Source organism: Chitinophaga ginsengisegetis (genome assembly GCF_900168065.1).
GTDB classification, from domain to species: Bacteria; Bacteroidota; Bacteroidia; order Chitinophagales; family Chitinophagaceae; genus Chitinophaga; species Chitinophaga ginsengisegetis.
Genome location: NZ_FUZZ01000001.1, coordinates 1,095,756 through 1,211,098, shown reverse-complemented (window position 1 = coordinate 1,211,098; position 115,343 = coordinate 1,095,756). Strand labels below are relative to the sequence as shown.

Below are 115,343 nucleotides of genomic sequence, written 5' to 3'. Positions count from 1 at the left end.
CAACGAATTTGCGCATCGCGCTACGCCGGATTACTTCCAGTCGTTCGGACTTGGCTTCTTTGAATACTTCCAGCTGTCGGAAGACATAGGGGCGTCGCCGTTACCGATCCTCAACTGTGGCATGGCCTGCCAGTTTAACAGCGCGGAAGTGGTAGCTGTAAATGAACTGGATCCTTATATCCAGGATGCACTGGACCTGATTGAATTTGCCAATGGCGATGTAAATACAAAGTGGGGCGCACTGCGCGCAAAGATGGGCCACCCGGCGCCATTTAACCTTAAAATGATGGGCGTAGGCAACGAGCAGTGGGGGCCGCAATATGTAGAACGCTACACCATTTTTGCAAAAGCCATTAAAAGCAAATACCCGGATATCAAGCTGGTGAATAGTCTTGGCCCCAGTCCGGACGGTGATAAATTTACTTTCCTCAACGATACGCTGCGTAAACTGAATGCGGACATCCTCGACGAGCACTACTACAGTTCCCCGGAATGGTTCCTCAGTAATGCAGCACGCTATGATTCCTACGACCGTAAAGGTCCGAAGATTTTTGCCGGTGAATATGCAGCGCATACCAAAGGAGTAAACAATGGCGAAAATAAAAACAACTGGCAGTCTGCATTGGCAGAAGCCGCTTTCATGACTGGACTGGAGCGTAATGCCGATTTGGTGGTAATGGCTTCCTACGCCCCCCTGCTGGCGCATGTGGACGGATGGCAGTGGTCGCCCGATCTCATCTGGTTTGATAACCTACATTCTTATGGCACACCTAACTACTATGTACAGAAATTATATGCCAATAACAAAGGCACCGATGTGGTACCAATGCTGAAAGGCAACCAGGTGATCAGCGGACAGGATAGCGTATATGCGTCTACGGTAGTAGATAAGGCCACCGGTGAACTGGTGATAAAACTGATAAATACTGCTGCTACCGTTAAGCCTGTAGCAGTGGCGGTGCAGGGTGTAAAAAACATTGCTGCCAACGGGAGGTTAATTACCCTGGGAAGCAATGACCTTCAGGGCCTCAACTCGCTGGACAAGCCCACCAGCATCTCTCCGGAAGAAAAAAATATAGACATCAAAGGAAAAACAATCCGGACGGATATAGCGCCGTGGTCTTTTTATGTGATCAGGGTGAAGATAAATAAATAGTGATCTGACGCGCATATACCGGCGGAAGGGAAATAAAACAGGCGTTAGCGGGACCACTCCGCTAACGCCTGTTTCTTTATTCTCTTACCATTCTGCAACCATACAGCGGACCTGCGCTGTTGTTGGCTTTTGGTACAAAACGGATATTCACGCTTTGCTTTCCTTTTGTGAGATGTTCAGGGATGGCGTAAGAGACAGGATAGAACCTGCTTTCCTTGAATTTGTTGATATCTTCTGTAGCAATGGTAGTGCCGTCTACGATGATATCAAAGGTGCGGCCCCGGTTATCCATGCCCCAGTAAGTGCATTGCAGCGAATGACGGGAGTTGGGATCTACCTTCATGTTAAAGGAAAAATATCCTCCGGGCCAGGCGATGCGCCATTTACGTCCGTGTTCTTCTTCAGTGCTGGTTTTTTCGCCGGTGAATTCATGATCACGTTCCGGTTGCATTTCACCCGGACGAAGAATATCTGTTGTGCGTGCATCCAGCTCCTGTTGCGCTTTTTTGGCGGCAGCATATTTCACCTGTTGCTCCTCCCAGCTTTGCGGCGTAAATACATCCCAGTATACGGTGTAGTATTCATTGCGGGTCTGGTAAAAAGGAGTGAGTGCAACATCCTTTGGTTGCGCGGTACCGGCAGTGCGGAAGAGTAAAGTGTTATGATCATCGGTACGGTTGATCCAGGTACCGGGTTGCTGATTGGGTGTTACGAGTACGGGTACGCCGCTTACCGGATCGGGTTCTTTCTCCCCGAGAATACCGGATAATAACACCGGGCCATAAAATAATGCCTGCCTGTTTGGATTATCGGGAAGTGCTTCTGTATAAACATCGGCTGGCAGGGTAAGCGTTACCTGGTCGTTGTTTTTCCAGCTCCGTGTAATAATGAAGTAACCGCTTTCATCTGTTTGTAATGATTGTTCCGCACCATTTACTTTCAGCGTAATACCCGGGCGTGCCCACACCGGTTTACGGATGCGCAGGGTAAATGACGTTGTTTTCTTTGTGCTAACGGTGAGGGTTACACGATTATCTGCCGGCAGGTTGTTTTCCTGTTTTACTTTGATGCCTTTATCTTTCCATTCAAGTATGGAAGGAATAAAGAGGTTCACAAACAGGCTGCCATCGGCGCCGCGGTAGTAGATACTTTCACCGTATTTTACATGATTCTCCATTCCTGAACCCACGCAGCAGGTAAAGGTTTCAAACTCATCGCTGTATTCTTTATGGCCACCCATGCGGAGCGGAACAAAGTAACACATCATGCCGGTTTCGTGATGTTGTGAAGCAAGAATATGATTGTACAATGCTTTTTCGTAGTAGTCCATTAAACGCGCCTGTGGCTCCAGTGCAAACAGGTGCCTGGTGAGCTTGAGCATGTTATAGGTATTACAGGTTTCGGTGGTATTGTCTGTCAGCGCTTCATTGAGCTGTCTGGCAGGTCCGAAGTATTCATAGTTGCTGTTACCGCCGTTGGCATAGGAGTGATCCCTGGTTACTACTTCCCAGAAATACCGGGCAATAGCGGCGTCTTTGGGATCTTTATTCAGCTCATACCTGCGGATGCTGGCAATGGCTTTAGGGATCTGGGTATTGGAGTGTTTACCGGGTAAGATATCTTTCCCGATAGCCAGGGAATCGAGAATACGTTTATCATAAAAGCGGTAGGAGAGATCGAGGTACTTTTTATCACCGCTGAGGGCGTAAGTATTCACCAGTGTTTCCGCCATCCCGCCGTATTCGCAGATCAGCATTTTCTGCATTTGTTCTTCCGACAGGTTTTTGATGATGTTACCGGTCCAGTCGGCGATGCCTTTATTTACCTGTAATGCTTCGGCGTTATTGCAATAAAGCCATGCATCCAGTAATCCGGCCATAATTTTATGTACGGTGTACCAGGGCGACCAGCCGCCGTTGAGGTCGAAGCCCCTGGAGCGGATATCTCCTGCGGCAATTTCGGACCAGAGCTTATTATCGTTGGGGAAAGCCCCGATATAGCCGTTGCGGCGGTTTTGCTGGCACAGGGCCAGCTCGCTTACCAGGTAATTCACGCGGTTAAGATAGGCGGTGTCTTTAGTAGCCGCATACTGCATGGCGCAGGCCGATAAATAATGTCCCATTGTGTGGCCTGCGAGTCCGCCGGTTTCCCAGCCGCCATATTGTTTCCCTTTGGCTGGCAGTCCTGCATTGGTGCGGAAAGCCGACAGCAAACGATCGGGATCTATCTTTAAAAGGTATCGCGCATCCGCCTGCATGGCCGTTTTAAAGGGACCATCCAGGAGGGTGACTTCCGTTATCGGGAAGGGATATGCTTTAATGGTGGCTGTTGGCAACACTTTCATCTTGCTTTCTTTCCACTCCGGTACATAAGATTGGGCACAGGCGCTATAGTACAGGGGAAGGCTGCCGGCCAGCAACAATCCCGTAATGATCAGTCTTTTCATTTCATCAGTATTTAACAGGTTAAAGCTAATTCGCCCGCAGTATACTTACTTTCCCATTATTGACAGAAAGTACACGTATTTTAATCAATAGCGTTTTAATTGTTCTTGTGACAATAAATTTTAAATAAAAATATTTGACTTTAGCCGGATTATCCCGATATTTAATGACTCTTTTTCACTTAACATCAAAATACGTTATGGACATGAACTTTAAGGCGCTAACCGCCCTCGTTATCTCCGGTGGCACCATGCTGGCTTCCTGCAACAACAATGCTGCGAAGACGGAAGAAAGTAAGGATTCCACAGCAACGGCTGTAACAGCTGGTCCGCAAAGATTTGGCCAGGTTGATGGCCAGGAAGTTTTGCAGTATACCCTGAAGAATGCAAACGGAATGGAAGTAAAGATCCTGAACTACGGTGGTACCATCACGGACATCATTACCGCCGACAAACAAGGACAGAAAGGCAATGTGGTATTGTCTTACGACTCACTTTCCGGCTACCAGCAAAAAGGACAACCTTACTTTGGCGCACTGATAGGCCGCTACGCCAACCGTATTGCCAACGCGAAATTTACACTGGATGGCAAGGAATATAAACTGGCTCCTAACAATAACGGCAACACGCTTCACGGCGGATTGAAAGGATTTGATAAAGTAGTGTGGGCTGCCACTCCTGCGGGCGATAGCAGCCTGCAACTGGTATATAACAGCAAAGACGGTGAAGAAGGATATCCCGGTAACCTGCAGGCTACCGTTGTATACACGCTTACACCGGACAACGCCCTGCAGATCACTTACAAGGCTACCACCGATAAACCTACCCCGGTAAACCTGACCAACCACGCGTATTTTAATCTTTCTGCCGGAAAAGACAGCACCATCCTCGGACATGAATTGTCGCTGAAGGCAAGCCGGTATACCCCGGTAAATGATAAGCTGATCCCCACCGGCAAACTGGACCCGGTAAAAGGTACTCCAATGGATTTTACTACTGCCAAAAAGATTGGTGCTGATATCGGTAAAGTAAAAGGAGGTTACGATCATAACTGGGTACTGGATAAACAGGAAGGCGTGCTGGAAACTATTGCTACCCTGTATGATCCAACCAGCGGCCGCTATATGGAAGTAGCTACAACCCAGCCCGGTATTCAGTTCTATACAGGCAACTTCCTGGATGGCACGCTCACGAATACACGCAACGGACAAAAATATGTGCAGAACGCTGCGCTTTGCCTGGAAACGCAACACTTCCCTGATTCTCCCAATCAACCGTCTTTCCCGAACGTAGTCCTGAAACCAGGCGAAACGTTTTCACAGACGACGGTATATAAGTTCTCTGTAAAATAAAGAAGTAACATAAAAAGAAAAGGGCGTCTCAAAATAATTGAGACGCCCTCTTTTGTTATAAAGAATAATGAAGATTAATAGTTCGGATTCTGGACCAACGTTCCTTTACTTCTGTCGATTTCCTGTTGCGGCATCGGGAAGAAGTAGTTCTTAGGCTTTGTAAAATTCCGCGCGGCCCCGCCTCTTGTAATCACGGCACCATTGTATGCCAGTTTTGGTTTTTTATACAGCGCCACAATATCTACCAGGTTGGCCTTATCCCAACGCAGCAAGTCCTGATGCCGCTCGTTTTCCCCGCATAGCTCTACTCTGCGTTCGTGCATCAGTGCTGGCATACCGGCATTGGTTACCGCGGGTAAAGTGGCGGAAGCGCGTTTGCGGACTGCATTCAATTCTGCGTCGCCGGCGCCCGAACCGTTTAAACGGATCTTTGCTTCTGCTACCAGCAGGTAAATATCTGCGGAGCGCATTAGCGGTGTTTTGAGGGAGTAGTCCAGTCCGCCGGATGGTTTCCAGCTACAGAATTTTTTATAGTGATAGCCACTCCAGGAAGCCGACGCTTCGTAGGTGGCAATACCGGTACCAATATTCACCTGGTCGCCGGGCTGCATGATGCAGATATTTTTGCGGGGATCGCCTGCTTCAAATTCATCGACCAGCCCTTTAGTAGGGTAGAAGAAGCTCCATCCGTTCCAGTTACGCGGGGCATGGTAGGTGATGAAATCGGAGTAGCCATTTCCATCTACTGTTTGAACGGCGAGCAGCATTTCTGAATTGTTGCCGGTGGCTACACTGAAATTATCCGCGTAGTTGGGCGCCAGTTTATAGTTATCATTGCTAACTACTTTGTTGCCGAATTCAATGGCTTTGTCGAGTTTCGACCAGTTCATATACAGCTTGCATAACAGGCCCCAGGCGGTTCCTTTGCTTACGCGGCCTTTGTTGGCATCGTCGTAGGTTTCAGGCAGCTGGTCGGCGGCAGCCAGCAGGTCGCTTTCTATCTGGGCACGCAGTTCATCTGCGGTTACTTTGGGTTTGTTATAGAAAGATTTGAGCACGTCATCTTCTGTGATGATAGGAGCTTCGCCATAAATCAGCAGCAGACGCCAGTAGGCGAATGCACGGAAGAAATGTGCTTCTCCGAGACAACGGTTCTTAATGGCCGGATCGATGTCTGTAATTTTAGGAACATAGATCAGCACGTTGTTGGCGCGGTTAATGGTTTCATATTTCCATCTCCATCCTACTCTTACGCTGTAGGTAGAAGCATCATAGGTGAAGTCTTCTATCACACCGTCATAATCGTGGTCACCGCCGCGTACCTGGTCGTCCGAGCAGTTATCGAATACAAACTCATTAAAGCCGGTATAATCTTCTTCCAATAAAATATTATAAATACCGGTTACCCCATCGAGCGCATCGCTTTGATTGCGCCAGTAGTTGCCGGTGCTGTACATTCCTTTGGGAGATACATCCAGCACGCTTTTACAGGCGGTAAAGAGTAACGTTGCGACTAATATATATTTGATCCGTTGCATAGTGATTAATTTAAAGTTCCCGTGAATTAAAAGTTGAGGGTAGCGCCAAAGGTAAAGGTCCTGGCCTGCGGATAGGCGGCTACATCCACGCCTCTCTGCCTGTTTCCGTCGGAGGTACCTTTGCTGCCATCTGAAGAGCCGCTATAACCCAGCTGTGGTGTTAAGCCGGAGTAGTTAGTGAGCATAAAGAGGTTTTGTGCGGCCACATATACGTGTATATCTGAAATGCCGCTACGGCCCCATACTTTTGATGGAATGGTATAACCCAGCGATGCGTTTCTCAGCGAGAAGTAATCGCCGCTTTCCACGAAACGGTCGGAGGTACGGTTATTCTGATTGGCATTGCCCAGGGTCATTCTTGGTACGGAGTTGCTGGTACCGGCGCCATGCCAGCGGTTCAGCGCATCTGCATAAAGGTTGTACGGATAGTTTGGATCCATACCCTGCATTTTATCGGCGTTATAGAGCTTTACGCCGCTTACACCGGCAAAGGAAAGGCTTAGGTCAAAACCTTTGTAACCGGCGCTGGCCTGAATGCCATATACCATTTTAGGATTGGGGCTGCCCAGGTTTACACGGTCTTTATCATTTACAATATTATCGCCGTTGGTGTCGAGGAAACGTACATCACCGGGTTGGATATTGGCTTTGTTGGGATCTTTGCTGATGTTGGGATCATTGTTGATCTCATCTGCCGTCTGATAGATTCCATCTGTTTTCCAGCCATAGTAGGAAGCCAGCGGCTGGCCCACATAGGTGCGTGAAATTTCCTGTCCCTGTCTGCCATAAGGGGTAGAGCCGATGTAAGAAGAAGGGTCATATAGTTTAGTCACTTCATTTTTAATAAACGAAGCGTTGGCGCTTACATTATAATGGAACTTGTCGTTGCCGCCCTGGTAGCCTACTTCTATTTCCCAGCCTTTGTTATTCAGCTGGCCGAGGTTCCGGTCGGGGATAGCGGAAGTACCGTGGAGGTCCATTTCAGGAGCAGGTACCAGCATGTCGTTGGTATTTTTATTAAACCAGGTGATGGTGGTAGTCAGTTTATCCTGGAAGAACCCTGCTTCCAGGCTGATGTTGGTCATTTCGGCTTTTTCCCAGGTAATGTCCGGGTTGGCGAGTCTTGAATTCCATATGCCGGTGTAGGAAGTTTCCCCGAAGTTATAACGGCGGTCTTTGTTTATCTGCGCGAGGTACTGGAATTCAGTAACGTTTTGATTACCCAGCTGTCCCCAGCCGCCTGTAATTTTCAGGTTGCTGACAGCTTTTACGTTGTCTTTGAAAAAGCTTTCGTCCGAAATACGCCATCCTGCGGAGAAGGCGGGGAAATAGCCCCAGCGCTGATCCGGTGCGAACCTGGAAGAGCCGTCTGCACGGAAGGTAACAGTGAGCAGGTATTTATCTTTGAAACCGTAGAAGCCCCTGATGAATCCGGATGCGATGGCGTTGGCATTAAAGTAATTGCCTTTCGCATCGTGGATATCATTACCATTGCTCAGTACCAGCTGGTCTTTCGATTCATCATTAAAGCCCCATCTTTCCGCCTGGTTCCAGGAACCATTGAAGGTTTGCTGGGAGTAGCCACCGGTAACAGTGAGGTGGTGTACGTTTGCCAGCACTTTATTATAGGTGAGGAAAATTTCGCTCAGCTGGTTATTATAGCTTTCGCTGCGGTTAAAAAGTTCCGCATGATCGCGGGCCCTGGTTTGGTCCAGTACTTTTGGCGCGAAGTTGAACTGGTTTACCATGCTGCCGTCAAAGCCGTAGTTGGCGCGGAGGGTAAGGCCATCCATGATTTCCAGTTCAGCGTATACGCTGGCCAGCATGCGATAGTTTTTTGTCCAGGTGTCGGTGGTTTCCGCCGTGTATACCGGGTTGTTGATATCGCCGAGTTCATTGCTGGCTTTGGAGGTGCCCCAGCTGCCATCAGGGTTGTGAACGGGGATGGCGGGGTTAAAGCGGAGGGCGCTGAAGATAAGACCTGTTTGAGAAGAGTAGGTATCCGGGCCACTGTTTTGTTTGTACGTAAGCTGCAGATTTTCACCTACTTTCAAACGCTTACCTAGCTTGTGTTCCGAGTTAATACGTACGGAGTATCTTTTGAAATAGGAATTGGTGATGATACCATTTTCATTATAATAACCGGCGCTGAGCATATAATTGGAGCTGCTGTTACCGCCGCGCAGACTTACATCCGCATTGGTGATATCGCCGGAACCGAATAATGCCTTTTGCCAGTCGGTGCGTTGTGTGGCGTAATAAGGATCCTGCCAGATAGGTTCAATTGGCACGCCATCATTGGTATAGCGTTCCTGTTTCAGTTTCACCAGGTCTGGTGCGGTGAGCAGCGGGATATAGCGAACGGTATTGCTAACGCCGCGATAGAAGTTGACTGATGCTTTCAGTTTTTCCCCGTAGTTGCCTCTTTTGGTGGTAATGATTACCACGCCGTTGGCGGCGCGGGTACCATAAATGGCAGATGAGGAGGCATCTTTGAGTATTTCCATAGAGGCGATGTCGTTGGGGCTTACATCTGCAAGTCCGCCTGCGGGCACGCCGTCTATAATGATCAGCGGGTCTGAATTATTGATGGTACCTGTACCACGGATGCGGATGGAGGGCGTGCTGCCGGGGGCTGCATCCGACCGTACGATATCCACACCTGTTACGCGGCCCTGGATGGCCTGTGCGGCGTCTGATACAGGCAGGTTTTTGATATCCGATCCTTTTACGGAGGCGATGGTGCCGGTTACATCGCGGCGGCTTTGCACACCATAACCTACTACCACTACTTCACCTAATCCTTTGGTGGCAGCGGCCAGCGATACGTTAATAACGGTTTGTTCTCCGATCGTGACAGTTTGTGGTTCGTAGCCGATAAACGAGAACAAAACCGATTTAGCACCCGGTGGTAAAGAAAGGGTGTAGTTCCCTTTTGTATCGGTACTGGCGCCGCTGGCGGTGCCGGGTACAGTTACGTTTACACCTGGCAGGGGAGCACCATCTGCCGCTCCGGTAACTTTTCCGGTAAGGGTCTTTTGAGCAAATACTGCGCTGGTGGCTGCGCACAGAAAGACCATCAGAAAGCATAATTTTCCAGTGAATGAATACCTCATAATTAATGAATAAGACGTGAACTTGAATAGAAACGTGAATGGAACAGATATACGGCCTGTCTTTCGTGTTGTTGCTTTAGTGTTTTTGGTTGTGATTGAAATAATTTGCTAAATCGTTATTGCACATTTGCCCGCTAAAGGCAGTTTTTTACATAACTCACCGGATCCCCAAAAGTGATGAAATAAAGTTGGTCTTTCACATGATCAATATGGCACGTCGTAATGCTTCGTCAGAAAAGGAATTACATGTCTCTACATAACATCGTATCAGTTTCTGTCAGAAAGGTAACGAATTTTGTAAATGTACAAGTATAGTTTTTTGCCCGGTTATGATGCTGGATTAATTATATATTAATACTTTGAAAAGGCGTAGGGGATACGCTTATAAGGGAAAACAAAAAAGGGGAACTGTTTTAATAGTCCCCCTGGTTGACAGCATTATTCAGTAAGAAGATTCGGCAGTTGTTATATTTTCTTTCCGGGAGATAGGTGAATCGCCGTTACGTTTATTCCTGTTGGCGAAATAGTACACGGGTATACCGGACAACGTGATAAATAATCCCGGCCAGGTAAATCGTGGTTTATATACAAACAGCAGTCCGCAGAAAGCCAGGCCCATTAAAATGTACAGCACCGGCAGCACCGGGTATCCAAATGCTTTGTAAGGCCGGTCGGCATCCGGACGCTTCTTCCGCAGGATAAAAATACCCGCAATAGTAAGCATATAAAAAGCCACCACCACAAAAGAGATCATATCCAGCAAATCGCCATAACGGCCGCTGAGACACCATAAGCATGCTACGAGACATTGAATCCACAATGCAAAAGAAGGTACGGCGGAACGGTTTAAACTACCGGCCTTTTTGAAAAACAAACCATCTTTTGCCATCGTATGATACACCCGCGCACCGGCAAGTATAAGCCCATTGTTACAACCAAAAGTGGATATCATGATCATCACGGCAATAATGACGGTACCTATATTTCCCAGCACAGCCTGAGATACGGAAACGGCTACACGATCTTTTGGCGCATGGGCAATTTCAGATAAAGGCAATACGGCGAGGTAAGTAATATTAGTAAGCAGGTAGATGACCGTTACAATAGCTGTTCCTAAAAAAAGACTCAGCCCGATATTCCTCCGGGGATTCTTTATTTCACCGCCTACAAAAGCCACATTATGCCAGGAGTCACTGCTGAACACCGATCCCACCATTGCAGAAGCAATAGCGCCAAAAGCAGCAATGGTACTGTAAGACCCTATACTGCCATCTGTGGTAAGCGGGTGCAGCTTCCATGCATCCTGCCAGTTGGCCTGCCATATTTCCGGTTTAACCGCCACCAGTCCGCATATGATCAGTGCCGCAAGGCTCACCAGCTTAGTCATTGTAAACGTAGTCTGGATCATTTTACCTCCTTCAATACCCCGTGTATTCATATAAGTGAGCAACACAATTACCCCGATGGAAAGCAGTTGCGCAGCGGTGATATGAAGTGTGCCTACCGACAACAACACATTTTCTTCACTGAACACCGGCAGGAGGTAGGCGGTAAATTTGGCAAAGGCTACCCCCACCGCCGCAATGGTAGCGGTTTGTATCACGGTAAAAAAACTCCAGCCGTACAGGAAGGCCGTCATAGGGTTGTAAGCTTCTTTCAGGTAGATGTATTGTCCGCCTGCACGTGGAAACATACCACTCAGCTCCCCGTAACTTAATGCAGCGGTAAGGGTCATAAAACCGGTGATCAGCCATACCAGCAGCAGCCATCCGGCGCTTCCGGTATGACGGGTAATATCTGCGCTGACAATAAAAATTCCCGAGCCTATCATGCTGCCGGCCACAATCATGGTGGCATCCAGCAGCTTAATGGACGGTTTAAAGGTAGGAGCGTCTGACATAGTAGCGAATCGTAGTTTGGTTGATATTACAGGTTTATCTCCCCTAAAACTACAGTTACTTTGCTGGCTATTCTATTCGCTTTTTGATCAATACTATGCAGATTTTGTTGCAGTGCCCGGTGCCCCGTTTTCCAATTGCTCATATTCCCGGAGGTAACTACGGGGCGATTTGCGGGTAATACTCTTAAATACCCGGTTAAAATTGGCAATGCTGTTGAAGCCACAGTTATAGGCCACGGTAGCAATGCTATCATACGATCCGCCGGCCAGCTTTTTGCAGGCTTCGTTGATCCGCACTTCGTTCAGGAACGAAACAAACGTTAGCCGTGTATGTTTTTTAAAGTACCGGCAAAAAGCCTGCGGCGTCATGTGCGCCTCCCGTGCAATATCTTCCAGCTTTATTTCCGCATCATAATGCTGCATAATATAATTATAGATATACCCGATACGAATACCTTCCTGCTCATTTACAGCAGATAATCTTGATCCCGTGATCAGCGGCTCCAGGTTTTTTATAGTAAGAAAGAAATTGATCAGCTCCACAAATGCAAGGAACTGCGCAATGCCCTGCGACTGGTGGATTTTCAGCAACCGGCTGGAAATTTCCACCACATGCGCTTCCGGTACCTTAAACCCGTTCTGCGACTGATCTATAAAAGACTTTATCTTTTTAAATTCCGGTAACCCGAAAAGGGGCGCCAGCTTGCCTTCCGGGTTGAAGAAGAGGGTGAGGGCCTGCACATTTTTTTTGTTCTTGCTGCCAAAAGGCAGTTCCTCACTTTTTAATACATGCGGCTGGTTACTGCCTATCCAGTATATTTCGTTAGACCAGAAAGCATGCATATTATTTTCTACGATCAAAGTACCATGCCCATGCTGGATCCAGGTTAGCTGGATTTCCTCATGACGGTGAAGATGCGGATAAAAAGCCGGCAATATGTCCTTTTGTGTGATAATGGTTTTATCGTGCGCAACAGGTATCGTAAACTGTAATACTTTCATGTAGTTACATTATTCTTTTTTTAACACCTTTGAAGGGATTGTAACCAAATTTAGGTGAAGATATGAGAACAAGTTATTAAAAAACGTTTAAAATCTAATCAATGCCTGATGTACTTTTAAAAAATAATCGGACAGGCAGTATATATTAACTGTCCAACGTACATTTAATTACAGGGGATCAACACAACTTATGAAATACCAACGATTTCTTTACCTGCTGATTTTATGGAGCCTGCCAACCGGGCTGTTGCTCGCACAGCAAAGTAAGCCAACGCCTTACCTGCCTTCACATGCAGAGATATTGCAGCGATATAAAAAGGTACAGCTGCTGGACAGTATTACCCGGAAAACCATTTCCCGGCATAACGTGGATGCCAACTGGATGCCGGACGGAAAGTCGTTCTGGTATGTTATTACAGGGAATGACAGTAGCAAAACAGCTTATCTTGTGACGGCTGCCACCGGTAAAAAAGAGGTGATCACCGACACCGCAAAAATTGCGCAACTGGCTAAAAATCATACAGGCGCACGTCCGGTAAGACAGCATGAGCCCAGTCGCTGGGAGGGATTTGCAACAGACAGCGTTTCCCCGGATAAACAATGGGTAGCCACCACCATCGATGGCAACGTGTATGTACGCTCAGTGGCTACCGGCGCCCTCACACCGTTTACCACCGACGGGAAAGCCACCGGCGACTACTACGGCGCCCTGGCCTGGTCGCCCGACAGCAAATACCTGGTTGGTTACCGTATTCACCCCGTGGAAGATTCCTCCGTGTACTATGTACTTACCGACGTGGCAGGAACTACCCGCGGACAGCTGCGCTCCCAACCCTATAAACAACCGGGCGATCCTTTTACCACCTTCGATATGTACCTGTTTACCCTGGCCGGTAAAACCACCGCTAAAGTAAAAACAGAACAGATCGATTTCTTTGATGCCCCAATGCTGCACTGGCGGCATAAAGACCCGCGCTACTTCCTCTATGAAAAAGTAGACCGTGGTCATCAACGCTTCCGCGTGATAGAAGTAGATGCCACCAATGGTAACACCCGCACCATACTGGATGAAAAAACGCCTTCCTTCATCTACGAATCGCGCCTCTATACCCATTACCTCCCGGAAACCAATGAACTTCTCTGGACGTCTGAAAAAGACGGCTGGCGGCATATTTACCTGGTGAATACCCTCACCGGCGAAATTAAGAACCAGGTGACAAAAGGAGATTGGGTAGTGAGGGAAATAGACAGCGTGGATGCAAAGAAAAGAGAGATCTGGTTCAGGGCAGGAGGCAGGAACGCCGGCGAAGATCCTTACTTCCTCCACTACTACCGTACGGACTTCAGCGGACAGCACCTGCTGGACCTTACTCCGGCCGCCGGCAACCACCAGGCATTTTTTTCTCCCGATAAAAAATATTTTATAGATAAATACTCACAGGTAAACGTGCCACCGGTAAATGAACTGCGCCGCACTGCCGATGGTAAGCTGATCACCGTATTGGAAAAAACAGATGTGAGCGGCTGGGAAGCCACCGGCGTGCCTTTCCCCATACCTTTCACCGCGAAAGGCCGCGATGGCAAAACAGATATCTGGGGCGTGATGTGCAGGCCTACGGATTACGATTCCACGAAAATGTACCCGGTAGTGGAAAATATCTACGCAGGTCCGCAGGATGCTTTTGTACCCAAAAGCTTTATGAGCTATTATATCGATATGCAAAGCCTGGCCGATCTCGGATTTATTGTAGTGCAGATCGATGGTATGGGCACCGCTAACCGCTCGAAGGCATTCCACGATGTATGCTGGAAAAACCTTGTGGATGCAGGATTCCCGGACCGCATCCTCTGGATCAAAGCGCTGGCTCAAAAATATTCTTTTGTGGATACCTCACGGGTAGGGCTATACGGAACTTCCGCCGGCGGACAAAACGCACTGGGCGGCTTGCTCTTCCATCCCGAATTTTATAAAGCAGCAGTGGCTTCCTGCGGCTGTCATGATAACCGTGTGGATAAGCAATGGTGGAATGAACAATGGATGGGATACCCCGTAGGCAAAGAGTATGAGGAGCAATCCAATGTAACCAACGCCGGTAAATTGCAGGGCCGCCTGCTCCTGATAGTGGGAGAGGCTGACACCAATGTGCCGCCGGAATCTACCTACCGGGTGATCAACGCACTGATCAAAAAGGGAAAGACTTTCGAGTTCCTGCCGGTGCCCGGCATGGGACACAGCGACGGAGGCCCCTACGGCCGAATTAAACGCCGCGATTTCTTTGTGAAAAACCTGTTGAATATCAATCCGCCAGACAGAAATATAAACGAGTAAAATATGCCTCTTTTGAAGAAATTATACATGCTCCTTGCCTGCGTGCTGTTGCAGCAGGCAACAACTTCCGCCCAATCTGCGGATAATGACCTGTATCTCCAGACCAGCGAAGTGAATAACATCATGGTGCAATACGAAGCGGACGCCGGTAACCTGCGCCGGTTTTACTTTGTAGACAGCTCACCGGAAGGACTCACCCGCATGGCCACCCTGGTAAAGAGCTATCAGCAACGGCTGGAACAACTGAAGTATGCCGCGCTGAATGTAGGCGCACAGGTAGATTACACGCTTTTTAAACGCCGGCTTTCACAGACATTGGAGGAGCTGTTGCTCGCACAACAGGAAAGCGCACAGGTGAAAAAATGGTTTCCCTTTGCAGATAAGATCTACCAGGCAGAACAACATCGCCGCCGCGGAGAGAAGCCGGATGCAGCCGCACTGGCCGCCCAGCTGAGCGAAACGGCAAAGGAAATCATCAAAAAAAGACAACAACTGGAAAACGACAGCTCACTCACCCTGCCGGAGATTCGCCGCAGCATTTCTACGGTGAGAGGTTTACGGGAAGCACTGGGCAATGTATTTACTTTTTATAACGGATACGATCCGCTGTTTTCCTGGTGGGTGCCCGCTCCATATAGACAGGTGGACAGTCTCCTGAAAACCTACAGCACTGCTTTTAACAACAAGGAGAAAAGTACTGCCCGCATGCCGGAAGACGGCAGCGGCATTGCCGGTCACCCTATCGGAAGAACCGCGCTGATAAAAGGATTGCAGGAAGAAATGATTCCCTACACACCGGAAGAATTACTGGCTATTGCCAATAAGGAATTTGCCTGGTGCGACGCGGAAATGGAAAAAGCCACCCGCGAAATGGGACTGGGAACAGACTGGAAGGCAGCAATGGAAAAAGTAAAGAACAGTTACGTGCCCCCGGCAGATCAACCTGCTGCAATGATGAAGCTCTACAACGAGTCCGTGGATTTTATAAAGCAACATGACCTGATAACCCTGCCGCCTCTCGCAGAGGAAACCTGGCGTATGATCATGATGACACCGGAGCGGCAGCTGGTGAACCCATTCTTCACCGGCGGCGAAGAATTTAGTGTATCCTATCCCGTTAGCAGCATGAGCCATGAAGATAAAATGATGAGTATGCGTGGCAACAACCCGCACTTTTCCCGTGCCACCGTTCACCACGAGCTGCTGGCAGGACATGCTCTCCAGGAATTTATGCAGAACCGCTATAAAACGTACCGTCACTTTGAAACGCCTTTCTGGATTGAAGGATGGGCGCTTTACTGGGAACGGTTGCTATGGGACCAGGGATTTGCAAAGTCGCCGGAAGACCGTGTTGGTATGTTGTTCTGGCGTAAGCACCGTTGCGCGCGCATCATCTTCTCTATTAACTATCATACCGGCAAATGGACGCCACAGCAATGTATCGACTTCCTCGTAGACCGCGTAGGACACGAACGGGCGAATGCAGAAGGAGAAGTGCGCCGTTCTTTCGTGGGTGGTTACAGCCCTTTGTACCAGATTGCTTACATGATCGGCGGATTGCAGTTTGAAGCCCTGAAGAAAGAACTGGTTGACAGTGGTAAAATGTCGTTTAAACAATATCATGATGCCGTGCTCCGGGAGAATATGATGCCCATTGAAATGCTCCGGGCCATCTTGTTGAATAAGCCGGTGCCAAAGGATTTTACGTCCAGCTGGCGCTTTTATAAATTATAATCTTAGTGGTAACGTCTCCGTGTGGGAGACGTTACCCTTTTCCCTCCCTACCTGTTAAAATCAGCAACCTATCAGTTAATTTCCGGGAAGTAATATCCGGTCCTTTTAGATAGATTTGTAATAACAATTGTCAACAATACAATTAAAATAAATCAACCGGAATAAAGTTTAATATTTTGTAGACGCACCGTGTGCGGACCTGTAACATCGTATATCAACCAGAATTTTTCAACATCGCTTAAACCTAATCCCATGCAAAAAATTGTCATGGCCTTTATCGCCTTACTGGCGGTCTTACCATCTGTTGCCCAGAACGTAAAAGTCAGCGGCAAAATTACAGATGAAAGAAGCGGGCCTCTGCCGGGCGCCTCGGTCAAAATTAAAGGGAATTCCCAGGGGGTGGTCACGGATGATAAGGGAGAGTTTTCCCTGTCGGCGCCACCTGATGCCACTTTGGAGTTCAGTTTTATTGGTTATCTCAAACAGGAACAGAAATTAAAAGGCCGCACGCATCTTAACGTAGTGCTCACCGCACAGAGCGGCGCATTGGGTGATGTAGTGGTAATCGGCTACCAGACAGTGAACCGGCGCAAAGCCACTGCGGCGGTTTCCAGTATCAAAGGAAAAGACATTGAAAACATTCCCGCCGGTAGTTTTGAACAACTCCTGCAGGGGCGTATGGCCGGCGTAAATGTGCAGAATTTCACCGGGGAACCTGGCGCTGCACCCACCATCTCCGTGAGAGGTAATACCGCTATCGGCACTTCTTACCAAAGCAATCAGTATAAAATATTAAACAAACCGCTGTATGTGATTGATGATGTACCGCAGTTCAATGATGATATGGTAGGGCCGGACATCGGTACCGGTACCAATAACATCGCCGGTTTGAACCCCAATGAAATTGAGTCGGTGGATGTACTGAAAGATGCCGCCGCCGCCGCTGTGTATGGCTCCCGCGGCGCCAATGGGGTGATCATTATCAAAACAAAACGCGCCCGCACCGGTGCGCCACGCTTCAGCGTATCGGCCTATGGCGGTTTAACGCAGATCCCTAAACTCCGCCAGGTACTGGTGGGCGCAGCAGAACGCCGCGAAAAGATCCGCCTGTATGATGATGCGTTTGAAGGCAACTACGACAGGCTGACGCATAAGAACCTCATCATGACGGACAGTCTGAACCCTGACCTGAATAAATCTACCGACTGGCAACGCCTGTTCTACCGCAATGGACTGGTACGGAATGTGGACTTTAACGTGTACGGGGGAACGGAGTATAACACCTACCGCCTGTCGGCCGGGTTATATATGGAAGATGGAATTGTGAAAGCCTCCGGGTTTAAACGCTATACGCTCAACTATTCCTCCTCTATACGTACAAAAAACGGCGCGTTGGAAGTAGTACCTAATATCAGGCTGGCCCGCATGGAGAGAGGACGCGGTTCCGGCAGCGCCGACCTCTTTGGCGCTGTGGGACAAAGCATGCCTTCCTCCCTGTTTGCACCGGACGAGAACAGCTTGCAGCGTGTGTTAGGGCGATATTCCAGTAACATGGATATCAATACCGATAACCAGGTGAATGGCGATATCTCTGTACAGCTGCGGTTATCCAGCCAGTTGTCGTTCCGCTCCCGTAACTCCGTATCTATGGTGATGAGCCGCCGTGATGTATCAGTACCCGGTGAACTGAACGCTGACCTCGGCAACTCTGCTTCATCCAGCAGCGGGCTGCAACAAAGCTACACTACCTCCAATGACCTGAACTGGAACGCTGTATTCGGAAAAGGAAAAGAACATACCATCAACGCCATCGTAGGGCAGGAGGTGCAGTACAGCACTTATCAGAACACCTATGCGCGGGGCGACCGTGGCGCCAGTGATCAGATCCAGGTGGTGAATGGTTTCCCGCAGGGGCCTTATCTGTACGGCAGTTCTTCCTACGCCGCCTTTGGTATTCTCTCCCTGTTTTCAAGGGTGAACTACGATTATAAAAGTACCTATCTCTTCTCTGCATCCCTGCGTGGTGATGCTGCTTCCAGCTTCGGACCGGATAATAAGTGGGGATACTTTCCTGCTATCTCTGCAGGCTGGATGATCAGCAATGAACCTTTTATGCGCCGTTATTCCAGCTGGCTGTCCATGCTGAAACTGCGCGGTAGTTATGGTGTGCTGGGTAACCTGCCCGGCGATTACTATTTGCAGTACAGTCTTTATAACGTAGGCGCCGCCGGGTATAACGGCAGCGGATTAAATCCCAATACTTACAACGGCGCAGTAACCATTACCCCGCAATTTGGCTCTGGTGGCGTAGCGCAGAAAGATATCAGCTGGGAGAAAACCGCCAGCTGGAACGGTGGGATAGAAGCAGAGCTGATGAACGGTAAATATTATTTCAGCGCCGATGTATATGTGAAGAACAGTAAAGCAGGACTCATTGATATGAACCTGCAGAGCACTACTGGTATCGCCACTGCTAAAACAAACGGCGCACAATTACGCAATTCCGGTATTGATATCAATTTCCAGTTCAGGAATGTAATGCCGGAGAAAAGTGCGCTGCGTTGGGAAATTATGTGGAATGTAAGCATGAACCAGAACCTGGTGGTAAGTATGCCAAATAATAACAGGGATCTTACTTTTGGTAACCTGTTTAATACCACGCATATCCTTACACGCGGAAAAGCGGTGAATACTTTTTACCTGTTGAAAACATTGGGTGTATATGCTACCGATGATGATGTACCAACGGATAAATACACCGGTAAGAAATTCCAGGTAGGAGCCGTGAATGATCCTGCTTCCAATAACCCTTTCAGGGCCGGCGAGTTTATTTTTGCTGACCTGGATGGCGATGGTATTATTGATGCCTTTAATGGCGGCATCACCGGCGATAAAATTCCTTACGGAAATCCTAACCCTTTCCTCACTGGCGGTATCACACAAAACTTTTACTGGAAGAATTTCACTTTTGGATTCCTTTGCACCTTCACGTTTAAAAGAGATGTGCTAAACCTGTATGAATCCGACACCTATGGCCGCTATGGCTGGGATGGTTCAGGTAATGAATTCTCCAAGTATGCAGTATCAGACCTTTCGTCTATGAATATCTGGCGCAAGCCGGGTGATAAGGCCCAGTATGCAAGAATGGATATTGGTACTTACCGTTATTATTACCGTGCAGATCAAACCTTCTTCCTGGAGAAAGGGGATTATTTCAGGATCAAGAACGTATCATTTGGCTATACCCTCAAAGAAAAGGCCCTGAAACCACTGCATCTGAACCGTCTGCGGTTTTATGGCCTGATGGACAATGTATACATGTTCCAGGCATCCAAAAGATTGCCGGATGCGGAAAATGTGAATCCTTACGGGGAGTATAACGGTGTCGGCTATCCGAGCCCGCATAAGTATACACTGGGCATCGATGTAGGATTTTAAAAACAGCTAAACACTTTTTATGAAACGGACTTTAATTATCATCATTATAGTGGCAGCATTTTTATCGGGGTGTAAGAAAATGCTGAACCAGGAGCCAAAGGATACTACTTACGAGGAGAAATTCTGGAAGTCGGAGAATGATATGAAGAAGGCGTTGGCAGGCGCATACGCTTCGCTGCGCTCCAATATGCTCGACCAGGATTACTTCCATAACCTGGGCGATATGACGCTGGGAGACCAGTTTATCATCATCAGGAGCGGACCTTATTTTTCCAATTCCGACTGGAACATACAGGTGGGGAAGTTTGAAATGAACTACCTGGATGTTTTCCGCAACTGGTCGAGGTTTTACAGCACCATTCTGCAAACAAACCTGATATTGGAAAAGCTGCCGCTGGTACCGGACGATACCTTTGCAGATGATCCGGAAAAAGGCCGGAAGAACATTGCCGGGCAAACTCTTTTTATCCGCTCCTATGTGTACTTTCAGCTGCTTCGCACTTTTGGTGATGTGCCGCTGGTATTAACACCGGACCCTGATCCTATTGCGAATAAACCGCTGGCGCGTACAGATAAAAATATAGTAGTACAACAGATCCTGAACGATCTCGACTCGGCAGCTAACTGCCTGGATATGACTTATGAAGTGGAAGCCAACAGGGGGACCGTTCCTAATAAAGCGGCGGTGATGGCGCTGCAATCACAGGTATACCTGTGGCGCGCCTGCGTAATTAAAAAGCCCGTATTTGAAGCTACGCCGGATATGGCAGATGTAGCAAAAGCTTCTGCGCTGGTGGAAAGCATTATAGGCAGCGGGTTGTACGGTTTGCCGGCTCCCGGTGGGAAGGTGGACAGTATCCAGTATGCAAAGGTATTTACCGGCAACACCCGCGAAAGTATCTTTGAATTATATACGCGCTATGCCTATAACGAGGGTTCAAACAACCTGATGCCCATGAAGTTTCTGAGGATCCCGGTACTGGCAAAAACAGACTGGAGCCCCCTGTTGCTGGGTAACAGCTTTGTTAATAACCTGTACCCGCGCATTATCCAAACGGGACCTAATCCGGAAGACACGCTACCTAATACGGATATACGAAGAAGTTTGTTTCTCTACGATGCGGACGGCTCCCAACCCATCTTAACAAAATACAGTAACATCATCTACAACAATCCAAATCAACAGGCGGAACCTTACCTGGATAACAATGTTTCCCTGATCCGGTATGCAGATGTATTGCTGAACCGCATGGAAATCGCCGTCTACAAAGGAGAATTGGGACAAGCCTACTCACAGCTACGGAGTTTCCGCCGCTCGCGCAACCAGCCGCAGATGGACTCAGCGCTGTACGTAAGCGAATCGCCGCTCACTTACAACAGCCTGATGGATGAAATCATGACAGAGCGTTCGCGCGAACTGTTTATGGAAGGCCAGCTTTATTTCGATGATGTAAGGATGAAACGGTCGGTGGTGCCCTGGCTTACGCCCGCCAGGTACAACCAGGAAGGCTTCCTTATGCCGCTGGACCCAGCACTGTTCAACAACAACAGGTTGCTGGTGCAGAATAAATACTGGGCAGGTAAAATTTAATTTTTATCCAAATTATTTATCATGAAGATCATTCATCTGCTACTCGGATCACTGCTGATCCTGGCAGCGTGTAAAAAAGATAACTACCTGGTTGATGAAGGCAATACCAACCTGGAAAGGATCAGGAAGATGCCGACCTACGATTTCCTGAAAGAAAGTAAAGTGCTGGATACCGTGGTAATGCTGATAGACCGCGCAGGAATGAAAGACGAGATCAACGGGGATATTACTTTCTTTTCGCCCACAAATTCCGGTGTAGCCAATTTCCTGGCGCAGCAAACACGCGCGTTACAACGGAAGTATAACAACGAAAACATCAAATTTACATTGGATAGTTTGACGACCGACAGTATTAAGTTTTACCTGCGGCGGCATATATTCAAAGGTGTAATTGATAAGAAAGCCATGAGCTATACGAAGAAGAGTTTTACCAACATCAACAGCGAAGGGAATTATTTCTTGCTGCTGGAAAAGTATTATATCGATGTAAGTGGTATCCGGTCTACTACCAACAGGATACAGATACGACGGGTATTCGGACTGGCAGATGAAGATGTACCGGATGGCACGGAGAACAGGGAACCGGATTTTTATGCGTATGTGCAAACTTCTGAAGTACGTACTGCTACTGGTATGGTGCATGTATTGGAGGCCAACGCCAACATGGGATTTTACATTTACAGGGAAAACTAAAAATAAGATGACTATGAAATATATCTTATTCGCCATCATCGCATTTGTATTGATGAATGCTGCATGTACCAAAGTGGAAGAAGGTTTTCTGAGCGATGGTATCCGTTACAAAAGTCCGGAGATATTTATTCCGAAAGGAATTACGGCCCGTTATCCCGGCATTTTATTCGATGGATCCACGCCACCGGTAACATTTGAAATGCTGGATATACGGCCGGTAGGAGGAGGGAAGTTACCAGCCGCGTTTACCACCAAATACCCGGTATGGGTATTTAAAGATAAAATGTCTTTTGACCCGGATACCGATACCACAATTGCTGAGTTGCGCGCAAAGCAGGACAGTTTGCAGGAGTTGCCTTTTGAGTTTAACCCGGTGAATGGCGGGTTCCTGTTTAAATCGCCTTCTGCTAACATTCCTAATGGGGTGTATGAATTTGATGTGAAAGCAACCAATGTTAACGGAAGTAAGGTGTATAAAAACATCGCCCGCCTGCATATTGAAGATCCTGAGTATATCCGTATGACGGAAATACCGGTGATTCCCGGGTACGATTCTGTTACCAATACTTTTCCCGGCGAGATGAAAGGCACGATGGAGTTAAAACGTATATCCACTTCCGGTACCAAAGTGATGTTGAAGATCATGGATAAGAACGGGAAACTGTTTAACCCTAAGAAGGGGGAGGTGATTACCCGTGGCGACCGGCCGTCTTTTGCTTCCTATGCAAGATTTAACCCGGTAGTGGTAACGGATACTGCATTGATCACAGATTATGCCATTGCTCCTTATCCGGCGAAGCTGATCCCCGGTTATGTCAATTACCTGATCTATTACCGTATTCCCGCGTGGTTTATTAAAATGGACGGCGCTGCACCCAAAGCCTGGTCGGCCAACCCGCGGTTTGGTTTCCAGATATTATTTGAAGGCAGTTATGAAGTGATAGTGCGATTGCCAAATGTGACGAAGTTATAAACGACAAATGAAAGATGCGATGACCGGATGTATGAAGCATGGATGGTATGTAGTATTAATGATTTGCTTTGCTTTGCCGGCGATGGCCCAGCATCCCGATGCACTGATATTGAAAGAAGCTGCGTTTACAACAGGCGACTCCCTGCAATGGGCGTCGCCGGGTTATAGCGATCAGCACTGGAAACGTATAAAGGCCGGTGAAGTGTGGCAGTCGCAGGGCTTTCCGGACTATCACGGGTATGGCTGGTACCGTATGAAAGTGGTTATTCCCCGCAGCCTGAAACAACAGGCAGCCTGGAAAGACTCGTTGCGTATTTACCTCGCGCATGTAAATGATGTAGATGAAACCTGGCTGAATGGCGTACGGATAGGGCAAACCGGGAGCTTCCCACATGATATAGGCGGCTACGTTAGTAAGTGGCCATACATCCGGGAGTATCATATTCCCGCTGCAGATAAAGCTATCCGCTGGGATGCAGAAAATGTGATAGCCGTAAGAGTGTTTGATGGCGGCGGTACCGGCGGTATTTTTATGGGTACCCCTTATGTGGATCTGCTCCGGAAAATAGATGGTATCCGGTTAACGCTGCCGGAAGATCAGATCATTTTCAGTGATAAGAAGACTGCGTTACCTGTACGGCTCACTAATTTGTTCAATACTACGGTAAAGGGTACACTCCGCAGTGATATATTTGACTTAGCGGCTGGAAAGAAGATATCGAGTCATATGCAGACCATGATACTTACGCCGGAATCAAAAGGGGCGTTTATCATGGAGGCGCCTCACAGAGCGGGTATCCGTTTACGTTATTGTTTCACGGAAACGGCTACCGGGCATCAGCTGAAGGGAGAGCTGGAGGTACCCTATCTTCAAACACCGGCGCCTGCACCTGCACCACGGATCAACAGTGCCCCGGTGTATGGCGTTAGTCCGGGTACGCCCGTGATCTTCAAAGTGGCCGCCACCGGAACGGCCCCGTTGCATTACCACGCATCCGGGTTGCCGGAAGGTTTAATGATTGATAGTACCAATGGGGTAATTACCGGCGTGATAAAACAGGCCGGTAATTATCGTATAGGAGTTACCGTGACTAACGTACTCGGTGTAGCTGCACAGTCGCTGTTGCTGAAAGCGGGTGGCACTATTGCCTTAACGCCGCCAATGGGATGGAACAGCTGGAATTGCTGGGGCCTCAGCGTAAGTGAGGATAAAGTGAAAAGCTCTGCACAGGCACTGCTGGACAAAGGCCTGGCAGATCATGGCTGGAATTATATTAATGTTGATGATGGCTGGCAGCAACCCCAGCGTGCAGCTGACAGCAGTATCCTTCCTAACGGAAAGTTTCCCGATATGAAAGGACTGGGCGACTGGCTGCACAGCCGCGGACTGAAATTTGGAATGTATTCTTCTCCGGGTCCGCTTACCTGTGGCGGATTCCTGGGTTCTTACCGGAATGAGGAGAAGGACGCTGCTACCTATGCAAACTGGGGAATTGATTATCTTAAATACGACTGGTGCAGTTACGACCAGGTAATGCCTGCGGACACCAGCCTGGAAACATTCATTCATCCGTTCCGGGTTATGCAGCAAGCCATCCGGAAGTATCCCCGTGATATCGTGTATAACCTTTGCCAGTATGGACTGAGAGAAGTGTGGAAATGGGGACCGCAGGTAGATGCACAAACCTGGCGCACCACAGAAGATATTGATGATACCTGGGAAAGCATGGCTGGCATCGGCTTCGGGCAATATCCACTTGAGAAGTACGCCCGTCCAGGTAACTGGAATGATCCGGATATGATGATTGTAGGACAGGTGGGTTGGGGCGAAAATCTGCATCCCACGCGGCTTACGCCGGACGAGCAATATACGCATGTGAGCCTGTGGAGCCTGCTCGCGGCCCCGTTGCTTATCGGGTGCGACATCAGCAGGATAGATACTTTTACGCTTAACCTGCTCACCAATGACGAAGTGCTGGCCATCGACCAGGATACGCTGGGGGTAGCTGCCGGACGGCGTATTGCCACGGCGCACTACGAAGTGTGGGTGAAACCCCTGGCTGATGGAAGTAAGGCGATAGGCATCTTTAATAAAGACCGGCAATACCGGCATCTTACGGTACCGTGGAAAGACATTAACCTGTCTGCGAAGCCACGGGTAAGGAATGTATGGACCCAGCGCGACCTCGGTGTTATACCTGTTGCTTACACCGTGGATGTTCCTCCGCATGGGGTAGTGCTGCTCCGCTGCAGTGAATAATAAATGCTGATGGGATGCTATGCGCCGTAAGATTGACAACAAAATTATCCTGATGCCTGTAGTAATCGATTGCAGGAAACTTCGCTACAGGACAAGGTTTCGGGGATTGACAAAATGTTGGGAATACTCGTTAATATCTACGTAGTATTCCTCTTTTTTTATCAATACTTTTAAATGTCATTATGACAATTATATTCAACCGGCATCCTTGTCCACCGTAAATCCAACTAGTGTTATGAATAACTATTTATTTCCCGGCAGGTGGCTGTTACCTGGCCCCTGTATGCACCCTGTATTAGACATAATTGTTATCTAGACAATTATAAAATATTATATTGTAAGACTATAAAGATAAAAGGTATGAGATCATTTTGGGGAAAGGCGGCGCTGGCCGGCGCCGGTATGCTGATGGCCAACATTACAGTGCAGGCGCAGTTACAGAAAGATTATCCGATTAAACCGGTGGCTTTTACACAGGTGCGGGTGAATGATAATTTCTGGGCGCCGAAGATAAGGACCAATGCGAGTGTGACGATTCCGTATACACTGGAGCAATGTAGAAAGACAGGCCGCATCGATAACTTTTTACGTGCGGCAGGTAAGATACCGGGTGATAAACTCACCGAATACACCTTTGATGATACTGATCTGTATAAGGTAATTGAAGGGGCTTCCTACGGATTGCAGATGCAGCCCAATCCTGGTCTGGAAAAGTACCTGGATACACTGATCAGCATTATCGGCGCCGCCCAGGAGAAAGATGGATATCTCTATACCTTCCGCACGGTGAAAGCAGCAAAGCCACATGAATGGATTGGCAGTAAAAGATGGGAGAAGGAAGAAGACCTGAGCCATGAACTGTATAATTCCGGTCACCTGTTTGAAGCGGCGGTAGCGCATTACCAGGCCACGGGTAAAAAAACGCTGCTGAATATTGCCATCCGTAACGCCGATCTTTTGGTGCGGGATTTCGGCTGGGGCAAGGAAGAAAAATTCCCCGGTCACCAGATCGTGGAAACAGGGCTCACGCGCCTGTACCGGGTAACGGGCAACAAGTCCTATCTCGACCTGGCCAAATTTTTCCTGGACGTTCGTGGTCCGGGTACCCACTACAGCCAGGAGTATAGCCAGTCGCACAAGAAGGTAACAGACCAGCACGAAGCCGTAGGGCATGCCGTACGCGCTACTTATATGTACACCGGTATGGCCGATGTGGCCGCTTTAACCGGCGACCGAAAATACCTGACAGCCATTGATGATATCTGGGATGATGTGGTGGACCGGAAACTTTATATCACCGGCGGCATTGGCGCCACCGGTGCAGGAGAGGCATTCGGAGCTGCGTATGAATTGCCGAACATGTCGGCCTACGCGGAAACCTGCGCTGCCATTGCTAACGTATACTGGAACAGCCGTATGTTCCTGCTGCACGGCGATGCAAAATATATTGATGTGCTGGAACGTACGCTGTACAATGGTTTACTCTCCGGGGTATCCATCAGCGGTGACCGCTTCTTTTATCCCAACCCACTGGCCTCTATGGGGCAGCACCAGCGAAGCGCCTGGTTTGGATGCGCATGCTGCATTTCCAATATGACCCGCTTCCTGCCTTCCATGCCGGGGTATGTATATGCACAGAAAGACAATGACCTGTACGTGAATCTTTTCGTGGGCGACTCCGCTACCATCCAGCTGAAAGCCGGTAAAGTAAATATCGTTCAGCAAACGGATTATCCCTGGAATGGAAAAGACGAAATCACGATTAATACTGCCAAACCTACTACCTTCACGCTCCGGGTACGTATTCCGGGCTGGGCGGAAAACAGGCCGGTACCGGGAAACCTGTATTTTGAAGAAGACAGTTCAGCCGTAAAAATTCCCATCCTGCTCAATGGTAACCCCGTTGCCTATACGACGGAAAAAGGCTATGCTGTTATTAACCGTTCGTGGAAGAAAGGGGATAAGGTGACACTGGATTTCCCGATGGAAGTAAGAAAGATCCTGGCTGCCGCTGCGGTAAAGGACGACCACTCCCGCTTTGCGCTGGAACGCGGACCTATCATGTATTGCCTGGAGGGACCGGATAATAAAGACGCCACCGTGCAAAATATCGTGGTGGATAAACAGGCGGTGGTTTCTCCTGTATATCGTCCGGATCTGCTCAGCGGGGTAATGACCCTGCAAATGCCCGGTAATTCTGCCAGCCGTCAACTGAATTCTGACTCGCTGATTAGAAGCAGTCAAACGGTAACGGCTATACCCTATTTTTCCTGGGCCAATAGAGGTCCCGCTGAAATGACGGTATGGATTCCGTTTGAAGCTTCGGCTGCCCGTCCAAAACCTGCACCCACCATCGCTTCTAAAAGTAAAGTAACGGCTTCTGTAAAAAATCAGCGCATGTATATGGCCCTGAATGATCAGTATGAACCGAAAGACTCAAAAGATAACAGCGCCCTTTACCTGCATTGGTGGCCTGCCAAAGGCACCACAGAATGGGTACAGTATACGTTTGATAGCAGTCATACTGTAAGCAGCTCCAAAGTATACTGGTACGACGATGGTCCTTTTGGCGGCTGCAGAGTACCCGCTGCCTGGAAGCTGTATTACAAACAGGGAGGGGAGTGGAAACCGGTAAATGCGAAAGCACCTTATACTGTAGAAAAAGACAAGTATAACGTGATCACTTTTGAGCCGGTTACCACCACCGCTTTAAAACTGGAAATACAACTGCCGGCAGATAATGCCGCCGGGATACACGAATGGATAGTTGAATAATGTATGAACCGCATGAAACAAGGCTTTCTGGCCGTTATCTGCCTGCTTGCAGGGAATAGCTCCGCCATTGCCCAGAAAAGGGCTGAAATCACCGTAAATACCACCGAGAAGGGGGCTGCTATCCCGGCTACCCTGCACGGTATTTTCTTTGAAGAAATCAGTCACGCCGGTGAAGGAGGACTATACGCTGAAATGGTGCAAAACCGCGGCTTTGAAGATCACCGCATTCCGGCTGGTACCAAGCTTGAAAACGGCTGGCTGGTGCCTTTCCCGCAAAAGCCGCATTTCATGCTGCAGGGACAGGTATCCGACTGGAAAATGGAATGGCCGCTGCAAAGCCGGTGGCCGGCGTGGCATGCGGAAAACAATGCGCAACTTTCGCTGGTAACGGATCATCCGTTGAATGCCGCCACGCCGCACGCGATGCAGGTGAAAGTAACCGGTAAAGACGCAGCTCTTGTTAATGAAGGCTTCTGGGGTATGAACGTGGAGAAGGGAGCCGCTTACCGGTTGTCCTTCTTTGCAAATAACGTTAAAGGATACACGGGAAAAGTAACCGCTTCCCTGCAAACGGCATCAGGACAAATCCTGGCAGACACGGTGTTGCAGATGGGCGGCCCCGCTTCCTGGAAAAAATATAATGCCACTCTTACAGCGAAAGGAAGCGACCCTGCCGGACGGCTGGTACTTACCTTTCACCAAAGCGGCACCCTGCTGCTGGACATGGTATCGCTGTTCCCGGTGCATACCTTCCGGGATCGCCCCAATGGTATGCGTGCGGATATTGCCACCCTCATCCAACGAATGAAACCGGCCTTTGTACGCTGGCCCGGCGGCTGCTATGTGGAAGGGATTACCGTGGAAAGTGCGCCCGACTGGAAAACCACGCTCGGCCCGGTGGAACAGCGTACAGCTTCGTATAGCCCATGGGGTTACTGGAGCAGCAATGGCTTCGGATATCATGAATACCTGCAGTTTTGCGAAGATATCAACGCCGCGGCACTGTATGTTTTTAATGTGGGCATTTCCTGTGAATACCGCAGCGGCACCTTTGTGCCGGACGATAGTGTGGCGCCGTATATCCAAAGCGCCCTGGACGCCATCGAATACGCGATTGGTCCGGTTACTTCCCGCTGGGGAAAACAACGCGCTGCCAATGGCCACCCGGCGCCGTTCCCGCTCAGGTACGTAGAAGTAGGCAACGAACAGCATGGTCCGGATTATGCAAAACGGTACAATGTTTTTTATAACGCCATCCACAAAAAATATCCGCAGATAGAAATCATTGCCAGTATGGGCATCGGCGACGTAAACCGGCATACCCTCGATAGTATGCAGCATACAGATATCGTGGATGAACATGCCTATAAAGATGCCGGCTGGAGCCTGCGCAACTTTGATCATTTCGATAAATACAAACGGGGCAACTGGCAGATGTACGTAGGGGAATATGCTACCAATGCAGGCGTTGGAAACGGTAACATGCAGGCCGCCCTCAGCGATGCAGTGTATGTAATGAGTATGGAGAAGAATGCCGACCTGGTGAAGATGAGCAGCTATGCGCCTTTACTGGTGAATGAGCATGATGTAGACTGGCCCGTGAACCTAATTCACTTCAACGCAGGCGCCAGCTTTGGAAGGATCTCCTATTACGCGCTGAATATGCTGAATGATCATAAAGCCACTTTCAACTATCCGGTAACAACCACGCTGTTGCCGGAAAAGAAGGTAACGCCAAAATTTTCGGGAGGTATTGGCCTCGCTACCTGGGATACGGAAGCGGAGTATAAAGATATTACCGTCGTGCAACAGGGCGATACTGTTTACAACAGCCGCCTTGATCCGCAGCTGACAGACTGGCTCCCGGTAAGAGGCAGCTGGAAGAGACAAACCGGTGTACTGGCGCAAACAGCTGCCGGTGCGCAGCAACTGGCTATCCTGAAAGGTCATCACTTTAATGCCTATACGCTGTCGCTTAAAGCCCGTAAAACCGGTGGGGTAAATGCTTTTATTATTCCTTTTGCTGTAAAAGATACCAATACCTGCTTACGTGCACATATTGGCTCCTGGCTGAATTCCAATGCCATGTTTGAAAGTCTTACCAACGGATACGATGTGGCTGGTATCAGCAACCCGGTGCGGTTGAAAGCCCCGCTGGAATCCGGCCGCTGGTATGATATCCGCCTCGAAGTAAACAATGATGAAGTGAAGTGTTTCGTAGACAATTCACTGCTCATGACTTACCGCGAACCACAAAAGTTATTTTCTATTGCAGGCAAAGATGAAAAGAACGGCGACATTATCCTCAAAATCGTGAATGCCGGCGAAAGCGCTGTAGATGCGGATATCCGCCTGAACGGAGCTACGGTGAATCCTGTTGCGCAGGTGATCACGCTAACGGCCGGCAAGCCGGACGCGGAGAATTCATTTGCATCCCCCGAAGCTTACACACCGCATACTTCCACGATTCAAAATGCAGCGGCGCAGTTCAGCTGGAAAGTACCTGCGTTGTCGGTAAACATTATCCGCCTGAAATCACTGCGTATAGCATTTAACGTGCGCATGCCCGAACCAGCTGCGGGCGTATATGAAGTGGAAATGAATTACAAGGCGGACAGCGCCACCCACACCACGCTGAAGCTCCCGGTGTGGACGCCCGGTTATTATCAACTGATGGACTATGCCGGCCAGGTGAAAGATTTTCATGTATATAGCGCCACCAATGATACATTACCGTGGCATAAAACAAATGCCAACAGCTGGGAGATCACCCATGCTCCCGGCGCTGAAGTAAAGGTTACTTACAAAGTAACTGCCCGCCGTAATTTTGTAGCCACGAGCTACCTGGATAAGGACCACGGCTATATTACACCCGCCGGCGTTTTTATGCATCCGGAGGGGAAAACGGATTGGCCCGTTCTGCTCACCGTACAGCCATATGGCAACTGGCAGGTGGCTACGGGAATGGATACACTGAGTAAGCATACTTACACCGCCGCGAGCTTTGATGTGCTATACGACAGCCCCTTACTGATGGGCGACCTGGAATCGTTTCCCGCGTTTAAAGTAAAAGGGATCCCTCATTATTTCACCGCTTTTCAGCCGGGTAATTTTAACCGCGGTCAGTTTATGAGCGACCTGGAAAAGATAGTCGGCACAGCAGCCGGGATCATCGGGGATATTCCCTATGATCACTATACCTTTCTGGGAATCGGGCCAGGGCAGGGAGGTATAGAGCATTTGAATTCAACGGCCGTATCTTTTACCGGGGAAGAATTAAATGATAAAGCAGCACGTCAGAGAACCTATAGTTTCCTGGCACATGAATATTTCCATCATTATAATGTAAAGCGGATCCGCCCTGTGGAACTGGGACCTTTTAATTATGATGCTGCTAATCGTACAAAGCTGCTGTGGGTATCGGAAGGATTCACGGTATACTATGAGTACCTGGTGCTGCAAAGGGCGGGGCTGATGTCTGGTGCCGACTTATTGCAGGCATTGAACCGGCATATACAGTCATGTGAACAACGGCCGGGCAACAAGGTACAATCTGTTACCGCTGCCAGCTATGAAACCTGGGATGATGGACCCTTTGGCGGTGATCCGGCCAAAACCATTTCCTGTTATGAAAAAGGGCCGGTGCTTGCCTTTCTGCTGGATCTGCGGATCCGTTATGCTACACATAATAAGCAATCGCTCGATGATGTGATGCGGGCTTTATACCGGCAGTATTACCTGCAACTCCAACGCGGATTTACACCAGCCGAGTTCCGGGAAACATGTGAAACCATTGCCGGACAATCCCTGGCCGACTTCTTTGTATATGTGGAAACGCCCGATCCTGTTAACTATCAGCAATACCTGGCTTATGCCGGTTTAACGATAAATAGGACGGGTATACATACACTTCCTGCTCCCAACATATTGCAACAGGATATCCGTAAGGCATACGGTATAACTGATTAGTTCCTGGCGATGATTTTCTAATCAAGCTGATTTTTATTTATACTTTGTAATGCAAAGTACTTTTTATTTTATATATTTGGGGCGTATTCAAATCATCTATAATGGAAGTCAATACCTCCAGAACCCTGCCGGCACCCTATGTGTTCGGCCTTACATTGCTATGTTTCGCCCTTATCGCCAGGTGCTATTCCGCCTTTCCACCGGCAGGTACAAATTCCGACGGCGTATTCATCATTACACACCTGATTACTTTACTTTATTTTTTCAGTTGCTGGATCGGCGGCTTTCTTAAACCCTGGGAGGGAAGAAGAAAAGTAATGTCTGTATTCGTAGTGCTGCTGCTCACAGATGCCTATACGGTGAATGAGTCCATTCGTGTATTTGAATCATCTTCTACCTGGTCGGCGGTTATGCTGATTTTTATCTGCGCCAATATACTGGCATTTGGATTTTTTGAAAGATGGCCGGAATGGGTAAAATACCTGCAATGCGCGGTACTGGGCTTTACATTGCTGCTGCCCTTTTACCTGGCTTTTTACCTGTTGCCGGTGTACCTGGTAAGCCTGATCGGCCTGTTGGCCATCGGACTTTCCATCGTTACATTTTCACCCATTTTCCTGCTCTGGTTTAACTTCCGGATGGTAAGAAAACTGGTATGGCCGGTGCGCAGCTACCGGCTCACCTATTTGTGGTCGGGCGCAGTGGCAGCACTGGCAGTAGTGCTATACATGGCGGCGTATGCGAACGACAAAAGCAAAATGGAGCACGCCTATACGAAAAGTAATATTGCAGTAACAGAGGAGTTGCCACCCTGGATCAGTGCCGCGCAGGAGGCCGGGACCGGGTTCATAACAGCGCAGCTGCTGAAAACGGATATCGTTTATACCAGCCCGGGTGTGCAGTCGGGTTTCAATCTTTGGGATATGCCCGACAGGGAGTTTGGAGAAAGACGAACACATGATCCGCTGTTTATGACCGCCGGCGCATTTTTGGGTACTATAACTATCCCGGAGGAAGACCGCCTGAAGATGCTGAACGTAATGTTTGATAAAAGACATTATACGGTAGACCGCTACTGGACCGGAAAAGACCTGGTAACTACCGGCGTAAGTACAACCGCCAACATCTGGCCACAGTATCACTTGGCCTACACGGAAAATATTTACACGGTTAAAAATATTCCCAAACGCAGATGGAGCAGCAGCGAAGAAGCCATTTACACATTTCATCTCCCGGAGGGCGCAGTAGTTACTTCTCTCTCGTTGTGGATCAATAACCATGAAGAAAAAGCCATCCTCACCACCCAGGCGAAAGCCACGGAAGCCTATTCGGAAATTGTAGGCCGGCAACAACGCGATCCGTCGGTGGTACACTGGCAGGAAGGCAACCGCGTAGTAGTACGTGTATTCCCCGTACTACAGAATGAAGAACGGAAATTTAAGATCGGGATCACTTCGCCATTGAAAGTGCAACACGGTAAACTGGTGTATCAACCGGTATGGTTTGAAGGCCCGGCACATGAGGATGCGCATTACGAAGTAAAACTCAATATGGATAAATGGCCCGGAGAACTGAGCTATCCCGGTGGGTTCTATTCAGACAAGGGGAAGACGGTCGGAAAAACCGGGAAGTATGATGCGGACTGGGAGTTGACAATGCGCAATGAAGCAACAGACAATGCGGCTTTCAGCTTTAACGGTCAACGATATACGTTGTTGCCCTACCAACCTTCCTATGAATTATTTGTACCGGAAAACTACTACCTGGATGTAAATAATAGCTGGAGCTATGATGATTACCGGGAGATCATCTCTCAACTCAACAATAAAAAGGTATGGATATTTCATCCCCGCAAAGGGATGATGGCAGTGAAGGAAGATAACAAGCAATCACTCTTCAACGAATTGCACGATCAACGCTTTTCCCTGTTCCCATTTTATAAAATAACAAACCCTGCAACAGCACTGGTGATCAGCGCTTCAGACAATATTTCGCCTCAACTCAGCGACCTGGATACTTCCGCTTTCAGGAATAACCTGCGCCGTTTTCTATCTCACGAAAAAATAAGATTATACAATATAAGTAATACCCTAAGCCCTTACCTGGCTACGCTGAAGGAGTCACGGTCACTGGTATACGAAAACGGAACAAAGGATCAGTTGCTGGCGCAGTTACGTAACAATAGCTTCCTGCGCCAGGAGGAAGACAGTAACCAGCTGATTATGGAAGATGCGCAAATCCGCATTGCCCGCAGCATGGATAACACTCAAACAGAGGGGCCGGATCACCTGGCGCGCCTGTTCGCTTACAATTCCATCCTGAAAGAACTGGGGCCAAAAGTTACAGGAGAAGATTTGTCCTCCGATACAGCGTTGATCAATGCCGCCAAAGCCGCTTACGTGGTCACGCCGTTGTCCAGTTTAATTGTGCTTGAAACACAGGCCGACTACGATAAATTCAAGATCAGCGATGATGTAAACAGCCTGAAAAATGCTTCTCTGAAAGGTCATGGCGCCGTACCCGAACCGCACGAATGGGCGCTTTTCATCATAGCAGTAGCCATACTTGCTTATGTGCGGTTCGAAAAATTATTCAAACGAAAAAGAAGCGTATGCTAACGTTACCGCATACACGTATATTGAATAAAGGAACAAAACTGCCGGCATTATTGCTGGCAGTTTATACCGTACTGGGCATTTTACAACTGCAACATTATTTCTCCTGGAAGAGTACTTTCTTTATACTATGCATAATAGCGATGGGAGTGGTGTTGAAGGTGGACCGGTCACGCCCCTGCAGTATGCGTTGCGGCTGGATAGCCCTGTTCTTTTTGTTACTGTCGTGGCAAATCCCTGTATTAACTTTCCGGTATGCCACGCTTATTACCGCCTTGTTTTTTGTAACAGAATTTTTTTTCGGGAGATTACAAACGCTCACTTTCATCACTGCTGCGCTCATTGCACCCGCAATTGATTTTGTGGTAAACGTATTCAGTTTCCCGATCAGGTTATGGCTCACCGGTGTGGCTGGTAACATACTGGCAGGCATCAATCCGCAGGTTACCACTACCGGCAATATGATCCTGCTGGGAAATAATGAGTTCAGTGTAGACCCTGCCTGTATGGGTTTACAGATGATGCTTACTTCACTACTATGTGGTGTGATGCTGATAGCCCTTTACCAGCGCCGTTATCAGAAAGTACTGCCGTTAACCGGTATAGTGGTGGTATTAGTGGTTATTGCGGGGTTAAACATAATCGCTAACCTGTTCCGGATTATATTGCTGGTGCAGTTTGCTTTACCTCCGGAAACAATGGCGCATGATGCGATGGGGATCGCCACGCTGCTGATTTATGTAATCCTGCCGCTGCTCCCCGGCATCAAATGGATACTGCAACGTTACGGAAAAGTAAAGCCCGCGTACAATGGCGTTCAGCCGATACCGTTATATGGCTGGCTGTTGCACGTGGTGCTGGCTGCCGGTATTATTGGCGGACACTTTTTTATGACCCCAAAAAGCACCGCTTCCGGTGAAATGGATCAGCAGGTAAAGCGCCTGTCGGGCTATAGCTATGCCGTATTGGACGATCATATCATCAAACAAACAAAGGATAATGCCTTATTGTATGTAAAAGGAATCCCGGGATTTTATTTTACGGATCATCAGCCCATGATCTGCTGGAAAGGAAGTGGCTTTGGGTTTTATAAGATACAGGAAGCAACTATACAGGGTGCGAAAGTGTATACTGCTGAATTGAAAAAAGAAAACAGTACGTTGTACACTGCCTGGTGGTATGAAAGCCGTACCCGCCGCAGCAGCAGTCAACTCGAATGGAGATGGGATGCGCTCTGCAGCGGGAATAATTATTACCTGGTAAATATTACGGTAGAAGATAAATCCTTACTGGGACCGGAAATACGGGCATTGCTGCACACGCATCTTATTCAGTGATCACTTCTGTTTCTTCTTTATGCCTGGGTTGATAATACAGGTAGAAATAAGCCAGTATTAATATCCCGGTTACAAAAGGAATCAGCGCCAGGTGTTTAAAGGTGATATCACCTGTTATTACCTGTGTGTCAAAATGGAAAAACTCACTGATCATCCAGTAGGAGTTGGCCGCAATCCATACAGAAATCGCCACATTGTGGCACAGCTCCGACATAAACTGGCGGGTACGCCACGCGATCACGATGGAAATGATCAGGGTGGGGAAGATCATCGCTACGCCCAGGGGCTTCCATATCATGCACCAGCTGATATCTTTCAACAGCCAGAAAACAATATGAAGGTTTTCCATCTTACGGTAACTTAAAGGAATGCTGTATACCGGCGAAGTGGTGGCTTGTTTGCTCATTTGTGTTATTCAGTTAATTTTATCTGGTTGAAATAGGGCGTAAAGATATTCTTTATCTTCGTTTCTGCACCAGCACCTCCGGCTATGAATGAATTTTACTGGTTTTATCAGCGTACCAGGTTTCATGGTATCAACTGGATCCCTGAAAACTTCGGACGGGTCATGATCATTGTACATGGCATTGGCGAGCATATTGGCCGCTACGATCATGTGGCCGCTTTTTTCATGAAGGAAGGATACCTGGTGATTGGCATCGATCATTATGGCCACGGTAAAAGCGATGGAACAAAAGGCGCGACCAAAGGCTTTGAATTTATGTTTGATTATTTACAAAGCTTTGTGCGGCATGTGGAAGATATCTATCACAAACCGGTGGTAATGTATGGTCATAGTATGGGCGGCGGCGTGCTCACCGGCTTCCTACTCCGGCGGCAGCCGGAAATCATGGCGGCGGTTATCTCCGCGCCGGCTTTGATCATTGGTATGCGCCCCGGCGGGTTCCTGAAAGGCGTGCTGAAAGTGGCCAGCGCCATCGCCCCCAATATCCGGATCAAACAGGGACTGGACATCAATAAAATTTCACATGATAAGACAGAAGTAGAGAAATTCAGGGCTGATCCCCTGCGGCATGATAAACTGAGCCTGCGACTGGCTAACGATATGATCCAAAACGGCGCCTGGTGCCTGTTACACGCGGCTGACCTATGTGTACCATCGCTGCTTATCCACGGCAATGCCGATGAATTTACCGCCGTGGAAGGCTCCCGCTTATTTGCTGAAAGGGCGCCCTCCGCCTTGCTTACTTACCGTGAGTGGGAGGGCATGTACCACGAAATGCATAACGAACCCGCCAGCCGGGAAGTATTATTGTTTATAGCGGGCTGGCTAAGTAATGTGAGATAAGTAGTAAATTCGGTTACAATTTATTAACTATGAAATTCTATCGCTCTTACAAATGGCTCCTGCCTGTTCTCCTGCTATGCTGCTGTATACAGGCAAATGCACAGGTCGATCTTGGTGTCCGCGGAGGCATCAGTATCCCGAATCTTACTGCCGGCGGTAGTGAGAGCAATCCCCTCAATACGGGCTACAGCTCCCGCCAGGGACCGGATTTTGGTATCCTGGGTGAATATCACATCAGCAAACTCTTTTCTATTGAAGCCATGATCTCCTACTCATCACAGGGTGGTAAAAAGGAAGGGATACAGGCATTCCCGTTCCCCCGTGAAATGGCCGGTGCATTGCCTCCCAGCGTGCCGCCGCCAACCTATCTGTATGCAGATTTCAAGAGCCAGGCAAAACTGAACTACCTGATGGTGCCCATCCTGGCTAAATTTGGCTGGAACCTGGGACACACCTCACCCTTACGCCTCTACGTGGACGCAGGCCCGTTCTTCGGCTTCCTCCTGAGTGCCAAACAGGTCACCAGCGGCAGCAGCATCCTTTACCTCGATGAGGAAGGTAAACAGCCTATTACGCAGCAACCCCAGTCTTTCGACAAAACAACAGACATCAAAGACCAGTTGCATACTTTTAATGTGGGAGTAAGCGGGAACTTAGGACTGGCCTATATCTTCGGCCGTCACCAGGTATTTGTGGAAGGGGGTGGGAACTATGGTTTCCTCAATATCCAGGAAGGCAGTGCCAATGGTAAAAATAATACCGGCGCCGCTACGGCCTCTATCGGGTATGCCTATCGCATTTGTAATAAAAAATAAAAGGATACCCTTGTTTCAGCAGGAAGGCGCCTGCTGAAACAAGGGGCCTGTCGTTATGGATTGGTAGACCATAACCCGGCTGATTTCACCAGCACTCTTCTGTTCAGCTTCAGCTGCGCCACTACAAACTCCGCCAGGTCTTCCGGCTGTAATACTTTGTCCGGGTTACCATCCGTTAAATTCAGGTCTTTTGCCATATCCGTTGCAATGGTGCTCGGCGTTAAGGCGCTCACCCGGATATTGTGTTTCCTTACTTCCAGCATCAGCGACTCTGTTAAGCCCAGCAGCCCGAACTTGGAAGCGCTGTAAGCGCTGGTAAGCGGTGCGCCCCGTTGTCCTGCTGTGGAAGATATATTGATGATGTCACCGGTTTTTCTTGCTATCATACCCGGTAATACGGCACGGGTTACATAATACACGCCCAGCAGGTTTACCCGGATAATCTGCTCCCATTGAACGGGGTCCAGGTCCATAAAATTGCCAAAAGCAGCAATGCCGGCATTGTTGATCAGGATATCGGGTTCCCCCAATTCTTTTGTCAGCTGGGCCACCGCCTCATTCACCGCGGGAAGATCACTCACATCTGCAGTTGCATAAGCAACTTTTACGCCCATACCACTGATTTCCTTTGCCACTGCTTCCAGCGGTCCGGCACTACGTCCCAACAGGGCTATATCTACGCCTTCCTGTGCCAGCGCTACTGCCAGCGCACGGCCTATGCCTTTGCCACCACCGGTGATCAGGGCCTTTTTTCCTTTTAATGATTCCATAATGCCTTCGCTTTGTAAGGTTTAAAAATACCTGGCAAAGGTACAAAGCTTTGTTCCATTTACAGCCTATCTTCGCATTGTTCCATTATAACAGCTTCAGATTATGATACAGATATCCAACGAAAAACTCACCGTACTGGTGAACCCCCAGGGAGCAGAACTGCAGAGCATTGTGAGGAAAGATACCGGCCTCGAATATTTATGGAGTGGCGACCCCGCCTTCTGGGGCAAGAAAAGCCCCGTATTATTCCCCGTAGTAGGGGGCCTGAAAGAAAATACCTATCAATACCGCGGGGAACTCTACACGCTTGGCCGTCACGGCTTTGCCAGGGAGCAACTGTTTACGGTAACGGAACAGGGAGCGGAATATGTAAGTCTCCGTCTCTCGGATAGCGAAACTACCCGTAAAGTATATCCCTTCCGGTTCGACTTTACCATCCAGTACCTCCTGCAGGACGATCAGTTACAGGTTACCTACCAGGTGCTCAACCGGGATGATAAAACCCTGCTCTTCTCTGTAGGCGCCCATCCGGCCTTTAAATTGCCGCTGGTACCGGATACAACGTATGAAGATTATTACCTGTATTTTAATAAAGAAGAAGAGGCAGGGATCTGGCCACTATCCGCAGGCGGACAGGTAGAAACCACTCCCGTTCCATATCTTCAGCATACGCACGAACTGCCGCTGAAGAAATCCCTGTTTTACAATGATGCCCTGGTATTCAAAAACCTGGCGTCTACGGCCATCAGCATCAAAAGCAACCGTACCCCGCATGGCTTAACGCTGGCCTTTGAAGGCTTCCCGTATATGGGCATCTGGGCGGCTAAAGATGCCGACTTTGTTTGTATTGAACCCTGGTGTGGAATTGCTGATAGTGTAGATGCTACCGGGGAGTTGGAAGGGAAAGAGGGGATTAACCGGCTGGCGCCGGATGGATTGTTTGAAAGAACATGGACAGCAACGATATTTTAAAAAGATGAAAAGCTGGTAGTAACAACTACCAGCTTTTCATCTTTTTAAAAATTATATCCGGCTTTCAGGCCAAAGAAACTTCTGGTGCCATCTTTAAACCACGCCTCATACTTGGCTTCTACATCAAGACCCAGTATACGGATACCAACACCCGGAGCTACCAGTCCGCCTACACCGCTGTAGTTTTTACCGGTATATTGAACAGTACCACCTTCTACCTTCACATAAAGAATAGAGATCAGGTTGTACCGCAATCCCAAACGGATAGGTACTACATTGTAATCCGAATAGTTACCGGTTACACCGCCTGTGTTAAAGCTTTTACCGCCAAAATGAAAGTAGCTCACGGAACCCACAGCAGTTAAACCTGCTATCAGCTTTACATCAGCGCCCAAACCAATACCATAACCGGTATTGTGGGTATCACCGAAGTCGCCTACCGGGAAGCCTGCTTCAACAAAAGGTCCGATACTGAATCGTTTCAATTGTGCCTGTGACGACTGTGAACTGATACAGATCATCAGGAGCATGGTTGCAAATGCCAGGAAGATTTTTTTCATAAGAACTAATTTTCAGAGGATTGGTGACTAGCAAATTAGCCATAAAAGTAAGGAACTAATTGCTAATTACGAATTGTGAATTATCGCATGAGGCGATAATACAGATTCATCCTCTTCCCGGTCCTTCCGTTTATGCGAACTATGCCCGTTGTTGTTAATCGCTTCAATCCTCGGCGGAATGAGTTTATACACCACCGGTGTAACAATACGCGACAACAAAGTAGAGCTGATCAAACCACCTATCAGCACAATGGCCAGCGGCGCAATCAGTGGATTAGTGGATATCGCCACAGGAATTAACCCGCCGATAGCCGTGAGGGATGTGAGCACAATAGGCAGGAACCGTACCTCGCCGGCCTCACGGATGGCGGCTTCCAAAGGCTTGCCCTGCATCCGCAACTGGTTGGTAAAGTCTACCAGCAAAATCGTGTTCTTCACCTCAATACCTGCCAGCGCTATCAGTCCGATGATCGCAACAAACGACAGCGAATTGCCGGTGAGCCACAACGCAATGGCGGCGCCAACAATACCCAAAGGTATCACCGATAAAACAATGAGCATACTCTTAAACGTTTTGAACTGAAGGATCAACACGGCCACAAAAAGGAAGATGGTGACAATGATCACACTCATAAATCCTCCAAAGGAATTTTTCCGGCTCTCTACTTCTCCACCCATCTCGTAAGTGTATCCTGCAGGTAGTTTCAGGGCATCCATCTGTTTTACTACATCTTCTATCACCTGGTCGGTCAGGAAGCCCTTCTTTATAAAAGCGCTCACCGCTACTACGCGGTTTTTCTCCTGGTGCTTAATAGTCAGGGGAGATGTTTCCAGCTGCAGCTGTGCCACCTGTGAAAGCGGAATCGCGGTTCCCTGGCTGTTGTTCACGTACAGATCCCTGAATACATCCAGCGTGGGTTTGGCTGTTTTCTGCTTGGTAAGCAGGATGTCGTAGTCATTATCATTCTGGTCGTTGTACTGACCGAGGTTTATACCGGCCACGGCTAAACGTACCACCCTGTCGATATTGGCGGTGGGGATGCCCAGCTGCTGCGCCTTTTCCCGGTCTATCCGCACGCGGATATCCGACTTCAGGTTACTTACCGGGTTGTTGATATAGATAGTGCCCTGGGTTTTCTCCAGCATCTTTTCCACGTTGCCGGCTAAATATCGTAAGGTGTCCAGATTATCTCCAAACAACCGTACTTCCACCGGCGCTACCATCGGCGGTCCCTGCTCAAAGTTTTTTACCTCTACTTTGGCGCCGGGATAAGGTGTCCATTTTTTACGGAGCGATTCAATCAGTTTGTTTTTGTCGGCCGGACTGGTATGTGGATCCAGCTGCACAAAGAGCTGTGCATAATCACTTTTTTCATTTTCCTGTATTTCGTTGTAATAGATACGGGGATTGCCTTTGCCGATATTACTGGCATACGAGCTTACCATCTTTTCCTGCTTCAGTTCTTTTTCTATCTGCTGCACAATACTGTTGGTATAGCTCAGGTTCGACTGTGGCGGAGCAAAAATATTGATAAGAAACTGCGGCTTTTCTGATGCAGGAAACAGGCTGAAACCAATCACCTTAAATAACCCGACGGAGGCGCCAAAAATTACCAGTGACACCGCGATAGTGATCACGGGGCGATGCAATGCTTTGTCGAGCAGCTTTGCATAACTGCCGTGGATCAGCCTTTTGAGCAAACGCATAAACAGGTTGCCTTCCGGATTACCGGTGTGCTCCTTCAGCAAACGGCTGGCAAGGAACGGGATAATAGTCAGCGACACGGCCATAGATGCCAGCACGCTGAAGATCACTGCCAGCGGGAGACTACGGATAAAATCGCCACTGCCTTCCGGCATAAATACCAGCGGCATAAAGGAGATGACCAATGCGGCGGTGCAGCCGATTACCGCCAGCCCTATCTGTGAAGTGGCCTTCAGCGTGGCTTCCATACGGCTATGTCCTTCCAGTATCCATCTTTCTATATTCTCTACTACCACAATACTATCATCTACCAGTAGTCCCAATGCTACTACCAATCCTACAATGCTCAGTTGATTCAGGCTATAGCCAAATAGCTGCAGCAATACAATACCAATAGACAGCGACAGGGGGATAGAGATCATCACAATGAGTGCCGGCCGCTGACCCAATGGGAGCAGGGTAAAGGCTACCAGCAGGATAGCAATGATAAAGTCTTTTCCCAAACCGCTTAAACGGCCGTTTACGGCGTCGGCCTGGTCGAAATACTGCACCAGGTCGATATTGGCGGGCAACGTCTTTTTGAACTTCTCAATTACCGGCTTATAGGCGATCTGTGTTTTGGTAATATTTTCACCGGTTTTCTGTGCTGCGGATACTACCACACACCGGTGACCATTCAGCCGTACAAAATACTTTTCGTCTTCAAAACCATAATATACGCGGGCAATATCTTTCAGGAAAATATTTTTCCCGTTACCGGCAGATACAATCGTGTTGCTGATTTCATCGATGTGCTGATAGTTACCGCTGGTTTTGATATTGAAACTTTTATCACCCGCATCGATACTACCACCAGGTATATTGGCCATTTCACTTTGCATGGCTGTCATCACGGTATTCACCGGCAGGTGGAGCTGCGCCATTTTATCCAATTGCAGTTCTACCCTTACCTGTTGTTCCGGCAAGCCATGCAGCTTTACGTTTTTCAGGGATGGCACTTTCTCCAGTTCATCCTGCAATTTATCGGCATAATAGCGGAGTTTGTCGCGGGAGGTGTTTTCAGAGATTAGTGCTACCTGCAGGATATTTACATCAGAGGGTTCCTGTTTCTGCACTTCAATGCTGTAAATATCTGCCGGCAGTTCCTGCCGTTTGTTGTTTACTTCTCTCACCAGTTCCTGGTATTTCTGGTCTACGTTGGAGCTGTATTTATATTCCACGTGCATAACGGCCACACCATCGCTGATGGAGGTACGAACACGTTTCATGTCGTCCAGTCCGTAGATTTCTTTTTCCAGTGGATCTACCACCATGTCTTCCATGTCTTTAGGGCTGGTACCGGGGTACACTACAACGACATTGAATTGCGGCGATCTCAGTTCCGGATCTTCGGAGCGGGGCATATTGAGGATGGTGGTGATGCCCAGCACGATGATCATTATGAATATCACCAGCGTGAACTGGTAATTTTTGACGGCATATCTGGCTATTTTCATGATCGTAATAGTTATTGGATGATACGGATAGGTGATTGATCCTTCAGATAGGCACTGCCGGAAATAATGAGTGCCTTCGCCTGTTCCATGCCGGTGCTGATGAGTACATTTTCTTTTTCCATACCTGCGATGGTAACGGGTATTTTCTGCGCGGTTTTATTGTCGTTGGTTACAAATACGAAACCGCTGCTGCCGTTACCATCCAGGAGAGAGGCGTATGGAATGCTCCATGCCGTGCTGCCGGAAACTGCGCCGGCATGAATATGACAGCGGCCAAACATGCCGGCCGCGATAGCGGCGGGCTTGTTGCCGGTGAGTTGTACATCAATGAGGAAGGTGCCGCTTTGTGCATCAATGCCTTCAGATTTACGTGTAACCGTTCCAGTGAGTGAATCGCCGGGGATGCCGGATATTTCAATGCTGGCTTTGTCGCCGTTTTTTACCTGCGCCCATTCCCTATCGCTTACGCCTACACGAAGTAACCAGTGCGAGCTGCTGGCGCCATTGGTTTGTAATACCGGTGTGCCTGCATTCACCATTTGTCCGCTGCTCACCAGTTTATGCAATACATACCCATCCTGTGTGGCGTGAATAGCAGAGAAGCTGCGGTTAAACTGGGTAGTGCTCAGTTGCTGCCTTGCCTGGTCCATAGTGGTTTTGCTGTTTTCCAGCTGTTCCTGTGTGGCTACGCTGTCGTTATGCAACCGTACAATACGCTGGTAATCGCGCTGGGCTTTTTCAAAGGCCAGCTGGTCTTTTTGCACCTGCGCATTTATTTCTGTGAGATTGAGTGTTGCCAGTAATTGTCCCTTATGTACTTTATCACCTTCCTTAACCAGGATATTGCTGATGATACCGTTGGTTTTGAAAGAAAGATATACTTCATCGTCGGTGGTAAATTGCCCGGAAGCATTGATCGTAACGGCGGTTCCCTGTTTTTCCAGCGGCATGATCTTCACCGGGATGGTATCGGAAACGGTGGTGGTAGCTGCCGGTTTGCTGCCGCAGGAAAACAGCAACAGGGAGAAGGGCAGCAGGAGCAATGTATTTTTCATGGGTGTGAGTTTATTAGTTGTTGTAATTGTTGTTAATATCGTAAGATGCCTGTGCACGTTCTACCGATGCGTAGGCCGTTTGCACAGCAGCCTGTGTTACGGTAGTTTGCAGCTGGGCCTGTGTAAGCTGGTTTTGTGCGTCGAGCAGTTCTATATACAGCAGTTGTCCTTCTTTATATACTTTCATCTGGTCCCGGTAATATCTTTCCGCAAACGATAGCTGGCTTTGGGCAGTTTTGAAATTCAGCAGGGCGGTCTGGTAATTGTTGACAGCTTCGTATAGCTGTAACCGTAGCTGGTCGGTTGTTTGGTCGGCAGCGTTGGTGATGGTGGCTACTTCGTTAGCGGCCTGTTTAATTTTGTATTTGTATTTATGGGAGGCGAACAGGTTCCATTCCAGGTTTACACCAAACAGGTAGTAGCGGGTATCTTTATCGAAACGCGCGCCTGTGCCCTGTGAGCCGAGGTCAATGAAGGTACTGAGCTTTGGCACCAGGTAGGAGCGTTGGAGTTGTTCGTTTAAGCGGTATACGTTAGCCGCACTTTTGTATTGTGCCAGTTCTTCGCGGCCGTTGATATCTTTACCGGGCAGCTGTGCCGGCACTTGAAGAAGGGTGCTGTCGAGCGTAATGTTTTCATCGAGTGCGCGGTTCAGCAGGAAGTTGAAATAGGCTTTGGAGTTCTGCCGCGCATTAATGGCTTTGTTGATATCGGCATCCGTTTTTTGTTTCTCTGTTTGTGCGCGGTACAGGGCGGTATTGTTACGTATACCATTACGCACCATGCTTTCATTGATGCGGATGTTTTCATTGATGAGCGACAGGGCGTTATTGTAGATGGCTACTGCCTGTGCGGCCTGGTAGTATTGGTAATAAGCCGATTTAATATCGCGCACCAGTTCCCGCTTGTATACATTCAGGGCTGCCTGTTGCTGTGTAATCTGTTCTCTCCGGATCTTCTGGTTGTAATAGATCTCCGCATTGATCAGCGGCAAACTGGCTCTCACCTTTGCATCGTAAAAGTTGTCGGGGTTCAGCTGTACGGATACGTTGTCGATGTTTTTAAAATCGTGGCTGTTGGTCAGCTGGTTCAGGCTATTGTACACCGGGTTCATAATGTCCCCGATGGGAAAGTCGATGGTACGGCCTCCTGCCGATTTGGTGTAGCTGCCCAGTACCGATACATTCGGTCCAAAAAGGCTTTTCGCTTCCTGCAAAGCGAGCATTGATTTAGTGAGCTGAAAGTTTTGATCTTTTAGTCCTTTATTGTTGCTGAAGGCGGATTGTATGTATTGATCCAGCACAGAACTTTGTGCAGAGGAGCTGAAACCCGCTGTGAGCAGGATTATTAACAATGCCCCTTTTGTGATTGATGTGTACATAATGAACGGTGTTTATTGAAGCCGAAAAAAATAAAGCCTGCAAGGCTTTTTGTTAATCGTTGTTGATATACTGAACAGTGTTTAATAGAGGGTTGAAAAAAAAGCCGTAGCGGCTTTTTAGTGTATATTTTCCGGTTACATTTCATCTTCACAAAGCAATACTATGCTTTAATCATCCGCAGGTATTCTTTGATGGCTTCGTCCATCACTGCCGGCATATCTTCATCAGATACACCTGAGACTTTAACACATCTTCCCCGCAGGTTCAGGCTTATAAATCCATGTGCAAAGGACCATACCGACAGCGTACCGACAGTTGCATTTTTAAACTTCACTAATTTTTTGTCGATACATTCCTGCATCAGGTTATATAAAGCATCGTAGGCAGGATCTCCATTCTTCCACTTTTCTTCATCCATCACCGCATTCATAGGCGCCTTGATGATAAACATCAGGTCATATAACTCCGGATGATTCCTTGAAAACTCCAGATAGGCATGCGCAAGCTGCTCCAGCCTTTTGAACGGATCGCGGCTATTCACTTTTTGCAGGAACTCTGTTGCCAGGGTCGCAAACGCCTCCGTTTGTACATCGTATAACAGCTGATCTTTATCTTTGTAATAAAGGTAAATAGTTGCAGGACTGTATTCTATTTTGTCAGCAATATTGCGGATCGATACTTTCTCGTATCCGTCCTCCACAAACATTTTAATAGCTACGTCTACAATACGCCTGCGCATCTCAGCCTTTTCACGTTCTTTTCTTTCTATTATGCCCACGTTGAATTGTTTACAGTGCAAATATACTGAACAGTGTTTATTTTCCAAATTTATTTTTGGAAGAAGGGATTTTGAGGGTAGGGTTTACTCCACCATTACCTCGTCGCAACAAAGCGCAGCCTTCTTTCCCTCAACCAGGCGCCAATCAGGAAGCGTAACAGGGCACCTGGCGGTAATCCGGATGTACCTGGCAGCCGTCCCGGAAACAGGGAAAGTATAAGGGTTAATCCGCACCGCGTAATCTTCTTCCGGAACAGGAATGTCCTTCACGCCGGCTGAGTTAAAGTGAGTTCCATCCACGGATGTTTCTACCAACACTTGTGTAGGATTGAAAATATAATGCCGCGCGTCCTGTAAAAAATTCATTTGGATCTGGCGGATAGTTTTACTGCTGCCCATATCAATAGTGGCAATCATATCCTTGCCATAAGTAAAGAGCCAGTTGTAACTGAAGTCGTTGCCACCGGTTAACCCGTCGGTGAGCGTACGTTCCTTTTTAGGCGTATACTCCGGGGTGTAGGGGTTTACGAGAGTAACCGCTGCACCCAATGCAAGGCTCTTTACCCATTTGCGGGAAAACAGTTCCTGCCATTCCTGTGCATATGCATCCGGTGATAATCCTCCTTCTGCAAGTTCCTGCACACCGGCGGTTTTACACTGCGCTACAAACTTCTGTACACGCTGCGGCCACCGCGGATTTACCGTGCCGTCCGGCTGGAGGTAGCCATATTTGTCGGTGCCATAAAAGCGGGATTGCTGCAACACTGCGTATTCCAGGAACAACCGGGTATTATACACCCGGCGGAGATAAAGCGGGTTGTTACCGGCTGCTGCTTCGGCCTTATCCAGGAAACCAGAGTACAGGTCTGTTTGTACGGGCGATAAATAATCATGTGATGAGTAGATGGGGTTGCCATAAATATCCAGCACTGCACGGGTGCTTTTAACGGCATTGGTGAGCGCATCGAGGTATTGGCCCATCGCCGGGGCAGCAGGACCGTAGTAGCCCTTTAAAAAGTCGCTGGTGATCTTTTTGATGTCAGCATCCGGTTGCCATAACAGTGCCGCCTGTACGTAGCTGTTGTATTCGGCCATATCACCATAAGTTTCGCCGCTGCCCTGGGAAAACACGCCCTTCACATGATGTGTGGCAAAATACTGCAGGTTGGATTGGAGGTTACCATAGTCGGGAAATGGATTCAGGTAATTGGTAAACTGCGTGGTATAGTCCCAGATGAAAAGGTTACCAGTAGTAGCTTCCCAGCCTTCCAGGTTTTTGCGGAAGCCAGCTGCGGAAGAGGCCTGCGCCAATGGTTCCTGCCGGAACGCGTCGATAGTGCTCAGCATTATGAATACATTGGCGCCCGGTTTTGTTTTCAGCGGGGCCTTTGCAGTGTAGCCATATGCCAGTGTGGTAAAGTGCTGGTCCGGGAATTGTTTGGCCACCCGGTTTACAAAACGGATCAGTGAACCCTGCGGACCGCCTTCTTCTGCATCTGCCTTGCGGCACAAATCGCAGGTACAGCCACCGCCGCCATCCTGCGGGGCAATGGACCAGTACATGGCATCCGGGTTATCGGCAATGGCTTTTTTAAACCACTCTACCGTTAAAGTATATACGTTTTCATTACTTAAGCATAGCTGCAACGGCTGCCTTTTGCCGTTTACCATTGAATAATATTCGGGATGCTCTTTGAAATAAGTATCCGGCGGAAGGATTTTGAAGAAGGAATGTCCCCATATTCCCCACAGGTCTTCAAACCGGTGCAATCCATGCCAGGCGAGGTATTCGGCATCCATAGAAGGAGGGTAGTAGCTTTCCCGGTAAAGAAATGCAGGCTCCCGCAAATCGGAGATCGCGCCGTTCAAACGTATATCCTTCACCGTTGGGATCACGGCAGGACCGGCAGCATCCTTACGGCAACCCATATACGTTTGTAACGTATAATATACGCCATATACCACTCCCTGGCCGCTGCCGCCACGGATAAAGAGCTGTTTGTTTTTACTGCCGGCGAAATAACCTTCTCCGTGAATTTCAGCCGGACCTGCACTATGACTGGTGTTGCCAATAAACACTGCGGGTTGGTCTTTGTATTGTAGTTCTGTTATCACCGGTAATGCAGCCCCGGAAATGCGTTGAATATAATCCCGGAAAATACCCGCCGCTTTGCTTTCTGCTTTGGTGGCCTGCTCCGGCAGCACAATCACATATTCGCTGCGTCCCTGCCGTACCAGCGTAATCTCTTCTGCCGAAGGCTGACAGGCGCTGTATAACAACGTAGTGATCATTAACAAAAGGCTGTTCATAATTCTGCACATTGTAGTTCCGTTAAAATTTCCGCTGAAGCGTTACATAAATATCGTACTGGTTCTGGTACCCGGTGTCGCTGATCTTCTGGTTAATCCAGGTGCCGAAAAGTCCGAGTGTGGTCCGGTACCGGATCACTTTCTGGTAACCTGCGCCAATGCTATGCGTCAGCAAGCCGGAAAGATTAGGGAAGTTAATCAGCCGGCTCCTGTCGTCCGGCGAAGTACCCAATCCTGCTACCACCTGCAGATAGTCCTGCCGCCGGTTCATGAAGTAACGGGTGGTAAGATTAAAGGACGTATAAAAATCAGAAGATTCGCTGATGGCGTATCCCCGCAGGTTTACCCAGAAATCACCGAAGGGCTTTGCTACAGAAACCACGCCGGAAAAACTGTTGGTACTGTCCAGGTTCAGGTAACGGCCGCCCAGCTCCACTTCTATATCTTTCTTAAAGGTTTTGAAGATCGAGTATGCCGCCCGCAGTTGAGGGAATACAGTTTTATTGGAGTAAGCCAGCATACCATAGGAATACAGTTTAGGCGTGTGCGTGTAATACATTTCTGCCAGTCCCTGTAAGCCGTTACCGGTTTTCCTGCCTGCATAGTTCAGTTGCACAGCATATGAGCCGCGCTTTATATAGTGCCGGTATTCGATGGTAGCGATGTTGTATTTATCAGACATGTAATCATAGCTGGAATTGAGGTAGTACAGCCCAAACTGATTCTTCAGTGTTTTACTCTGGAGGTAATCCCGGTAATCGGTATTTACAGCAGTTGGCTGCAGCTTTACCACCGAATCGGCCACCAGTGCGGCGGCGGCGAAGTCTTTTTTATTCTCCAGGGTGATGGCCCGTTTCATTAAAAAGGTTTCATTATCCGGGTAGTATTTTATTCCCTGTGCGGAGTAGGCCAGGGCGCTGTCGTAACGTTGCCGGCCATTGAGGATATTGATACTGTATAACAGTGCCATTGAATCTTTCGGGCGCAGGGCCAGCACCTGGTTAAACATGGCCAGGGCGCTATCGGGTTGCTGATTACGCTGGTAATCCGTACCGGCCGACATCAGGCTGGTGAGATACGCATTTTTGTATTTGATCGTATAAGGGTACCGGTTCATCAGGTCGCCGGTAATGGCTGCAGATTCATTATATGCGTGCATATCCTGCAGTACGGATGCTTTTTTCAGCAGGAAGTCGCGGTTGCCGGGATAATAAGTCAGCGCTTTATCCGCAAAGTACAGGGCGCTGTCGGGCTTGCCGGTGGCGCTTTGCATGTTGATCATATACTCAAGCGCCTCCTGGTTGGAGGGCACTACTGCCAGCACCTGCTCAAACTGTTGTTTGGCGAGATCATATTCTTCTGCACGCATTAAATTACGGCCGGCGGTTAAACGCATGTCGGCAAAGTTATTACTGAAGCGTTCATCGGAAGGATAGCGTGCAGCCAGTTCACCTGCTATGGCAGCAGCTTCTTCATACCTGCCGGCATCTGCCAGCACACCGGATTTTTTCAGGAGAAAAGATTCGTTGGCCGGGTAATAGGTGAGTGCCTGGTCCAGTACTTTTAATGCAGCGGAAGTATTTTTTTGGGAGATGTAGGTATTGGCGAGCAGTTGCAGCACCGTAGAATCACCAGGACTCACCTGTCGGGCGGATTCAAAGGAAGCCAGGGCCAGGTCGTATTGCTGCTGCGCGAGGTATTCCCGCCCGGTGGCGGTTTGCAGCTGTACCAGTCTTTCTTTAAGCGCCGGGTTGGGTGCGCGCTGATACAGTATCATGGCCAATGCGGCGGCGCTGCCATACTTACGGTCGCCTTCCAGCACATCCATCTTTAACGTCAGCAGGCGGCTGTCGTTGGGGTGGGCTTTCAGTCCCCGGTTAATCCACGCCAGCGCTTCCTGGTAGGCGCCACGGGCCATACTGTAACCAATGAGTTTATCCAGTGCTTCCCGGTTGCCTGGATTTTTTTCCAGTACACTTCCATACAGCGTATAGGGGTCCATGTTGGCATAGTAAGTAGCGGCTTCCATGCGCAGGGACGTTTCCAGGGTATGCGCTTTGGCATCTCCGGGATACCGGCGTTGTATTTCCTGCAAGGTACTCAGCGCTTCTGTATAGGCGTGCATGTCTTCCAGTATACCTAGCTTCCGCATCAGCAGATCGTAGCTGCCGGGATGTGCGGAGAGTTCATCATTCACCTGTTCAAGGGCCGACTGGTAATTACCTCCCTTCAAAGCCACGCCCAGGTTGGCTTCGCGCGCCTCGCGGTTGCGTGGGTCTACAAGCAGTACCCGGTCGTAACTCTGACGCGCCATGCCGCTGTTGCCTAATTGCTGGTAATACTTGCCGCTTTGGAGGTGGTGTTCTATATAGGCATTGCGCACCGTGGTATCTTCAGGATATTTGTTCAGGATGGTTTCGGCGAGTTCATTGCCACGATATACTTTGTGCTGCAGATCCAGGATGCCCAGCTTCTTCAGCATAAATTCCCGGCTGCCGGGAAAATAAGCCAGGGCTTCATCTACATAACATTCTGCTTCTGCATATTTGCCGGTGGTCAGTTCTACGTTGATGGCATAGTAATAAGCGTCGCGGTAACGCGGATTTTTCGCAAGTACTTCTTTGGTGTATTTCCTGGACAGGTCATATTGTTTGGTGAGCATGTATAAACGCGCCAGCAACAACTGCTGATCAATAAAATCAGGCTGGGCTTTCAGCGCCTGGTGCGATAAGCTGATTGCTTTATCATAGTGCTGCAGTTTGGTTTCCTGAACGGCCTGGTTATACAGGGCCTCTGCATTATTCTTCTGTTTTAAGATCTGCGCCTGCGTTTGCATAGCCCAACACATCAGTATGCCTGTTAACAGATGTTTTAATACAGCCATTTGCTTATCTTTTATGAGTTTATTTTTTCTTTCCAAATCCCTGTCTTTGCATATTTCCCCACGAAGATTTTTTCCCGGTCAGGAAGAACCAGTATCCCCGTAATGCAAAAAACACAATCAGCGGATGATAGATCAGTGGTTCAAAAAAAGCCATCAGCGACAGTGAAATTACTTCCCGCCAGGTTTTGTAATAGCCGTAGGTAAGCTGGTCCCAGCAGATGGCCAGCGTAGTGATCATCACGGAGAAGAGGTATACAAAGAGTAATAATATAAGTGCGTAGGGCCAGTTTACCTGGTCCGTAATAATCAGGTAGATATAATAAAGAATACCGGTGAACTCTATAACAGGCGCCAGGAACTCAAAGAACAGGTTATAGGGTAACACTATCAGTCCGAGTTTTCTGTAACGCGGATTGAAAATGAGTTTCCGGTGCAGGGTGATGATCTCTGCTAATCCGCGGCCCCAGCGGGTTCGCTGGCGACTGAATATTTTCATATTCGGAGGCCCTTCTGTCCAGCATTGAGTAGTAGGGATATAACGGATGGCATATTTCAGCTTGTTATCGATCATAAATGCGCACATGCGGGTAACAATATCCATGTCTTCCGCAAAGGAACTGTGATCATAGCCACCGGCTTTGATGGCTACTTCCTTGTCAAACAAGCCCAGTCCGCCGGAAACATTGGGCACGCTGTTCATTACGCTCCATCCCATTTTCCCCAGCACGTAAGCCCGGATGTATTCCATTTCCTGGAAGCGGGGCAGTAGTTTTTCGGGGGGGCGTACCCGTATGATCACACCTTCATCAATTTCCGTGGAGTTGGCGATACGTAATGTAGCGCCGGTGGCTATCACCTGCCGGCTGTCTTCCATTACATGCACGTATCCGCACTGGGGGCATGGTTCGCCGATCTCTTTGGTTTTTTTATGCTCTTCATCCATGAATGGTTTGATCATACGCAGCAGTGTGTCTTTTTCAATGATACAATCCACATCTGTATTCAGGAAGTAGTCGAAGGCAGCAGCGTTGATGCCCGCATTGGCGGCATCAGCCTTGCTTTTACCATTTACTTTGTCGATCACCAGCAATTTATCGTAGGCCGTGTTGGTAGATTTAAACAGTTGCCGCACGGGCTGTGTTACAATCCTTTCGTTATAGGCGAAATCCACGGGTACCAATTCAAATTCCAGGATCAGCTTTTCCAGGGTATCATCTGTGCTGCCGTCGTTTACAATGATCACCTCATAACGTGTATAGTTTAGCGTTAGAAGTGAGCGTACATTCATGATGATGGTAACGCTTTCATTATAGGCCGGCGCTATCACGGATATGCCTGGTGTGAGCGGGGAATCGAGCAGGTGATCATAATTGGTGAAACTGCTTTTTTTGCGGAAACGGATAATACCACGGTAAGACATATACGCCAATAAAGCATACATGCACAACAGTACACAACCATATATAAATACGCCTCCTTCAAAAAATGTTCTGAGCATAGCACACTGTTTTCTTTATGTCTTCTTTTTTCCGAAGCCCTGCCGCTGCATATTTCCCCAGGTACTCTTTTTCCCGGTCAGGAAATAATAGTATCCCCGCAGGGAAAAAAATACGATGAGCGGATGATATAGTAAAAACTCCATGAAAGGTGTCAGGCACAAATACGCTACTTCCCACCATTTCTTATAATAGCCAAAAGAAAGCTGATCCCATAATATGGAGATAGTGGTGATCATGACGGCATATGTATATACGAAAAGCAGCAGCAGCAATGCATACGGCCAGTTTACCTGGCCGGTTACGGCGAGGTATATATAAATAATGATACCGCTGAACTCCACCAGGGGTGCCAGTAATTCAAAGAAGAAATTAAAGGGAAATACGATCAGCCCCATCTTTCCGTAGCGGGGATTCAGGAACATACTGAAATGGGCATGCATCAGCTGGGCCAGTCCACGCGCCCAGCGGGTGCGTTGCCGGCTGAATATCTTTACTGAAGCCGGTCCTTCTGTCCAGCAGAGGGTTCTGGGAATATATCTTACTGCATAGTCAATCTGGTTGTCGTGGGCATAACGGCACATCCTGGTAAGCAATTCCATATCTTCCCCGAAAGAACTGTGGTCGTAGCCTCCGCAGCGGGTAGCTACCTCTTTATCAAATAAACCCAGTCCGCCGGAAACGTTGGGTACACAATTAATATAGCTCCAGCCCATTTTTCCCAATACAAAGGAACGGATGTATTCCACTTCCTGGAAGCGGGGGAGCAGCTGCCGGGGTGGCCGCATGCGGATCAGTACTCCTTCGTCAAAGTCGGATGAGTTGGCGATACGCAGGGTGGCGCCTACGGCAATTACCCGTTTCTTTTCTTCCTGCATTACCGGGAGTACCAGTTCCAGCAGGGTATCTTTATGAAGAATACAATCTACATCCGTGCAAACAAAATAATTAAAGGTGGCGATGTTGATGCCTGCATTCACGGCATCTGCCTTGCTTTTTCCATTCACTTTATCAATCACCATCAGGGAGGAGTAAGCCGGGTCGGTGGATTTATAGATCTTCCGCACGGGCTGCGTCAGTATCCTGGCATTATGGGCAAAGTCTACCGCTACCATCCTGAATTCCGAGATCAGTTGCTCCATTGTATTATCCGTGCTGCCATCATTAATGATAATGATTTCATAACGGGGGTAGTTGAGCGTAAGCAGCGACCGTACATTGGAGATAATGGTAAGCCCTTCATTAAAGGCGGGTGCCAGGATGGTAAGACCCGGCGCCATTGGCGAGCTGGCCAGTATGTCGAGCTGATGCTGGGTGCTTTTCCGGGTGTAACGACGTATTGCTATCATGGACAGCAACGCCAGTAAGGCATATACCAGTAGTAAAACCAACCCATATACGAAAAGGGTATTTTCGTAGGCCCTGCCCAGCCATGATAAGAGGCCCTCCATCAGTATTTAATTAAGGGGTTCATACAATGCTTCAGTATCAGCAGGTTCTCGCGGTTGGCGGTTTCCAGCAGTTCCTGTACTACGCCGCGGGCTGCCTGGTCGTTTCGTACCAGTGATTTGGCGGCGGCTTTGCGCAGGTCGAAATTGGTTGAGTGCAGGAATTCCTGTTTCAGGAAATCCACCTGCCGCCCGCTGCTGATGCGGCCTACGGCCTTCAGTATTTCTATCTGGCATTGCAGCGGCTGGCTGCTGTACATGGATACCAGCCGGTCTTCCACATCGGGTGCTTTTAGTTTACCAAGACAATTAATCGCATCTGCGCGCAGGTAATGATCTTTAGTGTCCAGCAGTTTGATGACCGCGGGTACGGCCGGAAGCTGGTTGTAATGAACGATCAGTTTCAGGCAAAAAGATACCACGCTTTTATTGGAAGAGTAGGTGACCCACCTGGCGAAGTTGGGAATGGAAATATCTTCTGTAGTGGTAATGATGCGGAACAGTTCTACCTGGTCCCACATCAGTAGCGGATCAGTTACCACGTCAAAGAATTTAAAGGGCTCATTTTTACTGAGCTTGATGTATGCATGCCGTGCGGCAGCCCGTAACTCACGGTTACGGCTATTCGTTAATGGCAAAATGGTAACATCCGCCACGGGGATATCCATGTCGATGAACTCCGTCAGCGCCCGTACTTTCCGGGCCCATTTAGGCGATTTCATCTGCTTCATGGTATCTTTGTTCAGCTCCAGTTGAATATAGAGGTTACGTAGCAGGTGGCCGGCATTGCCTCTTACATTGCGGCGGAAATGTATAATGCGGTTGGTGGTAGCCTGCCGGGCCCATTTCTTATGTAAAGGTAGCTCCTGGAAACCATCCAGGTTCAGCTGGATCTGGCTGGCTGGTGTGCCGGCGGCTACTTCCGGATGAGCCATGATCTCATCAATGATCAGGTTATCGATCTTTGGAAGCAGGTAATCCAGTCTTTTTCTTCGCTGATATCCCAGGAACCGGCTTCTTAAAATAGAAAAATAAGCCAGCAGGGTAACCAGAACAGCCACTATAATAAATATCATTGCCAGCCTGATGGCCAATGGCGCTTCCCTGAATGTGCTGAGAACGGGATCCAGGAAAGCAGGAATGGGTATATCGAACATGCAGCTATTTATTCTTCATTAACAATCTTTTTACCCTGATCAGTAACTCGGCAGGTATAATCGGCTTCTTCAGAAAGTCGTCCGCTCCCAGTTTAAAGCCTTCCATGATCATATCTTCATTACCGGCATTGGAAACAATAATTACCGGGATCGGTCTGGGCTGGCTTTTTACCCTGCTCAGGATTTCAAAACCATTGGCATACGGCATCATAATATCCGTAATGATCAGGTCATAGCCATAGTTCGTTGACTCCAGTTTTTCAAATGCTTCTTTTCCGTTTGATACGTGGTCCAGCTCATACTCTGCAGAGGGGAGAATTCTTGCCACTATTTTCGGCATTATCTCATCATCTTCAACTAATAAAATTTTACTCATCGTGGCTGAATTTAACCCGCTAAACAAAGCTGTTATTTAATTGTTCAGCAGGGGGTGATATTTTATTATTGGTATTGGAAAATAAAAACCGTGGACATTTATATATAGTATATACTTTAAAAATAAATGAATAGTTTTCCATTGATAAAAACAAATGGTTACATTACTGTTTAAACAGATTTATTGCTCCCCCCAAAGATATTGAATATGAATGCATTTAGGTATTTTTATGCTGTATTAAGGAATTAATATTATATGAATATTTCATTAATTAACAGACTGTACCTCGGGTTTTCCGTTGTTATATTACTTGTTTTGCTCGGAGGATTTTTAACATGGCAAACATTTACCGAGCAAAAAGAGGAGGCAGGATGGGTGCAGCACACCTATCGTGTTCTCAATAACTCCGAAAGAGTGCAGCGTTTATTATTTGATATGGAAGCTTCCCGCAGGGGCTTTCGTGGTACCTTTAATAAAAAATTCCTGCAACCCTATGAGCTGGCGCTCCCCAAAGTAGCACCGGCAGTAAACGATCTGCGTACGATGGTAGCAGATAACCCCGCCCAGGTAAAAAATATAGATTCCCTGGAAAATAATATCAACGCCCTGCTCAGCTACTGGAATCAACTCGATCATACTTTATTACAGCAGCGCTTTGAACAGAATGCGGATATTACGGAGAAAGAAACATTATTGATCGACGGTGTGCGTGAGCAAATAGGACGGGTGAACGGAGAGGAACGCCGCTTGCTGGCCATCCGGGAAAACGTTAAAAGTACTTCTTTTACAAAGGCCGTCAGAACCCTGCTGATCAATAACGCCTTCATCCTGCTGGTAGGCTTTATTCTCATGAGGATTACCTATACAGAGTTTAAACGCCGCCTCAGGGCGCAGCACGCACTAAACCGTAAACTGGATGAAGTGGTAGAGATCAACGCTGCTGCCAATGAAAAAAACTGGATGCTCACTGGCGTTAATGATATGAACGACAGCCTCCAGGGCGTGAATAACCGCGATGAGCTGGTTCGGAAATGCCTGCACACGCTCACCGGCTTTGCCGATTTTACAGCTGGCGCTTTTTATTGCTATGACGACAGATATAAGGATCTTCGTTTGTACGCCGCCGTTAGCATGCCATCTGCCATCCCTAAAATAGTGCCGCTGAATGAAGGCTTCCTGGGTACAGCTATATCAGGAAAGGAAATCCTCGTTATCAGGGATGTGCCGGCCGGCTACTGGCAGCTAAGCTCTTCCAGCGGACACATTCTGCCCGGTTCCCTGGTAATGATGCCACTATGGATAGAAAATGAACTGCTCGGCGTTATAGAACTCGCCTCCTTCAAAGAGGTGACGCCCTTACAATTGCGGTTGCTGGAAGTATTGTCAAAAGATATAGCCGTTGCCGTTAATGCCGCCAATGCCCGTGAAAAGATCCTGCATCTTCTCCAACAGGTACAGGAACAAAAAGAAATACTGATCAGCCAGCAGGAAGAACTGCGGCAGTCCAATGAAGAACTGAGCAGGCAGTCGGAAGTATTACAGGCATCTGAAGAAGAACTAAAGGTACAGGAAGAAGAACTGCGCCAGGTGAACGCAGAAATAACAGAAAAGAATAAAGACCTGGAAACAGCCAGGGGCGCGCTTTCCCTGAAAGCCAGCGAACTGGAAGCCAGCAGCCGGTATAAATCAGAATTCCTGGCTAATATGTCGCACGAGCTGAGAACACCCCTGAACAGTGTACTTATCCTGGCGAAAATGCTGCAGGAAAATAAAGATAACAACCTTACGGAAAAACAAATGGAATATGCAGGGATCATTCATAAGTCCGGCTCCGACCTGCTGCACCTGATCAATGATGTACTGGACCTGTCGAAAATAGAAGCCGGTAAAGTGGAAATGGAATTTGAAGATGTGCCGGTACAAAGTATTATAAACGACCTTTCCGACCTGTTTGACGTAGTGTCGCAGGAGAAAGATATTGCCTTCATTAAAAATATAGCGCCGGATGTTCCCGCGACTATCAACACCGATAAACTCCGCCTGTTACAGGTAATCCGCAACCTGTTGTCCAATGCGTTTAAATTTACGCCGGAAGGGGGCGTGATCAATCTTTCCTGGTACGTAAGCAGCCCCGGCATCCTCTGCATCAGCGTTACAGACACAGGACCGGGTATACCGGCAGATAAACAGGAACTGATATTTAACGCCTTTCACCAGGGCGATGGCGGTACCAACCGTAAGTATGGCGGCACCGGGCTGGGACTGAGCATCAGCCGTGAACTGATGCAGTTGCTGCACGGAGCGCTCCGCCTCGATAACAGCAGCCCCGCGGGCAGCACATTCTCTATTGTATTGCCGGTAGATGCCACTATGCCGGCTGCAACACCAGTAACGGGGGGGAAAGATGCCCCCCGGCTGATACAGCCTCCCGTTGCCGTGAACGACGACCGCGACAATCTCACCAAACACGATAAGCTGATCCTGATTATTGAGGACGATGTTCATTTTGCGGATATCCTGCGCGACTTTGCCCGTAACAAAGGGTTTAAGACCATTGTGGCGCACAACGGGCAGGATGGACTGGCCTATGCCCGCAAATTCTTACCGGTAGCCATTATCCTGGATATGAACCTGCCTGTAATTGACGGCAGCAGTATTCTCAAAATTCTGAAAAGCAGTGAAGAGCTGAGCAAAATCCTCGTACATGTTGTAACCGGGGCGGATATACAGGCTATTAAGGCAGATAACATACATGGCTATACGAGAAAGCCCCTGGAACTGAGCGACCTTGAAGAAGTGTTTACCGGTATCAGCGCACAACTGCATGCACGGCTGAAAAAAGTGTTGCTGGTGTCGGTAGGCCCGCTGAGCGCCGGCGCCACACTGGAAACCATGAGCGAAGAAAGGAATCTGGGCAGCAGGTATGATATTGCAGCAGGCATCCCGGAGGTACAAACATTCCTTGCCGGAACAAAGTATGATGCGGTTATCGTGGAAATTGGCAACGACCTGCAGGCTGGTTTACAACAACTGGAAGCGCTGACGCAGATCCCCGAATCCGGTGATACGCCGCTCATCGTTTACCTGGACCAGGATATTACCGGTAGTGAAGAACAACAGCTGAAGAAATACGCATCTGCCATTGTGCGCAACTCCACGCATGCCACCGACCGGCTGATGGATGAACTGGAACTCTTTCTTTATAAACTGCAGAAGAAAACAAATATAGAAGACACCGCCACTACATGGACGGAAGGAAACCTCTCCGGAAAAACCGTGCTGCTGGCAGACGATGATATGCGCAATGTGTTTTCCATCAGCGCACTGCTGGAAGAACAGGGCATCTCCGTGCTTACTGCCGCAGATGGCCGGGAAGCACTGGAGGTATTACATCAGCATCCAACACTCAACCTGGTACTGATGGATATTATGATGCCGGAAATGGATGGTTATGAAGCAATGCAGCAGATCCGTGCAGATGCCCGGTTTCAGCAACTGCCGGTAATTGCACTCACCGCAAAAGCAATGGCGGGCGACCGGCAAAAGTGTCTGGAAGCAGGAGCATCCGACTATATCGCCAAACCCGTAGATAGTATAAAACTACTTTCACTATTACGGGTATGGTTGTCATAAAAAATGTATGGTAGAGGAAATCAGTCATGGAGATTTTACAGAACTGGTGAAGATCATTCAACAGCGCTACGGGTATGACTTTACAGACTACGCCGAAGCCTCTTTGAAACGCCGGTTCAGCCGCTTCACCGGCTTCGTGGGAATCAACAGCATCTTTGAACTGAAGCACCGGCTGCTGAATGAAGAACATTTTTTCCGGGAAATGGTACAGTATATCACGGTGAATGTAACCGAAATGTTCCGGGACCCTTCTTTTTATAAGGTGCTGAGAGAACAGGTGCTGCCGCGACTGGCATCTTACCCGATCATTAAAGTATGGCATGCCGGCTGCGCTACCGGTGAGGAAGTATATTCTATGGCAATCCTGCTGGAGGAAGCCGGTTTGCTGGACCGCTGCAGGATATATGCCACAGATATGAATGAAACCAACCTGCAGAAAGCAGAAAGCGGGATCATTGCGCTCAAAGACATGAAAGAGTATACCGCTAATTATATGCAGTCCGGCGGGATCAACGACTTTTCCAACTACTATACGGCACGCTATGATAACGCTATCATCCACCCGGCCCTGCGACGCAATATTATTTTCTTTCAGCACAACCTGGTAACTGACCAGGTGTTCAATGAATTTCAATTGATCTGTTGCCGGAATGTGTTCATTTATTTTAACAGGGCATTGCAGACACGGGTAGTGAAGTTATTTTATGATAGCTTAACTTCGCTGGGCTATCTGGCATTGGGCATTAAAGAATCGTTATTATATAATGAAGAACGGGCAAAATTTGAGACGGTAAACCAGGCAAATAAAATTTTCAGGCGTAAAATGTAAAAAGCTGGCAGCCTCCCATTCATACAGGATCCTTGTTATTGGCGGTTCTGCCGGCAGTATGACCGTGCTCACCAAATTGATCAGTGAGCTGCCGGCAATATTTCCTATGCCGGTGGTAATTGTAATCCACCGTTTGAAAAATGTGCAGAGCGAATTGGGTACTTTATTATCCGTGAGACAAAAAATTACAGAGCCGGACGATAAAGAGCTATTATTGCCGGGGCATATTTACCTGGCCCCGCAAAATTATCATTTGCTGATAGAGGCCGATGGCACCATTTCCCTGGATTATTCTGAACTGGTGAATTTCAGCCGGCCTGCTATAGATATGAGCTTTGAGAGCGCAGCCAGCGCTTTTGGCAGTGCGGCCGTGGGAATACTGTTAAGCGGCGCCAATAAAGACGGCGCAGCGGGGCTTTGTCATATAGCCGCGTCTGGTGGTGCAGCAATTGTTCAGGACCCGCGAACCGCCGGGTTTAGCACGATGCCCCAGGCAGCCCTGGATCTTTGCTCCGGCATTCAAACCATGACGGTGAATGATATGATCCGTTACTTGAGAAATATTAGCACGAAAATAAACACCGAGAAATGAAGCAGCGAAAAACAAAAACATTCACCATACTGCTGGTAGATGATAAAGCAGAAAACCTCGTATCCCTGGAACATATGCTGGAAGCCAGTAACAGGGAGATCTTAAAAGCTGATTCGGGTAATGAAGCATTAAAAACGGTACTCCGGCACGATGATATAGGCCTTATTCTGCTGGATGTACAAATGCCGGATATGGACGGTTATGAAGTGGCCCGTCTTTTACAAACAAATCCCAAAACAAAAGATATTTCTATCATTTTTGTAACCGCCATAAATAAGGAGGAACAATATGTAATGCGGGGCTTTGAAGAAGGTGCGGTAGACTACCTGTCGAAACCACTGGATGTAAATGTAACCCGCGCAAAAGTAAGTGTATTTGAAAAACTATACCGCTACCAGTATGAGCTGAAAGAAGCCATGAGCGAAAAGGAAAAGGTAAATAAACAGCTGGAGCGGTTTATGTATGTAGTGGCGCACGACCTGAAATCACCGCTGTCGGGGGCTATTGGCCTGCTGGCCCTTATCAATGAAGATGAACGTATCCAAAATGCTCCCGATCTGAGTGAGTACATGAAAATAGTATTGGGCGCCACCAATCACCTCACGGAAATGATTACGTCTATGCTGGACTATACCCGGCAAAGTGATATGGAACAAACCATTGAAGAGGTAAACGTACACGAACTGGTTACACAATTATCAAAGCTGCTGTTTCCTCCCGCCAATATTCATATTGAAACCGTGGGCACCTTACCGCAGCTGGATACCAATAAACTGAAATTGCAACAGGTATTCCAGAACCTGATCTCCAACGCCATCAAGTATAACGACAAAAAAGATGGGATCATTACCATCGGGGGAACCGACAAGGGCGAGTTCTATGAGTTCTATGTAAAAGACAATGGGCCGGGTGTTGCCAAACGTGATACCGATCGCATCTTCAAACTGTTTGAGCGGCTGGACAACGACGGAAAAGGTGAAGGAACCGGTATCGGTCTTAATATATTTAAACTGCTGGTAGAAGAACAGGGTGGTAAAGTGTGGGTAGACTCCCAGCCGGGTGAAGGCAGTACTTTCTATTTCCTCTGGCGTCAGCGCTATTGATCACCGTTTTCAAAAATCCATAATCTTCCGCAGATCTGTTGGGTGGTAACGGGTAAACAGGATACCAGGAGTAGCTTGTTTTCCATTTGCCAGCTCCAGTTGCTGATGGAATTTTCCGGTGAAGAAAACAGCGGTACAGCTGCTTTTTCAATGGTTGTTATATTCAGAGCTTTGTTCCGCAATTGTGTCATGGCATCTGAAAGTATTGCGGGCAGCTGCTCTCCGGGTCCTGATAGCCCCAGCAGGTTGGCGCCTTCCTGGTTTACCCACCCGGAAACCCCGTCGTTGTTGATGAACACCAGCGCATGCGGAATAGTGTGCAGGATGGCGGCAAACCGGATAGCCACCCGCTGAAAATAGATCTGCTGCTGGGATTGCACGAGTATCTCCTTCAATCGTAACCGGATGGTTTCAATACACTCCAGGAAGCCGGGTTCAAAAGAAGCCGGTTCACTCCATCCAAGAACAAGCAGGCTGTTATTCGGACTGGTATCTACCGGGATTATAATGGCCGATGACAAGGCAGGTAGTATTTCTTTAAATACATTTTCTTTTGCCGGCGGGATCTCACGCCAGTAAATGGTTTTAAAGTCTTCTGTATATAGTAGTTTTTTGATGGGCGCAGGATTCAGCACCAGGCCGTTCAGGTGAAGGGGAGAGGCGCATTTAACCTTTGCCGTTTCTTCATCCTCAAACTCCAGTTGCAGCGCAATATCCGCTTCCATCAGGCTTTTTACCAGGGCAATACTGAATGCGAGAAAGGAAGAGATGTGTTTATCCTTATCCCATCTGCCGGTTTGATTGATAAAATTTAAAGCTTTACGCTCCCAGATACTCACGGTATGAATTAATAAAGATGATAAACTATAGCTGACGAAAAAACGGGTTATGCTGAGATGCCGGACTAGTCCGTTGGTACATACTCCTTAAAGCCACTGGCCGGAAAGATCACATTTTTCAAATATAAGTAATTCCCCTGAACGAACTACCTGCAGAGAGGCATGGATTGACTGAGTCAGACAAAATTCGCTTATCTTTGCGCCTTACAAAAAAAGGCATTATGACCCAGCAGCAAAAAGCATTTCTGTTTGACCTGAACGGTACTATGATCAACGATATGGAGTATCACCTGGAAGGCTGGTACAACATGTTGAACAAGCTGGGCGCCAATCTTCCCCGGGAAATTGTAAGAAGCCATATGTATGGCAAAAATGAAGAACTGCTGGTGCGTGTTTTCGGGAAAGATCATTTTACGGCGCAGCAGATGGAAGAAATAGCCCATGAAAAAGAAGTACTATACCAGGAGGCTTTCAGGCCCCACCTGGAGCTGATAGCAGGACTTCCGGCCTTCCTGGAAAAAGCCGCTGCCGCTGATATCCCGATGGCAATAGGCTCTGCTGCCAATACTTTCAACATTAATTATGTGCTCGACAACCTGCACCTCCGCCACTACCTGAAGGCGATTGTTAGCGCTGATGACGTAACCACCAGCAAGCCAGACCCGGAAGTATTCCTGAAATGTGCGCAGTTATTAGGTGTGTCGCCGGCCAGGTGTATCGTATTTGAAGATGCTCCCAAAGGTGTGGAAGCCGCTTTGAATGCCGGTATGGAGGCAATTGTGTTAACTACCATGCATACACGCGAAGAGTTCGCCGCTTACAATAATATCCGGGCATTTGTGGCTGATTACACCGATCCGGTGTTGCAACAGCTGTTTGTATAAACAAGGAATATTGCAATATAATTTCCTAATGTCAGCAGGGAACCATAAATTGCCGGGTTATATAAATAATTGCTGCTATGACACGTTATTCAGGGCAATCAAGAATGCTGGTGGCAGTCGATTGCATCATTTTTGGTTTTGATGGAGAAGAATTAAAGCTGCTGCTGATCAAGCGCGGATTTGAACCGCAGAAGAATAAATGGAGCCTGATGGGCGGATTTGTACAGGCAGACGAAAGCTTTGAAGCCGCTGCTGCAAGGATTTTGAATAAACTCACAGGCCTGGAAGGGGTATACATGGAGCAGCTGTTTGCCTTCGGCGAACCGGCCCGCGACCCGGTGGAACGCACCGTTTCTATCACCTACTTTGCCCTCATCGATATCAATCAATACAAACTGCAGATCAACGACGAGTACCACGCGGAATGGATTTCGCTTGATAAGCTGCCGGATCTCATCTTCGACCATACCGAAATGGTGAAGATGGCCCAGGAGAAGCTTCGCTACAAAGCTGCCATACACCCCATCCTTTTTGAACTGCTGCCGCTGAAGTTTACTATTCCCCAGCTACAGTTGCTGTATGAAGCGGTGTACGATGTTACTTTCGATAAACGTAACTTCAGCCGCAAGGTATTGTCTACCGGCCTGCTGATCAAACAAAAGGATAAAGACAGGCTCAGCTCGAAGCGTGGCGCCTTTTACTTCAAGCTGGACAAACGTAAGTACAACGCCAAGTTCAATGCCTTCCTGAATTTTGTAACGGACCCCGGAAACCTACGGTAAGCCGATCCAGAGCGTGCCTTTCACCGGCGTATAGTTCAGCATCATATTATCCTGGCTTTCAGGCCCCATCTGTGCGGCATCCTGGAATTTGGTACCTATCGGCGCAATAGCGCTCAGGAAACCGATATCCCCTTCCGGAAAGGCCGGCGCCGTATTGTTGTTGGCGGCTCCCTTTGGCGCCTGCGGGTGAAACACCTGTAAAAACGTACCCTCGTTACCGGTATAAAAGGTAAATGGCTGCTCCTTTGTATGAAAGGTGGCCTGGTACACATTGGCATGATAGCCTTTAAATTCGGGATACTCCCAGCTTTCCCCCGTCACCGTGTTGTTATAGGCTTTATACCAGCTGCCGAACAGCTGTCCCTGCAGCCTGTTTTTCCATACCCGGTATGGTCCTTCACCTGTCCACGACAGCCCCGTTACCTTTTCCTCCGGATACCGGAACGTAATGCCGCTGAAAGGCGTGGCGCCTTTGATGCTGTAGCTGTAGTCCAGTTGCGCCGGGATGCCTGGTTTGAAAGTCCACTTTACCTGGAGGAAGCCATTGCCTTCATAACGGGCGATGATAAAATAACCACTGGAATCAGTACCGGACCTGAACTCTTTTAGTTCCTGCGAAACGCCCGCCAGTACGGGGCCTCCGCTTAATGAAATGCTGCCTTTGGGGGTAATGATCTGCAACAGCTGACCGGTAGTACGACTGAAATAATAAGTGCCGGTACCGTTATTCACAGAAAGGGTATCGTGGTCAGTCACAATATCGAGGCTGCCGCTAACGCCCGGGAACTGCCGCACAATGCGGGAAGGCGCCTGTAAAGGCCAGCTCCGGGTGAGGATGCTGCGTCCGTAACTATCCTGTACACTCACATACAACGCATCAGCATCCTGCCAGCCGTTTGGAAGCGACAGTTGCAGAAAGCCTTTGGTATGGGGCGCCAGGTCAGGCGCCGCAATGGAGCCTGTGGCAATGGTGTCTGTTGTGTTGTTTTTTCCGGGAGATGTAAAACGCAGCAGCTGCCACCTGAACCGGCACCCGGACAATGACGTATAGTCGTAACGGTTTTCCACCGGTATGCGGCCATCGAATGCTGCCGTTATAACGGGCAGGGATATATGTACCGGCGACCATAACTGCCGGATCGTATAGAAGCTGCCTTCCTTTTCACGGTGGGGGCCTACTATGCCGTCGGGGGCGTGGTTGCCGTCGGTGTCAATGATGCCGTTTTTATCGGTACGTACCAGTCCTTCGTCGCTGAATGCCCACAGGAATCCGCCGGCGCAGCGGGGATGCTGTAACATACGGTCCCAGAAATCGGCCAGGCCGGCGCCCATGCCGCCATCGTACAGGCCATGCATAAATTCGGTAGGCAGGTAAATGTCCTGGTCGTACAGACTGGAGTTAACAAGGTAGTTGAAGTTGGGATAATGTTTGGTATCCACACCATTGTATCTTTCCCAGGGATGCAGCACGGGGCGCAGCTGCGGATCATACAGGTGGTAGTCACCATCCAGTGCCCGGTTAAACCCGCCTTCATTGCCATTGTCCCACGCAATAACGGAAGGATGGTTAACATCGCGTTCCACCAGTTCCTTTACGAGTTTGCGTCCCACCACTGTATCGTAGGCAGCCTGCCAGCCGGTGAGTTCATCCAGTACAAACAAACCCAGTGAATCGCATACATCCAGAAAGTGATCATCCGGCGGGTAGTGCGACATCCGCACGGCGTTCATGTTCATGTCTTTCATAAGGTTCACATCCAGTATGCTGATATCCTTACTGAGTGTGCGCCCTGTTTCCGGCCAGGCGCTGTGGCGGTTTACGCCCTTCAGGATTACTTTGGTATCATTTACGTATATGCCATCCCGTGGTCTTATTTCAATGGTCCTGAAGCCAAAGGGTTGGGTGATGCGGTGTATGGTCCGGTTATCTTTCTTAATCTCTACTACTGCGAGGTAACGGTGCGGGAACTCTGCACTCCAGGTAGCGGGCTGGTTAATTTGTTGCTGCAACGTATAGGCGGCAGGGTGGGGGGCTGTGGCAGGCACTGTTACCGCCTCTTGAACCGGCTGACCTGCTGTGGTTGTTACCTGTGCGGAGAGGGAGTATCCTTCCGGCAAAGGAGTAGTGAAAGCCTGTACCGTGAAATGGCCTTTGGCGGTAGCATTTATGGCTACGCGATCAATATGGATCAATGGCTTTACCTCCAGGAATACAGGCCGGTAAATGCCTCCCAGCACCCAGAAATCGCCATTCCGTTCTGCCCGGTTCACTCCTGCATTCGCCGACATTTTGCTCACCTTTACTTCCAGGAGGTTGCTGCCGTTGCGCAACAGTTTACTGATATCATATCTGAACCGGTAAAAGCCGCCCTGGTGTATTTCACCGGCCAGGCGCCCGTTTATTTTTACTTCAGCATCGGTCATTACGCCATCAAAAACAATATTTACCTGCCGTTCGCGCCAGTTGTCCGGTGCGGAAAAACGGTAGCGGTATAGTCCTTGTTCATGGGCTTTGTCTTTATCATGGCCGTAGTTGTAGCTGCCAAATCCCTGCTGTTCCCAGTTAGAAGGAACGGGGATGGTGGTCCATTTGCCGCTGCGCTGTCCGCCGGAGCAATGAAAGTCCCAGTTAACGGTGTGGTCTTTATCGGTGCCTGAAAGATAGATGTATCGGGTTTCCTGTGCAAACGCTGTATGCAGGCATAACATACCTGTAAGCAGCAATAGGATTCTTGCTGACATGTCCGGAATTTTAAAATGCCTTTAAAAGTATAAAAAGAAATGTGGAGTTGGGGTGTTTTTTTGCGGAGGAAGCGCTGAAGGCGCTTCCTCTGCTGCCTTATTTACCGAAGCATTTCAGCATCTTATGAAAGATCTCATTGTTTTCATAAACGCCGCGGAACAGGTTGGAGTTGGGGCCGTAGGCAAACACCATCACCGGGATGCCGGTATGGTCGTTGGTGGCAAAGTGGCCGCGTAAAGTGCCTGTGGCAATATCGCCATCCATAAGGGCGAGGCCGCCGGTTTCATGATCAGCCGTCACAATCACCGTGGTTTGTTTGTCCTGGTCGGCAAAGCGGAGGGCTTCTCCCACTGCTTCATCGAAGTCGAGCATTTCACGCACCAGGTAATCCAGGTCGTTCAGGTGGCCACCATGATCAATACGGGAACCTTCCACCATCAGGAAAAATCCTTTGCCGGAAGCATTCAGTTGCTGTAAAGCCTTTTTCAGTGCGGTTTTCAGGTAGTTGCCCCGTCCGTTGCGCATAGAGGTGACTACCTTATTGCTCAGGACGACGAGCGTGCGGTTTTTCGTAGTGGCGTCCCAGTTATCCAGGTTATCGTAGATACGGATGCCGGAGGAAGCCAGCTGCCCACCGAAATCTTTTTCCAGTTCTTCCCTTCCGCCGCCAACAGCCAGTTGCAGTTTGCTGCTGAGCAGTTGCTTTTCCAGGGTATAGGTGCTATCCCGGTCGGAGGTATGACCATAGAAAGAAGCAGGCGTGGCGCCGGTAATTTCTTCGGTTACAATCACGCCGCTCTGAATGCCTTTGGGAGCCAGTATTTCAGGGATCACAGGGATGGATACGTAGGTATTGTCGAGCCCGATGGCGCGGTTATGTGTTTTAGTACCGGTGCCCATTGCGGAGCCGCCAGCGGCAGAGTCGGTGTGGTAATTATCGGTGGATTGGGTTTTGGATAAGCCCAGTTGTCTCATCTGGAATATGTTCAGCGCACCTTTATTGGCGGTGTAGCCGGAAAACATTTCCGCAAGACCAGTACCATCGCCTATCATCAGGATCACGTTTTTGGAGCGCACTTTGGTGGCATCAGATACAAAGGAAGGGGTATACACTTCATGCACCGGCATACCGGAAGCGGTAGTACGGGGAGTGTTGTGCATTACATCATACAGCTCTTCCGGGTGATCGGTTCCGATCCAGTCGGCGCCGAGGTCCATCAGTTTGTAGTAGGTAGAGCGGGTAGAAGGAGCGCCCCAGAAGCGGAAGGCATATCCCTGCTGGTGTGCTTTATTGATAACGGTGGTTACTTTCTTCATTTCTTCCGGCACCAGTGTGCCTTTGCCATTCCAGGTGCTGTAGGAATGAAAATCCACGCTCAGCATCGCAACGCGTTGCTGTAACGCTGCCGGATACACGCTGTCAGGCCGGCCATCAAAAAAGAAGATGGGATCATACTTGGGCCATTCTGCTACCGGGGGCACGTTGCCTGATATCACCAGTTTTACGGCGGAGGGATTTGTGTTGCGATCAAAATAGTTGCGGTAGGGAAGCAGCAGTTCCTGTAATGCCTGGAGGGTAGGAGTGCCTGCTGTTTTCAGGTCTATCAGCAGCTGCATGGGTGCGTTGCCGGCATAAGGTTTACCGTTGTAAAGGGAGAACTGCCGGAGCACAGGCAGCAGGTACAGTTCCTTAAAGGTACGGAACGGTTGTATGGCGCCCGCGTCGTGAGCAACGTATAAAACGCCGTCTTTCAGGTGTATATCTGCCTCAATGGAACCAAACTGGAGGGATGCCGCTGCATAAAAAGGAGTGGCCCGCTCATAATCATTATGAGAGTGTGCCTGCGCCATGGTATACTGCTTTATTTGTGCGGATGCCCCGGTAGCCATTATTACACCGGATAAAATGAACAGTGCTTTTTTCATTGTATGGTAAAAGATAGTTTTAAAGATTCAGCGGCCAAAGGTGGCATAATCCTGTTTGCCTGCAGTATTGCCCGTGTTTATCTTTATGTTAATTATCGGTAAAGAAAATCGATTTAGTTAAGACTTCTGACAACAACATATCCTATTCAGGTCTTAAAGGAAAAAGTGGAAAAGCGGAATGAAAAAAAGTGAAATTACAGGTTAAGCGTTGCTGGCAGGGAATAAAATTGGCTGGTAACCGCATTAAAGCGTTGGCCAGTTCTGCACCAGTTCCTTCAGCTGGTTTTGTCCTTCCGGCCATTCCCCAAGCCCGGATTCGCTGTTGATATGGCCTTTGGCGCCTGCATTTACAAAACGGCTTCCCCAGTGACGGGCAAAAAAAGCGGCTCTTTCCAAAGAACAGAAAGTATCATTTGTACTGGCCACAATAATACTTTCAAACGGCAGCTTCACTAAAGGAATAGGAGTGAAGCCGGTTGCTTCAGCGGGGAAGCCCGGTCTTTCTGCATCTGCCGGCGCTACCAGTAACGCCCCCCGGATCGTCCTCTTTGTTTGCCCGGCCCAATGTGCCAGTGCAATACAAGCCAGGCTGTGCGCAGCTATTACTACCTGCGGACCGGCTTCCGCTACCGCCTTCTCTATCTGCGCTACCCAGTTGGCGCAAACCGGTGCATCCCAATCTGTTTGCTCAATCCGTTTTGTTCCGGGTATAGATTGTTCCCATAATGTTTGCCAGTGTAATTTTCCGGAGCTACCCAGCCCCGGCGCGGTCAGAACTTTTATTTCCATGACATAGAGGCGTTGTGTCTTGAAAGATAGTAAAAAGAATCACCAAATACGAATTAAGTGATCCGCAGAAAAGTAGTATATACCAAAAAAAATAGCCGGGGCTAAAAAGCACCGGCAACAGGTAACAACCAAAACAGCATTGATTAATACTGAGTATTTTAATTATTTATGATATATTTTTTCGCTTTTATCATCTCCATAAAATAATTGTTAAAAAAAGCCCGGCGGGGAAATTCCCACCGGGGGCCATAATGTGGATTTTTAAAATACAAAACCTTTGCGCTTGAATATCCAGATATTGCGCCAGCCATCGCCTTGCTGTACCAGCGTCAATTCATTAGCGTTCAGCTTAACAATATTGTAGGTCACGTTGTTTCCCCAACTGATGTCAGCGCCGTTGATCTTGATCTTCTGCGCTAAAGTATCCAGTGTAAACGAACCTTTGGTAGTTACTCCTTTATGCGTGATGGAGTAGTTTGCATTTTTATTAAGATCGAATGTCATCTCATCATCTACTACACCCTGGGTTATCAGGCCCGCTTTTCCCACGGTCCACCATGCCGGTACGTCGGAATTACCAGGGCCATTGCCAAAACAATAACCACCGGGAACATCAACGGCCCATACCCAGGTTTTACCGTCAGCGCCATTGGTGAGCAGGTTGTACAGTTTGCTGGAAAAGAACTTCGGATCGTTTTTACTCACGGTAACTTTTACAGAATCAGTTTTAGGACCACCGGCGCCATAAGCAGAATATTTTACGAAGAAGTCGCCCGCAAAAGGAAGGATCACTACTGCCTTCGCTTCTTTCGTGGTACCAAAACCATAGTCCCAGAACGGGATTACATCTTTCGTTTTGCTTTCCAGCGTTACCTGGTTATCGTAATCCGGATTTTGCGTAACGGAAAAATCGAGTTGAATGCCGGCAGGATTTGCCGGGGTGATCCTGTCTTCGTAAGGACTGCACGCATAAAACAATGCAGTGATTAATCCCAGGAAATATATATGCAGACGTTTCATTTTTGTAGTTTTTAAAGTGGGCAATATCACCAACCGGTGTTTTGTTTGATCGTACCGTTTGATAAATTGATCTGTGTTTCAGGAATAGAGAATAAACCATTTGTTTCGGTGCGGAAGCTTACGTTGAAACCCGGCTGAGAAGAAGTATTATCTATTGCCTGTTTGGCTACCGCCATACCCTGCCTCAGCAGATCCCAGTAGCGGTGCCCTTCCAGCGCCAGTTCCAGCTTGCGCTCCTGCATGATCTGTGTTTTATTGCTGAGGGTAATGCGATGGGTTTGATCGCCAAATGCACGGTCGCGCACGCGGTCGATATAACCCTGTGCCTTGCCTGCATTCGCTGTGAGATTTAATTCTGCACCCATCAGCAACACATCTGCAAAACGGATTACCATATAGTTGTCGAAATTATCCCACTGGAAACTACCACCGAGGTCATCTGCATTTTTATCTTTCAGCGGTGTATATTTTTTTATAAAGAAGCCGGTGTATTGCGCCTGATCATCCAGCTTATAGGTATCTGCATATCCTTCCCCGGCAATAGAAATAATGGAAGCCGTTTGCCTGCTGTCGCCGGGAGCATAGGAATGAAAGAGGGTTTCATTTACAGTAGCGGCGCCCCATCCTTTGTAGTATGGCTCCAGCACCTGTGAGCGGATACCGATCATCACCTGCATGCGGTTACCATTCTGCTGGTTCTGGTCGCCCATACCGAGATAGGTATACTGAATGGTGAACACGCCTTCTGCATTATTCTGGCCCGCGTAGGCAGTAGTGCTTTCAGCGGAAGCACGGAACAGGTTCCGGTATTTTGGAACAAGACTGTATCCGCTGTTGTTGATCACATCGTCAATGGCGGCAATTGCATCTGCCTGTGAAAATACTCCGGCAATATCAGGTTTGCTGTAGTAGCCGGTGTAGTACAGGAATACACGGCCCAGCAAAGCTTCCGCAGCCCATTTGGTAGCCCTGCCATATTCGCCGGAAGGAATGCTGGTAAAAGGCGTAGCCGGAATATTAGCTGCAGCCAGTTTCAGGTCATTGGCAATGAGCATGTATACGCTGTCCGGATTGGCCTGTGGAATGCTGTAGTTACCGGGTTCCAGCGGCGCGGTGATCAATGGCACATGACCAAACATACGCACCAGGTCAAAATAAAAGTACGCCCGCAGAAAGTGAGCCTCACCGATGTAACGGTTTTTAGTGGCGTCATCTCCCTTAAAATCTACTGCTTCAATTTTCTGGATCAGTTTATTGGCGCGGTAAATACCGGTGTAGTATTTCTTCCAGGCATTGCTGTTGAGGTCATTCATCTTAATGCTCTTATCCCACTGGTTCCAGCCGTTGTCGGAAGCGCCACCGCCGCCAAAGCAATCGTCGGATGCAATTTCCGAGGTTAATGCAATGTTGCCGTAACCGTCCCAGTTTAATACGCTGTACGCGGAAACCAGTCCCTGGTAAGCATCTCCCGGAGTTTTATAAAAGTCTTCCTCTGTAATCGTATTGATGGGCAATGTTTCCAGGAAACTTTTGGAACAGGAACTCATTAACCCCGTTATGATGATAGCTGCTATTATTTTCTTCATGATTGACGGAGTTTAAAATTTAACATTAAGACCGAATAAAACAGTTCTTGGCTGTGGGAAATAACCGAGGTCGGTGCCAGATGACCAGCTGTCGATACCATAGCCCACTTCAGGATCCAACCCACGGTAATGGGTAAACGTAAATACATTCAGTCCGGATACATACAACCGGAGCTGCTGAACAGGCAAACGTTTCAGTAATGTTTTCTTAAGGTCATATCCAAAGTTGATGCTCTTTACACGGAGGAACGCGCCATTGTGTACATACAGGTCAGAGAAGCGGGTGTAGTTCTGATTGGCTTCATTGCCCAGCGTTACACGGGGCGTGCTGTTGGAAGTACCTTCACCATGCCAGCGGTCGAAAATAGCCGTGGTATAGTTGTTATAAAAACGGTCGTATGCTCTTGTTCCATCCACAATGTCGTTACCGCCTACGCCGCTCAGCAATACACTCAGGTCAAATCCTCTCCAGCCTGCAGATAAGGAGATACCATATGTTTGCGAAGGATTAGGATTACCTACTTTTGTTTTATCATCGCCATTGATTACCCCGTCGCCGTTCAGATCTACAAAGCGGGCATCGCCGGGTTGTGCGCCTGGCTGTATTTTCTGGCCGCTTTTGCTGGTGTAGGCATCAATTTCTGCCTGGTTCTGGAAGATACCGGCTGTTTTTAAACCATAGAAATAACCAATAGGCATTCCATTCTGTGCGCGGAAGTATTCATCCATGTTGGAAGAGAGTACGCCGTTATAAGAAGGATGCAATACGCCTTCCTGGTTAGGAATATCTATCACAGTATTTTTATTGAAGGCAATGTTACCACCGATACCAATAGTTACTTCTCCAAATTGGTGGTTGTAGTTAATGCCAAGCTCAATACCCTTGTTCTGGATATTACCACCGTTGATGGTGGGTGCGCCGGTACCCACCAGGTCGGGGATAGGAGCGGTTACCAGCCAGTCGCGGGTGTTTTTCTGATACCAGTCGAATGTAACGGTTACGTCTTTGAACAACGTCGCATCGAATCCGATGTCAATTTGTTCGGAAGCTTCCCAGTGCAAATCAGGATTGGGTATTTTGTCGGGAGAAGCGCCGATGGCTTTTTGTCCGTTGAAATAGTAATCGCGGTAAGTAGAGTTGATGGTAGCCAGGTACCTGAAGTCATCTATCCTGTCGCTACCGTTTTGTCCCCATCCGCCGCGGATCTTCAGGAAGTTGATCCAGCTGCTGTTTTTAAGGAACGATTCGTTGGTCACGATCCATCCTGCCGAGAAGGAGGGAAAGTAGCCATAGCGGTTGTTGGCGCCGAACTTGGTAGAACCATCCCGGCGGAGTGTGGCGGTGAGCAGGTATTTATCGTCGTAGCTGTAAAACACCCTGCCAAAGTAGGATTGCAGGGCATTCATGCTCCTGGTGCCGTATACTTTACGGGTAGAGTCATTTCTGCCGTTATCAATAATGGCATGATCAAAGTCGGGAATGATCAGGTCTGTTTTACTGCCGCTTACGTTATAGCCTTCATATTTTTTTGCGGTGGTACCCACCATTACATTCAGGTTATGTTTGCCGGCAGTGAGCTGGTAAGTGAGGGTGTTATCCCAGTTCCAGGTGAGGTTGCGGTACATACCCTGGCTGGCAAAAGAATGTTCGTTGCTGTTATTGGTTCCCAGGTTATATACGGGGATAAAAGCATTGTTGTAGTTATACGAGATATCAGCGCCAAAATCTGTACGGAGGGTCAATCCTTTGACCAGGATGGCTTCCGCATAGATGTTACCAATGATCCTGTCGGTAATGGTTTGATTATTTTGTGTGTAATCAATAGAGCCGATCGGGTTGGGTTCATCTGCGTAGGGCGATTTACCGTAGCTGCCATCCGCATTATACACCGGGTAGATGGGAGTAGCATTTAATAAACCACGGATAGAGTTATTGTAGATATTACCTGTACCGATACCACGCTGGCGTGTATGCGCAAACGTGAGGTTCTCACCGGTTTTGATCAGGTCTTTGTACAACTTGTGTTCTGAATTGATCCTGAAAGATGTCCTTTCAAAATTAGACCTGCCGGGAAGTCCCATTACGCCTTGTTGTCCCTGGAAAGAAAAGGACGAGGAGAAAACGGATTTTTCATTTCCGCCGGAAAGGCTCAGGCTATAATTTTGAATAGGTGCATTTTTATTGGTGGCTGCTTTCTGCCAGTCGGGTCCTGTACCCAGTTTAGCGATAGAATCGGGTGTATAGATGGGCACAGAACCGGAGTTGATAGACGCTTCATTCATGATGTTGGCATACTGCTGCGCATTCAGGAGATCCAGTTTGCGGGCAGGATTCTGTAATCCGTAGGAAGCATCGAAGCTGACATTCATTTTACCGGCTCGGCCTTTTTTGGTGGTGATCATCACGATACCATTTGCTGCGCGGGTTCCATAAATGGCAGTGGAGGCGGCATCTTTCAGCACATCTACACTGGCAATATCGTTTGGATTGAGGAAGGAGATGTCGTCTGCCGGAAATCCATCAATGATAAACAGCGGCCGGGAATCCCCGTTGGTGCCGATACCACGGATAGTGAATTTCAGCGCATCGCCGGGTTGACCGGAGTTGGACGTTACCTGCACGCCGGGCGCCTGTCCCTGTAAGGATTGCTCCACGCTGATGCTGTGGTTTTTTATCAGGTCGTCGTTGTTTAAATGTACGGTGGCGCCGGTCACAACTTTCTTCTTTTGTACGCCATAACCTACTACTACCAGTTCATCGAGCCCTGTGGAAGCGGATGTCAGGCTTATTGTCATCGGGCCGCCCGCTTTCGCGGGTACTTCCTGTTTGGTATAGCCTACCAGCGATACCACGAGTATTTCCCCGGGATCAGCCTGCAGGCTGAATGATCCGTCGACCGTTGTTACAGTGCCACGGGTAGTTCCTTTTACAACGATATTAACGCCGGGCAGCGGAGTGCCGCCACTGGCATCAATTACCTTGCCCGTAATAGTTTGCTTTACAGGTTGCGTATATGCTTTCCCGTTATTGGCAGCTGCATGCAGTGCCGGGGGCGCTGCAGCAGTCAGGCTGCACACAGCAAGCGCCTTTAAGACGGTTTGCCGCGGAAAATAATTGCTGATTGTGTACCAGATTTTCATGTTTAACGTGTTTTATTTAGGCAAAGGAGTATGAATAATGTTTGAATGTTTTCAGAAGAAGTGGTCCAGGTCAGATGGCCCGGACCGTTTTTGCTATTCCATTATATGTTATCATTTCACCTTTCTTATTGTTGATGTCCGGTCCTGCTGCGTTTTGCTTACCTACAAATGTTACCAGGAAATACCTTTGCTGCAGCATGCCGGGAAAACGACCTTCCCGTTGTCCTATCGTGAGTGTTTTGGCGGCTTCATTCCATTTGAAAGAAATGTTGCTGAAAGCGCCTTTCTCGTATTGGTAGTTATTATTTTCATCTTCATACAAAGTAAATTCCCCGTCCTTACCGGTATACACATACAGCTGTATAGTATCGGCCTTGCGCTCACTGGTGTATTGCAGTGCAGGACCTACCGGCAGGATAGCGCCTTCTCTCACATACAAAGGCATTCGCTGCAAAGGCGCTGCTGCGGTAATATGCTGACCACCTGTTTCATATTTTCCGGTATAGAAATCGTACCAGCCATTGCCTGCGGGCAGGTACAGTTCCCGGCTGCGGGCATGGTACTCCGTTACGGGGTTTACCAGCAGTGAAGGACCAAACATATACTGGTCGCGGATATTCAGCACCGCTGTATCCTGACCGTAATCCATCACCAGGCCACGCATCATCGTATAGTCGTGATGGTAAGTACTGCCTGCTACGGAGTAGATGTATGGCAGCAGGCGGTAACGCAGCTGGTCGTAGTATAACATCGACTGGTACGCTACGCTGCTGTCGGGCGCAATGTTGAACATCTCGCGGTATGGATATTGCCCGTGCGAACGGAACAGCGGGCAGAAAGCGCCATACTGAAACCAGCGTGTATTGAGTTCTCTCCATTCTTCCAGTGCAGGCCCCTGCGGATCAGGCTGATCGTATTTATCTTCCACAAAAAAACCTCCGATGTCTGTAGTCCAGTAAGGCAAGCCTGACAAACTGAAGTTCAGCCCGCCGGGGATCTGTCTTTTGAACTCTTCAAAGGTGGCGGCGATATCACCGCTCCAGGTGGCGGCAGCATAGCGCTGCAACCCTGCGTAAGCGGAGCGGGTGAGGATAAACACACGCTGATCCGGTTTGGTCGCCCGTTGACCTTCATAAATGCCCTGTGCATTTACGAGCGCATAAGTGTTGAAATATTGGGTAGCTGATCCCAGCGCCGTAGGATTCATGAGTGTTTTACGTTCTTCGATAGACGCATTGGATAAGATATCCGGCTCTGTGGCATCGAGCCACCAGGCGTCCACGCCCTTGCTGAGCAGGTTTTTCTGCAACAGGCTCCAGAACAGTTTACGCGCTTCCGGGTTAAAGGCATCGTAAAACGTAGATACGTAACCGTTACCTATCCAGTCGCGTTGCCTGTTTTTAATATTCTGTTTGTATAACCAGCCCTTGCTGTCGAATAGTTTATAGTTGGCGATGCCTTCATAAAACTTAGGCCATACGGAGATCATGAAGTTGGTATGGTATTGTTTGTGCAGGCGGCTGATCATGCCGGTGGGATCGGGAAAACGCGCAGGATCAAACTGCTGGCTGCCCCATTCGTCCTGTTTCCAGTAACTCCAGTCCAGTACAATATTGTCCAGCGGGATTTTTCTTTTGCGGAATTCAGCTACGGTATTTTCAATCTCGTCCTGTGTTTTGTAGCGTTCCCGGCTTTGCCAGAAGCCCAGTGCCCAGCGGGGTATCATAGTGGCTTTGCCGGTTACCTGCCGGTAGCCGCTGATCACTTCATCCATATGATCGCCATACATAAAGTAGTAGTCGATTTTTTCGCCTGCTTCTGAAGTCAGCTGCATTTTATCTGCTCCTTCAGCGGGTGTGGGAGGAAGGAATTTAAGGGAGATAAAGGATTGGGCGGTTTCCGGGATCCATTCCACTTTTACAGTAGTAGGCTGTCCTTTTTGAAGGAGATGCCTGAACACAGAAGCGCCGGGATTCCAGCTTTCCCTCCACCGGTCCAGTTTCAGCTGGCCATTGATCCATACTTTGGTGTAGCCGGAGGTAGTCATGAAGAATTTGTATTCACCGGTTTCATCTGCATTCACCGTGCCTTCCCAGGTTACTTTTCCTTTTATCATTGGAAAAGTGGCTGGCAGCGACGACAGGCGATCCAGGAATTCATAGTCGATTTTATCTTCCACCTTATTTACATACACCGTATTATTATAACGGTCGCCGTAGGTAGCACTGAATCCAGGTTTCCCGTCGGCAGACATTAAGTGTAATTCGGACATTTGTTTATAAGGGCGGTTGTCGCCAAAACGGGTAATGGAATAGTTATCCCATAAAATGCCATAGTTACGGTTGGATACTACAAACGGCACGGCCGCCACAGAGTTGTACTGTGTAAGATCCACGTCCTGGTTTTTGTAGTTCATTAAACCGGTCTGGTGTTGCCCGAGTCCATAGAAGGCTTCATTGGCAGGCGATTCAAATATTTGTTGGATCCGGTATAAAGATTTATTGTCAATGGTAACGGGGGTGAAGATCTTACCGCCGCCGGGTTGTTCCTGTAATATAATGTTGCCGGCTTTATCGCGGAATACTACTGCTCCTGTATTCAGTGCCACGGTGGCGGTGATGCTGGCTGTTTTTAACGTCACGGTTTCATTTTTCTCTTCCGAATCCCACTTGATGGCATTACCATGCGCGTCAACAGCCATGAGGCTGGGAGATCCGGTGAAATGATCATCGGGGGTGGCGGTTACGTGGATCACCTTATCGGAAACCACCTGCAACTTCACCTGCCTGGCACCGTTCCGGGCGGGATTTTTTAAATGAATCAACAGGCCATCAGACAGTTTTTCCACCTGACCGGCATAACACCAGGAAGTGAGGAACGTCATTAGTACGATCGGTATCGCCCTCTTTATCTGCATATTTGAACGGATTTTTTCGTTGGTTGAACGTGGTTGTTACAATTACGGGTGTGGTACCCGAGATGTATTTTCAAAACGTGTTACTTCAAAACGTGTTAAAACAAATGTAAAAGGAGCTTTGGAATCGGAGGGTAGGGGTATGTTTAAGATGTAGGGCGATTATGTTAACCGTTCGGTCCAATGAGGTGATGAAATGATTACGGTTAGGGCATTAAATGTTAACATGCGGCGGAGGAACGGGCTGGTTTTAAGTCCGTTATAATAAGAAGAGGCCGATGAGGGAACCTGTGATCACGCAATACAGCAGGATTTCAATCAGCAGATACAGGCGGTTGCTTCGTTTAAAGTTTTGCTTGAACATAATGAGGTTTAATAGTAGTCACACAAAATTATCCATTGCACCCCGTAGGCAGGGGGCGCATTTCGTTATTTAATGGGGCAGATTTGTTGTTTTACGGGATGATGTATAATTGAAGTAGGGGGATTATTTCTTCTTTCCGTAAACGGAAGGGAGTACATTGTACTCCATCTTAAAATACTTTGTAAAGTATTTTGGGTTGTTGAACCCAACTTCATAGGCGACTTCGGCTACGGTAAGCTGGCTTTTTTCAAGCAGCTGTGCCGCCCGCTTTAAACGGATGCTCCGGATAAATTCAATGGGCGACCGGCCGGTGAGGGCCAGGATCTTTTTATACACAGATACCCGGCTCATAAAAAGCGCCTTGCTCAGTTCTTCTACCGAGAAGTCGGGATTGGAGATATTCTTCTCTACAATTTGTAAAGCCTGCTGGATAAATTGTTCATCGGCAGATGAAATAGCTACTTCTCCGGGGTTGGCTTCTATATACTGCTGGAATGTTTTTCTGAGAGATGATTGCTGGGAGATAATGTTTTTAATCCGCGAAAGCAATACCTCGAAGTTAAAAGGCTTGGTGATGTAGTCGGATGCACCGGTTTCCAGCGCCTCCAGTTGCTGGGCCTCTTCAGCCCTGGCAGTGAGCAATACAATAGGTAAGTGGGCGGTGCGTTGCTGGGCGCGTACCTTTTTACACAATTCCAGCCCATCCATTTCCGGCATGGAAATATCGCTTACAATTAGGTGCGGGAGTGTTTGCTGCAGCACTTTCCAGGCTGCAAGCCCGTTTTCTGCTTCTATAATCTGGAAGTATTGGGTAAGGTTATCTTTCAGGTAAAAACGGAAATCCTCATTATCCTCTACCAGTAAGATCACCGGTTTTTTTGAGTTGCTGTTCACGGTGGCGGCCGGTGTAACGGCAGTGGTAGTACGAATAGTTTCCTGTACAACCCCGGGAACAGCAACGGTAGCTGTTTTAACCGGCAGGTACACCGTAAAGCAGCTGCCCATTTCCGGCGCACTGTCTACCGTAATGCTGCCGCCATGCATTTTCACAAACTCTTTTGTGATGGATAACCCGATCCCACTGCCCTGGTTGACCATCGAAGCCGGTACTTCATGTTGAAAGAACCTTTCAAAAATATACTCCTGCTTCTCCGGAGGAATACCAATACCATTATCTTTCACGGCAATTTCCAGTTGCGCGGTTGTTTCCTGGTAGCTAACGTGAACGGATATACTGCCTTCTTCAGGCGTAAATTTAAAGGCATTGGAGAGCAGGTTAAAGATGATCTTCTCAATTTTATCTGCATCGTACAACATCTTCAGCTCCTGTACATTGCTCTGGAAGTTAAGCTGGATATGCTTTTTATCTGACAGATCAGAAAATGACCCGGTAAGGTCTTTTACAAAACCGACGATATCGCCTTCTGCGGCGTGGAGTTTTATTTCCTGGACCTCCATTTTACGGAAGTCGAGCAACTGGTTTACCAGGTTGAGTAAGCGCCGGGCATTCCGCTGCATCAGCTCCAGCTGTACTTTTAAGCCGCTTTCGGATGTTTGCCGGATGATTTTTTCCAGCGGTGTGATGATCAGGCTGAGTGGTGTTCTGAACTCGTGGCTTACATTGGTGAAGAAACGGATTTTCAGGGCATCCAGTTCGTGCATGCGCGCGGCTTCCTGCGTTTGCTGCTCCATCCTGAACTTCAGCCGTTCCCTTTCCAGGATGATACGGCGGGCCAGCAGCAGGGCGCCCAGTATCAGCAACACATAGCCGAGAAAGGCGGGCCAGGTTTTCCAGAAAGGGGGAAGTACTTTTATTTTCAGGGTGATTCCTTTTTCATTCCATACGCCGTCGTTATTGGAGGCTTTTACCCGGAAAGTATATTCACCTGGATCGAGGTTGGTGAAGGTGGCTTTCCTTTGCAGGCCATCGGTATATAGCCAGTCTCTATTAAATCCTTCCAGCATATAGGCATACCTGTTCTTTTCCGGGTGGAAATAATTCAGGGAGGCAAATTCAATGGAGAACACATTTTCACCATGTTTCAGGGTGATGCTTTGTGTTTCAGGGATCGCGGCTTTCAGCAATACGCGCCCATTGATCTTTTCGCCGGGCAGTATGCTTTTATTAAAGATCTGCAGATCGGTGAGTACTACAGGCGGGATGTTATTGTTGAGGGCAATGGCGTTTGGATAAAACAGGTTAAAGCCGTTGCCACCACCGAATATCAGCTCCCCACGGCTGGTTTTCAGTGCAGCGTTTTCGTTGAAGTCTTTTCCCTGCAGCCCGTCAGATTCATCATAATTTTTAAAGGTAAAGGCATCAGCGCTGATGGTCATATTGGACAAGCCGTTGGGAGTGCTCATCCATAAGCTGTGATCGTTGGCTTCGAGGATGTTCAGAATGGAGTTGTCCGGCAGACCGTTTTCTTTGCGGAGGGCGCGGAAGTTATTATTTTTTGGATTGAAGAGGTCCAGTCCTTCCCGGGTGCCTATCCAGATGCGTTGCTGGCTGTCCTGGAAAATGCATACCACGTTATTATGACTCAGACTGCTGCTGTCGCCGGGGAGATTATTGTAATGTTTGAAGGCGCCGGTGGCCAGGTGTTGTACATCCAGTCCATCGGAAGTACCTATCCAGAGGTTCCCTTGCTGGTCTTCCAGCAGGGCGGAAATGTAGGTGGACTTCACCTGCGGGAAATGCTCAAACCGGCCGGTGGCAGGGTTCATCCGGTTAAGGCCGCCGCCGAGGGTGCCTATCCACAGTTGGTGGCGACTGTCTTCCAGTATTTCCCAGATGCTGTTATCGCTGATACTGGTGCTGTCTGCCGGGTTATGTTTGTAGTGGATAAAGCGGCTGCCATCGAACCGGTCCAGCCCTCCGAAGTAGGTGCCTACCCATAGCTGTTTGTTGTGATCTATACAAAGACTTACAATTACATTTCCCGCGATGCTGTTGTTATTGTTGGCATCGTGCCTGTATTGGGTAAAGGTGTTGCGGCTGCGGTCAAAGTAAATCAGTCCGCCGCCGTTGGTACCTATCCATAAATTCCCGGCTTCATCTTCCACAAACCTGTTTACATCGTTATAGGGCAAACTGTTACGGCTATACGCCTGGTATTGGTAGAGCGGGAATTTTACCATGTTTTCATGGTAATAGTTCAGTCCTTTTTTAAAGGTCCCGATCCATATAATGCCGGTATTATCTTTATAGAGGGTGGTGATACTGTTTTGGCTCAGGCTGCGGTTATCTTCATTGATATTCTCAATATAACGGACGCTTTGCGTTTTCTTATTAATGATGTTAATACCGCCATGATCGGTACCTATCCATACCAGCCCGTTGTTGTCCGGAACAATGCCCCGTACGATATTATTGTTCAGCGCGAGGCCGGGGGTACTCTGATCGATATGCCGGAACTGTTGGGTACGCACATCAAAAAAGTAAACGCCGTTGTCTTCGTTGGTGCTGAACAGCCACAGGTCGCCGTCGGCATCTGCCACCATAGACCAGCTGTTGCCGGGGATTGCCGGGCGCACGAGTGTATTGTTGCGGTAAACAATGCGATGGCTGCGGGCATCCATTTTTTCCAGTAAGCCATTGCTGTGCAACAGCCAGTAGTGACCGGCTTTGCCGGGTAGCAGTGCCGATACGCTGTTGGTGCCGATGCTGCCGCCGTCGCTGGTATGGGTAAACTGTTGCGCCCTGTTGCCGGCATCTACCAGGAACACGCCTGCTGTGGGATGCAGGAACCAGTATCCGCCGGAAGGATCATGCACAATATCCGTCACTACATTTCCGGAAAAGCCCCATTGGCTGAGAATTTTTTCGGGGCGCCGGTTAAAACGGGTGGTTACCGGGTCATAGATATTGATGCCGGAGCGGGTCCTGACCCAGAGTTGCTGCCCGGGACCGGCCATGATTTTATTGATGTTGTTATCAGCCACAGAGGTGGTGTCGCGCAGATCGTGCTGGTAAACGGTGAAGTGATACCCGTCGAACCGGTTCAATCCTGATACGGTACCAATCCACATAAAGCCCATACTATCCCTGAAAACGCAGTTGACCTGGTTGTTGGACAGCCCCTGGTTGATATCAATCCGGTTGAACTGATAGGGGAGTGTTTGCCCCTGCGTTACTGAAGTAACGAGGAATAACAAGATGAATATTAAGACCCGCTTCCGCATGTACACACACCTTACCTGGTTGAAAAATTGTTGGTCTGACAATTATTATAATTGCGCAGCAATATAGTATAAAACAGATATAAAAAAAGAAAGGTCGAAAGAATTCGACCTTTATTGCTAAAATTCCACGTTATGGCACTCAGGTCCATAAAAAGTTAATCAGCTAAAATCCGGCATAGCCGGTATATGATAAATGATATTTTGCGGTTTATGGGGTAGCCAGCCTCTTGCTATACAAAAGTAGGTGAAGCTAAAACGATTGTCAAGAAATTAGCAAACATTATTTAAAAAAAGGTAAAAAACATCCGGACCTCATATTTTTTTCTCAGGCTGGATAATTTCGTTCCCGGAGCGCTATAATCTTTGAAGATTATTGAGTACTTTTTTTGCCAATCTGAAAATCCATGAAACGTATTACTTTAAGTATGATGCTGTTGGGAGGAACCTGGTTAACCACCTTCGCGCAGCAACCGCCTGCAAAGCAGCTCACCGTTACGCTTGATTACTATTACAATAACGAGTTCAAAAAAGACAACGCCGGCAACCCGGTGAGGTGGCATTACATCTGGGGCGAAACGGATAACGGCGGCGTGTCGCTGTGGGGGCATATTTTCGACTCCCTCGGGGTGAAAAGGGATAGCCTGCTGCAGGCGCCCACGGCGGCCAACCTGAAAAACACCGGCATTTATGTGATCATTGATCCGGACACAGACAAGGAATCGCCCACGCCTAACTATATGAACGAAAAGGACGCCCGCGCCATTTATAACTGGGTAAAGGCTGGCGGAGTGCTGGTATTGCTGGAGAACGACTCTGCCAACGCGGAGTTTTCGCACTTTAACAGGCTGAGTGAAAAGTTCGGGATCCATTTTAACGGCGACAGCCGCAACCGGGTAAAGGGCAAAAACTGGGAGCAGGGTACTTTCCATATCCCGGCAGGGCATGAAATATTCCAGGCAGGAAGACAGGTGTATATCAAGGAGCTGTCTACCTTAACCCTGAAAGCCCCTGCAAGAGCGGTTTACAAGGATGGCGACTATGTGATTATGGCGGTGGCGGAAGTAGGAAAAGGAAAGGTGTTTGCCATTGGCGACCCCTGGTTTTATAACGAATATGTGGATGGAAAGAAGCTGCCGGCATCTTTCCAAAACTATGAAGCAGCAACAGACCTTACCCAATGGCTCATTAAAGCCGCCGGACGCTAGGTGTTCAGGAAGTTGATGTTTCTCCTGATACCGGCAAACTTGCTGCGTTTAAGAGGGGAGTGACGGAAGATGTCTTTAAAGGCTTCTTCTGTCAGCTCTTCCCAGTCGCGGGTAGAAAAGTTCAGGATCGCCGGCACGGGGGTAAAAGCCGCTTCCTGGTTGGCTTTGGAGAAGCGGTTCCACGGACAAACATCCTGGCAGGTGTCGCAGCCAAACATCCAGTTATCAAATTGTCCCTTCATTTTATCGGGAATCAGCTGTTCTTTCAGTTCTATGGTAAAATAGGAAATACATTTACTGCCATCCACTACGCCGGGCGCTACCAGTGCTTCTGTGGGGCAGGCATCCAGGCAGCGGGTACAGGAACCGCAGTAGTCGGCCATCGGGCCGTCGTATTCCAGTTCAATATCGGTAATCAGGGTGGCTATAAAGAAAAACGAGCCGGCCTGTTTGTGGATCAGGTTCCCGTTTTTACCGATCCAGCCTAATCCGCTGCGGGTGGCCCAGGCGCGCTCCAGCACGGGGGCGGAATCCACAAATCCCCGGCCCTGAACGGGGCCTATGCGTTCCTGCATACGCAGCAACATCGTTTTCAGCCGCGCCCGGATCACCTCATGATAATCCTGCCCGTAGGCGTATTTGGAGATACGCGGGGCGTCGGTACGCTGCTGCGCGGAAGGAAAATAGTTAAACAACAGGGTGATCACCGATTGCGCGCCGTCTACCAGCTTACGCGGATCGATCCTTTTGTCGAAATGATGCTCCATATACTGCATGTTGCCATGCATACCCTTATTCAGCCACGTTTCCAACCGGCGGGCATCGTCATCCAGCTGCACCGCTTTCGCAATGCCGCAATGGTCAAATCCTAACTCTTTTGCCAGCTCTTTTATGAATAAAGTGTGGGTCATCCGGGCAAAATTAGCATATTATTTATATCTTCGGTCCGCATATATATCCCATATGCCCGTTAACTGTATGCGCTATACCTTTGTTACGCTGGCTCCCATTGTCAGCTGTTTGTTCGCCCTGTCCTCCTTTGCCCAGGACGGAAGTAAAATGAAATTTGGTAAGGTTTCCAAAGAAGAATTTGCTATTAAGAGATCAGAGAAAGATACCGGCGCCCACGCCATCATCCTGTCTGAAATCGGCTCCTCCATTTTTGAGTCGGATGGAAACGACCTTCGCCTCGTGTATAAAGTACACCGGCGCATCAAGGTCGTTGATCCAAACGGCTATGATGTAGCTACCGTTCTGGTGCCGATATACAAATCAGAATCGTCGGAAGAGAAATTGCTGAACCTGAAAGCAGCTGCCTACAACCTCGAAAACGGGGAAGTGGTGGAAACAAAAATGGAAAGCAAAAATGTATTCAACGACAAACAGGATAAATCCCTGCTGATAAAGAAATTCACCCTGCCCGCAGTAAAGGAAGGCACTATCATTGAATACACTTATTCGATTGCTTCCCCATTTTACCGGCACTTGCGGGCCTGGAACTTCCAGGGGCAATATCCCCGCCTGTGGAGCGAATACAGTGTGGCCATCCCGGAGTACTTCGACTATATGCTCATCCCGCAGGGATATGAGCCATATGTGGTAAAAACAAAAACGTATTCCCGTTCTACTTTTACCTTCCGTAATGAATCGCATGGAGCTACCGGGCCTTCCAACCTGGTAACGGTAACGCCTTCCATCACCACTTATAAATGGGCGCTGAAAGATGTGCCGCCAATTAACGAAGAGAGTTATATCACCACTACCGATAACTATGTAAACCGGGTAGAATTCCAGTTGTCTGCCTACAACTGGCCCGGAGAGCCGCGCAAGCCGGTTCAAAGCACCTGGGAGGAGCTGATGAAAGACCTGATGAAACAGGAAGAACTGGGTAAAGTGCTCACTACCTACAATGGATTCCTTTCTGATAAAGTAGACGAACTGGTAAAAGATGCTAAAACCGATAAGGAAAAAGTGCAGAAAATCTATACCTGGGTCCGCGATAATTTCATCTGCACCGATCACAACGCCCTGTGGATGGAAAAATCACTAAAAACCGTTTTTAATTCAAAGAACGGGAATGTGTCCGACATCAACATGTTGCTGGTGGCTATGCTGAAGAAAGCCAACCTTTTTGCTACCCCATTACTGCTGAGTACCCGCAGCAATGGATATGTATACCAGTTTTATCCTTTGTATACCCACTTCAATTATGTGATTGCCGGTGTAAACCTGGGAGAAGAATACCTGAAACTGGATGCCTCCAGACCTTTGCTGGGCTTCGGAAAGCTGCCGGCAGAATGTTACAACGGCGCCGCCCGTTCATTGGATGATTTTGCCACTCCTGTGATCCTGGGAGCGGACTCCCTGAAAGAACAACGGTTTACCAGTGTTGTGCTGGGGAAAATAGAAAACGGTATGGTGTCGGGCTCTTTTATGCAACGGCCTACCTACTTTGATTCTTACAAAATAAGGACGGCAGTAAAAGATGAAGATCCGGAAGAGTTCTTTAAGCGGATAACAAAATCCTATACCGGCGAAATAGAACTGGAGAATAAAGCGATAGAGGATCTGAAAGAACTGGAGTCGCCCGTGATGGTAAAATACGATTTTAAGCTGCAGGTAGGCGATGGCGAAGTGTTGTACATCAACCCGCTGTTGTCGGAAGCCTATAGAAGCAACCCCTTCAAAGCGATGGAGCGCAAGTTCCCTGTAGAAATGAACAGCGTATCTGATGAAGTGTATTCTTTTAATATGGACGTGCCGGAGGGCTATGTAGTGGATGAACTGCCGAAATCAGCAGTAGCAAACTATAACGGCGACGAAGGCCAGTTTCAGTACCTTATCCAGCAAGTAGAAAATCACATACAACTGCGCTGCCGGGTAAGATTAAACAAAGCCAACTTTGAACCCGAAGAGTATGTAACCCTGCGCGACTTTTATGACCTGGTGGTAAAGAAAGAAGCAGAACAGATTGTGTTAAAAAAGAAAAAGTAAAGTATGCGTAAGCAATTATCAATAGCGATCCTGTTTTTCCTTGTTGCTGTGTCGCAGGTAGTGCTGGCAGGAGACCCGGTTTATCCCGTGAGTGCTATTCCTGACTCGTTGAGAGCGAATGCACACGTGGTAAGAAGGTTAGATGAAGGTACTGTGAAAATAAACGATCTTACAGATACCCGTTTTGTTTTCCATTGGGTGGTTACTGTGTTGGACGAAACAGGCGCAGACGCTGCAAAACTAGGGTTTGGTTATGATAAGCTGAGGGAGATCCGTTCTATCAGTGGTGCTTTATATGATGCCGATGGCAAGCTCCTGAAACGTTTAAAACAAAGCGATATCCGTGATATAAGTGCAGTTGGAGATGGCAGCCTGATGTCTGATAGCCGCGCGAAGCTGCACCAGTTTTATTATAACGTATATCCCTATACGGTAGAGTATACGATTGAGCTGCGATACAATACACTAAACGTGATACCTGACTGGCACGTGCAGGAAAATATTTACATGGCTGTTGAGAAAAGCAAGCTGACTGTTATTTACCCGGAGAATTATGAATTGCGTTACCGCAGTTATCTCTATGAAAGTAAACCGGTCATCACCACAGAGAAAGGCAACAAAACAATCACCTGGGAACTCAATCAACTTCCTGCCAGGAAGTATGAAGTTTACCCGGTTGAATTATATCAACGGACTCCTACTATCTTCCTGGCCCCAACAGATTTCGAGATGGGGAACTACAAAGGCAAAATGACCACCTGGAAGGACTTCGGAAACTTTATATATCAGCTCAATGCAGGTAGGGATGTGTTGCCCGATAACATCAAAGCTAAAGTACATGAACTGGTTGATGGTATCAGCAGCCGCCAGGAGAAGATCAGGGTGCTGTATAAGTTCCTTCAGCAGAATAATCGTTATATCAGTATTCAGCTGGGTATAGGTGGATGGCAAACCTTTGATGCGGCATCGGTAGCTGCAAACGGTTATGGCGATTGCAAGGCGCTATCTAATTATATGATGGCGTTACTGAAAGAAGCCGGGATCAAATCAAATTGTGTGCTCGTAAAGGCAGGAAAAGGTGAGCATACATTGCCTGAAGATTTCCCGTCGTCCCAGTTTAATCATATGATCCTTTGCGTGCCGGGAGAGAAAGATACTACCTGGCTGGAATGTACCAGTAACACGCTTCCTGCCGGCTACCTGAGCCAGTTTACAGACAACCGGCCGGTATTGTTGGTAGATGCACAGGACAGTAAATTAATACACACCCCTGTTTACGGAATGGATTGCAATGAACAGATCCGTCATGTGAATGCTGTTATTGACTCTGCCGGTAACATTGATATTAAATCGACGACCATTTACAGTGGGCTGCGACAGGATGATTTGCATGAAAGACTGCATTCGCTAAGCCAGGAAAAGCAATTGGAAATACTACGGAAAGGACTGAACCTTTCCAGTTATGATATCAGTAATTATCACTGCACTGAGCTGAACACACCTATTCCTTCCATTGAAGAGAAACTGGACATCAAAGGAAACAACTATGCAACGGTAACGGGCAAACGAATATTCCTTGTCCCCAATATACTTACACGCGGTGGTGTGAAGCTGGAACCCGACGCAACCCGCAAGTCGGATATTAAGATCGATTTTGCTTACCGGGACGTGGATAGTGTGACCATCACGTTGCCGGCAGGATATAAACCGGAATCACTGCCGGCGCCGGTAACCGTAACCGCGAAATTTGGCAGTTATAATGCTGCGGTTTCTATCAAGGGAAATACGCTGAGCTATATACGAAAAGTAGAAGGGAAGGCGGGGATTTTCCCGGCGGCAGATTACCCGGAACTGGTGAAGTTTTATGCCACTATGCTAAGAGCAGACAGGAGCCGGCTGGTGCTGGTAAAAGAATAAAAAAAGGGAAGGCTGGATGGCCTTCCCTTCGTATTTATATGAATTTATTTTTCGCGTACACTAACGGAAATATGCCGGTCTTTTTTCCTTTCTTCTTCAGGTGCATCAGCTGCGGCCTTTGCAAACTGAGAACCATAGCCTTCTGCGCCAAGTAACTGCGCGGCGTTGGTATTACTTTTCTTTAATGCAGTGACTACAGATTCAGCGCGTTCTTTAGACAGCCGCAGGTTAAGGGTGCTGTCGCCCGTGCGGTCGGTATAGCCACCGATCTTTATTTTAGCTTTGGGGAATGCTTTCATAATAGCGGCAATATTGCCTACCTGTTTCATGCTTTCTTCTGTCAGTTCAGCGCTGCCGGTTTTGAAGTTGAGGTTATCGAAATCAAACCATACATCTTTGCCTGCTGCGCGGCTGTTGTCTTTCAGGAATACTACCAGCTGATCTTCTATACCTCCTTTATATGCATCCAGTACAACGCCGTCGGGGAGGGTTACTTTGATACTTTCGCGGGAAACTACCGGACCGCCTTCCGTAACGGTCATGGTAGCTGAATCTGCAAGCTGGCTGGTGGTAACACTATCCGTAACCGGAATACCATCGTGTTTATTGGCGCCGCAACCGCGCATCAGGTACCACAACAGGATGATGGCAATGAGGATGAGCAGCAGGGACCATAGCCAGCGGCTACTGCCGGGTTTGGCGTCCGGTTTGATATTTACGGCGCCGGCGGTAGTAGTGGCGGTATCCATATGCAGCAGGCTGCCGATTTTTTTGCCGAGGTCGCCGATGTTGGCCAGGCCAAGTATACCGGCAATGTTCAGTCCACCGGGTATAGCGCCCAGTATTTTATCTTTTTGTGAGTCAAGCAGGGAAAGAAAGGAATTGGGAGAAAGATTGTTTTGGGCCGCGTACTGTCCTACTGTACCCAGCGTTGCCGGCGCAGCAGATTGCAGCAGGGTATTGGCAGATGATTCCTTGATACCGGCAAAAGAGGATAACATGCCGGTAATGGAACCTACTTTGTCGCCGAACAGGCTGCGCAACAAATCAGCGCCTTTACTGAGCAAGCCTCCCGTACCGCCCTGCAGTGCACCGGTAATGGCCGAAGGATTGGCATCACCTGCTACTCCTTTCACGAGGTCGAGTAAACCGCCGGCACTTCCGGAGGATCCTGCCTTGTTGAGAAGGCCGGCTAGTACAACCGGTATGATACCGCTGATGGCTTTCTGAATGCCGCCTTCACTTTCTCCAAGTTGTGAGGAGGCCTGACTAACGACATTGTTGTTGAAAATACTTTTAGCGCTTTCCAGTAAATCGAAAGACATAATTGTAGGGTTTAGTGATGAAGAATGTGGTGACCAGTTTTTGACGCTGAATCATCCGGCTGTAAGCAGGAATGTACAGTTTGTACTTCAAGGACTTTTATAACAACGGAGGCGGCCGGGTTGTTTGATTCCCCTAATAATAAACATCCAGATATAAGTTTTAACATATATCTGGATGCTTGTAATATATTGACCCTTAATTAGATGTAAGCGCTTTCCCCTTTTATTGATTGATATTCACCCGCTGCTGATTCCTGAATACGACCAGCGGGACTTTTTTATTTGCGTAGAAAGTACTGGCTTTTAGCAGATCATCCACATTATTCACATTTCTTTCTCCTACCTGTAAAATCACATCGCCCGTTTTTACCGGGTACCTGAAATTTTCCGGTACCGCTACCAGGAAGGCGCCTTTGTTGTCCGGTAAGCCTGCGGCAGAGCGTTCGCCCAGTGTTTCTATGTTCTTGACCTGTGCACCCAGCCAGTTGCTGATATTGGAGGAAGCAGCGGTTGCCGCTTTCAATACGGGCAGCGGCGCTTTTTTGGCAAGCGCTTTCAGGTTGGCGGATACCACGCCAAACTGGTTCATCGGGAAATTTTTAAACCCTGCTTTTAATGCGGGCGATCCTGGTTTTACCTGGTAGTTGCCCGTTGCCGGTGACACAAACAAGGGGTTGCCTGCCTGTGAATGTTTATCAGTGGGTGTATTGATGGCAGCTACATCAGGGAATGTGTTATAATCGATGATATCTCCCCAGTACTTAATACCAATCGGTTTATAGCTGCTGGTTACAATGTTGTGGCGGAAAATATCATGACTGTTTTCAAACCACACATGCGGGTGAAAAGAGTTATTGAGGATCACATTATTTTCTACCGTACGGAAAAATCCTTCCCTCAGTTTAAGTCCGCCGTTCAGGCAAACATTACTGTAGATGTGATAGTTGGAAGAACCATCGTCCAGGTCAATATCCCAGCCATGATCACAGCGGAAACGGTTGTTGCGGAGGATGTTTGTTTTTACAGCGTCCTGTTTCACCAGCCAGGGATGCAGTGCAACCATGCTGTCCATTACCTGCCGGTCGGGGTACCACCAGCGGTCGCGCCCCCAGGAGTTGAATGCTCCGTGGTCGCCGGTTTCCAGCACGGTATTAAATACGTCGTTATATTCAATGACATGTCCGCCCCAGGTGCCTTCACTAACGTTAATGCCTGCACGTGGCACATCATAAATGGTATTGTGCGATACGGTGATATCCATTGCCATAGAGATCTGCACACCGGCGCTTTGTTTTTCTATACGGCCGGTACGGTAAATGAGATTATCGTATGCCATGCAGGAATCCGGATAGTTGGGGCTTTGCGGGCCTGCCGCTGTATCCATACCGGCAAATACGGGCGATTGATTGTATTCAAACAAGGCCGCTCTTACTGCATCGGGGTTGCCGGTAAAACAAATACCGCTGCCGCCGGCATCATGGATGTTACAATGACTGATATTCGCATGGCGGTTGTAATTGCTGACAAAAACAGCGTTGCCCCCGTTGTGGTCAAATTCACAGCCGGTAATAACGCAGTTCTCGGTGCCATCCAGCAGTACGGTGCCGCCGCGGTAAATGGCCCAGTCGCTCCGCAGCAGCGGTTCCCGTGTATCCATGAACGTGGCATTGGTATGCGCAAAACGTATATCCTTAAACGTGATATCTTTAACGGGATGCGCAGCATCTCCTTTCATTACCACCGTTTCAGATAACCTGGAAACCACTACCATAGCTGTTTGCAGGTTGGTACCTGCTGCAGGTTTATAGTAAAGTGTTTGGGTGGCTTTATCATAAAACCATTCTTTTTCCGCGTCCAGTTCTTCAAAAATATTCTCTACAAAGCGATGTTGTTCGTGCATACCCATCTGGCGGTTGTTCTGGTAGCCGCCTTCCAGTTGCAGCGTGCCATCTGCATTTACACCGGTGATGCGGTAATGATAGCCACCCCATTCCGCCCGGTGGAGGGCGTGTATATAGCCGCCTTCAGGATGCTGCCAGGTTTTTATCCGGGCGGGGCTCAGCGCATCTGCTGCGGTGCCGTTGTAATGTTTCGCGCTGCTGTCGTAATTAGGGTAGCGCGCCCGGACCTGTTGTGTGTTGTTAATATAAAGGTGACTGAACTCAAAAGGAATGTTTACGGATGCTTTATATATGCCATTTTTCCAGGGAGCCCATCGCAGCTGTAATGGTTTCCCTCCGCTGAGGGTTACTGTGCCCGGTTTGCCGGCCGGCCGGAAGGTAACGTTGCCGTTAAAATAGCCGGCAGTCAGCAGCAGGGTGCTGTCCAGGAAATAAGTACCGGGCTGGAACCGGATTTCAACGCTTCTTCCGGGTTGTTGCTGCTGGTATACATGGGCCTGTGCAACGGCGGCTTGTAAACTCATGGACGGCTTGCCGGCCGTTGCGGAAGGGTGTGTGGATACCAGCAATGGTATAGCCGGCTTCTTTTGCGCTACCAGCACCGGGGAGAGCAGGAATAACGGTGCTGCATATACGATACAGGCAAATATATTTTTCATAACATATTATAGGTAAACGGTAAATATACCCGGAATAACCGGGCGGTTGTAATGAAAAATTAGCAGTTACTGGACTAATTTTCTGCTAAAAATGCAGTAATCCTTTCCCTTATATGTCATAATTTCCGGAGTTGCAACATTGGATCATGGTTTGTTGTTACCAGAAGACGTTTGATAACATCAAAAAAGGAGAAAAAACAACACATATGAACTTGAATAATTTCACTATAAAATCGCAGGAAATACTGCAACAGGCCCAGCAACTGGCCTTTAATAATCAAAATCAGTCTATTGAAACCGGGCACCTGCTCAAAGCTTTATTAAATGATGAAGATAGCCCGATTGAATACTTATTAAAGAAGAATGATGTAAACACCTCATTTGTAAATAATAAGTTAAATGAGCAGATCAATAAATACCCACGTATGGTGGGAGGCGAGGGCGGTCAGTCGCTCAGCCGCGACGCCAACAACGTGATCCTGCGTGCAGGAGCAGCCATCAAGGAATTTAAAGATGAATTTGTAAGCGTGGAGCACCTGCTCCTGGGCATCCTCGGCGGTAACGACGATACTGCCAAATTGCTGAAAGATGCCGGTCTTACTGAAAAGGGACTCAAAGCTGCCATCCGGGAACTCCGTAAAGGTGATACCGTTAATTCCCAGAGCGGCGGAACCCAATACAATACCCTTCAGAAATACGCCAAGAACCTGAACGAAATGGCCCGGGAAGGGAAGCTCGACCCGGTAATCGGCCGTGATGAGGAGATCCGCAGAACCCTGCATATTCTCTCCCGCAGGTCTAAAAACAATCCTATCCTGGTGGGTGAACCCGGTGTTGGTAAAACTGCCATCGTAGAAGGGTTGGGCCACCGGATCATTAACGGCGACGTACCTGAAAACCTGAAGTCAAAGATCATTTATGCCCTCGACATGGGCGCTTTGATGGCGGGCGCCAAATACCGCGGTGAGTTTGAAGAAAGATTGAAAGGCGTGGTAAAAGAAGTAGCCGAAAGCAATGGGGAGATCATTCTCTTTATAGATGAGATCCACACGCTGATAGGCGCCGGCGCTATGGAAGGCGCAATGGATGCTGCCAATATCCTGAAACCGGCCCTGGCAAGAGGTGAACTCCGTGCCATTGGCGCCACCACCCTGAATGAATACCAGAAATATTTCGAGAAAGATAAAGCCCTGGAACGCCGTTTCCAGAAGGTGCTGGTAGATGAACCTTCCGTGGAAGATGCCATCTCCATTTTACGTGGACTGAAAGAGAAATATGAAAGTCATCACCACGTACTTATCAAAGATGAAGCAATTATTGCTGCGGTAGAATTATCGCATCGTTATATAACAGACCGCTTTTTACCGGACAAGGCTATTGACCTGATCGATGAAAGCGCGGCTAAACTGAGGCTGGAAATGAATTCCATGCCGGAAGAACTGGATGAACTGGAAAGAAGGATCCGTCAGCTGGAAATTGAAAGGGAAGCGATTAAAAGAGAAAATGATGAAGATAAGTTACGTGAGCTGGGTGAAGAAATAGCACGGCTGGGAGAAGAAAGGAATACGTTCAAAGCAAAATGGCAGGCAGAGAAAGAAGTGGTGGACCAGATCCAGAACGCCAAATCGGCCATTGAAAACCTGCGGCTGGAAGCCGAACAGGCAGAGCGTAACGGTGATTTCGGCCGGGTGGCGGAAATCCGTTATGGTAAAATAAAAGAACAGGAAAAACTGGTAACAGATCTTACAGAAGAGCTGAATAAAATATCTGCTAATCACAAACGTCTTCTTAAAGAAGAAGTAGACGCGGAAGATATCGCGGAAAACGTGGCAAAGGCAACGGGCATCCCGGTATCAAAAATGATGCAGAGCGAAAAGGATAAATTACTGCACCTCGAAGAAGAGCTGCATCAGCGTGTAGTAGGGCAGGAAGAAGCTATCATAGCAGTGTCTGATGCTATCCGCCGCAGCCGCGCAGGATTGCAGGATCCGCGCAGACCTATCGGTTCATTCATCTTCCTCGGTACTACCGGTGTTGGTAAAACAGAGCTGGCCAAAGCATTGGCCGAGTACCTGTTTGACGATGAGAACATGATGACGCGTATAGATATGAGTGAATACCAGGAGAAACACTCTGTGAGCCGCCTGGTAGGAGCGCCTCCGGGATATGTGGGATATGATGAAGGTGGCCAGCTGACAGAAGCCGTACGCCGTAAACCATACTCTGTGATACTGCTGGATGAAATTGAGAAAGCACACCCGGATACCTTTAACATTTTGTTACAGGTACTGGACGATGGCCGGTTAACGGATAACAAAGGCCGTGTGGTGAATTTCAAGAATACCATCATCATCATGACCAGTAACATGGGTAGCCATATCATCCAGGAAAATTTTGAAAACATTAACGATACCAACCGGGATGAGATAGTAGATAAAACGAAAGAAGAAGTGATGGCATTGCTGAAACAAACCATCCGTCCGGAGTTCCTGAACAGGGTAGATGAAGTGATTATGTTCCAGCCATTGCTGAGAAGTGAAATTAAGGGAATAATTAACATTCAGTTACAGCAACTGAAGGATATGGTAGCGAAAAATGGCATGATATTGGAATTTTCAGACTATGCGCTCGAATATCTTTCTGTACAGGGTTACGACCCGCAGTTTGGTGCAAGACCGCTGAAACGCCTCATCCAGAAGGAGATCATTAACCTGTTAAGTAAGAAGATACTGGCAGGCGATATTGACAAATCCAAACCAGTGTTGATTGATGTGTTTGATGGCGTAGTAGTAATCAGAAACAAGTAATTCTAAATACGACGATACATAGTTAACGATAAGCCCCGCGATTCTTCGCGGGGCTTTTTTATGTGTGGTCAGCTTTCGTTAAATTTGAATAAATCAAAAAGTAAGCGTATGCCGGGAGAAAGAGAAAGAAGATTTATGCAGCATGCCATTGCCTTGTCGCGTAAAGGAATGGACAACGGTGACGGCGGTCCTTTTGGCGCGATCGTAGTGCGGGGCGATGAGATTGTAGGAGAGGGCTGGAACCAGGTGCTCACAAGTACAGACCCCACTGCTCACGCAGAAGTAGTGGCTATCCGCGAGGCGTGTAAGAGGCTGGGTACTTTCCAGTTACACGACTGCGAAATATATACTTCCTGTGAACCCTGCCCGATGTGCCTGGGCGCTATTTACTGGGCCAGGCCGCAGCGTGTTTACTACGCCAATACGAAGGAAGATGCCGCCGCAATTGATTTTGATGATTCGTTTATTTACCGGGAAATAGAGAAGGATCATACGGATAAAAAGATTCCGCTGATTGCTTTACCTGATCCTGAGGCGTTGAATGTTTTCCGGAGATGGAAAGAAAAGGGAGATAAGAAGTTATACTAGCTGCAAAATACAGCGGAGGGAATATTTTCCCTCCGCTAATGTCTTATAGAGAAATGGTAGGCCCAGAACAATGCGAGCAGTAAGAAAAGAATGCAGAGAATAATAACGGCAAGGGATATATAATTTTCTGATTTTCTCCTGGTCCTGTATCGTTTGTGTAATTTTTTAAGAAGACTCCATTTCATTTCGATAATCCATCCTGGAATCTTCTCCTTATCTTTTATCGCAGCCAGTCCTTCCAGTGCATCACTGCAAAGCTCACAGTCAGACAGGTGCATTTCTACTTCATGTTGTTCTTCCGCAGACAGCTTGCCCTGTACATAGTCCAGCAGCTGCTGTTGCGTAGGACAGCTTGTAGTTACAAAGATATCGTTGAAATGCTCGTTCATATCACTATTGATGCAAATTAACTTTTGTTTGCGCGTTGTTGTTTTTCCAATAAAAGTTTCAGGTTTCTCTTTCCATTCTGGATATAGCTCTTAACCTGGAGGAGGCTATACCCGGTTTGATCAGCAATTTCCTGATAGGATTTCTTTTGCAGGTAAAACAGTTCAACACAGATTTTCTGTTCGGGGTTTAGCTGGCTCATAGCCTGCCCCATATTTTCCAGCAAGATATCCTTTTCCTGGTACACCTGTTTATCTTCGGGATCAGCGGCAATACCGCCCATATGTTTATCGGAGATTTCTTCCTTGTATTTCATATGTTTCTGCCGGAGTTGCATCAGGCAGTAATTTTTTGTTACCTGGTAGATCCAGGCCCGGAAATACTGGATGTCGTGCCTGTTGATGTCGGATAACATCTTGAGAAAGATTTGCTGCACGGCGTCGCGTGCATCTTCTTCATTCTTCAGGTATTTCATGCACATACCCAGCAAAAGCAGGGCATACCGGTCAAACAGCACACCTATCCAATCACTGTTATTATCAGCTTTGAACCGTTGCAGTAGCTCCTGGTCTGTTAGTTGTTGTATGTCTGGATTATTCACAGGCTAATAAATGGAATGCTGCATCTAAGATGCAGCATTTGCAAAAATCCATAATTATTTTGATATTTTATTTTTTACATACTATCCAATGCCTGTTGGGCAGCGGCTTTCATGGAGCCATCCATCCGGATCACTTCTTTGAACATGCGGCGGGCTTTGCCTGCCTGTCCTTTGCTGCGGTAGCAGATAGCGAGTTGATAGCGGGCCATTTCCACGTATTTGCCTGAGCTCACGGATTCTATTCTCTTATACCTGCTAATGGCTTCATTGAGGTTGCCCTGTTGCTGGTATACCATTGCTGCTTTGTACAGGTATTCATCACTGTTAACAGCGGTGGAGGGGGTTTCTCTTTTAGCAGGTTCCGGTGGGGGCGCCTGTTCTTTTTCTTTTTGAACGGGTTTCTGTTCCGGTTTTTGATCCGGTTTTTTTTCTTCTTCTTTTGCTTTGGCGGCTGCAGCTTTATCGGCGGTTTCCTTTTTCAGGGAATCGGCCTGTTTTTGCAGTAATGTATGTTTTCTGATACTGTCTGCTGCGGCTTTCTTTTGCAGGGCTTTTAAAGCGGCTGCTTTTTTCAGCGCGGCAGAGTCGGGGTGAACCGGGGTAGTTGCTGGTTTGGCGGATGTTTGCGTGGCAGGGGTGGCAGCAGGAGCCGGTGTTGTTGTAGTTCCGGCATTATTTTCTGCGGCTGTTACCAGTGGAACGCCCGTTGCCACTTCTTCACGTACGGAGTCTTTTTGCGGCACTGATGATGCCATGATGCGTACAGGTGGCTGGTTCCGTATATGTCCGCGTAATACATACACGCTGCCTACACCGAGACCAATGAAGGCAATGATCCAGAAGTAGGCGAGCATGTTTTCCTTGTTCTTTTCCTTGCGGGTGTATTGCGCTATTTTCTGCACATGCGAAACAGGCTGTATGCTGTTTTGTACATAGCGTTGCAGCTTATTGGTAAGGTCCTGGTATCTTTCGGTGTTTTCTTCCTGCTCTAATGCGGTTAATGCATCGTAGCAGAGATCGCAGTCGGTGAGGTGTTGTTCTACCAGGTGGCGTTCCACGTCGGTCAGCCTGCCTTCCATATAACGGGGCAGCTGGTCCCTGCTAAGGCACCGGATGGCAGAAAAGATCTTCAGTACTTTCTCATTATTCGGTTTGTTACTTTGCATATCCCTGGTTCATGAATAACTTGGCAAGTTTTGCTTTGGCGGCTTTGAGTTGCGATCTTAACTTCTCCCTGGGAAGTCCGGTAGCAGCTGTAAGGTCGGCAAAGGATTTATTTTCAAGATAGAATTGCGTGATTAGTGCGTTGTCATCTGCACTCAGCCGTTGGAGGGCCTGTTCCAGCCGTACAATGAGGTCCTGGCGGTCGATGATATTGGTAGCGGCTTTGTCTACCGTATTTTCGATATGCAGCAGGTCTCTTCCGTCGCGGGATGGATAGAAGGGGATGTTCTTTTCAGGTTTCCCGAGATATCCTTTCTGTATATGCAGGATCCATTCGTTGGCTTTGTAGATGGTTTGCGTTTTAAGACTGGCATTTAGTCTTTGCAGCAGGGCGGGGAAAACAATGTTGGGGTCGAGGTTAGGTTGGCTACTCAGATAAGGAATTGTCACAGCAACCAGTAAATGACTGTACCTGTCCATCAATACGCCTTCTGCCTCCCGGTCAAGCTGTTTCCTGGCGCGGGATATTAACTCTTTGTCCGATAAATTGGTTAACTGTTGTTGCATAAACTTATTACTTTATATTTACGTACAAAAGCGGAAAAAGTTCATTTAGCGCATAAGATTATTGAATAGTAAAAGGGATTTATACAATTAATATGCCATACGCCATTGTCATTGTGCCAGTTGCGCCATTAAGGAGTACTGCCTCACATAAAAGCGAAATGATTTCCCAGCTCTTATGGGGAGCAGGGGTGGAGATCACCGAAACAGCTCCCGACGGCTGGGTGAAAGTGAAAAACCAATACGACGGATATACCGGCTGGGCCACCACTGCCCACCTGGAAATAATAGATGAACCGCTGTACCTGGCGCCTGCGAAGTATTATTTTCCGGGCTGGGTAAACCGGGTTACCATGAACGGCCAGCCTATGCTGGTGCCATTTGGGTGCCTGGTGAAGAGCGACAGCGATATTTCCACGCAGTGGGGAACTATTGCTGTAAAATTTGAGGATAAGCCCCTTTCGCTTACCCATCCCGCCCCTGTAGATATTACTGCCTTAAAAAGCGCTGCAACGCAGTTTCTGAACACCGGGTACCTCTGGGGTGGTTCCAGTGTTTTTGGTGTGGACTGTTCCGGTTTTACGCAGAACGTGTTTAAGCTATCCGGTATTCCGCTTTTGCGGGATGCTTACCAGCAGGCTACCCAGGGGCATATTGTTGATTTTTTACAGGAAGCGCGCCTGGGGGATCTCGCCTTTTTCGACAATGAAGAGGGGCGGATTACGCATGTTGGTATTTTGCTGAACGATCATGAAATTATCCATTCTTCCGGAAAGGTACGGATAGATCCGATAGATAACGAAGGGATTATAAATGCGGATACAGGTTTGCGTACGCATCATCTGCGGATTATAAAGAGATACTTTTAGCCGTATGGCCTGAAGGAAAAAAAGCAGCAGAGATTATCCCTGCTGCTTTTTTTATAAAGTTATTTGTTGGCAGCTTAGCTCTGTTTGAAAATTTTACGGTAATCTTCAAAGCTTTGGAGAATAATCTGTTTTGCTTTCTCTTTATTCTGGAATTCTTCCACCACAACGGTTTTCTTTTCCAGTTTTTTATATTCTTCGAAGAAATGGCGCATTTCGTCGATGAAGTGAGGAGGCAGTTCGGTAATATCGTTGATGTAGTTTACGCTCATATCGTTGGCTGCTACCGCGATGATTTTATCATCAGCTTCGCCGCCGTCTATCATTTGCATTACGCCGATGATTTTGGCATCGATGATACACATGGGAACACATTCGATCTGGGAGATTACCAGGATATCCAGCGGATCATGGTCATCGCAGTAAGATTGTGGAATAAAGCCGTAATTGGCAGGATAGTATACAGAAGAATATAAAACCCGGTCCAGTTTCAGCAAACCGCTTTCTTTATCCAGTTCATATTTAGCGCGGCATCCCTTTGGAATTTCTATAATTGCATTTACAACATTAGGCACTTCAGAGCCGGGACTCACACTGTGCCAGGGATTTGTCATCATAATAATCTACTTTACTTTAAGGTTTATTGTTCAATATTGGATTAATGTTGAAAAGTGAATAAAGTACTCACCTCACTTTTCATGGAGATATGGTCAGGTTTCCGGTAAGTAAAAACAGGAATAAGCCACACATCTGATCATTAATGCGTGGCAAAATTAAGGGAACTAGCCGTTAATAGCTAAAAATTATCCTTTCCTTTTGTGTAAAATACAAAAGAGGGCGGTAATTATTTAGTTTCCGGGCGCCGACAGGCTATTAACAGGTGCGCTGTCTGCCGGCAAAGCAGTAGAGTCAAAGGCAGCATTACCACCGGTTTGGGGTGTGTAATTGGGAATGATGCTGTCGAACGTCAGGGAAATTTTCCACTGGCCGTTTTCTTTCACCATCTGCAGGACTTCTTTCTGATGGGCGGAGGAATTCAGTATTGTAACAGCCGCTTTATCGCCGTTTTCTTCGATATTGACTACCTCGATGCGGGCGTTTTTAATTTTTTCCCTTTCTGCGCCACTGCGGCGGCCGTCAAAGATGGCATAGATCTGTAATACCTGTTGGGATTCTTTTGTGGCATAATCCCTGGCCTGGTCGTAGTTCGAATCCTGAATCGCATGCATAAACGCCAGCGCTACCTCTTCGGGGGAAGCCCTTTTCTTACAACTGCCTAACAGCAACGTTGTAATCAATGCCAGTGTCATGATTCGAAAAAAATTGGTCATGCGGTCGATAAATTATAATATATCACAACAAAAATAGGGGTAAACTTCAATACTGCAAAGTCATCAGCTATAGCTCAGCACAATCACAGGCTTCCGGACTGAAGGTCTCCCTCGGATAAAAACAGGTGAACTTACGGCAATCGCCGTTAACAAAGAGTTAAATATTGAGATAATTGTTATTTTGATAGCTGATTATCTGCCTGGTGGCTGTGCCGTCCAAACAAATAACCAGCTATCGGATAACAGGATATCCGCATGCCTTATTTTTCTTTATTGGCTTCATAAGCCTTGATGATGGCTTTTACAAGCCGGTGTCTTACCACATCTTCTTCATCAAGTTCCACATGCCCGATACCATCGATGTTACGAAGGATGCGGGTAGCCCTTTCCAGACCGGATTGCTGATTTTTGGGTAAATCTATCTGTGTAAGGTCACCGGTGATGATGGCCTGTGCAGATGCGCCGATACGGGTTAGAAACATCTTGATCTGCAGGTCGGTGGCATTCTGCGCTTCATCCAGGATAATAAAGGAGTTATCCAGGGTACGTCCACGCATATACGCCAATGGTGCAATTTCAATGACGCGGTTGGTCATGTAGTAACTCAGCTTTTCTGCAGGGATCATATCATCCAGCGCATCGTACAATGGCCGCAGATATGGATCGATCTTTTCTTTGAGATCTCCCGGCAGGAAACCGAGGCTTTCGCCTGCTTCCACCGCAGGGCGGGTTAGAATGATCTTTTTAACTGCTTTGTTTTTGAGCGCACGAACCGCCAAAGCTACGGCGGTATAGGTTTTACCGGTACCGGCAGGACCTATTGCGAAAATGATGTCGTTCTTTTCGGCCAGCGCTACCATCTTTTTCTGATTGGATGTACGGGCCCTTACGGTTCTGCCGTTGGGTCCAAACACCAATACTTCATTGGGATTACGCTCGCTGAAATTGTCGATCCTGGTGCCTTCCTCATCTCCCAGAATCTGTTCAAAATAGTTCTCTGTCAGGTTACCGTTCCGTTCCAGGTATTTAACGATCTGACCGATTTTTTCCTCCGCTGTAGCCACTTCTTCCGGTGCCCCACTCAATTTTAACTGGGTGCCCCTGGACAGGATCTTAAGCAATGGGAATTTCTTTTTCAGCAGATCAAGCTTTCCGTTGTTAACGCCGAAAAACTCAATGGGATTAATACTGTCTAAATTGATAATGGATTCAGTCAATGATTCTAAGGTTTAATTGTCCAGGAAATGATCGGTATTTTTCAATCCGAATATATTTAAATCTTGTATAACCTGGAGGATGCCATTGTTAAGCTATCACTAAATCCTGTACCCGTTCTGTTTAAAGGCTTCTACTTTAGCAGCGATATCTTTGTTGCCCAAAGCCAGGATACGTGCGGCCAGTATAGCTGCGTTACGTGCACCTGCTTTTCCAACTGCCAGTGTACCTACCGGTAAACCTGCAGGCATCTGTACAATTGAATACAAAGCGTCAATACCACCCGGTAAACCACCATCTAAAGGAACTCCCAGAACAGGCAGCGAAGTGTAAGCTGATACAACTCCCGGTAAGGCTGCTGCCATGCCCGCCGCGGCAATAATTACGCCAAAACCCTTTTCCTGAGCGGTTATACACAACTCTCTTACTTTATCAGGATTGCGGTGAGCAGAAGCTACTATCATCTCATTTTCAATTCCAAAATACTGCAAATGTTTCTGAGATTCTTCCATTACAGGCTTGTCACTCTCGGAACCCATGATAATCAAAACTTTCATCTGATAATATTTAAAAAATAATAATGTAATAAGTTACCTCAAAGATATTGATCGTTTAACAATTTCGGAAAACTCAAAATCCACAACAGGTGGATAAATGATTGAACCAATCCACTCTTTCCCCTGTTAATTGTGCGTTTGTAGGGAATTGACCTTTCCGCAACATTTTATTACTTTTACCTGCCTAATAGTGTTTTTTATTATATAATGCCTACTTTAGGCGTTTCCTGACACAACGATCTTAGATTCTGCTATCATATGAATGTAGTTATGCTGGAACAGCATTACAGCCACTTACAGCATCTTGAAACCGCTATTAATGCCTTTGCACTCTCTGTTACCATAGATGCAGCAGGTGCGGTGACTGCGGTTAATACGCAGGTGATAGCGGCATTGCAGCCATCAGACGGCCCCTTCACCGGCTGCCCTTTTACCGCGCTCTTCCGGCCTGCGCACCCGGAACACTGGCAGAATCTCTGGAAAACCCTGACAGAAGGAAAACCGGTACAGGAACAACTGTGTTTTCTTATCAACGCGGCAGATACCCAACTGTGGCTGGAAGCAGGTATTACCCCGTTTTTCAGTGAAACCGGCGCCTTTACACACTGCATGCTGATCGGCATCGATATCACCGAACGTAAACTCACTGAAATCAAACGTGCCCGTAATGAAGTGTACTACGGCCAGGTGCTGGAAAACCTGCCCCTCGGATTGCAGCAGTTTTCACCGGATGGCGATAATATGGACATGAACAGCCGCCAGCGGCAGATCTGGGGAAAACACCACGCCTTCTTTACCCAACCGGATTATAAATGGCTGAAAGATCCTTTCTACCGGCTTAATGGCCTCGCTGGTATGTTTGAGGAAGCCCGGAAAACCGGGAAGACTATCAAAAAGGAAATCCTCCTCAGCTACCGCGAGAAACACCACGAAAACATTACCCGGCTTTATCCGGTATACTTTGAAGCCACCATATTCCCGCTCACAGACCAGCAACGGAATATGGACAATATCTTCCTGATACTGGATGATATCACAGAAAAAAAATTATCGGAACTCAGTCTCCAGAAAAGCGAACGGCTCCTCGACAATATCATCGAGAACCTGCCTATCGGCTATATCCAGTTTGATAATTTTGGCTTTATCCGCCGGATCAATCAAACACAACGTTTCTTCTTTAATTCGCCGCATCCCGTCAGCCGTCAGCCTTTCAACGTAATGAACGATGAACTGGCCACCATGTTTGAGCTGGACAAACTATTTGTACAGGCCCTGGAACAGAATAAATTGCTCCGCGTGGAAAAGCGGATCGATTTTTCGCAGGACAAGCGATGGACAACCGTAGACAGGGAAGTATACCTTGACCTGACCGTGTTTCCGGTGATTGAGCCGGTAGACAAGGAGATGATCGTGGTAGCACTGGTGAATGATATCACGGACAAGAAACTACAGGAGCTGGAGATCAAGAAGAACCAGGAGTTCCTGCAACAAACGGGTACCATTGGCAAAATAGGCGGCTGGGAGCTGGATGTAGACAGTGGCCAGGTGCGGTGGACGGACCAGTCGTACCACATACACGACTGCCCGGTAGACACCCGCATCGACCTTGAAAAAGCGTTGGGGTATTATACACCGGAGGCCCGGGAAAGCATCGAGGGGCTGATGCGGCAATGTATAGAAACGGGCAAACCCTTCGATGCACAGCTCACCATCATCTCTTCCAAACAACAGGTAAAAAGGGTAAGGTCCATCGGGCAGCCAGGGTATGAAAACGGCCGGATGGTACGTATGTACGGGGTAGTGCAGGACATCACCGAACAACTGGAAATCAGGGACGCACTTACCAGGAACACAGAGCTGATGCGTCTTTTCTTTGACACTATTGATATGGGATATGCCGCGATGGAGAAATCAGGGAACCTCAATTTCCTGAACCGGAAGGCAGAGAAAATGATCGGCCATCCGGTGGCGATGGGCAATAATATCTTTGAGGAGTTTCCGCGCCTGAGCGGAACCGTGTTTTATGCGCGGCTGCAGGAATGTATCCAGCAGCAGGCGTCACAGTCGTTCGGCATCTACTTCCCCGGGGTGGACAAATGGTACGATTTCCTGCTTACTCCCATGCAGGATGGCGGGATCTCAGTGTTTATGCGTGATATCACCGACAGCCGGAAATTGCAGAAAGAGCTGCGGAAGGCGAACGAGCAACTGTCTAACCTGAACAAGAACCTGCTGAACCAGAACAAGCAGCTGGAAGATTTTGCCCATATCACCTCCCATAACCTCCGGGCGCCTATTGCCAACCTGAAGGCGCTGATGCAGATGCACAATGAAGCTGCCGCCCAGCAGGAAAGGGATCTTTACCTGGGCATGGTACACGAGGTGATCAAGAAGATTGATGAAACGCTGAACGACCTCGTGGAAGTGGTGCAGATCCGGAAAGATGTGAATGTGGAGAAAGAAAAACTGTTGTTTGCCGAAAGATTACAGAAGGTAAGGGACGTTTTGCTGGTAGATATTGAAACCAGCAATATCCAGATCACCTATGATTTTGATGATGAGCCGGTGATTGAATACCCGCGGGTATACCTCGACAGCATCCTCCAGAATTTCATTACCAACGCTATCCGGTACCGTTCTTCGGAACGCACACCTGCATTGCATTTACGGAGCTGGAAGGAAAACGACAACATCATCCTGAGCGTGGAAGACAACGGGGTGGGAATAGATATGGAGCGGTTTGGCAACAAACTTTTTGGCTTCCGTAAAACCTTCCATAAAAATAAAGATGCGAAGGGAATTGGCTTATTTATCACTAAAACCCAGGTGGAAGCAATGGGTGGTAATATAAGAGCAGAAAGTCATCCCGGAGAGGGAACCAAATTTATTATTACTTTTAGATCAGAATAAACCCCCTTTATGAGTTTAATCAATACGATTTTTATTGTAGATGATGACCCGATTCACCAGCAGATTGCCAAAATCATGATCGAACGTCAGGCTATCAGTAGTAATATCCGTGTATTTTCCGACGCACAGGATGTACTGGATCTTCTCCGGGAAAATGCGGGAGAAGCGCAGGCCTTACCGGATCTTATACTGCTGGATCTTAATATGCCTATAATGGATGGCTGGGAGTTCCTGGAAGAATATGCTGTTTTTCAGGCGCAGTTGCCGAAGCAAATCAGGATTTTTGTACTGACTTCCTCCATTGATGAAAAGGACAGGGAACGTGTGAATGCTTACAATTTTGTAACAGGATATCTCACCAAGCCATTATCAAAGGAAATTATTGCGCACTTGTCTTGAGTGCGTGAATAGTTTTTTCAGGATCGGCAGAGGAGAAGATGGCACTGCCTGCCACTAATACATTTGCGCCCGCCTGGATGAGTTGTCCGGCGTTATCGGTGCCTATGCCGCCATCTACTTCAATGAGCGCATGTGCATGATTATCTGTGATCAGTTGTCTCAGTTGTCTTATTTTCTGATAGGTTTGTTCGATAAATGTTTGTCCGCCGAAGCCGGGGTTCACGCTCATGATCAGCACTACATCAATATCCCGGATCACATTTTCGAGCATGCCCACGGGGGTGTGAGGGTTCAGCGCCACACCGGCTTTCATACCCAGACCCTTGATCTGCTGGATATTCCGGTGCAGGTGGATACAGGCTTCGAAGTGTACGGTGAGTATATCGGCGCCGGCCTTTTTGAAGTCGGCTGCGTATTTTTCCGGTTCTTCAATCATCAGGTGTACATCACAGGGTTTCTGCGCTTTCTTCCTGATTTGCGCAATCACGGGTAAGCCGTAGCTGATATTTGGTACAAACCGTCCGTCCATCACATCGAGATGGAACCAGTCGGCTTCGCTGCGGTTTACCATATCCACTTCTTTTCCCAGCTCCAGGAAATTTGCTGCCAGTAAAGATGGCGCCACTAAAACAGGATGTTTTTCCAAGTGCTCTATTTTTGAATGATGTAAATTTAAGTAATTACGGGTTCAATCTTCTCAGGGCTTCCTTTGCTTCACTGAAATCTTTCTTAAAGGAAGTAGCTTTTGTATAGTCTTCTATCGCCTGGGTTTTGTTGCCCAGTTGTTCGTGTGCAGTTGCCCGGTAGTAATACGCCCATGCATCTGTTGGAGCCGATTTGGCCGCCAGGTTGTAATAGGTGTAAGCCGTTTTCCAGTCTTTTTTATTGCTGTAAATTTTCCCCAGCGCCAGGTAGGCCGGTTCAAAGCCGGGATCAGCCACGATGCATTTCCGGTAGGCATTGAGTGCAGCGGACAGATCGCCCAGTTCTTCCTGGAACTGTGCCGCTTCAAATAAAGGATATGCGTTGGTGGTATCCAGTTGCCATGCCTGCTGGTAATAGTTGAGGGCGGCGGTGGCTTTGCGGCTGCGGAGCAGGTCGCCCAGTTCCATCACGGCTTCAAATTCAGGTTGTTTACCGGCGGCATGAATAGCGGAGGTAAGGTGACGGATAGCCGTGGTGGTATCCTGTTTATCTTCCGCCATGCGGGCTTTCAGGTAGAATGCCTTATCACGGGCATCTGTCGTTTGTGCGAGCACGTTAGCGATGCTGTCTGCTTCGGCGTATTGTTTATTTTCTATCAGCGCAGTGGCGAGGCGGTATTCCAGGTACGTATAGCCGGGAGCGGTAGCCAGGGCCTGCTGAAAATTTGCGGCCGCTTTTTTATAATCATTCACGATCAGGGCGGCTTCACCGGCGCCGGCCCAGTAGTCGGTGTTTGCCGGCATCAGGGAGGCGGCCTTTTCAAAATCGGCCTGCGCCAGTGCCGGGTTGGTATTAAACAGCAGCAGTGCGCGATGGTAATACAGATCGGGACTGTTGGGAAACTGTGAAATAGAATCCGTTACCGGCCGGATGATATCGCTGTACAACACGGAGTCCGGGCGGCTGGCAGTATTCTGCTGCCGGGTGCCGGCATTGTTACATGCCTGCGCACCCATCAATAACAGGAGGATAGGTAAATACTTCATACTGGCGCCAAAACTACAGAATCATTATTGCATTAACCAGTTTTTGAAAGCAGGATAGTCGGCAGCCAGCAGGGTAGCCTGTTTTTCCTTACCATATAAAGACATCACCTTTGCGGGAGTATATATTTCTTCCCGGATAGATTTAGGGGCGGTGTCTTCAAATTTCACGGGGTGGGCTGTTTCCAGGAAAACGCCTGTCAGCTCCGGTGAATGTTCCAGGTAACGTTGCAGTCCCATGAAGCCCACGGCGCCATGAGGGTCCAGCATATAATGGTTTTCTTTCCATACCTGTTCCATTGTGCGGGCGGTATCTTTATCATTAAAGCTGTAAGCCGTAAGTTTTTCTGCGAGGGAGGGGAGGCTGTTGCCAAACAGTTCCAGGATCCGTACAAAGTTACTGGGGTCTGCCACATCCATTGCGTTAGACATGGTAGGCGATGCTTTGCCTGGTTCATATTTACCACTTTCCATAAAGCGGGGAACCGTATCGTTGATATTGGTGGCAGCTACAAAGTGTGATACCGGTAATCCCATAGCGGCGGCCATCATGCCTGCGCAGATGTTGCCGAAGTTGCCGCTGGGTACGGAGAACACGAGTTTGGGATGTGCTGCCTTCATTTGTTTGTATGCCAGGAAATAGTAGAACATCTGCGGCAGCCAGCGGGCTACGTTGATGGAGTTGGCGCTGGTGAGCGGGCGGCGTGCCTGCAGTTCCTGGTCGAGGAAAGCGGTTTTCACCAGTTGCTGGCAGTCGTCGAAAGTGCCTTCTATTTCCAGTGCATGAATATTATTGCCCAGTGTGGTGAGTTGTTTTTCCTGCAGCACACTTACTTTATTGGAAGGGTAGAGGATCACTACTTCCACGCCGGGAACATTATAGAATCCATTGGCCACGGCGCCGCCGGTATCGCCGGAAGTGGCTACCAGTACGGTTACCGGGGTGGTGCTGTTACGGCGGAAGTAGCCGAGGCAGCCTGCCATAAAGCGCGCGCCCACATCTTTAAATGCGAGGGTAGGGCCGTGAAACAGTTCCAGGGCGTAAGTATGACCGGTTACTTTCTGTACCGGGAAAGGAAAATGTAAGGTATCGGTTACTATCTTTTTTAATGCTTCTTCGGGTATTTCATCGCCTACAAACGGGCGGATTACTTGTAGTCCGATCTCGTGGTCCGTATAATTATGCAGGTTATTGATGAAGTCTTTATCCAGCGTTGGTATCTGTTCCGGAAAATAGAGTCCTCTGTCTGGTGCTAATCCCTGTACTACTGCTGTTTCGAAATTTACCTGGTGCTGCTTGTTCTGTAAGCTGAAATACTGCATGAATAAAACGTTGTTAATTAGTTAGTCAATCACTTTTACACCGGCGGTGTTAATCTGGGAAACGTAGATTTTATAATCCACGCCAAGTGGTGCGTAAACGCTATCCATCGTAGCCGCTACTTTGCGGGCATTTTCTTCTCCTTTGCTGAGCATAAAAACAGAGGGGCCGGAACCGGAGATACCGCCGCCCAGGGCGCCGGCTTCTTTACATTTCAGTTTCAGTTCGTGGAAAGCCGGGATGAGGATGGAGCGGATGGGTTCCACGATCACATCTTCCAGCGAGCGGCTGATCAGTTCATAATCGTCCTGGTAAAGCCCGGCTACCAGTGCGCCTACGTTGCCCCATTGCCGGATGGCATCTGTCATGAGTACTTTTTGTTTCAGTATTTCGCGGGCGTCAGACGTTTTTACTTCTATCTGCGGATGTATCACGGTAACCCACAGGTGTTCCGGGGTATGAAGCGTGGTAATATCCAGTGGGCGGTAGCTTCTTACCAGTGTGAAGCCACCGAGGATGGCGGGGGCTACGTTATCCGCGTGGGCGGAGCCGCAGGCCAGCCGTTCACCTTCCATCGCAAACCTTACCAGTTGTTTTTTGGTGAAGGGTTCTCCCAGTAAATGATTGACGCCTACCACCGCGCCGGCGCTGCTGGCGGCGCTGGAGCCGATGCCGCTGCCGGGGTGGATCTTTTTAAAGATCTCTATTTCGATACCGATATCCGGCTGGTCGTATTTCTGTAATAATGCCTGAACGGCTACGCCGGCTACATTGCGCGATGTTTCCAGGGGCAGGTCCGCACCGTGGATGGCAGTAATGCGGATGCCTGGTTCGCTGCTCCTGCGAAGGATCATTTCATCTCCCGGCGCGTCCAGCGCCAGTCCGATTACGTCAAAGCCACAAGCTACATTGGCCACTGTTCCCGGCGCAAATACTTTTATACTGTCCATATCACCTTTAAGTTAGTTTAATTTAATAATTGATTGTCAGGATTGCAACTCAATTCATGGAAAGTTTACAATCTGGCGCTCCGGATGATGTCTGCAAAGATGCCGGAAGCGGTAACATCTGCTCCTGCTCCTGCGCCTTTTACGATCAGCGGCTGGTCTTTATACCGGCTGGTGGTATACAGCACGATATTGTCCTTGCCTTCCAGTTTAAAGAACGGATGATCGGGAGCCACGCTTTGCAGTCCTACAGAGGCTTTGCCATCTTCATAGCGGGCTACAAACTTGAGGCGTTTGCCTTCGGCGTCGGCAGCTTCGCGTAGTCCCTGGAAGTGACCGGCATGTACATCCAGCTCTTCATAGAAGGCGGGTACAGAAGGGGCGTCGAGGCATTCGGCGGGCAGGAACGAATGGTTGGTGATTTCATCCATTTCAATGGCGGCGCCGCTTTCACGGGCCAGGATGAGGATCTTTCTCATTACGTCTTTACCACTCAGATCGATGCGCGGATCGGGTTCAGTGTAGCCTTCATCCTGTGCGGCTTTCACTACTTCGCGGAAGCTGGTGCCATTTAAGAAATGGTTGAACACGAAGTTGAGGCTGCCGGATAGCACGGCTTCGATGCTGTGTACTTTGTCGCCGCTGCGGATCAGGTCATTCAGTGTATTGATAACCGGTAGTCCTGCTCCCACGTTGGTTTCAAACAGGAAGGAAGCGTTGTATTTGCGGGCGAGGTCTTTCAGTTGTTTATAATAGGCGTAGTCTGATGAGCAGGCGATTTTATTGCAGGTAACTACGGAAATACCGTGTTGCAGGAATTCGTGGTATACAGCTGCGATGTCGCTGCTGGCGGTATTATCCACGAATACGCTGTTGCGGAGGTTTAGGTTTTTTATTTGCTGCACGAAATCGGCGGTGCTGATATGGTTGGCCTTTTCCAGTTGTTCGCGCCAGTCCAGCAACGTGATGCCTGCTTCGCTGATGAGGGTATGGCGGCTGTTGGCCAGGCCGGTTACCCGGATCTGCAAACCCAGTTCATGCTGGAGGTAGTATTGCTGTTGTTCCAGTTGTTCCAGCAGTTTGCTGCCTACGTTTCCTGCGCCGGCGATAAAGAGGTTCACCTGTTTGAGGGGTGTTTCAAAAAAGGTTTCGTGCATTACGTTCAGTGCTTTTTTGATATCGGCTTTGTTGATCACCGCGGAGATATTTTTTTCGGTAGATCCCTGCGCGATGGCCCTTACGTTCACACCATTCCTGCCCAGGGTGCCAAAAAGCTTACCGCTGGTGCCGTGATGGTTTTTCATTTTATCACCTACTACGGCCACGATGCAAAGGTCTTTTTCCACGAGGAGAGGTTCTATCCGTTTTTCGCTTATTTCCTGTGCAAACTCACTGTCTACCGCAGTTTTGGCTTTCAGCATATCTGCTTCATGGATACCTACGGTAATAGAGTGTTCGGAAGAGCTTTGGGTAATAAGGATTACGTTGATGCGTTCCCGTAAGAGGGATTCAAACAGCCGTTTGGAGAACCCTGGGATGCCCACCATGCCGCTACCTTCGAGGGTGAGCAGGGCGATGTTGGGGATACCGGAGATGCCTGTTACGGGGAAGCTGCGGTCGGCGCTGTCCTGTATGAGGGTGCCATGATCTTCCGGGGCAAAAGTATTTTTGATCCAGATGGGGATGCGTTTACTCATCACCGGCTGGATGGTGGGGGGATAGATGACTTTGGCGCCGAAGTGCGACAGCTCCATTGCTTCCACATAAGAGATGTGTGAGATAGGAATGGCCTGTGATACGATGCGTGGGTCGGCGGTCATCATGCCGCTGACATCTGTCCAGATATCGAGTACGGCTGCATTTACGGCAGCAGCTACGATAGCGGCGGTATAGTCGGAGCCGCCGCGGCCGAGGGTAGTGGTTTCGCCATCGGGGGTAGCGGCTACAAAGCCTGGCAGTACTACATAGTCGGCGGGCGACTGTGCAAAGAACTGTGTAATATGGTGATTGGTGGCAACAAAGTTAACGGCGGCATGGCCGAAGTGGTTATCTGTTACGATGAGTTCACGGCTGTCTTTACAGGTAGCGGAGAATCCCTGTTGTTTCAGTTTCTCGGCTACTATTACGCAGGACATCAGTTCGCCGTAGCTCATGATTTTATCCAGGGTACGTGGACTGAGTTCTGCTACCTGGAAGATGCCATCGCAGAGGTTTTCGAGGGCATTGAGTTTTTTCTTCAGCTGGCTGATTTGCCCGCTTTGTGCGGTGATAGGGAATAGTTCACGGATGGTATCGAGGTGCCTGGCTTCAATTTCCTGTAATACACTTTTATAGTCTTCGTTGCCTTGTTCCGCGAGTTGTCCGCAGCGTATAAGCTTGTCCGTTACCCCGCCAAGTGCAGATACAACGATAGCATATTTACCGGCAGGTTTATATTGTTTGAGGATGTTGCAAACCTGTTCTATTGCTTTGGCGCTTCCCACTGAAGTGCCGCCAAATTTTAATACTTGCATATGGAAAATTTATACGTAGATAAGTCCGGGTCCTCCCGGTTATGTACCACCCTTGTGGTCGTTGGATAATATGTGAAAACTAACCCCGCAGTGGGGTTGTAATAATGGTGGTCGTTGTCGCCATAGTGCCCGCTATCTGCCTGGAGGCAGAAACCGAAGAGAACTGGTATGTGTAGAACGGTATCACTATTGGAATATGACGATTTTGTAACAAAAGTCCACAATTACACTGGTAAATAAAAGCGCAGTGGCTATTTTTAGAAATGTTTTAAAATTAGGGTCGTTTGTTGATTTTTGATACTTATTACGGCTAATTTTTAGAATTATATTCAAAATATAAACCGTGTAGTTGTGATTTCGTGATTTGTGATTTTTGATAGAATGATGTTTTGGTGACAATTTCATGACTGTTATCTTCCCGAATACTGCTTATTACAAAAATCATTTGGGAATCGCAGTTTTTCCTTACCTTAGTCGCCTAAACAATTGCCACTTGTCCATTTCACTGAAATATACAAGCAACAGTCAGCTTAACTACTACTTTCTCATGGCCACGCTTGCCATGGATTCGACTTTGGCATAACCTTTCCCAACGGCCGCTACCGGCCATCCTTCGTGTTTATATACCGTAACTTTGTAATAGTATTCAGTTGCTATTCCTGCGCATGTGTATCTTAATTTTTGCTGCCATCAGCAGGTTGCGCTGTATCATATAAATATGAATCATACACCAGTACAATGAATCATACACCCATTCAATCTTTTAATTGTACACCAGAACAATTTTCTCAAACCACCTGTCATGCCACATTATTATAAACTAGGACAAATACCGCATAAGCGCCATACCCAGTTCCGTAAACCGGACGGCCAGCTGTATTCGGAGCAGTTGTTTTCCACGGAGGGGTTCTCTTCCCACTCCAGCCTGTTGTATCACTGTCACCCCCCTACGGAGATTGTAAAAGTAGATGAACCTTATTCCGTTGCGCCAAAGGTAGCAGAAGAGAAGATGCTGAAGCACCGCAGCTTTATCGGGTTCAACATTAAGCCGGAAGACGACTTTTTAGATAGCCGCAAAGCCGTGCTGGTAAACAGTGATCTTCATATTGTGCTGGCATCGCCCCGGAAAAGTATGGAGGGATATTTTTACAAAAATGCCGATGCAGATGAAATGATTTTTGTACATGAAGGCAGTGGTGTGTTGAAAACACAGTATGGCCAGCTGGAGTTCGGCTATGGCGATTACCTGGTGGTGCCCCGCGGCACTATTTACCAGATTGTTTTTAATACGGAAGATAACCGCCTGTTTATTGTAGAATCGTTTAGTCCTATCCGTTATCCGAAAAGATACCTGAGCAAATACGGCCAATTGCTGGAGCACTCCCCTTACTGCGAGCGGGATATCCGGCAGCCACAGCA

The 115,343-nt window shown here is 48.2% G+C and carries 74 protein-coding genes (2 of these 74 cut by a window edge); 31 read left to right on the top strand and 43 right to left on the bottom strand.

All coding sequences use genetic code 11. The features are described from left to right. A protein-coding gene (locus B5Z18_RS04575; RefSeq protein WP_079468206.1) for an alpha-L-arabinofuranosidase C-terminal domain-containing protein crosses the window boundary here: on the top strand, window positions 1-1,156 show its 3' portion. 827 nt of this gene lie to the left of the window's left edge; only the last 1,156 of its 1,983 coding nucleotides appear in the window; its start codon lies off the left edge, out of view; it ends in the stop codon at window positions 1,154-1,156. Window positions 1,157-1,232: 76 nt separating this feature from the next. Here the strand turns inward: B5Z18_RS04575 and B5Z18_RS04570 are convergent, their stop codons facing one another. Further along, window positions 1,233-3,602 carry a glycoside hydrolase family 127 protein gene (locus B5Z18_RS04570; RefSeq protein ID WP_079468205.1) on the bottom strand — a complete coding sequence of 790 codons (2,370 nt, stop codon included), beginning with the start codon at window positions 3,600-3,602 and terminating at the stop codon, window positions 1,233-1,235. A gap of 197 nt (window positions 3,603-3,799) precedes the next feature. Between B5Z18_RS04570 and B5Z18_RS04565 the strand changes: the two genes are divergently transcribed. Beyond that, on the top strand, window positions 3,800-4,951 hold the full coding sequence (locus B5Z18_RS04565; protein ID WP_079468204.1) for an aldose epimerase family protein: 1,152 nt from the start codon (window positions 3,800-3,802) through the stop codon (window positions 4,949-4,951). A 74-nt stretch (window positions 4,952-5,025) separates the two neighbouring features. Here the strand turns inward: B5Z18_RS04565 and B5Z18_RS04560 are convergent, their stop codons facing one another. The 4 genes from B5Z18_RS04560 to B5Z18_RS04545 form a co-directional block, all read right to left on the bottom strand. Next, on the bottom strand, window positions 5,026-6,489 hold the full coding sequence (locus B5Z18_RS04560) for a RagB/SusD family nutrient uptake outer membrane protein (RefSeq protein ID WP_079468203.1): 1,464 nt from the start codon (window positions 6,487-6,489) through the stop codon (window positions 5,026-5,028). A 26-nt stretch (window positions 6,490-6,515) separates the two neighbouring features. Beyond that, on the bottom strand, window positions 6,516-9,569 hold the full coding sequence (locus B5Z18_RS04555) for a SusC/RagA family TonB-linked outer membrane protein (RefSeq protein WP_159454183.1): 3,054 nt from the start codon (window positions 9,567-9,569) through the stop codon (window positions 6,516-6,518). Between the two features lie 478 nt (window positions 9,570-10,047). Then, window positions 10,048-11,505 (bottom strand): APC family permease, encoded by a 1,458-nt coding sequence (locus B5Z18_RS04550; RefSeq protein WP_079468201.1) that lies wholly within the window; start codon window positions 11,503-11,505, stop codon window positions 10,048-10,050. A gap of 93 nt (window positions 11,506-11,598) precedes the next feature. Next, the gene (locus tag B5Z18_RS04545) at window positions 11,599-12,507 is read right to left on the bottom strand and encodes an AraC family transcriptional regulator (protein ID WP_079468200.1); all 909 of its coding nucleotides are present in this window, start codon (window positions 12,505-12,507) and stop codon (window positions 11,599-11,601) included. Between the two features lie 190 nt (window positions 12,508-12,697). Here B5Z18_RS04545 and B5Z18_RS04540 point away from each other — a divergent pair, with 190 nt between their 5' ends. From B5Z18_RS04540 to xrtN, 11 genes are all read left to right on the top strand, one after another. After that, the gene (locus tag B5Z18_RS04540) at window positions 12,698-14,836 is read left to right on the top strand and encodes a S9 family peptidase (protein WP_079468199.1); all 2,139 of its coding nucleotides are present in this window, start codon (window positions 12,698-12,700) and stop codon (window positions 14,834-14,836) included. Between the two features lie 12 nt (window positions 14,837-14,848). Continuing rightward, entirely contained in the window at window positions 14,849-16,570 is a 1,722-nt protein-coding gene (locus B5Z18_RS04535) for a DUF885 family protein (RefSeq protein ID WP_235015873.1), read from the top strand. A gap of 252 nt (window positions 16,571-16,822) precedes the next feature. Further along, the gene (locus B5Z18_RS04530; RefSeq protein ID WP_079468197.1) at window positions 16,823-20,008 is read left to right on the top strand and encodes a SusC/RagA family TonB-linked outer membrane protein; all 3,186 of its coding nucleotides are present in this window, start codon (window positions 16,823-16,825) and stop codon (window positions 20,006-20,008) included. A 19-nt stretch (window positions 20,009-20,027) separates the two neighbouring features. Then, a complete protein-coding gene (locus B5Z18_RS04525) occupies window positions 20,028-21,599 on the top strand; it encodes a RagB/SusD family nutrient uptake outer membrane protein (protein WP_079468196.1) in 1,572 nt (523 codons plus the stop codon). A gap of 21 nt (window positions 21,600-21,620) precedes the next feature. Continuing rightward, a complete protein-coding gene (locus B5Z18_RS04520) occupies window positions 21,621-22,292 on the top strand; it encodes a fasciclin domain-containing protein (RefSeq protein WP_079468195.1) in 672 nt (223 codons plus the stop codon). 13 nt (window positions 22,293-22,305) lie between these two features. Further along, a complete protein-coding gene (locus B5Z18_RS04515) occupies window positions 22,306-23,265 on the top strand; it encodes a DUF5007 domain-containing protein (RefSeq protein WP_079468194.1) in 960 nt (319 codons plus the stop codon). A 7-nt stretch (window positions 23,266-23,272) separates the two neighbouring features. Continuing rightward, window positions 23,273-25,525: a putative Ig domain-containing protein gene (locus B5Z18_RS04510; RefSeq protein WP_079468193.1), complete on the top strand. Its 2,253-nt coding sequence runs from the start codon at window positions 23,273-23,275 to the stop codon at window positions 25,523-25,525. A gap of 360 nt (window positions 25,526-25,885) precedes the next feature. Next, complete coding sequence (locus B5Z18_RS04505; RefSeq protein WP_079468192.1) at window positions 25,886-28,300, top strand: glycoside hydrolase family 127 protein; 2,415 nt, start codon at window positions 25,886-25,888, stop codon at window positions 28,298-28,300. 12 nt (window positions 28,301-28,312) lie between these two features. After that, entirely contained in the window at window positions 28,313-32,269 is a 3,957-nt protein-coding gene (locus tag B5Z18_RS04500) for a M61 family metallopeptidase (RefSeq protein WP_159454182.1), read from the top strand. 101 nt (window positions 32,270-32,370) lie between these two features. Next, on the top strand, window positions 32,371-34,887 hold the full coding sequence (locus B5Z18_RS04495; RefSeq protein ID WP_079468190.1) for an XrtN system VIT domain-containing protein: 2,517 nt from the start codon (window positions 32,371-32,373) through the stop codon (window positions 34,885-34,887). Further along, window positions 34,881-36,221 carry an exosortase N gene (gene xrtN / locus B5Z18_RS04490; RefSeq protein WP_159454181.1) on the top strand — a complete coding sequence of 447 codons (1,341 nt, stop codon included), beginning with the start codon at window positions 34,881-34,883 and terminating at the stop codon, window positions 36,219-36,221. Before B5Z18_RS04495 ends, xrtN begins: the two co-directional genes overlap by 7 nt. Here the strand turns inward: xrtN and B5Z18_RS04485 are convergent. Beyond that, window positions 36,211-36,627 carry a hypothetical protein gene (locus tag B5Z18_RS04485; protein WP_235015872.1) on the bottom strand — a complete coding sequence of 139 codons (417 nt, stop codon included), beginning with the start codon at window positions 36,625-36,627 and terminating at the stop codon, window positions 36,211-36,213. The genes xrtN and B5Z18_RS04485 overlap by 11 nt on opposite strands. A gap of 84 nt (window positions 36,628-36,711) precedes the next feature. On the opposite strand from B5Z18_RS04485, the gene B5Z18_RS04480 reads away from it, so the two are divergent. Both B5Z18_RS04480 and B5Z18_RS04475 read left to right on the top strand, forming a co-directional pair. After that, a complete protein-coding gene (locus tag B5Z18_RS04480; RefSeq protein WP_079468188.1) occupies window positions 36,712-37,530 on the top strand; it encodes an alpha/beta hydrolase in 819 nt (272 codons plus the stop codon). A 29-nt stretch (window positions 37,531-37,559) separates the two neighbouring features. Further along, a complete protein-coding gene (locus B5Z18_RS04475; RefSeq protein WP_079468187.1) occupies window positions 37,560-38,345 on the top strand; it encodes a porin family protein in 786 nt (261 codons plus the stop codon). A 53-nt stretch (window positions 38,346-38,398) separates the two neighbouring features. Here B5Z18_RS04475 and B5Z18_RS04470 read toward each other — a convergent pair whose 3' ends face one another. Continuing rightward, a complete protein-coding gene (locus tag B5Z18_RS04470; protein ID WP_079468186.1) occupies window positions 38,399-39,115 on the bottom strand; it encodes a 3-ketoacyl-ACP reductase in 717 nt (238 codons plus the stop codon). Window positions 39,116-39,218: 103 nt separating this feature from the next. Here B5Z18_RS04470 and B5Z18_RS04465 point away from each other — a divergent pair, with 103 nt between their 5' ends. Then, on the top strand, window positions 39,219-40,088 hold the full coding sequence (locus B5Z18_RS04465; protein ID WP_079468185.1) for an aldose 1-epimerase family protein: 870 nt from the start codon (window positions 39,219-39,221) through the stop codon (window positions 40,086-40,088). A gap of 44 nt (window positions 40,089-40,132) precedes the next feature. On the opposite strand, the gene B5Z18_RS04460 is transcribed toward B5Z18_RS04465, so the two are convergent. The 11 genes from B5Z18_RS04460 to B5Z18_RS04410 all read right to left on the bottom strand — a co-directional run bounded on the left by B5Z18_RS04460 (window position 40,133) and on the right by B5Z18_RS04410 (window position 56,735). Beyond that, on the bottom strand, window positions 40,133-40,648 hold the full coding sequence (locus B5Z18_RS04460; RefSeq protein WP_079468184.1) for a hypothetical protein: 516 nt from the start codon (window positions 40,646-40,648) through the stop codon (window positions 40,133-40,135). 66 nt (window positions 40,649-40,714) lie between these two features. Then, window positions 40,715-43,849: an efflux RND transporter permease subunit gene (locus B5Z18_RS04455; RefSeq protein ID WP_079468183.1), complete on the bottom strand. Its 3,135-nt coding sequence runs from the start codon at window positions 43,847-43,849 to the stop codon at window positions 40,715-40,717. An 11-nt stretch (window positions 43,850-43,860) separates the two neighbouring features. Beyond that, window positions 43,861-44,904 (bottom strand): efflux RND transporter periplasmic adaptor subunit, encoded by a 1,044-nt coding sequence (locus B5Z18_RS04450; RefSeq protein WP_079468182.1) that lies wholly within the window; start codon window positions 44,902-44,904, stop codon window positions 43,861-43,863. Window positions 44,905-44,917: 13 nt separating this feature from the next. Beyond that, on the bottom strand, window positions 44,918-46,285 hold the full coding sequence (locus tag B5Z18_RS04445) for a TolC family protein (RefSeq protein WP_079468181.1): 1,368 nt from the start codon (window positions 46,283-46,285) through the stop codon (window positions 44,918-44,920). A 161-nt stretch (window positions 46,286-46,446) separates the two neighbouring features. Beyond that, window positions 46,447-47,064 (bottom strand): TetR/AcrR family transcriptional regulator, encoded by a 618-nt coding sequence (locus B5Z18_RS04440; RefSeq protein ID WP_143313488.1) that lies wholly within the window; start codon window positions 47,062-47,064, stop codon window positions 46,447-46,449. Between the two features lie 84 nt (window positions 47,065-47,148). Next, window positions 47,149-49,374, bottom strand: coding sequence for a DUF4838 domain-containing protein (locus B5Z18_RS04435; RefSeq protein ID WP_143313487.1), 2,226 nt, complete (start codon window positions 49,372-49,374; stop codon window positions 47,149-47,151). Between the two features lie 22 nt (window positions 49,375-49,396). Then, window positions 49,397-52,258 carry a tetratricopeptide repeat protein gene (locus tag B5Z18_RS04430; RefSeq protein ID WP_143313486.1) on the bottom strand — a complete coding sequence of 954 codons (2,862 nt, stop codon included), beginning with the start codon at window positions 52,256-52,258 and terminating at the stop codon, window positions 49,397-49,399. A 19-nt stretch (window positions 52,259-52,277) separates the two neighbouring features. Next, window positions 52,278-53,756: a glycosyltransferase family 2 protein gene (locus B5Z18_RS04425; protein ID WP_079468177.1), complete on the bottom strand. Its 1,479-nt coding sequence runs from the start codon at window positions 53,754-53,756 to the stop codon at window positions 52,278-52,280. A 15-nt stretch (window positions 53,757-53,771) separates the two neighbouring features. Then, window positions 53,772-55,205 (bottom strand): glycosyltransferase family 2 protein, encoded by a 1,434-nt coding sequence (locus tag B5Z18_RS04420; RefSeq protein WP_079468176.1) that lies wholly within the window; start codon window positions 55,203-55,205, stop codon window positions 53,772-53,774. Then, window positions 55,205-56,359 (bottom strand): HEAT repeat domain-containing protein, encoded by a 1,155-nt coding sequence (locus B5Z18_RS04415; protein WP_079468175.1) that lies wholly within the window; start codon window positions 56,357-56,359, stop codon window positions 55,205-55,207. The genes B5Z18_RS04420 and B5Z18_RS04415 overlap by 1 nt, the downstream gene beginning before the upstream one ends. 4 nt (window positions 56,360-56,363) lie before the next feature. Further along, window positions 56,364-56,735 carry a response regulator transcription factor gene (locus tag B5Z18_RS04410; RefSeq protein WP_079468174.1) on the bottom strand — a complete coding sequence of 124 codons (372 nt, stop codon included), beginning with the start codon at window positions 56,733-56,735 and terminating at the stop codon, window positions 56,364-56,366. A gap of 255 nt (window positions 56,736-56,990) precedes the next feature. On the opposite strand from B5Z18_RS04410, the gene B5Z18_RS04405 reads away from it, so the two are divergent. Genes B5Z18_RS04405 through B5Z18_RS04390 form a run of 4 tightly spaced genes read left to right on the top strand, consistent with a single transcriptional unit; the run spans window position 56,991 to window position 62,892 of the window. Then, complete coding sequence (locus B5Z18_RS04405) at window positions 56,991-60,368, top strand: response regulator (RefSeq protein WP_079468173.1); 3,378 nt, start codon at window positions 56,991-56,993, stop codon at window positions 60,366-60,368. A gap of 7 nt (window positions 60,369-60,375) precedes the next feature. After that, the gene (locus tag B5Z18_RS04400; RefSeq protein ID WP_079468172.1) at window positions 60,376-61,197 is read left to right on the top strand and encodes a CheR family methyltransferase; all 822 of its coding nucleotides are present in this window, start codon (window positions 60,376-60,378) and stop codon (window positions 61,195-61,197) included. Beyond that, window positions 61,172-61,789 carry a chemotaxis protein CheB gene (locus tag B5Z18_RS04395; RefSeq protein ID WP_317044679.1) on the top strand — a complete coding sequence of 206 codons (618 nt, stop codon included), beginning with the start codon at window positions 61,172-61,174 and terminating at the stop codon, window positions 61,787-61,789. The genes B5Z18_RS04400 and B5Z18_RS04395 overlap by 26 nt, the downstream gene beginning before the upstream one ends. Beyond that, window positions 61,786-62,892, top strand: a complete 1,107-nt coding sequence (locus B5Z18_RS04390; RefSeq protein ID WP_079468170.1) for a sensor histidine kinase — start codon at window positions 61,786-61,788, stop codon at window positions 62,890-62,892. The genes B5Z18_RS04395 and B5Z18_RS04390 overlap by 4 nt, the downstream gene beginning before the upstream one ends. Here the strand turns inward: B5Z18_RS04390 and B5Z18_RS04385 are convergent. After that, entirely contained in the window at window positions 62,886-63,731 is an 846-nt protein-coding gene (locus B5Z18_RS04385) for a hypothetical protein (RefSeq protein WP_079468169.1), read from the bottom strand. The two genes, B5Z18_RS04390 and B5Z18_RS04385, sit on opposite strands and share 7 nt — an antisense overlap. A gap of 221 nt (window positions 63,732-63,952) precedes the next feature. Here B5Z18_RS04385 and B5Z18_RS04380 point away from each other — a divergent pair, with 221 nt between their 5' ends. Both B5Z18_RS04380 and B5Z18_RS04375 read left to right on the top strand, forming a co-directional pair. Next, window positions 63,953-64,615 (top strand): HAD family hydrolase, encoded by a 663-nt coding sequence (locus B5Z18_RS04380; RefSeq protein WP_079468168.1) that lies wholly within the window; start codon window positions 63,953-63,955, stop codon window positions 64,613-64,615. 77 nt (window positions 64,616-64,692) lie between these two features. Further along, window positions 64,693-65,397 carry an NUDIX hydrolase gene (locus B5Z18_RS04375; protein WP_079468167.1) on the top strand — a complete coding sequence of 235 codons (705 nt, stop codon included), beginning with the start codon at window positions 64,693-64,695 and terminating at the stop codon, window positions 65,395-65,397. On the opposite strand, the gene B5Z18_RS04370 is transcribed toward B5Z18_RS04375, so the two are convergent. The 8 genes from B5Z18_RS04370 to B5Z18_RS04335 all read right to left on the bottom strand — a co-directional run bounded on the left by B5Z18_RS04370 (window position 65,389) and on the right by B5Z18_RS04335 (window position 84,065). Next, window positions 65,389-68,139, bottom strand: coding sequence for a glycoside hydrolase family 2 protein (locus B5Z18_RS04370; protein ID WP_079468166.1), 2,751 nt, complete (start codon window positions 68,137-68,139; stop codon window positions 65,389-65,391). The two genes, B5Z18_RS04375 and B5Z18_RS04370, sit on opposite strands and share 9 nt — an antisense overlap. A gap of 97 nt (window positions 68,140-68,236) precedes the next feature. Continuing rightward, a complete protein-coding gene (locus B5Z18_RS04365; protein ID WP_079468165.1) occupies window positions 68,237-70,066 on the bottom strand; it encodes an alkaline phosphatase in 1,830 nt (609 codons plus the stop codon). 243 nt (window positions 70,067-70,309) lie between these two features. Further along, the gene (locus B5Z18_RS04360; protein ID WP_079468164.1) at window positions 70,310-70,855 is read right to left on the bottom strand and encodes an RBBP9/YdeN family alpha/beta hydrolase; all 546 of its coding nucleotides are present in this window, start codon (window positions 70,853-70,855) and stop codon (window positions 70,310-70,312) included. Between the two features lie 261 nt (window positions 70,856-71,116). Beyond that, entirely contained in the window at window positions 71,117-71,875 is a 759-nt protein-coding gene (locus B5Z18_RS04355) for a hypothetical protein (protein WP_079468163.1), read from the bottom strand. A 26-nt stretch (window positions 71,876-71,901) separates the two neighbouring features. Beyond that, window positions 71,902-73,461 (bottom strand): RagB/SusD family nutrient uptake outer membrane protein, encoded by a 1,560-nt coding sequence (locus B5Z18_RS04350; RefSeq protein WP_079468162.1) that lies wholly within the window; start codon window positions 73,459-73,461, stop codon window positions 71,902-71,904. Window positions 73,462-73,473: 12 nt separating this feature from the next. Then, window positions 73,474-76,602: a SusC/RagA family TonB-linked outer membrane protein gene (locus B5Z18_RS04345; protein WP_079468161.1), complete on the bottom strand. Its 3,129-nt coding sequence runs from the start codon at window positions 76,600-76,602 to the stop codon at window positions 73,474-73,476. Window positions 76,603-76,672: 70 nt separating this feature from the next. Then, complete coding sequence (locus B5Z18_RS04340; protein ID WP_079468160.1) at window positions 76,673-79,519, bottom strand: TIM-barrel domain-containing protein; 2,847 nt, start codon at window positions 79,517-79,519, stop codon at window positions 76,673-76,675. Window positions 79,520-80,003: 484 nt separating this feature from the next. Next, window positions 80,004-84,065, bottom strand: a complete 4,062-nt coding sequence (locus B5Z18_RS04335; RefSeq protein WP_143313485.1) for a hybrid sensor histidine kinase/response regulator transcription factor — start codon at window positions 84,063-84,065, stop codon at window positions 80,004-80,006. Window positions 84,066-84,469: 404 nt separating this feature from the next. Here B5Z18_RS04335 and B5Z18_RS04330 point away from each other — a divergent pair, with 404 nt between their 5' ends. Continuing rightward, window positions 84,470-85,270 carry a DUF4350 domain-containing protein gene (locus tag B5Z18_RS04330; protein ID WP_079468159.1) on the top strand — a complete coding sequence of 267 codons (801 nt, stop codon included), beginning with the start codon at window positions 84,470-84,472 and terminating at the stop codon, window positions 85,268-85,270. On the opposite strand, the gene queG is transcribed toward B5Z18_RS04330, so the two are convergent. Next, a complete protein-coding gene (queG, locus tag B5Z18_RS04325; protein ID WP_079468158.1) occupies window positions 85,267-86,181 on the bottom strand; it encodes a tRNA epoxyqueuosine(34) reductase QueG in 915 nt (304 codons plus the stop codon). The two genes, B5Z18_RS04330 and queG, sit on opposite strands and share 4 nt — an antisense overlap. A 52-nt stretch (window positions 86,182-86,233) precedes the next feature. On the opposite strand from queG, the gene B5Z18_RS04320 reads away from it, so the two are divergent. Both B5Z18_RS04320 and B5Z18_RS04315 read left to right on the top strand, forming a co-directional pair. Continuing rightward, the gene (locus B5Z18_RS04320) at window positions 86,234-88,264 is read left to right on the top strand and encodes a transglutaminase family protein (protein ID WP_159454180.1); all 2,031 of its coding nucleotides are present in this window, start codon (window positions 86,234-86,236) and stop codon (window positions 88,262-88,264) included. 3 nt (window positions 88,265-88,267) lie between these two features. Next, window positions 88,268-90,181 carry a DUF3857 domain-containing protein gene (locus B5Z18_RS04315; protein WP_079468156.1) on the top strand — a complete coding sequence of 638 codons (1,914 nt, stop codon included), beginning with the start codon at window positions 88,268-88,270 and terminating at the stop codon, window positions 90,179-90,181. 44 nt (window positions 90,182-90,225) lie between these two features. On the opposite strand, the gene B5Z18_RS04310 is transcribed toward B5Z18_RS04315, so the two are convergent. Next, window positions 90,226-91,506 carry an OmpA family protein gene (locus tag B5Z18_RS04310; RefSeq protein ID WP_079468155.1) on the bottom strand — a complete coding sequence of 427 codons (1,281 nt, stop codon included), beginning with the start codon at window positions 91,504-91,506 and terminating at the stop codon, window positions 90,226-90,228. Window positions 91,507-91,729: 223 nt separating this feature from the next. Then, entirely contained in the window at window positions 91,730-94,066 is a 2,337-nt protein-coding gene (locus tag B5Z18_RS04305) for a PDZ domain-containing protein (protein ID WP_079468154.1), read from the bottom strand. A gap of 206 nt (window positions 94,067-94,272) precedes the next feature. On the opposite strand from B5Z18_RS04305, the gene clpB reads away from it, so the two are divergent. Then, complete coding sequence (gene clpB, locus B5Z18_RS04300; RefSeq protein ID WP_079468153.1) at window positions 94,273-96,873, top strand: ATP-dependent chaperone ClpB; 2,601 nt, start codon at window positions 94,273-94,275, stop codon at window positions 96,871-96,873. A gap of 108 nt (window positions 96,874-96,981) precedes the next feature. Further along, window positions 96,982-97,461, top strand: coding sequence for a nucleoside deaminase (locus B5Z18_RS04295; RefSeq protein WP_079468152.1), 480 nt, complete (start codon window positions 96,982-96,984; stop codon window positions 97,459-97,461). Window positions 97,462-97,496: 35 nt separating this feature from the next. On the opposite strand, the gene B5Z18_RS04290 is transcribed toward B5Z18_RS04295, so the two are convergent. The 4 genes from B5Z18_RS04290 to B5Z18_RS04275 form a co-directional block, all read right to left on the bottom strand. Continuing rightward, complete coding sequence (locus tag B5Z18_RS04290; RefSeq protein WP_079468151.1) at window positions 97,497-97,850, bottom strand: anti-sigma factor family protein; 354 nt, start codon at window positions 97,848-97,850, stop codon at window positions 97,497-97,499. A gap of 17 nt (window positions 97,851-97,867) precedes the next feature. Continuing rightward, a complete protein-coding gene (locus B5Z18_RS04285) occupies window positions 97,868-98,449 on the bottom strand; it encodes an RNA polymerase sigma factor (RefSeq protein ID WP_079468150.1) in 582 nt (193 codons plus the stop codon). Window positions 98,450-98,523: 74 nt separating this feature from the next. Next, window positions 98,524-99,615: a tetratricopeptide repeat protein gene (locus B5Z18_RS04280; protein ID WP_079468149.1), complete on the bottom strand. Its 1,092-nt coding sequence runs from the start codon at window positions 99,613-99,615 to the stop codon at window positions 98,524-98,526. Continuing rightward, a complete protein-coding gene (locus B5Z18_RS04275; protein ID WP_079468148.1) occupies window positions 99,605-100,180 on the bottom strand; it encodes an RNA polymerase sigma factor in 576 nt (191 codons plus the stop codon). Before B5Z18_RS04275 ends, B5Z18_RS04280 begins: the two co-directional genes overlap by 11 nt. Before the next feature lie 92 nt (window positions 100,181-100,272). On the opposite strand from B5Z18_RS04275, the gene B5Z18_RS04270 reads away from it, so the two are divergent. Continuing rightward, entirely contained in the window at window positions 100,273-101,046 is a 774-nt protein-coding gene (locus tag B5Z18_RS04270; RefSeq protein ID WP_079468147.1) for a C40 family peptidase, read from the top strand. A 74-nt stretch (window positions 101,047-101,120) separates the two neighbouring features. Here the strand turns inward: B5Z18_RS04270 and B5Z18_RS04265 are convergent, their stop codons facing one another. The 4 genes from B5Z18_RS04265 to purE form a co-directional block, all read right to left on the bottom strand. Then, on the bottom strand, window positions 101,121-101,660 hold the full coding sequence (locus B5Z18_RS04265; protein WP_200817196.1) for an inorganic diphosphatase: 540 nt from the start codon (window positions 101,658-101,660) through the stop codon (window positions 101,121-101,123). A 231-nt stretch (window positions 101,661-101,891) separates the two neighbouring features. Further along, a complete protein-coding gene (locus tag B5Z18_RS04260; protein ID WP_079468145.1) occupies window positions 101,892-102,374 on the bottom strand; it encodes a nuclear transport factor 2 family protein in 483 nt (160 codons plus the stop codon). Between the two features lie 260 nt (window positions 102,375-102,634). Further along, window positions 102,635-103,591, bottom strand: a complete 957-nt coding sequence (locus B5Z18_RS04255; RefSeq protein WP_079468144.1) for a PhoH family protein — start codon at window positions 103,589-103,591, stop codon at window positions 102,635-102,637. 99 nt (window positions 103,592-103,690) lie between these two features. Further along, window positions 103,691-104,146 (bottom strand): 5-(carboxyamino)imidazole ribonucleotide mutase, encoded by a 456-nt coding sequence (gene purE, locus B5Z18_RS04250; protein ID WP_079468143.1) that lies wholly within the window; start codon window positions 104,144-104,146, stop codon window positions 103,691-103,693. Between the two features lie 258 nt (window positions 104,147-104,404). Here purE and B5Z18_RS04245 point away from each other — a divergent pair, with 258 nt between their 5' ends. Then, window positions 104,405-107,056: a PAS domain-containing protein gene (locus tag B5Z18_RS04245; protein ID WP_079468142.1), complete on the top strand. Its 2,652-nt coding sequence runs from the start codon at window positions 104,405-104,407 to the stop codon at window positions 107,054-107,056. Window positions 107,057-107,065: 9 nt separating this feature from the next. Then, window positions 107,066-107,455, top strand: coding sequence for a response regulator (locus B5Z18_RS04240; protein WP_079468141.1), 390 nt, complete (start codon window positions 107,066-107,068; stop codon window positions 107,453-107,455). Here the strand turns inward: B5Z18_RS04240 and rpe are convergent. The 5 genes from rpe to thrA all read right to left on the bottom strand — a co-directional run bounded on the left by rpe (window position 107,436) and on the right by thrA (window position 113,924). Next, entirely contained in the window at window positions 107,436-108,101 is a 666-nt protein-coding gene (gene rpe / locus B5Z18_RS04235) for a ribulose-phosphate 3-epimerase (protein WP_079468140.1), read from the bottom strand. The two genes, B5Z18_RS04240 and rpe, sit on opposite strands and share 20 nt — an antisense overlap. Window positions 108,102-108,135: 34 nt before the next feature. Beyond that, window positions 108,136-109,146, bottom strand: coding sequence for a tetratricopeptide repeat protein (locus B5Z18_RS04230; protein ID WP_079468139.1), 1,011 nt, complete (start codon window positions 109,144-109,146; stop codon window positions 108,136-108,138). Between the two features lie 24 nt (window positions 109,147-109,170). Then, window positions 109,171-110,466 carry a threonine synthase gene (thrC, locus tag B5Z18_RS04225; RefSeq protein ID WP_079468138.1) on the bottom strand — a complete coding sequence of 432 codons (1,296 nt, stop codon included), beginning with the start codon at window positions 110,464-110,466 and terminating at the stop codon, window positions 109,171-109,173. A gap of 21 nt (window positions 110,467-110,487) precedes the next feature. Then, on the bottom strand, window positions 110,488-111,414 hold the full coding sequence (locus B5Z18_RS04220) for a homoserine kinase (protein ID WP_079468137.1): 927 nt from the start codon (window positions 111,412-111,414) through the stop codon (window positions 110,488-110,490). A 65-nt stretch (window positions 111,415-111,479) separates the two neighbouring features. Beyond that, window positions 111,480-113,924 (bottom strand): bifunctional aspartate kinase/homoserine dehydrogenase I, encoded by a 2,445-nt coding sequence (thrA, locus tag B5Z18_RS04215; RefSeq protein ID WP_079468136.1) that lies wholly within the window; start codon window positions 113,922-113,924, stop codon window positions 111,480-111,482. Window positions 113,925-114,726: 802 nt separating this feature from the next. On the opposite strand from thrA, the gene B5Z18_RS04210 reads away from it, so the two are divergent. Next, window positions 114,727-115,343, top strand: the 5' portion of a protein-coding gene (locus B5Z18_RS04210) for a homogentisate 1,2-dioxygenase (protein ID WP_079468135.1). 541 nt of this gene lie beyond the right edge of the window; the window shows 617 of its 1,158 coding nt (coding positions 1-617); the start codon lies at window positions 114,727-114,729; its stop codon lies beyond the right edge, outside the window.

What these genes read in the sequence shown, in the direction of transcription:
- B5Z18_RS04520 (WP_079468195.1), top strand. Translation starts at nt 21,621, where the DNA reads ATGAAGATCATTCATCTGCTACTCGGATCACTGCTGATCCTGGCAGCG.
- B5Z18_RS04340 (WP_079468160.1), bottom strand. Translation starts at nt 79,519, where the DNA reads ATGCAGATAAAGAGGGCGATACCGATCGTACTAATGACGTTCCTCACT.
- B5Z18_RS04265 (WP_200817196.1), bottom strand. Translation starts at nt 101,660, where the DNA reads ATGATGACAAATCCCTGGCACAGTGTGAGTCCCGGCTCTGAAGTGCCT.
- B5Z18_RS04565 (WP_079468204.1), top strand. Translation starts at nt 3,800, where the DNA reads ATGGACATGAACTTTAAGGCGCTAACCGCCCTCGTTATCTCCGGTGGC.
- B5Z18_RS04365 (WP_079468165.1), bottom strand. Translation starts at nt 70,066, where the DNA reads ATGAAAAAAGCACTGTTCATTTTATCCGGTGTAATAATGGCTACCGGG.
- B5Z18_RS04240 (WP_079468141.1), top strand. Translation starts at nt 107,066, where the DNA reads ATGAGTTTAATCAATACGATTTTTATTGTAGATGATGACCCGATTCAC.
- B5Z18_RS04480 (WP_079468188.1), top strand. Translation starts at nt 36,712, where the DNA reads ATGAATGAATTTTACTGGTTTTATCAGCGTACCAGGTTTCATGGTATC.
- B5Z18_RS04510 (WP_079468193.1), top strand. Translation starts at nt 23,273, where the DNA reads ATGAAAGATGCGATGACCGGATGTATGAAGCATGGATGGTATGTAGTA.
- thrC (WP_079468138.1), bottom strand. Translation starts at nt 110,466, where the DNA reads ATGCAGTATTTCAGCTTACAGAACAAGCAGCACCAGGTAAATTTCGAA.
- B5Z18_RS04515 (WP_079468194.1), top strand. Translation starts at nt 22,306, where the DNA reads ATGAAATATATCTTATTCGCCATCATCGCATTTGTATTGATGAATGCT.
- B5Z18_RS04320 (WP_159454180.1), top strand. Translation starts at nt 86,234, where the DNA reads ATGCCCGTTAACTGTATGCGCTATACCTTTGTTACGCTGGCTCCCATT.
- B5Z18_RS04545 (WP_079468200.1), bottom strand. Translation starts at nt 12,507, where the DNA reads ATGAAAGTATTACAGTTTACGATACCTGTTGCGCACGATAAAACCATT.
- clpB (WP_079468153.1), top strand. Translation starts at nt 94,273, where the DNA reads ATGAACTTGAATAATTTCACTATAAAATCGCAGGAAATACTGCAACAG.
- B5Z18_RS04445 (WP_079468181.1), bottom strand. Translation starts at nt 46,285, where the DNA reads ATGTACACATCAATCACAAAAGGGGCATTGTTAATAATCCTGCTCACA.
- B5Z18_RS04405 (WP_079468173.1), top strand. Translation starts at nt 56,991, where the DNA reads ATGAATATTTCATTAATTAACAGACTGTACCTCGGGTTTTCCGTTGTT.
- B5Z18_RS04505 (WP_079468192.1), top strand. Translation starts at nt 25,886, where the DNA reads ATGAGATCATTTTGGGGAAAGGCGGCGCTGGCCGGCGCCGGTATGCTG.
- B5Z18_RS04475 (WP_079468187.1), top strand. Translation starts at nt 37,560, where the DNA reads ATGAAATTCTATCGCTCTTACAAATGGCTCCTGCCTGTTCTCCTGCTA.
- B5Z18_RS04310 (WP_079468155.1), bottom strand. Translation starts at nt 91,506, where the DNA reads ATGTCTTTCGATTTACTGGAAAGCGCTAAAAGTATTTTCAACAACAAT.
- B5Z18_RS04425 (WP_079468177.1), bottom strand. Translation starts at nt 53,756, where the DNA reads ATGCTCAGAACATTTTTTGAAGGAGGCGTATTTATATATGGTTGTGTA.
- B5Z18_RS04230 (WP_079468139.1), bottom strand. Translation starts at nt 109,146, where the DNA reads ATGAAGTATTTACCTATCCTCCTGTTATTGATGGGTGCGCAGGCATGT.
- B5Z18_RS04270 (WP_079468147.1), top strand. Translation starts at nt 100,273, where the DNA reads ATGCCATACGCCATTGTCATTGTGCCAGTTGCGCCATTAAGGAGTACT.
- B5Z18_RS04380 (WP_079468168.1), top strand. Translation starts at nt 63,953, where the DNA reads ATGACCCAGCAGCAAAAAGCATTTCTGTTTGACCTGAACGGTACTATG.
- B5Z18_RS04555 (WP_159454183.1), bottom strand. Translation starts at nt 9,569, where the DNA reads ATGGTCTTTCTGTGCGCAGCCACCAGCGCAGTATTTGCTCAAAAGACC.
- B5Z18_RS04370 (WP_079468166.1), bottom strand. Translation starts at nt 68,139, where the DNA reads ATGTCAGCAAGAATCCTATTGCTGCTTACAGGTATGTTATGCCTGCAT.
- B5Z18_RS04375 (WP_079468167.1), top strand. Translation starts at nt 64,693, where the DNA reads ATGACACGTTATTCAGGGCAATCAAGAATGCTGGTGGCAGTCGATTGC.
- B5Z18_RS04470 (WP_079468186.1), bottom strand. Translation starts at nt 39,115, where the DNA reads ATGGAATCATTAAAAGGAAAAAAGGCCCTGATCACCGGTGGTGGCAAA.
- B5Z18_RS04485 (WP_235015872.1), bottom strand. Translation starts at nt 36,627, where the DNA reads ATGAGCAAACAAGCCACCACTTCGCCGGTATACAGCATTCCTTTAAGT.
- xrtN (WP_159454181.1), top strand. Translation starts at nt 34,881, where the DNA reads ATGCTAACGTTACCGCATACACGTATATTGAATAAAGGAACAAAACTG.
- B5Z18_RS04350 (WP_079468162.1), bottom strand. Translation starts at nt 73,461, where the DNA reads ATGAAGAAAATAATAGCAGCTATCATCATAACGGGGTTAATGAGTTCC.
- B5Z18_RS04400 (WP_079468172.1), top strand. Translation starts at nt 60,376, where the DNA reads ATGGTAGAGGAAATCAGTCATGGAGATTTTACAGAACTGGTGAAGATC.
- B5Z18_RS04330 (WP_079468159.1), top strand. Translation starts at nt 84,470, where the DNA reads ATGAAACGTATTACTTTAAGTATGATGCTGTTGGGAGGAACCTGGTTA.
- B5Z18_RS04305 (WP_079468154.1), bottom strand. Translation starts at nt 94,066, where the DNA reads ATGAAAAATATATTTGCCTGTATCGTATATGCAGCACCGTTATTCCTG.
- B5Z18_RS04495 (WP_079468190.1), top strand. Translation starts at nt 32,371, where the DNA reads ATGGAAGTCAATACCTCCAGAACCCTGCCGGCACCCTATGTGTTCGGC.
- B5Z18_RS04540 (WP_079468199.1), top strand. Translation starts at nt 12,698, where the DNA reads ATGAAATACCAACGATTTCTTTACCTGCTGATTTTATGGAGCCTGCCA.
- B5Z18_RS04560 (WP_079468203.1), bottom strand. Translation starts at nt 6,489, where the DNA reads ATGCAACGGATCAAATATATATTAGTCGCAACGTTACTCTTTACCGCC.
- B5Z18_RS04345 (WP_079468161.1), bottom strand. Translation starts at nt 76,602, where the DNA reads ATGAAAATCTGGTACACAATCAGCAATTATTTTCCGCGGCAAACCGTC.
- B5Z18_RS04455 (WP_079468183.1), bottom strand. Translation starts at nt 43,849, where the DNA reads ATGAAAATAGCCAGATATGCCGTCAAAAATTACCAGTTCACGCTGGTG.
- B5Z18_RS04435 (WP_143313487.1), bottom strand. Translation starts at nt 49,374, where the DNA reads ATGAACAGCCTTTTGTTAATGATCACTACGTTGTTATACAGCGCCTGT.
- B5Z18_RS04430 (WP_143313486.1), bottom strand. Translation starts at nt 52,258, where the DNA reads ATGGCTGTATTAAAACATCTGTTAACAGGCATACTGATGTGTTGGGCT.
- B5Z18_RS04280 (WP_079468149.1), bottom strand. Translation starts at nt 99,615, where the DNA reads ATGCAAAGTAACAAACCGAATAATGAGAAAGTACTGAAGATCTTTTCT.
- B5Z18_RS04450 (WP_079468182.1), bottom strand. Translation starts at nt 44,904, where the DNA reads ATGAAAAATACATTGCTCCTGCTGCCCTTCTCCCTGTTGCTGTTTTCC.
- B5Z18_RS04465 (WP_079468185.1), top strand. Translation starts at nt 39,219, where the DNA reads ATGATACAGATATCCAACGAAAAACTCACCGTACTGGTGAACCCCCAG.
- B5Z18_RS04275 (WP_079468148.1), bottom strand. Translation starts at nt 100,180, where the DNA reads ATGCAACAACAGTTAACCAATTTATCGGACAAAGAGTTAATATCCCGC.
- B5Z18_RS04335 (WP_143313485.1), bottom strand. Translation starts at nt 84,065, where the DNA reads ATGCGGAAGCGGGTCTTAATATTCATCTTGTTATTCCTCGTTACTTCA.
- B5Z18_RS04550 (WP_079468201.1), bottom strand. Translation starts at nt 11,505, where the DNA reads ATGTCAGACGCTCCTACCTTTAAACCGTCCATTAAGCTGCTGGATGCC.
- B5Z18_RS04295 (WP_079468152.1), top strand. Translation starts at nt 96,982, where the DNA reads ATGCCGGGAGAAAGAGAAAGAAGATTTATGCAGCATGCCATTGCCTTG.
- B5Z18_RS04420 (WP_079468176.1), bottom strand. Translation starts at nt 55,205, where the DNA reads ATGGAGGGCCTCTTATCATGGCTGGGCAGGGCCTACGAAAATACCCTT.
- B5Z18_RS04360 (WP_079468164.1), bottom strand. Translation starts at nt 70,855, where the DNA reads ATGGAAATAAAAGTTCTGACCGCGCCGGGGCTGGGTAGCTCCGGAAAA.
- thrA (WP_079468136.1), bottom strand. Translation starts at nt 113,924, where the DNA reads ATGCAAGTATTAAAATTTGGCGGCACTTCAGTGGGAAGCGCCAAAGCA.
- B5Z18_RS04290 (WP_079468151.1), bottom strand. Translation starts at nt 97,850, where the DNA reads ATGAACGAGCATTTCAACGATATCTTTGTAACTACAAGCTGTCCTACG.
- B5Z18_RS04530 (WP_079468197.1), top strand. Translation starts at nt 16,823, where the DNA reads ATGCAAAAAATTGTCATGGCCTTTATCGCCTTACTGGCGGTCTTACCA.
- B5Z18_RS04220 (WP_079468137.1), bottom strand. Translation starts at nt 111,414, where the DNA reads ATGGACAGTATAAAAGTATTTGCGCCGGGAACAGTGGCCAATGTAGCT.
- B5Z18_RS04570 (WP_079468205.1), bottom strand. Translation starts at nt 3,602, where the DNA reads ATGAAAAGACTGATCATTACGGGATTGTTGCTGGCCGGCAGCCTTCCC.
- B5Z18_RS04525 (WP_079468196.1), top strand. Translation starts at nt 20,028, where the DNA reads ATGAAACGGACTTTAATTATCATCATTATAGTGGCAGCATTTTTATCG.
- B5Z18_RS04500 (WP_159454182.1), top strand. Translation starts at nt 28,313, where the DNA reads ATGAAACAAGGCTTTCTGGCCGTTATCTGCCTGCTTGCAGGGAATAGC.
- B5Z18_RS04355 (WP_079468163.1), bottom strand. Translation starts at nt 71,875, where the DNA reads ATGAAACGTCTGCATATATATTTCCTGGGATTAATCACTGCATTGTTT.
- B5Z18_RS04460 (WP_079468184.1), bottom strand. Translation starts at nt 40,648, where the DNA reads ATGAAAAAAATCTTCCTGGCATTTGCAACCATGCTCCTGATGATCTGT.
- B5Z18_RS04260 (WP_079468145.1), bottom strand. Translation starts at nt 102,374, where the DNA reads ATGACCAATTTTTTTCGAATCATGACACTGGCATTGATTACAACGTTG.
- purE (WP_079468143.1), bottom strand. Translation starts at nt 104,146, where the DNA reads ATGAAAGTTTTGATTATCATGGGTTCCGAGAGTGACAAGCCTGTAATG.
- queG (WP_079468158.1), bottom strand. Translation starts at nt 86,181, where the DNA reads ATGACCCACACTTTATTCATAAAAGAGCTGGCAAAAGAGTTAGGATTT.
- B5Z18_RS04410 (WP_079468174.1), bottom strand. Translation starts at nt 56,735, where the DNA reads ATGAGTAAAATTTTATTAGTTGAAGATGATGAGATAATGCCGAAAATA.
- B5Z18_RS04315 (WP_079468156.1), top strand. Translation starts at nt 88,268, where the DNA reads ATGCGTAAGCAATTATCAATAGCGATCCTGTTTTTCCTTGTTGCTGTG.
- B5Z18_RS04390 (WP_079468170.1), top strand. Translation starts at nt 61,786, where the DNA reads ATGAAGCAGCGAAAAACAAAAACATTCACCATACTGCTGGTAGATGAT.
- B5Z18_RS04415 (WP_079468175.1), bottom strand. Translation starts at nt 56,359, where the DNA reads ATGTTCGATATACCCATTCCTGCTTTCCTGGATCCCGTTCTCAGCACA.
- B5Z18_RS04245 (WP_079468142.1), top strand. Translation starts at nt 104,405, where the DNA reads ATGAATGTAGTTATGCTGGAACAGCATTACAGCCACTTACAGCATCTT.